The organism is Pseudomonas sp. NUPR-002, assembly GCF_056322725.1.
The window spans coordinates 3,757,037-3,872,379 of the sequence record NZ_CM150476.1; the positions used below are offsets into that span (position 1 = coordinate 3,757,037).

Annotated in this window: 101 protein-coding genes and 1 tRNA gene (2 of these 102 running past the window's edge); 43 read left to right on the plus strand and 59 right to left on the minus strand. The window is 60.2% G+C overall.

The features are described from left to right. Positions 1-2,682, plus strand: partial view of a conjugative transfer ATPase gene (locus tag ACVWSC_RS16900; protein ID WP_023098599.1) — the 3' portion only. Its footprint begins 207 nt before the window's first position; 2,682 of the gene's 2,889 nt are visible here — the last part of the coding sequence; its start codon lies beyond the left edge, outside the window; its stop codon occupies positions 2,680-2,682. After that, positions 2,679-3,413 carry a DsbA family protein gene (locus ACVWSC_RS16905; RefSeq protein WP_023098598.1) on the plus strand — a complete coding sequence of 245 codons (735 nt, stop codon included), beginning with the start codon at positions 2,679-2,681 and terminating at the stop codon, positions 3,411-3,413. Before ACVWSC_RS16900 ends, ACVWSC_RS16905 begins: the two co-directional genes overlap by 4 nt. Positions 3,414-3,511: 98 nt before the next feature. On the opposite strand, the gene ACVWSC_RS16910 is transcribed toward ACVWSC_RS16905, so the two are convergent. Continuing rightward, a complete protein-coding gene (locus ACVWSC_RS16910) occupies positions 3,512-4,513 on the minus strand; it encodes a DUF4917 family protein (RefSeq protein WP_023098597.1) in 1,002 nt (333 codons plus the stop codon). A gap of 218 nt (positions 4,514-4,731) precedes the next feature. Here ACVWSC_RS16910 and ACVWSC_RS16915 point away from each other — a divergent pair, with 218 nt between their 5' ends. From ACVWSC_RS16915 to ACVWSC_RS16935, 5 genes are read left to right on the plus strand one after another with little or no spacing between them, the layout of a single operon-like run. Next, complete coding sequence (locus tag ACVWSC_RS16915; protein WP_199798167.1) at positions 4,732-5,112, plus strand: TIGR03757 family integrating conjugative element protein; 381 nt, start codon at positions 4,732-4,734, stop codon at positions 5,110-5,112. Then, positions 5,109-6,050: a TIGR03756 family integrating conjugative element protein gene (locus ACVWSC_RS16920; protein WP_023098595.1), complete on the plus strand. Its 942-nt coding sequence runs from the start codon at positions 5,109-5,111 to the stop codon at positions 6,048-6,050. Before ACVWSC_RS16915 ends, ACVWSC_RS16920 begins: the two co-directional genes overlap by 4 nt. A gap of 10 nt (positions 6,051-6,060) precedes the next feature. Beyond that, positions 6,061-7,455 carry an integrating conjugative element protein gene (locus tag ACVWSC_RS16925; RefSeq protein ID WP_023098594.1) on the plus strand — a complete coding sequence of 465 codons (1,395 nt, stop codon included), beginning with the start codon at positions 6,061-6,063 and terminating at the stop codon, positions 7,453-7,455. Continuing rightward, positions 7,452-7,799, plus strand: coding sequence for a hypothetical protein (locus tag ACVWSC_RS16930; protein WP_023098593.1), 348 nt, complete (start codon positions 7,452-7,454; stop codon positions 7,797-7,799). Before ACVWSC_RS16925 ends, ACVWSC_RS16930 begins: the two co-directional genes overlap by 4 nt. Positions 7,800-7,814: 15 nt before the next feature. Continuing rightward, on the plus strand, positions 7,815-9,338 hold the full coding sequence (locus tag ACVWSC_RS16935) for a conjugal transfer protein TraG N-terminal domain-containing protein (RefSeq protein ID WP_023098592.1): 1,524 nt from the start codon (positions 7,815-7,817) through the stop codon (positions 9,336-9,338). Positions 9,339-9,352: 14 nt separating this feature from the next. Here the strand turns inward: ACVWSC_RS16935 and ACVWSC_RS16940 are convergent, their stop codons facing one another. Continuing rightward, entirely contained in the window at positions 9,353-9,712 is a 360-nt protein-coding gene (locus ACVWSC_RS16940) for a DUF3742 family protein (protein WP_031629833.1), read from the minus strand. 232 nt (positions 9,713-9,944) lie between these two features. On the opposite strand from ACVWSC_RS16940, the gene ACVWSC_RS16945 reads away from it, so the two are divergent. The 3 genes from ACVWSC_RS16945 (at position 9,945) to mobH (ending at position 13,680) form a co-directional block, all read left to right on the plus strand. Further along, entirely contained in the window at positions 9,945-10,703 is a 759-nt protein-coding gene (locus ACVWSC_RS16945; protein WP_023098591.1) for a type IV toxin-antitoxin system AbiEi family antitoxin domain-containing protein, read from the plus strand. Continuing rightward, a complete protein-coding gene (locus tag ACVWSC_RS16950; protein WP_023098590.1) occupies positions 10,696-11,622 on the plus strand; it encodes a nucleotidyl transferase AbiEii/AbiGii toxin family protein in 927 nt (308 codons plus the stop codon). Before ACVWSC_RS16945 ends, ACVWSC_RS16950 begins: the two co-directional genes overlap by 8 nt. A 234-nt stretch (positions 11,623-11,856) precedes the next feature. Continuing rightward, positions 11,857-13,680 (plus strand): MobH family relaxase, encoded by a 1,824-nt coding sequence (gene mobH / locus ACVWSC_RS16955; protein ID WP_476461705.1) that lies wholly within the window; start codon positions 11,857-11,859, stop codon positions 13,678-13,680. Positions 13,681-13,749: 69 nt separating this feature from the next. On the opposite strand, the gene ACVWSC_RS16960 is transcribed toward mobH, so the two are convergent. The 15 genes from ACVWSC_RS16960 to ACVWSC_RS17030 form a co-directional block, all read right to left on the minus strand. Further along, a complete protein-coding gene (locus ACVWSC_RS16960; protein ID WP_023098588.1) occupies positions 13,750-14,514 on the minus strand; it encodes an SAM-dependent methyltransferase in 765 nt (254 codons plus the stop codon). A 15-nt stretch (positions 14,515-14,529) separates the two neighbouring features. Continuing rightward, positions 14,530-15,294, minus strand: a complete 765-nt coding sequence (gene fabI, locus ACVWSC_RS16965) for an enoyl-ACP reductase FabI (protein WP_023098587.1) — start codon at positions 15,292-15,294, stop codon at positions 14,530-14,532. Positions 15,295-15,467: 173 nt separating this feature from the next. After that, positions 15,468-17,282, minus strand: a complete 1,815-nt coding sequence (locus ACVWSC_RS16970) for a PHA/PHB synthase family protein (RefSeq protein WP_023098586.1) — start codon at positions 17,280-17,282, stop codon at positions 15,468-15,470. 183 nt (positions 17,283-17,465) lie between these two features. Continuing rightward, on the minus strand, positions 17,466-19,187 hold the full coding sequence (locus tag ACVWSC_RS16975) for an acetate/propionate family kinase (protein WP_023098585.1): 1,722 nt from the start codon (positions 19,185-19,187) through the stop codon (positions 17,466-17,468). Positions 19,188-19,287: 100 nt separating this feature from the next. Further along, on the minus strand, positions 19,288-20,694 hold the full coding sequence (locus tag ACVWSC_RS16980; protein ID WP_023098584.1) for a bifunctional enoyl-CoA hydratase/phosphate acetyltransferase: 1,407 nt from the start codon (positions 20,692-20,694) through the stop codon (positions 19,288-19,290). Further along, positions 20,694-23,093, minus strand: coding sequence for a DUF3141 domain-containing protein (locus ACVWSC_RS16985; RefSeq protein ID WP_442107964.1), 2,400 nt, complete (start codon positions 23,091-23,093; stop codon positions 20,694-20,696). Before ACVWSC_RS16985 ends, ACVWSC_RS16980 begins: the two co-directional genes overlap by 1 nt. Positions 23,094-23,131: 38 nt before the next feature. Beyond that, a complete protein-coding gene (locus ACVWSC_RS16990) occupies positions 23,132-24,313 on the minus strand; it encodes an acetyl-CoA C-acetyltransferase (RefSeq protein ID WP_031629828.1) in 1,182 nt (393 codons plus the stop codon). 72 nt (positions 24,314-24,385) lie between these two features. Continuing rightward, positions 24,386-25,132, minus strand: coding sequence for an acetoacetyl-CoA reductase (gene phbB, locus ACVWSC_RS16995; RefSeq protein WP_023098581.1), 747 nt, complete (start codon positions 25,130-25,132; stop codon positions 24,386-24,388). Positions 25,133-25,135: 3 nt separating this feature from the next. Beyond that, positions 25,136-25,588, minus strand: coding sequence for a phasin family protein (locus tag ACVWSC_RS17000; RefSeq protein ID WP_023098580.1), 453 nt, complete (start codon positions 25,586-25,588; stop codon positions 25,136-25,138). Positions 25,589-25,636: 48 nt separating this feature from the next. Then, entirely contained in the window at positions 25,637-26,761 is a 1,125-nt protein-coding gene (locus ACVWSC_RS17005; protein ID WP_023098579.1) for an ABC transporter permease, read from the minus strand. Position 26,762: 1 nt separating this feature from the next. After that, positions 26,763-29,516, minus strand: coding sequence for a ribosome-associated ATPase/putative transporter RbbA (rbbA, locus tag ACVWSC_RS17010; protein ID WP_023098578.1), 2,754 nt, complete (start codon positions 29,514-29,516; stop codon positions 26,763-26,765). A 3-nt stretch (positions 29,517-29,519) separates the two neighbouring features. Then, positions 29,520-30,593 carry an HlyD family secretion protein gene (locus tag ACVWSC_RS17015; protein WP_225321759.1) on the minus strand — a complete coding sequence of 358 codons (1,074 nt, stop codon included), beginning with the start codon at positions 30,591-30,593 and terminating at the stop codon, positions 29,520-29,522. Positions 30,594-30,608: 15 nt separating this feature from the next. After that, a complete protein-coding gene (locus ACVWSC_RS17020; RefSeq protein WP_023098576.1) occupies positions 30,609-32,141 on the minus strand; it encodes an efflux transporter outer membrane subunit in 1,533 nt (510 codons plus the stop codon). Next, positions 32,138-32,710, minus strand: coding sequence for a TetR/AcrR family transcriptional regulator (locus tag ACVWSC_RS17025; protein WP_023098575.1), 573 nt, complete (start codon positions 32,708-32,710; stop codon positions 32,138-32,140). Before ACVWSC_RS17025 ends, ACVWSC_RS17020 begins: the two co-directional genes overlap by 4 nt. 14 nt (positions 32,711-32,724) lie before the next feature. Then, a complete protein-coding gene (locus ACVWSC_RS17030; protein WP_023098574.1) occupies positions 32,725-34,236 on the minus strand; it encodes an MFS transporter in 1,512 nt (503 codons plus the stop codon). Positions 34,237-34,538: 302 nt separating this feature from the next. Here ACVWSC_RS17030 and ACVWSC_RS17035 point away from each other — a divergent pair, with 302 nt between their 5' ends. Next, positions 34,539-35,444 carry a LysR family transcriptional regulator gene (locus ACVWSC_RS17035; RefSeq protein WP_074198448.1) on the plus strand — a complete coding sequence of 302 codons (906 nt, stop codon included), beginning with the start codon at positions 34,539-34,541 and terminating at the stop codon, positions 35,442-35,444. 25 nt (positions 35,445-35,469) lie between these two features. On the opposite strand, the gene ACVWSC_RS17040 is transcribed toward ACVWSC_RS17035, so the two are convergent. Further along, positions 35,470-36,639 (minus strand): RES family NAD+ phosphorylase, encoded by a 1,170-nt coding sequence (locus ACVWSC_RS17040; RefSeq protein WP_074198449.1) that lies wholly within the window; start codon positions 36,637-36,639, stop codon positions 35,470-35,472. A 356-nt stretch (positions 36,640-36,995) separates the two neighbouring features. On the opposite strand from ACVWSC_RS17040, the gene ACVWSC_RS17045 reads away from it, so the two are divergent. Further along, complete coding sequence (locus tag ACVWSC_RS17045) at positions 36,996-39,380, plus strand: type I restriction endonuclease (RefSeq protein ID WP_023098571.1); 2,385 nt, start codon at positions 36,996-36,998, stop codon at positions 39,378-39,380. 119 nt (positions 39,381-39,499) lie between these two features. Here ACVWSC_RS17045 and ACVWSC_RS17050 read toward each other — a convergent pair whose 3' ends face one another. The 6 genes from ACVWSC_RS17050 to ACVWSC_RS17075 form a co-directional block, all read right to left on the minus strand. Continuing rightward, complete coding sequence (locus ACVWSC_RS17050; RefSeq protein WP_023098570.1) at positions 39,500-41,431, minus strand: tyrosine-type recombinase/integrase; 1,932 nt, start codon at positions 41,429-41,431, stop codon at positions 39,500-39,502. Positions 41,432-41,657: 226 nt separating this feature from the next. Next, positions 41,658-41,733: transfer RNA gene (locus tag ACVWSC_RS17055), tRNA-Gly, on the minus strand. Positions 41,734-41,795: 62 nt separating this feature from the next. After that, positions 41,796-42,356, minus strand: a complete 561-nt coding sequence (gene pgsA / locus ACVWSC_RS17060) for a CDP-diacylglycerol--glycerol-3-phosphate 3-phosphatidyltransferase (RefSeq protein ID WP_442107970.1) — start codon at positions 42,354-42,356, stop codon at positions 41,796-41,798. 32 nt (positions 42,357-42,388) lie between these two features. Continuing rightward, positions 42,389-44,212: an excinuclease ABC subunit UvrC gene (gene uvrC, locus ACVWSC_RS17065; RefSeq protein WP_442107972.1), complete on the minus strand. Its 1,824-nt coding sequence runs from the start codon at positions 44,210-44,212 to the stop codon at positions 42,389-42,391. A gap of 4 nt (positions 44,213-44,216) precedes the next feature. Continuing rightward, positions 44,217-44,855: a response regulator transcription factor GacA gene (gene gacA / locus ACVWSC_RS17070; RefSeq protein WP_133215797.1), complete on the minus strand. Its 639-nt coding sequence runs from the start codon at positions 44,853-44,855 to the stop codon at positions 44,217-44,219. A gap of 78 nt (positions 44,856-44,933) precedes the next feature. Beyond that, positions 44,934-45,341, minus strand: coding sequence for a helix-turn-helix domain-containing protein (locus ACVWSC_RS17075; RefSeq protein ID WP_442107975.1), 408 nt, complete (start codon positions 45,339-45,341; stop codon positions 44,934-44,936). 783 nt (positions 45,342-46,124) lie between these two features. Here ACVWSC_RS17075 and ACVWSC_RS17080 point away from each other — a divergent pair. From ACVWSC_RS17080 to ACVWSC_RS17135, 12 genes are all read left to right on the plus strand, one after another. Further along, on the plus strand, positions 46,125-47,087 hold the full coding sequence (locus ACVWSC_RS17080; RefSeq protein ID WP_442107591.1) for an IS30-like element ISPsme1 family transposase: 963 nt from the start codon (positions 46,125-46,127) through the stop codon (positions 47,085-47,087). Continuing rightward, the gene (locus tag ACVWSC_RS17085; RefSeq protein WP_442107977.1) at positions 47,056-48,381 is read left to right on the plus strand and encodes a nucleotide sugar dehydrogenase; all 1,326 of its coding nucleotides are present in this window, start codon (positions 47,056-47,058) and stop codon (positions 48,379-48,381) included. The genes ACVWSC_RS17080 and ACVWSC_RS17085 overlap by 32 nt, the downstream gene beginning before the upstream one ends. Before the next feature lie 154 nt (positions 48,382-48,535). Beyond that, positions 48,536-50,059: a glycosyltransferase gene (locus tag ACVWSC_RS17090; RefSeq protein ID WP_442107979.1), complete on the plus strand. Its 1,524-nt coding sequence runs from the start codon at positions 48,536-48,538 to the stop codon at positions 50,057-50,059. Positions 50,060-50,074: 15 nt separating this feature from the next. Beyond that, complete coding sequence (locus ACVWSC_RS17095; protein WP_442107981.1) at positions 50,075-51,238, plus strand: PilZ domain-containing protein; 1,164 nt, start codon at positions 50,075-50,077, stop codon at positions 51,236-51,238. A 20-nt stretch (positions 51,239-51,258) separates the two neighbouring features. Next, positions 51,259-52,710 (plus strand): SEL1-like repeat protein, encoded by a 1,452-nt coding sequence (locus ACVWSC_RS17100; RefSeq protein WP_442107983.1) that lies wholly within the window; start codon positions 51,259-51,261, stop codon positions 52,708-52,710. Next, a complete protein-coding gene (locus tag ACVWSC_RS17105) occupies positions 52,707-54,164 on the plus strand; it encodes an alginate export family protein (protein WP_442107985.1) in 1,458 nt (485 codons plus the stop codon). The genes ACVWSC_RS17100 and ACVWSC_RS17105 overlap by 4 nt, the downstream gene beginning before the upstream one ends. A gap of 14 nt (positions 54,165-54,178) precedes the next feature. Beyond that, positions 54,179-55,606 carry an MBOAT family O-acyltransferase gene (locus ACVWSC_RS17110; RefSeq protein WP_442107987.1) on the plus strand — a complete coding sequence of 476 codons (1,428 nt, stop codon included), beginning with the start codon at positions 54,179-54,181 and terminating at the stop codon, positions 55,604-55,606. Positions 55,607-55,615: 9 nt separating this feature from the next. Beyond that, the gene (locus ACVWSC_RS17115; RefSeq protein WP_442107989.1) at positions 55,616-56,710 is read left to right on the plus strand and encodes an alginate O-acetyltransferase; all 1,095 of its coding nucleotides are present in this window, start codon (positions 55,616-55,618) and stop codon (positions 56,708-56,710) included. An 18-nt stretch (positions 56,711-56,728) separates the two neighbouring features. Then, positions 56,729-57,373 carry an alginate O-acetyltransferase AlgF gene (locus ACVWSC_RS17120; RefSeq protein ID WP_442107991.1) on the plus strand — a complete coding sequence of 215 codons (645 nt, stop codon included), beginning with the start codon at positions 56,729-56,731 and terminating at the stop codon, positions 57,371-57,373. An 8-nt stretch (positions 57,374-57,381) separates the two neighbouring features. Then, complete coding sequence (locus tag ACVWSC_RS17125; protein WP_442107993.1) at positions 57,382-58,773, plus strand: alginate O-acetyltransferase AlgX-related protein; 1,392 nt, start codon at positions 57,382-57,384, stop codon at positions 58,771-58,773. Beyond that, positions 58,764-59,879, plus strand: a complete 1,116-nt coding sequence (locus ACVWSC_RS17130) for a polysaccharide lyase (RefSeq protein WP_442107995.1) — start codon at positions 58,764-58,766, stop codon at positions 59,877-59,879. The genes ACVWSC_RS17125 and ACVWSC_RS17130 overlap by 10 nt, the downstream gene beginning before the upstream one ends. A 17-nt stretch (positions 59,880-59,896) precedes the next feature. Next, positions 59,897-61,342 carry a right-handed parallel beta-helix repeat-containing protein gene (locus ACVWSC_RS17135; RefSeq protein WP_442107997.1) on the plus strand — a complete coding sequence of 482 codons (1,446 nt, stop codon included), beginning with the start codon at positions 59,897-59,899 and terminating at the stop codon, positions 61,340-61,342. An 87-nt stretch (positions 61,343-61,429) separates the two neighbouring features. Here the strand turns inward: ACVWSC_RS17135 and ACVWSC_RS17140 are convergent, their stop codons facing one another. Together ACVWSC_RS17140 and ACVWSC_RS17145 are read right to left on the minus strand one after the other, a co-directional pair. Then, a complete protein-coding gene (locus ACVWSC_RS17140; protein WP_442114318.1) occupies positions 61,430-61,858 on the minus strand; it encodes a GNAT family N-acetyltransferase in 429 nt (142 codons plus the stop codon). Between the two features lie 79 nt (positions 61,859-61,937). Next, entirely contained in the window at positions 61,938-62,330 is a 393-nt protein-coding gene (locus ACVWSC_RS17145; protein ID WP_442107999.1) for a DUF488 domain-containing protein, read from the minus strand. Between the two features lie 112 nt (positions 62,331-62,442). On the opposite strand from ACVWSC_RS17145, the gene ACVWSC_RS17150 reads away from it, so the two are divergent. Then, a complete protein-coding gene (locus tag ACVWSC_RS17150; RefSeq protein ID WP_442108001.1) occupies positions 62,443-64,059 on the plus strand; it encodes an inorganic phosphate transporter in 1,617 nt (538 codons plus the stop codon). Positions 64,060-64,098: 39 nt separating this feature from the next. On the opposite strand, the gene ACVWSC_RS17155 is transcribed toward ACVWSC_RS17150, so the two are convergent. The 12 genes from ACVWSC_RS17155 to ACVWSC_RS17210 form a co-directional block, all read right to left on the minus strand. Next, the gene (locus tag ACVWSC_RS17155) at positions 64,099-64,872 is read right to left on the minus strand and encodes an OmpA family protein (protein ID WP_442108003.1); all 774 of its coding nucleotides are present in this window, start codon (positions 64,870-64,872) and stop codon (positions 64,099-64,101) included. Positions 64,873-64,883: 11 nt separating this feature from the next. Further along, positions 64,884-65,288, minus strand: coding sequence for a DUF4398 domain-containing protein (locus ACVWSC_RS17160; protein ID WP_442108005.1), 405 nt, complete (start codon positions 65,286-65,288; stop codon positions 64,884-64,886). Between the two features lie 282 nt (positions 65,289-65,570). Then, entirely contained in the window at positions 65,571-66,074 is a 504-nt protein-coding gene (locus ACVWSC_RS17165) for a GNAT family N-acetyltransferase (RefSeq protein ID WP_442108007.1), read from the minus strand. A 93-nt stretch (positions 66,075-66,167) separates the two neighbouring features. Then, a complete protein-coding gene (locus tag ACVWSC_RS17170) occupies positions 66,168-66,662 on the minus strand; it encodes a DUF934 domain-containing protein (RefSeq protein ID WP_442108009.1) in 495 nt (164 codons plus the stop codon). After that, positions 66,650-68,332, minus strand: a complete 1,683-nt coding sequence (locus tag ACVWSC_RS17175; protein WP_442108011.1) for a nitrite/sulfite reductase — start codon at positions 68,330-68,332, stop codon at positions 66,650-66,652. The genes ACVWSC_RS17170 and ACVWSC_RS17175 overlap by 13 nt, the downstream gene beginning before the upstream one ends. Positions 68,333-68,517: 185 nt before the next feature. Further along, positions 68,518-69,483, minus strand: coding sequence for a Csu type fimbrial protein (locus ACVWSC_RS17180; RefSeq protein ID WP_442114319.1), 966 nt, complete (start codon positions 69,481-69,483; stop codon positions 68,518-68,520). Further along, positions 69,480-71,774, minus strand: coding sequence for a fimbria/pilus outer membrane usher protein (locus tag ACVWSC_RS17185; RefSeq protein WP_442114320.1), 2,295 nt, complete (start codon positions 71,772-71,774; stop codon positions 69,480-69,482). Before ACVWSC_RS17185 ends, ACVWSC_RS17180 begins: the two co-directional genes overlap by 4 nt. Before the next feature lie 116 nt (positions 71,775-71,890). Continuing rightward, a complete protein-coding gene (locus ACVWSC_RS17190) occupies positions 71,891-72,679 on the minus strand; it encodes a fimbrial biogenesis chaperone (RefSeq protein ID WP_442114321.1) in 789 nt (262 codons plus the stop codon). 43 nt (positions 72,680-72,722) lie between these two features. Beyond that, positions 72,723-73,214: a Csu type fimbrial protein gene (locus ACVWSC_RS17195; protein WP_442108013.1), complete on the minus strand. Its 492-nt coding sequence runs from the start codon at positions 73,212-73,214 to the stop codon at positions 72,723-72,725. 12 nt (positions 73,215-73,226) lie between these two features. Then, complete coding sequence (locus ACVWSC_RS17200; protein ID WP_442108015.1) at positions 73,227-73,760, minus strand: Csu type fimbrial protein; 534 nt, start codon at positions 73,758-73,760, stop codon at positions 73,227-73,229. Positions 73,761-73,777: 17 nt separating this feature from the next. Continuing rightward, positions 73,778-74,308, minus strand: coding sequence for a Csu type fimbrial protein (locus tag ACVWSC_RS17205; protein WP_442108017.1), 531 nt, complete (start codon positions 74,306-74,308; stop codon positions 73,778-73,780). Between the two features lie 49 nt (positions 74,309-74,357). Beyond that, complete coding sequence (locus ACVWSC_RS17210; RefSeq protein WP_442108019.1) at positions 74,358-74,885, minus strand: Csu type fimbrial protein; 528 nt, start codon at positions 74,883-74,885, stop codon at positions 74,358-74,360. A 210-nt stretch (positions 74,886-75,095) separates the two neighbouring features. Here ACVWSC_RS17210 and zapE point away from each other — a divergent pair, with 210 nt between their 5' ends. After that, on the plus strand, positions 75,096-76,181 hold the full coding sequence (gene zapE, locus ACVWSC_RS17215; RefSeq protein WP_442108021.1) for a cell division protein ZapE: 1,086 nt from the start codon (positions 75,096-75,098) through the stop codon (positions 76,179-76,181). A 119-nt stretch (positions 76,182-76,300) separates the two neighbouring features. On the opposite strand, the gene ACVWSC_RS17220 is transcribed toward zapE, so the two are convergent. The 4 genes from ACVWSC_RS17220 to ACVWSC_RS17235 all read right to left on the minus strand — a co-directional run bounded on the left by ACVWSC_RS17220 (position 76,301) and on the right by ACVWSC_RS17235 (position 81,959). Continuing rightward, a complete protein-coding gene (locus ACVWSC_RS17220) occupies positions 76,301-78,190 on the minus strand; it encodes a propionyl-CoA synthetase (RefSeq protein WP_442108023.1) in 1,890 nt (629 codons plus the stop codon). Positions 78,191-78,426: 236 nt separating this feature from the next. Beyond that, positions 78,427-79,134 carry a YebC/PmpR family DNA-binding transcriptional regulator gene (locus tag ACVWSC_RS17225; RefSeq protein ID WP_442108025.1) on the minus strand — a complete coding sequence of 236 codons (708 nt, stop codon included), beginning with the start codon at positions 79,132-79,134 and terminating at the stop codon, positions 78,427-78,429. A gap of 96 nt (positions 79,135-79,230) precedes the next feature. Next, the gene (locus tag ACVWSC_RS17230) at positions 79,231-80,622 is read right to left on the minus strand and encodes an FAD-dependent oxidoreductase (RefSeq protein WP_442108027.1); all 1,392 of its coding nucleotides are present in this window, start codon (positions 80,620-80,622) and stop codon (positions 79,231-79,233) included. Positions 80,623-80,642: 20 nt separating this feature from the next. Beyond that, complete coding sequence (locus tag ACVWSC_RS17235) at positions 80,643-81,959, minus strand: MFS transporter (protein WP_442108029.1); 1,317 nt, start codon at positions 81,957-81,959, stop codon at positions 80,643-80,645. Between the two features lie 280 nt (positions 81,960-82,239). Between ACVWSC_RS17235 and ACVWSC_RS17240 the strand changes: the two genes are divergently transcribed. Continuing rightward, positions 82,240-83,109: a LysR family transcriptional regulator gene (locus tag ACVWSC_RS17240; protein WP_442108031.1), complete on the plus strand. Its 870-nt coding sequence runs from the start codon at positions 82,240-82,242 to the stop codon at positions 83,107-83,109. Between the two features lie 70 nt (positions 83,110-83,179). On the opposite strand, the gene ACVWSC_RS17245 is transcribed toward ACVWSC_RS17240, so the two are convergent. After that, the gene (locus ACVWSC_RS17245) at positions 83,180-84,463 is read right to left on the minus strand and encodes a Zn-dependent hydrolase (protein WP_442108033.1); all 1,284 of its coding nucleotides are present in this window, start codon (positions 84,461-84,463) and stop codon (positions 83,180-83,182) included. 32 nt (positions 84,464-84,495) lie between these two features. After that, complete coding sequence (locus tag ACVWSC_RS17250; protein WP_442108035.1) at positions 84,496-85,983, minus strand: NCS1 family nucleobase:cation symporter-1; 1,488 nt, start codon at positions 85,981-85,983, stop codon at positions 84,496-84,498. A 325-nt stretch (positions 85,984-86,308) separates the two neighbouring features. On the opposite strand from ACVWSC_RS17250, the gene hydA reads away from it, so the two are divergent. From hydA to ACVWSC_RS17270, 4 genes are all read left to right on the plus strand, one after another. Next, complete coding sequence (gene hydA, locus ACVWSC_RS17255) at positions 86,309-87,754, plus strand: dihydropyrimidinase (protein ID WP_442108037.1); 1,446 nt, start codon at positions 86,309-86,311, stop codon at positions 87,752-87,754. A gap of 95 nt (positions 87,755-87,849) precedes the next feature. After that, positions 87,850-89,217, plus strand: coding sequence for an NAD(P)-dependent oxidoreductase (locus ACVWSC_RS17260; protein ID WP_442108039.1), 1,368 nt, complete (start codon positions 87,850-87,852; stop codon positions 89,215-89,217). After that, a complete protein-coding gene (gene preA, locus ACVWSC_RS17265) occupies positions 89,214-90,491 on the plus strand; it encodes an NAD-dependent dihydropyrimidine dehydrogenase subunit PreA (protein WP_442114322.1) in 1,278 nt (425 codons plus the stop codon). The genes ACVWSC_RS17260 and preA overlap by 4 nt, the downstream gene beginning before the upstream one ends. A 182-nt stretch (positions 90,492-90,673) precedes the next feature. After that, positions 90,674-91,051, plus strand: coding sequence for a DUF2784 domain-containing protein (locus ACVWSC_RS17270; RefSeq protein WP_442108041.1), 378 nt, complete (start codon positions 90,674-90,676; stop codon positions 91,049-91,051). A 9-nt stretch (positions 91,052-91,060) separates the two neighbouring features. On the opposite strand, the gene tam is transcribed toward ACVWSC_RS17270, so the two are convergent. The 3 genes from tam to ACVWSC_RS17285 all read right to left on the minus strand — a co-directional run bounded on the left by tam (position 91,061) and on the right by ACVWSC_RS17285 (position 92,943). Beyond that, positions 91,061-91,825 carry a trans-aconitate 2-methyltransferase gene (tam, locus tag ACVWSC_RS17275; RefSeq protein WP_442108043.1) on the minus strand — a complete coding sequence of 255 codons (765 nt, stop codon included), beginning with the start codon at positions 91,823-91,825 and terminating at the stop codon, positions 91,061-91,063. Positions 91,826-91,908: 83 nt separating this feature from the next. Further along, the gene (locus ACVWSC_RS17280) at positions 91,909-92,529 is read right to left on the minus strand and encodes a TetR/AcrR family transcriptional regulator (protein WP_442108045.1); all 621 of its coding nucleotides are present in this window, start codon (positions 92,527-92,529) and stop codon (positions 91,909-91,911) included. A 168-nt stretch (positions 92,530-92,697) separates the two neighbouring features. Next, positions 92,698-92,943, minus strand: a complete 246-nt coding sequence (locus ACVWSC_RS17285; protein WP_442108047.1) for a DUF2790 domain-containing protein — start codon at positions 92,941-92,943, stop codon at positions 92,698-92,700. Positions 92,944-93,108: 165 nt separating this feature from the next. On the opposite strand from ACVWSC_RS17285, the gene pdxR reads away from it, so the two are divergent. Both pdxR and ACVWSC_RS17295 read left to right on the plus strand, forming a co-directional pair. After that, positions 93,109-94,551: a MocR-like pyridoxine biosynthesis transcription factor PdxR gene (gene pdxR / locus ACVWSC_RS17290; RefSeq protein ID WP_442108049.1), complete on the plus strand. Its 1,443-nt coding sequence runs from the start codon at positions 93,109-93,111 to the stop codon at positions 94,549-94,551. 90 nt (positions 94,552-94,641) lie between these two features. Continuing rightward, positions 94,642-95,079, plus strand: a complete 438-nt coding sequence (locus ACVWSC_RS17295; RefSeq protein WP_442108051.1) for a carboxymuconolactone decarboxylase family protein — start codon at positions 94,642-94,644, stop codon at positions 95,077-95,079. A gap of 90 nt (positions 95,080-95,169) precedes the next feature. Here ACVWSC_RS17295 and ACVWSC_RS17300 read toward each other — a convergent pair whose 3' ends face one another. The 3 genes from ACVWSC_RS17300 to ACVWSC_RS17310 form a co-directional block, all read right to left on the minus strand. Then, positions 95,170-96,591, minus strand: coding sequence for a short-chain fatty acid transporter (locus ACVWSC_RS17300; RefSeq protein ID WP_442108053.1), 1,422 nt, complete (start codon positions 96,589-96,591; stop codon positions 95,170-95,172). 131 nt (positions 96,592-96,722) lie between these two features. Beyond that, entirely contained in the window at positions 96,723-97,379 is a 657-nt protein-coding gene (locus ACVWSC_RS17305; RefSeq protein WP_274293214.1) for a CoA transferase subunit B, read from the minus strand. A 36-nt stretch (positions 97,380-97,415) separates the two neighbouring features. After that, entirely contained in the window at positions 97,416-98,114 is a 699-nt protein-coding gene (locus ACVWSC_RS17310) for a CoA transferase subunit A (protein WP_028946065.1), read from the minus strand. A gap of 137 nt (positions 98,115-98,251) precedes the next feature. Between ACVWSC_RS17310 and ACVWSC_RS17315 the strand changes: the two genes are divergently transcribed. Together ACVWSC_RS17315 and ACVWSC_RS17320 are read left to right on the plus strand one after the other, a co-directional pair. Beyond that, a complete protein-coding gene (locus ACVWSC_RS17315) occupies positions 98,252-99,172 on the plus strand; it encodes a LysR substrate-binding domain-containing protein (protein WP_442108056.1) in 921 nt (306 codons plus the stop codon). Further along, positions 99,145-99,966 carry an aldo/keto reductase gene (locus ACVWSC_RS17320; RefSeq protein ID WP_442108058.1) on the plus strand — a complete coding sequence of 274 codons (822 nt, stop codon included), beginning with the start codon at positions 99,145-99,147 and terminating at the stop codon, positions 99,964-99,966. The genes ACVWSC_RS17315 and ACVWSC_RS17320 overlap by 28 nt, the downstream gene beginning before the upstream one ends. Positions 99,967-100,028: 62 nt before the next feature. On the opposite strand, the gene ACVWSC_RS17325 is transcribed toward ACVWSC_RS17320, so the two are convergent. The 4 genes from ACVWSC_RS17325 to lexA are packed head-to-tail and all read right to left on the minus strand — an operon-like array spanning position 100,029 to position 105,771. Further along, positions 100,029-103,136, minus strand: coding sequence for an error-prone DNA polymerase (locus tag ACVWSC_RS17325; RefSeq protein WP_442108060.1), 3,108 nt, complete (start codon positions 103,134-103,136; stop codon positions 100,029-100,031). Continuing rightward, complete coding sequence (locus ACVWSC_RS17330) at positions 103,112-104,527, minus strand: Y-family DNA polymerase (RefSeq protein WP_442108062.1); 1,416 nt, start codon at positions 104,525-104,527, stop codon at positions 103,112-103,114. The genes ACVWSC_RS17325 and ACVWSC_RS17330 overlap by 25 nt, the downstream gene beginning before the upstream one ends. Positions 104,528-104,533: 6 nt before the next feature. Further along, a complete protein-coding gene (gene imuA / locus ACVWSC_RS17335; protein ID WP_442108064.1) occupies positions 104,534-105,151 on the minus strand; it encodes a translesion DNA synthesis-associated protein ImuA in 618 nt (205 codons plus the stop codon). Continuing rightward, positions 105,151-105,771 (minus strand): transcriptional repressor LexA, encoded by a 621-nt coding sequence (lexA, locus tag ACVWSC_RS17340; RefSeq protein ID WP_442108066.1) that lies wholly within the window; start codon positions 105,769-105,771, stop codon positions 105,151-105,153. The genes imuA and lexA overlap by 1 nt, the downstream gene beginning before the upstream one ends. 77 nt (positions 105,772-105,848) lie before the next feature. Here lexA and ACVWSC_RS17345 point away from each other — a divergent pair, with 77 nt between their 5' ends. Continuing rightward, on the plus strand, positions 105,849-106,535 hold the full coding sequence (locus tag ACVWSC_RS17345; protein ID WP_442108068.1) for an HAD family hydrolase: 687 nt from the start codon (positions 105,849-105,851) through the stop codon (positions 106,533-106,535). A 1-nt stretch (position 106,536) separates the two neighbouring features. Here the strand turns inward: ACVWSC_RS17345 and ACVWSC_RS17350 are convergent, their stop codons facing one another. Then, a complete protein-coding gene (locus ACVWSC_RS17350) occupies positions 106,537-106,887 on the minus strand; it encodes a hypothetical protein (protein WP_442114323.1) in 351 nt (116 codons plus the stop codon). Positions 106,888-107,047: 160 nt separating this feature from the next. On the opposite strand from ACVWSC_RS17350, the gene ACVWSC_RS17355 reads away from it, so the two are divergent. The 6 genes from ACVWSC_RS17355 (at position 107,048) to modC (ending at position 111,237) form a co-directional block, all read left to right on the plus strand. Next, a complete protein-coding gene (locus ACVWSC_RS17355) occupies positions 107,048-107,350 on the plus strand; it encodes a DUF1883 domain-containing protein (RefSeq protein WP_133215748.1) in 303 nt (100 codons plus the stop codon). Between the two features lie 3 nt (positions 107,351-107,353). Next, positions 107,354-107,524, plus strand: a complete 171-nt coding sequence (locus ACVWSC_RS17360) for a hypothetical protein (protein ID WP_442108070.1) — start codon at positions 107,354-107,356, stop codon at positions 107,522-107,524. A gap of 28 nt (positions 107,525-107,552) precedes the next feature. Further along, complete coding sequence (locus ACVWSC_RS17365) at positions 107,553-108,626, plus strand: NAD(P)H-dependent flavin oxidoreductase (RefSeq protein WP_442108072.1); 1,074 nt, start codon at positions 107,553-107,555, stop codon at positions 108,624-108,626. A gap of 81 nt (positions 108,627-108,707) precedes the next feature. Then, positions 108,708-109,466 carry a molybdate ABC transporter substrate-binding protein gene (modA, locus tag ACVWSC_RS17370; protein WP_442108074.1) on the plus strand — a complete coding sequence of 253 codons (759 nt, stop codon included), beginning with the start codon at positions 108,708-108,710 and terminating at the stop codon, positions 109,464-109,466. Next, on the plus strand, positions 109,466-110,146 hold the full coding sequence (gene modB, locus ACVWSC_RS17375; protein ID WP_133215745.1) for a molybdate ABC transporter permease subunit: 681 nt from the start codon (positions 109,466-109,468) through the stop codon (positions 110,144-110,146). The genes modA and modB overlap by 1 nt, the downstream gene beginning before the upstream one ends. A 2-nt stretch (positions 110,147-110,148) precedes the next feature. After that, a complete protein-coding gene (gene modC / locus ACVWSC_RS17380; protein WP_442108077.1) occupies positions 110,149-111,237 on the plus strand; it encodes a molybdenum ABC transporter ATP-binding protein in 1,089 nt (362 codons plus the stop codon). Positions 111,238-111,463: 226 nt separating this feature from the next. On the opposite strand, the gene ACVWSC_RS17385 is transcribed toward modC, so the two are convergent. Then, positions 111,464-112,426, minus strand: a complete 963-nt coding sequence (locus ACVWSC_RS17385) for an IS30-like element ISPsme1 family transposase (RefSeq protein ID WP_442107591.1) — start codon at positions 112,424-112,426, stop codon at positions 111,464-111,466. A 182-nt stretch (positions 112,427-112,608) separates the two neighbouring features. Here ACVWSC_RS17385 and csrA point away from each other — a divergent pair, with 182 nt between their 5' ends. Next, positions 112,609-112,809, plus strand: a complete 201-nt coding sequence (gene csrA / locus ACVWSC_RS17390; protein ID WP_442108079.1) for a carbon storage regulator CsrA — start codon at positions 112,609-112,611, stop codon at positions 112,807-112,809. Positions 112,810-112,881: 72 nt separating this feature from the next. On the opposite strand, the gene ACVWSC_RS17395 is transcribed toward csrA, so the two are convergent. The 3 genes in view from ACVWSC_RS17395 to ACVWSC_RS17405 are tightly spaced (at most 19 nt apart) and all read right to left on the minus strand, a layout consistent with a single transcriptional unit that may run on beyond the window. Beyond that, a complete protein-coding gene (locus ACVWSC_RS17395; RefSeq protein WP_442108081.1) occupies positions 112,882-113,253 on the minus strand; it encodes a response regulator in 372 nt (123 codons plus the stop codon). Positions 113,254-113,272: 19 nt separating this feature from the next. After that, a complete protein-coding gene (locus ACVWSC_RS17400; RefSeq protein ID WP_442114324.1) occupies positions 113,273-114,718 on the minus strand; it encodes an ATPase domain-containing protein in 1,446 nt (481 codons plus the stop codon). A 12-nt stretch (positions 114,719-114,730) separates the two neighbouring features. Continuing rightward, on the minus strand, positions 114,731-115,343 hold the 3' portion of the coding sequence (locus ACVWSC_RS17405) for a two-component system sensor histidine kinase NtrB (RefSeq protein ID WP_442108083.1). 542 nt of this gene lie beyond the right edge of the window; the window shows 613 of its 1,155 coding nt (coding positions 543-1,155); its start codon lies beyond the right edge, outside the window; it ends in the stop codon at positions 114,731-114,733.

Sequence of the window (115,343 nt, forward strand, 5' to 3'; positions counted from 1 at the left end):
CTGCCGTGGGTGGAATACCTGCCCGAGTCTGGCTGCATGCTGCTCGAAGACGGCCAATCGGTCGCTGCCTTCTTCGAGCTCACGCCCCTGGGTACTGAGGGCCGTGAGGCCGCCTGGCTAGCGCAGGCACGTGACGCACTGGAGAACGCGCTGCAAGACAGCTTTGACGAACTGGATGAGAATCCCTGGGTTGTCCAGCTCTACGCCCAGGACGAAGCAAGCTTCGCCCAATACCTGGATGCTCTGCGCCGCTACATCCAGCCACGGGCGCAGGACTCACGCTTCAGCGAGTTCTACCTTAAGTTCTTCGCTCACCACCTGAGCGCCGTCGCCAAACCTGGCGGCCTTTTCGAAGACACCGTGGTGACCCGCCTACGCTGGCGTGGCCAAAGTCGTCGCGTGCGCCTGGTGGTGTATCGGCGTGCGGTAGGTCCAAGCAGTCGGCGCGGCCAGACGCCCGAGCAAGCCATCAACACCGTATGCGATCGTTTGGCAGGAGGATTGAGCAACGCCGGCATCCAGGCTCGCCGGTTGAATGCGCCAGCGATCCATGCCTGGCTGCTGCGCTGGTTCAATCCCTATCCCACAATACTGGGTCCCGACTCGCAGGACCGTGAGCGCTTCTACCAGCTGGCGGCTTACCCGGAGACCCCCGAGGCTGACGAAATCGAGTTGGCCAGTGGCACGGACTTCAGTCAACGCCTGTTCTTCGGGCAGCCGCGCTCGGACGTGGACCAGGGGCTGTGGTACTTCGATGGTATGCCACATCGCGTCTTGGTCACTGACCGGCTGCGCACGCCGCCGGTCACCGGACACTTGACTGGGGAGACACGCAAGGGCGATGCGATCAACACACTGTTCGACCAGATGCCGGAAGACACCACGCTGTGCCTAACGCTGGTCGCTACACCACAGGACGTGCTTGAAGCCCACCTCAACCACCTCGCCAAGAAGGCCGTGGGCGAAACCTTGGCATCGGAACAGACACTCAAAGATGTCCACGAGGCCCGCTCGCTGATCGGGAGTTCCCACAAGCTCTACCGCGGCACGCTGGCGTTCTACCTGCGCGGCCGTGACGAAGCCGAGTTGGATCAGCGCGGGCTGCAGCTCGCCAATGTCATGCTCAACGCCGGCCTGCAACCGGTGCGCGAGGAAGACGAGGTGGCACCGCTCAACAGCTACCTGCGTTGGTTGCCGTGTCTGTACAACCCTAGCGCGGACCGCAGACAGTGGTACACCCAACTGATGTTCGCCCAGCATGCTGCAAACCTGTCGCCTGTCTGGGGACGCAGCCAAGGCACGGGCCACCCCGGCATCACGTTCTTCAACCGTGGCGGCGGTGTGATTACCTTCGACCCCTTCAACCGCCTGGACCGGCAGATGAACGCCCATCTGTTCCTGTTCGGCCCGACCGGTTCGGGCAAGTCAGCAACTCTGAACAACATCCTGAACCAGGTCGCAGCGATCTACCGCCCACGCATGTTCATCGTCGAAGCAGGTAACTCCTTTGGCCTATTCGGCGACTTCGCCAAGCGGCTGGGTCTTACTGTCAACCGGGTCAAGCTCTCTCCGGGCTCCGGAGTCAGTCTGGCACCGTTTGCGGATGCACGTCGCTTGATCGAGACGCCCAGCGCCGTGCAAACCCTCGACGCCGACGCCCTTGATGAAGAGCAGCCTGGGCCGACCACGAATGAGGCCGACGAGCAACGTGACGTGCTTGGCGAACTGGAAATCACCGCGCGTTTGATGATCACTGGCGGGGAAGACAAGGAAGAGGCACGCATGACTCGCGCCGACCGGTCGCTGATCCGCCAGTGCATCCTCGAGGCCGCGCAGCGCTGTGTCGCGGACAACCGGACCGTATTAACTCGCGATGTGCGCGACGCGCTGCGCGAACGCGGCCGCGACACAACACTGCCCGAGACCCGGCGTTCTCGACTGCTCGAAATGGCCGATGCCATGGACATGTTCTGCCAGGGCACAGACGGCGAGATGTTCGACAGGCCGGGAACTCCATGGCCAGAGGCCGACGTCACTGTGGTGGACCTGGCCACCTACGCCCGCGAGGGCTACAACGCCCAGTTGTCCATCGCCTACATCTCGCTGATCAGCACGGTCAACAACATCGCCGAGCGTGACCAGTTCCTCGGGCGGCCCATCGTCAATGTGACCGACGAGGGCCACATCATCACGAAGAACCCATTGCTTTCGCCCTACGTAGTCAAGATCACCAAGATGTGGCGCAAGCTGGGGGCTTGGTTCTGGCTCGCCACACAGAATGTGGATGATTTACCCAAGTCCGCCGAGCCCATGCTCAACATGATCGAGTGGTGGATCTGCCTGTCGATGCCACCGGATGAGGTCGAGAAGATCGCGCGTTTTCGCGAACTGAAACCCGCACAGAAGGCACTGATGCTCTCGGCCCGCAAGGAAGCGGGCAAGTTCAGCGAGGGCGTCATTCTTTCCAAGTCGATGGAGGTGCTGTTTCGTGCAGTGCCGCCCAGCCTGTATTTGGCATTGGCCCAAACGGAGCCTGAAGAGAAGGCCGAGCGCTTCCAACTCATGCAGCAGCACGGCATCGGTGAACTCGAAGCCGCCTTCAAGATCGCCGAGAAGATCGATCGCGCGCGCGGTATCAACCCGCTGCCATACGACGACGTGTTCGCCGGAGAAGCGGGATGACTCTCACATCGCATCCCGTTGCCAAGAAATTCCGGCGCGCTTGGTGGCTTGCTGCAGCCTGCGTAGTCTTTGCTGCGTCGGCATGGGGATTCCTCGCATCGTTCCAGCCTGAAAATCCTGTCGCCGTTGAGCAGGCCGCTGTCGAGAAAGCGCCAGGTCCGCCGTGGCGCTACGGCCCCGTCTCGGCGCGCTTCACGATCATTGTCTACGCCGATTTGGAGTGCCCGTTCTGCCAGTCCTACACTCCGGTACTACGAGCCTGGATCGACGGACATCCCGACGTCAACCTGCAGTGGCATCACCTTCCGCTCACGACGCATGAGCCGGCTGCCAGCGAGCAAGCACGTTGGGTTGAGTGCGTGGGAGAGACGTTCGGACATGCACGTTTCTGGGAGGCTATCGCCTGGGTGTATCAACACACGCGTGGCGGCGGCCAGGGATTGCCGCCTGGCACGGCCTATCCCAATGATGCAGCGGTGCAAGCCTGCCTGAACAGCGAGCGACCTGGGCAGTCGGTGCGCCAACAGGCAGATCAGGCGCGCAAAGATGGACTCAATGCCACCCCGACCATTCGACTAGTCGACCGCAGTATTGATCGGTCGATGACGCTCAGCGGGCCGATCGTGGGTGATGCCCTGCTGTCTGCCCTGGACTATCTGGCCTCTGACCAACCTGATAAAGCGCAGGAAACCCAGATGCCTTCAGAGGCCGTCGACACAGACGCGAAGTAGCCTTGCTGCCCACAGTCCGAGGCCACCTTCTTCCCGAGCAGGCCCGGAAATGCCGGCATGCATGGTGCTGCCAGATATGACGGCTGTCGCACTTGACACTACGCACCCTGGTGATTCCAGCAGCCGGCGCTTTGACTGTCGAAAAACTCTACTGGCACCGCACCCAAGGCTCCTTGGATGATCGCCATCACCCGATTGCAGTAGATCTGGTCTGCGCCGTACACAGAAACCGCAACGCGGCGGATGCCGGTGCCTCGCATCCGCTGTAGCAGGTGTATGTCCTGCTCGCCCAACCCCCATCCATAGATGACGAGCGTCTCGCGCTCAGAACCCAGCACCTCCCGATAGACCGTGGAGAGGTAGTAGCTGTTCTGGATCGAACTCACCTTTTGCTGCCAGGTCCCCTCGCTCACGAACAGCGGCACAACCTCTTCGCTGCGCCACCGCGTCAAGATGGCCTCCAGCAGTCCCGCATCGGCGTTGTAGATCTTGCGCTCCTGCTCGACGCGATTGCGGCACAGCACCAGGCTGCCATGCGGATAAAACACCAGCGTGGTCGATCGCTGGCGCCGAATCGGCGTTCTCAGCCTGCGCCAATCATCCTGGAACACCCCGCCCGCACCGAAGCAATCTTTGATGGCGTGCTCGTCGTCATGGTCATAGCCATACATCAAGGCCCAATAGACGATGAGGTCGTAATTCAACGACGCAACCGTATCGAAGTGCTTTATGAATCGGTAAATCGCCGGCAAATGCCCGCTGACCTGGTCGAACTCGGGATGGATGTCCTGGACACTCTGGATGAGGCAGTCCCGAACCCTAAGGTATGCCTCATGCGTTCGTTGGTCCGGGATCAGCAGTGATCGATTGACATTCGATGCCTGCCACACGATGCGCAGGATCAGCTCGAAGTCCGTCGTCCCGAAGAATGCGAACAACCGCTCGACGTCCGGGGCGATCAGCTCGTTCGTTCGGGCATGTTCCAACAACGAGCCATAGGAAAAACTCGGGCTCACCGCAATGCTGGCGCCATTTCCCAATATGGCGGTGCCTCGGTAGTTCGGGGCAATGGCCTCCCACGGCTGAATCACATAGGGCATCGGTTCCTCTCTCCAATCTTTGTCTCCCGTCACCTTACCGCAGTCCTGACCGAGGAATGGACGATCCGGCCGCACCAGCGCGGGAAATGAGGGTTCGGGGCAGTACGCATTGTTCGTGGCACTAGTCGGCGCTTTGCGTTGGACTACAGGGGTTTCTAACTGCCAGGCCGCATACCATGCGAAATCTCTACCTTCTGCTGCGACAAGCTCTACTCGGTATGACAATGTCAGTCGCCGGCGCGGCCAGCGCCCAGGAGGTCTGGATCGTCACCGATTCGAGCCATCGCGTGACCGGAAAAGCCACTGTCCACCGCCTCATTGAGCTGGACACCCCGCAGCGCTTCGAGGCTGAGTTGGCTGCGCAGTTGCCGAGCGATCCGCAGCGTGCCGCCGCGATGGTCCAACAGCGTCTGCAGCAAGGCGGCCAGCTCCTGCAAAAGCGCATGCTGGATGCCTACCAAGGCGTGGCCGACGCCTGGAGCCTCGGAATCACCACACTCCCGGCCGTCGTTGTGGACCAGCGTTACGTGGTCTACGGCGAATCTGATCTCGACAAAGCCTTGGCGCGCGTCGCACAGCATCGCAAGGACACACCATGAGGCCCCGTGTCCCCCGCCGACTGCGAATCTCTGCCGCTGTTGCGCTGCTTTGTGGCGCCACATCGAGCTTCGCGCTCAACACCGCGAGCATCGTGTCCTCTACGCTCTCGCCCGACTGCCTGGAGTACCGGGTGGTCGGCATCTGCTACTGGCTCCATTGCACTTGGACAGGATGCACAGTGCGCACCTCGATCAAGGTGCGGCACTACATTCCCGACGCCGTGGTTTCCAGCTATTCCAACACGGGCGAGAACCCCTGGACTGAAGTTCGTGCAATGAGCACGCCCAACCCGACTGCACAGGCGGGCGGGGATGGCACGACCAACCACGACAACGAGAACAACCTTGCGAAGTTCAAGAACGCCGATGTCATCGGCCATCCAGGAGGTCAAGTGTTCGGCCAGTTCGCGAGCTCGTCGGGCTACGCGTGCGAGGGGGCAGGCACGGCATTCATGCCCTACCTGCTCAGCACGCTGGACACCATCGCTTGGCGGTACAACGTGCCGGAGGCTGTGTACCCCGAAGCGCTGATTCCGGGCATGCGCGAGATTGGTGCCCGCACCAGCCTGAATCTGTGGGGAGCGGTCTATCCCCGGGGCGGCTTCCTGCACCAGGCCGACGACCACAAGTCCGGCGCTGTGGTCGCACAGCGCGCCGGCGATGTCGTCACCCGCCGCGGCCAACTGCACGTCTATCAACCCCTCCTCGCCAACAGCCGCGATGGCTACTGGCCGGCCGGGGCACTGATGGAAAGCGACGCCTCGACCGGCAAGTGGCAGGAACTGACACCGCGCCTGTCCTCGTCCTGCGCGGTGTTCCCGAACCACGGTCCGCTCACCCAAGCCCAGCAAGGTGACTACGCCTGGGCGCTGTGGCGCCCCTACAGCTGCTGCCAGCGGCGGGGCCAGGTCTTTCTTGGCAGCGTCGACTTCAACTGAGGCCATTACCATGAACTGCCAAGACAACTTCCACCCGTTCCGCCGTCTGTCCGTGCGCAGGCAGTCCTCGCTGCTCGCCAGTGCGCTGGTACTGGCGACCGGACTGGTCTGGGCTCAATCCGGCTTTCAGAACAGCGGCAGCGTGATAGGTGACGAGGTCATGTATTCGATTGGGGGTGGCAACGCTGTCTCGATGAGCGGTGCCGCTGGCATGCGCTCAATCGGCGTGGGTATGGGTTGGAACAGCAACCTGATTTGCGGTGACATGAGCATTAGCACGACGATCCAGAACCAGCTCAACGGGCTCACGAACGGCTTCCAGAACATCATGAGCAACGTGATCCAGAGCGCGACTAGCGCGGTCGCCTCGCTGCCGGCCCTGATCATCCAGCGTGCTGATCCGGGCTTGTACAACCTCTTGACCAACGGCGTCCTGCAAGCGCGTCTGGACTTCGACCGTTCCAAACTGACCTGTCGTGCGATGGCGGAACGGATGGCGGACGCGGCTGGCGGACAGCTCGGTTGGAACCAGATCGCCGAAGGCATGGCCCTGCGCCAAGCGGTGGCTAGCACAGACGCGGTTTCAGCCATCGAGCAGGCGGAGAGCAGCCGCGGCAACGATGGTGTGCCTTGGGTGGGCGGCAACAATGCTGGTGGCTCCGGCCAACCGTCCATCAAGGTAGTCGGCGACGTGACTCGTGCAGGCTACAACCTCGTCAATGGCCGTGGCGTGGCCGATACCTCGTCGATCTCCGCTGCCAACTGCAACAGCCTGGCCTGCGCGACCTGGCCTACGCCTCAGGCTGCGGCAGATTGGGCAACACGGGTCCTGGGCGAAAAAGAGCAACGCACCTGCGAGAGTTGCACCAAGACCCAGACCATACCGGGCGTCGGGTTGACGCCATTGATCCAGGAAGAGTACGAGACGAAGCTGGAAGTGCTACAGGAACTCATCAGCCGCACTCGCAACACCACTGTGGAAAACCTGCGCGCCGCCGGCAGCATGTCGCTGCCGATCACCCGTGGGGTGGTCGAGGCCCTGCGCGACGAACCGGACCAGGACATCCTCGCACGCCGCCTTGCATCCGAGGTGGCGCTTGCGTCAGTGCTGGAAAAAGCATTGTTGCTGCAGCGCACCTTGCTCACGGGTAAGAAGGAGCCCAACGTCGCAGCCAATCAGCTGGCGACCGAGGCGGTGAACCACGAGAGCGACACGCTAGATCGAGAGATCCTCAACCTCAAAACCGAACTCGATCTGCGCCGCGAATTGGCCAACAACTCACCGATGACCATCATCCAACGCCATGGCACTCGGGCATCCGGTTCGCGCGGTGTCTTCGAGGGTGACCCAACGCCCGACCGGCTCAACCGTCTGCAGCGGCGGGCACCCGGTGCTACCCCATGAGCACCCGGTGGCTGCGCATGAGGTGGCTGTTCAACCGGCGCAACGCGAAGGCACTGGCATGGGCCATCGTCCTGCTGGGCCTGGCGGTGGCTGCCAATGTGACCGGCATTTACCTGGTTGGCAGTGTGGCGGGCTGGGAACGCTGGATGTCTGCATCAGCTGGCTACTTCCTGGCCTGGCGGATCTGCCTTTACGCCGCCACCGTCTATGGCTGGTTATGGATGCGTCGGCGGCTGCTCACGCGCGAGGCATCTTCCGACGCGCGTCACCGTCTGGTTCGCGTGGAGGTGGCAGGCGTGATTGCCATCGTTGCCCTGGAAGCCAGCCTGCTACTGCAGACGTAACGAGGGATTCGGAACATGACACTCTTCACCACCGACTACCTCGAGTATTACCTGACCTTGGTAGGCTGGATCGTGCACAACGGGATCTGGTCCGTCCTGGTCTCCAGCGGCGTGTTCGCCATTCCCTTTGTGGCCATCATCATCCAAGAATGGCTGAAGGCCCGGGCCGAGGGCGCAGACGAGGGCAATAAGGGTGTGCTGTCGTCCATGCGTATTGAGAACCGCGTCTGGGTGGCAATCGTCGTGGTGATGTTTGCCGGCATCCCCTTCATCGACGTCGATCTCAATATGGTCCGACTGGACGACTCGCGCTCCCAGCAATGCCAGGTCAGTGTGCCCCAGCCTTCAGAAACGGGCTGGAGCCAGTCCTTTACCGCCCTCAATAACCAGAGCGCGAAGGTGCCCGTCTGGTGGGCCTTCATCCATACGCTTTCGCGCGCGGTCACTGGCGCTTCGGTGGCCGCCATCCCGTGCGGCACGGATCTTCGGCAGATGAGGATGGAGATCGACGCCACGCGCATTGACGATCCGGTGCTGGCCCAAGAGGTGGCGGACTTTACCCACGACTGCTACGGGCCAGCACGGGCCAAGCTCTTCATGAGTCGCCCGAGCCTAGACGAGTCCCAGATGCACGATGTCACCTGGATCGGCTCCAACTACTTCGTCAACACCGGCGGCTATTACGACACTTACCGTGCCAGCACACCTCAGGATAGTTGGGCCTATGACAGCAACCGCGATGCGGGTCTGACACAGGTGCCCAGCGGTGCTGGCTACCCGACGTGCCGCCAGTGGTGGAGCGATGGCGGCAATGGCCTGCGTGCCCGGTTGCTTGCCGAAGTTGATCCAACCCTCATGAATCGGTTGGCCGGCTGGGCGGGTTTCCTGAGCCGCGCCCAAGTAGATGACTCGGTGATCCGTGCGATCGCCTCGCCGCGCCAGCAGAAGCTTAATCAGGGAGCGGTCTACTCCGACTACGGCGGTCAGATCGACAAGACGCTGCCGAACATCGTCACCCGCGCGGCCGGCGACGTGGGTCTGGCGGTGGGCTCGCTGGGTTTCTTCCCCGCTATGGACGTGGTACGGCAGGCGCTGCCGATGGTGCTCTCACTGCTGAAGATGGCCCTGGTCATCTGCATCCCGCTGGTGCTCGTGGTCGGCACCTACGATCTGAAGACGGTGGTGACGATCAGCGTGGTGCAGTTCTCTCTGTTCTTCGTGGACTTCTGGCTCCAGCTCGCCCGATGGATCGACAGCACCATCCTAGACGCGCTGTACGGATGGGGGTGGGGCTGGAACCGACCGCACTCGAACTTCGATCCGGTGATGGGCTTGAACAACGCCTTCGGCGACATGCTGTTGAATTTCGTCATGGCGTCGATGTTCATCGTGCTACCCACTTTTTGGGTAATGGCCTTGGGCTGGGCTGGCATTCGCACCGGAAACGTTCTTCAGGGGCTTGCCGGCGGAACAGGAGATGCCAAAGCTGCGGGCGGCAAAGGTGCCGGAGCGGCCATGGGCGCAGTCACCAAGAAGTAACCCTTGCCTGACGTTTAGTCGTCATCCGAAACGTGAGGATCGATTCGAAACCCGTCATATGTGTAGAGACCGAAACCGGCAGGGCCGTTTCTCCACTCCGCCTCGGGCCTCGACGCAGCCTCCGAATTACGCGCTACCCATGCTGCGGCGATGGCGAAGAGCAGGATGACCGCAAGCCCAGTCGCGACATACAGCATGACACCCGCGGCAACCAACTTCACCGCCCACAGCAACGCCAAAGCGAGACCTTTGGGCACGCCTTTGCCCAACAGCCAAGACGATAGTTGCCGTTCGATGCGCGCGCCCGCACGCCAGGCGCAGCCGAGCCAATGGCCTAAGCGTTCGGGGAAGCTGCGATGTGTCTTTGCGTTCATGGCGGTCACCTGTCGTGCGCTATATGTTTGCTCCAGTTTGCCCTGCACGCCGTTGCGCGCAGAGCATCAATGCGATTTTGGCACCGCGCGGTTCAGGTGCCCAAGGCAATAGGGATCATCAAGATGACATCCATGATTAGATTTATACGTCAAATTCAACCAAGAGGCTACTTTTTCTGCATTTCTGCGTTTCGACCTGGAGTCTGATTGGATTTTTACGTATATTTAACTCATGAGTGGATTTTCTAGACATCAAGTAATCAAGCATCTGCAAGCGGACCTTCCCAGGGGGGCACCGTTCGATCTGCAGCTGCTCGAAACCTTCGGCGTTTCGCCCCAGCTTGCCGCCCGCTACGTAGAAAGCGGATGGCTGGTGCGCCTTGGCCACGGGACATACGCGTTTCCCAACGACAACTTTGACGTCACCGGCGCGCTGCGCTTCCTCCAACAGCGCGTCGCAGGCCTGCACGTAGGCGGCAAAAGTGCTTTGGCTATGCAAGGGGTGCGGCACAACCTGAGCACACGCGAAGTCTTAGTGCTGTGGGGAGAGGCGCGCTTCAGCCTGCCGGCTTGGTTCAGTGCACGCTTTCCTGCCAGGTATGTCAACGCGCGGCTGTTTGACTGGCCTGACACAGGCGTGGCCAACAAGACTCTGCACACGCCTCCGGGCCAGCCGAAGGAACTGCAAGTGGCGGTGCCCGAACGCGCCGTACTCGAGATGCTGTACGAAGCGGGAACCCGACAGAGTCTGGAAGAGGTTCGCAACCTTTTCGACGGTTTGCGCTCGCCCCGTAAGGAAATACTGGGCCAGCTCCTGTCTTGTTGCACCAGTGTCAAAACCGTACGCCTGTTCCTGACTTGGGCTCGCGAGACCGGCGTGGTTGATGTCGATGCACTGGTACAGCAATACCCGCTACGCACCGGCAGCAGCAAGCGTTGGATGAGCCGCATGGACGACGGCACCCTACTGAGCCTCAAGCCTCATGGATAAGCAATACGCGGACACCGTCCGCCTACTACTTAACATCACCCCCGACGTGTTCGCCAACGACATCTTCGCGATGAAGGGCGGAACGGCCATCAACCTGTTCGTTCAGGACATGCCACGCCTGTCGGTCGACATCGATGTCGTCTATCTTCCCTGGCAAGTTCCTCGGGATGAGGCGCTAATGGCCATCAATGAAGAGCTAGCCGCGATCGCCCAACGCGTCGAGCCACTGGGCATCCAAGCCCGTTTGATTCGCAGCAAGGAGCTGGGTGACACCAAGCTGATTGCCGAGGACGAGACCAGCCAGGTGAAAGTGGAGGTCAACGTTGTGTTCCGAGGCACCGTCCTACCTGTTGCCCAACGCCCCTTGGGCACCAAAACCAGTGACCGGTTCGGTGTGGAGTTCAGCGTGCCCACGTTGGACGTGGCCGAACTCTACGCCGGCAAACTGGTTGCAGCTCTCGATCGTCAGCACCCGCGAGATCTATTTGACGTCTGGCGCCTATTCGAGACGGGAGGTATCACCGACGAGATGGTTGAATGCTTCGTTGTCTACCTTGCGGGCCACAACCGTCCGATCCATGAAGTGCTGTTCGGCAACGACAAAGACATCGCCAATGAGTTTGAGCGCGCGTTCGTCGGTATGACAGAACTTGATTGTCCGCTCGAGCAACTAATACGCACTCGAGCTAGGTTGAGACATGAGTTGCCTAAACGCTTGAGTAGCAAGCACGAGAGTTTTCTGCGTGGGCTGGCGCGTGCGCAACCTGACTGGGCTCTGCTGCAGTGCCAGCATGCGGAGCAACTCCCCGCGCTGCGCTGGAAATTATCAAATTTGTTGAAATTCATGGATAGCAGGCCAGGCGATCTACTGCTTCAAGCCGACATGCTTGATGCTGCATTTAAGAGTGTTCGGAAGTAGCGGCCCCAGGCCTCACATCATTGCTTTATGGCAATTATGCGACCCGCAAAGCAAGCGCCTTAGATGCCGACAAAAGGGGAAACGGCATTGCGTATAGAGCCTTGCCTTGTCTTGACACCTTGACGGATCCTGTCAGCAAACGGGTTCGAAGGGTGAATGGAAGGGATGCCAAGGGGAATGGGCCTACCCGAAAAAGGAAAAGGCCCGTTGCAGCCCACTCCCTTGAGGTCCGCGATGTTTAACCTGTTCCAGAGAAAGCCACCAGCAGTACCCCGCACCGAAGTGGTAGAGACGGCCGATACGGTCAACGGATTCACGAATCCAAAGGGAGCCGCGGTACTGCTCGCCACGCCACGCCGCCAGAAGCTACTTGAGCACATCTGGCAACGTACTTCACTGCCGCGGGAAAAATTCGCCTCGCTCTATCAGGCCCCTTTGAACCGCTACGCCGAACTAGTCCAGCAGTTTCCTGCATCTGAAAGTCATCATCATGCCTACCACGGAGGCATGCTCGATCATGGTCTTGAGATCGTTGCATATGCCCTGAAGCTTCGGCAGTCGTATCTACTGCCCACCGGTTCAACACCAGAAGACCAAGCTGAGCAGGCTGAGGCCTGGACTGCGGCGACAGCCTATGCATCCCTATTGCACGACATAGGTAAGCTTGCAGTGGATATAAGCGTCGAGCAGTCAGATGGCGCCACGTGGCATCCCTGGCATGGACCCTTGCAGTTACCGTATCGATTTCGGTACCGCGAGAATCGTGAGTACCACTTGCATAGCGCTGCGACAGGACTGTTATACAACCAGCTTCTCAATCGAGAAATTCTCGATTGGCTCAGTGGGTATCCGACGCTGTGGTCGGCGTTGCTGTATGTTCTGGCCGGGCAGTATGAGCATGCTGGTGTTCTAGGTGAGCTAGTCGTACAAGCAGACCGCGCATCAGTGGCACAAGAACTTGGCGGCGACCCTGCACGAGCAATAACAGCACCGAAACATGCTCTTCAGCGCAAGCTGTTGGATGGATTGCGTTACCTAGTCAAGCACGAACTAAAGCTGAACCAGTCGGAGGCTTCTGACGGCTGGATAACTCAAAATGCCTTGTGGCTCGTGAGCAAGACCGTTTCTGACAAGCTCCGCGCACATTTGCTATCTCAAGGTATGGACGGCATTCCGTCAAATAACACTGCCATCTTCAACGTACTTCAAGAGCATGGCTTATTGGTTCCCACAAAAGATGATCGGGCAATCTGGCGTGCGGCAGTCAATAACAATGCTGGATGGTCGCATAGCTTTACTTTGCTGCAGCTTTCGCCAGCATTGTTTTGGCAAGCTAACGAACGCCCCCTATCATTCTCAGGAACGGTGACTGCTCTCGATGATCAGGAGGGCATCGAAGCAGAGATTCCTTTGCCGTCCACAATGACAGCATTACCGATCCATTCCGACGCTACCGCACACGGGACGACAACCGATGATGGAGAGGCTGTATCAATTGATGGACAGAACTCTCCCGACACACAAGTGGTGGATGATCTGTTGTCACTTTTCTCCTCCCAAGAAGAAGGAACTGCGAAATATTCGTCACCACCTCCAAAACAGTCTCTCTCACACGATAAACGGCCAGTATCATCTAAAGAGATACCATTCCAACAGTCTCCTACCCCCGCCACTCTGCCTTCAGGAAAGCACTTTATTTCCTGGCTAAAGGAAGGCCTTCAGTCGCACAAAATTCTTATAAATGATGCGAAGGCCCTTGTGCACACCGTCGCTGAGACCGCATACCTCGTTAGTCCGGGTGTGTTTCAACGATATGCACAGGAACATCCTGTGATTTCATCAATGACAAAAGCAGAAAAACAGCAGGATTGGCAATGGATTCAAAAACAATTTGAGAAGCTTCAAATCCACCGCAAACAACAAAGCGGATTGAACATTTGGACATGTGAGGTGGTTGGCCCACGGAGGTCACGGAAACTGCATGGCTATCTACTGGAGGACCCCGCGCAAGTATTTGACGAATGCCCCCCGAATAATCCGTATCTTCAGGTGGTGTGACCGATGTACTTTCGTCGCTGCGAACCGCCCATTTTGAAATCTGTCGCTGAAGAACCCCAAACAGGTAACTTAATTATTTTCGAACGCACGCTGTGACATCAAGGCAAATACCCCCCAGCCCAAATACTCGCGGGTGTATGTGGTATGACGCTCCGGCTCTGAGGTCAACTTGGAGCGGACCACCTCAGTCAGTTCATCCTCAGGATTCGCTTCAAGCCAACGGCGCATAGTGATCCATTTGGCAGCTTCGTAACGATCCCAACCATCTTGATTGGCCAGAACCATTTCAACTACGTCATAGCCAATCTGGCCGAACGAGGCGATAAGTCTTGGAAGCACAAGAAAGTCGGAGATCGAGTTAGCAAGACATCCCTTGGCCACGTCCTCTGTCGGTGGCAACTGCCGCCAATACGGCTCGCCGATCAGAATGACTCCTCCAGTCCTCAGGCTTTGCGCGAGAAGCTCGATAGTGCCGGCGACTCCTCCACCTATCCAAGTAGCCCCTACGCAAGCAGCGACGTCAAACTTATCCTCAGAGGCGTAGCCAGCTGCATCGTCATGGATGAATTCAACCTGTTGAGCCACGCCTAGGTCGTGCGCCCGCAGCTTTGCTTGCTCAGTGAACAACGGACTCATGTCAATGCCAGTACCGACGATGCCGTGATCACGGGCCCAAGTGCACAGCATCTCACCGGACCCACTACCTAAATCGAGCACTCGCGTCCCAGGTTCAAGACGCAACGCCAAACCCAACGTTTCGAACTTGTCGGAGGTGAACGGATTATGAATCCGGTGCGCGCTCTCCATAATGCTGAATATTCGAGGGATGTCCATTATTCTTCCCAATGTTCAAGTAACGATGGAATAACCGCCGTCAATATAGTGCACTCCGCCTGTTAGATTCCCTGCCTCAGGTGAGGCCAGAAACGCGGCCATCTCCCCGACATCCTCAATTGTGGCCAAGCGATGCGTTGGTGCTTGCCTGATGACATTCTTCATCAGCTCATGAAAATCATCTATGCCGGATGCGGCCCTTGTTGCTATGGGTCCTGGCGAAAGGGCGTGCACACGAATACCTTTTTCACCAAGCTCCGCAGCTGCGTAACGCATGGCGCATTCAAGTGCAGCCTTTACTGGCCCCATCATGTTGTAGGTTTGTACTACCCGATTCGCACCAAGAAAAGAAACAGTGAGACAAGTTCCACCGTTGGTCATCCGTGACTCTGCCATGTGGAGCATGCGTAAAAAAGAATGAACGGACACGTCCATTGCTTTCGAGAAACCGATTGCAGAGCTGTCTATTAATCGACCATTCAAATCATCTTTTGGTGCAAAGGCAATAGAATGCACCAAAGTGTCAAGCCTCCCCCATCGCTTATCAATTTCAGAAAACACCGCTTCCAATTGATCGGGGTTGGTGACATCCAGCGGCAGCATTATCTCCGCGCCCAATTGCTCAGCAAGAGGCCGAACATATACCTCCGCCTTTGCATTTAGCCAGGTAACTGCCACCTTGGCTCCGCAACGGTGCAGAGCCTTTGCACAGCCCCACGCAATAGAATCCTGATTGGCAATGCCTACCACGAGAGCGTACTGCCCCTTTAATGAATTCATGCTCTGTAGTCCCTTCGAAAATATCAACGGAATAGTCGAATAAGATCGTTTTCATGACAGCTTTCTAACGTGCAGAAAGCACCCAAAAAACACCCCGGTATCAGAAAATCGGCCAGCCTCAGTTTTATCTTGAGAAAGCTCAGACGCTTGAAGTGCGGCGAGCAACTGAGGACCTACTTTTGTGGAGACTCCGAGCGAGCACTGACGTCATTGACTCCATCGCCCTTTGGGTGCCCCACGTCTGAAGCCCGCTCCATGACATAACTTCCAGGTGCGTCCCCGCAGGGACGATAGCCTTTACCTACAGCCCCAATTCTTGGGGGCTTGACGGGAGTTCCACCCTGGCTGTTAAGCCAATCCACCCAAGCGGGCCACCACGAGCCCGTGCGGCTTTGCGCAATCTGACGCCACTCGTCTGGACCTTGGTACGGAGTACGTGCGGGGCGCCTATGTATCAAATACTCGCGACGTGGACGCCCAGGCTCACTGACAATACCGGCATTGTGCCCGCCGTTAGTGAGCACAAAAGTGATCTCTGCCTGGGAAAACAGGTGCAACCTATAAACGGACTGCCACGGAGCAACGTGGTCAGATGTCGTGCCCACACAGAATGTAGGTAGGTTGATGTCTCCTAGCGAAACAGGGCGCCCATCCACAAGGTACCGTCCTCCGCTCAGATCATTGTTGAGATACAAGCGCCGAAGATACTCAGAATGCATACGAGCAGGCATGTTGGTGGTGTCGGCATTCCAAGCCATCAAATCGCTCATTGGCCGCCGATCTCCCAGCATGTATTCATTGACTACGCGCGACCACACAAGATCGTAGGAGCGCAGCATTTGAAATGCGCCACTCATTTGACGGGAATCAAGATAGCCTGCGACAGCCATGTGAGCTTCTAGAAGCGCCAACTGCCCCTCGCTTATGAAGAGCCCCAATTCACCAGGTTCACTGAAGTCGGTCTGAGCCGCTAAAAGCGTGAGTGAAGCCAGACGTGTGTCCCCATCCCGCGACATGGCCGCAGCTGCAATAGATAGAAGCGTTCCCCCCAGACAGTACCCTGCGGCATGAACCTGGCGCTTCGGGACTATGGCATTGATCGCCGAAAGAGCAGCTTGGATACCGAGCACTTGGTAATCCTCCATGCTCAGTTCTCTATCTTCTGATGACGGATTTCGCCAAGAGATGCAGAAAACCGTGAATCCCTGCTCAACTAGGTACTTGATAAGTGAGTTATGCGGCGACAGATCCAAAATGTAGTACTTCATGATCCATGCTGGAACGATCAAAAGCGGTTCTGAGTTGACCTTTTCAGTAGTGGGCTCGTACTGTATTAATTCAATCAGGCGATTCCTAAGAACCACTTTGCCAGGCGAAACAGCCACATCTCGGCCGACTTGAAAGTTCTCCGCTCCAGGCGGGAGATTTCCAGAAACGCTGCGATTAAAATCGTCCATTAGATTGGAGAATCCACGCAACAGGTTCGCACCATTTTCAGCGCGTGTTCTTTCCTGGACAACTGGATTTAACAAACCAACATTGAATGGTGAAATGGCATCCAACCATTGTTTCGTTGCAAACTCGACAATGCGTTGTGACTTTGGATCAACACCCCATATTCCCTGGGTTGCCTCTGCCCACCAGCTCGACTGAAGCTGAAACGCTTCGCGGAATAGACTGTAGGGAAATTCATCCCAAGCGGGATCAGTTAAACGTTGGTTTGGAGTGATGGGCAGCTGAGGCAATGGATCGCCTTGAGCTACGTTAATGCAAGACTGCATGATTAAATTGGACAGATGCCGGGCATGGTCATCCCCCAACTTAATCAAATCGTTCAGCTTGGCCGGACTTGATGCGAGATGTAGAGACCAGTCCAGCCAGGCAAGAACTCCTGATTCAGGTGAAAAATGTGACCAAGCTTTCGCCCACGCCGCATGGAACTCGCCGTCGTCTTTTTTCGAATGCGCATCTTTGTCGTGTTGAGTCATGGGATATCTCCGCGCGCTTATACAAGGCTGCTGGCAAATACATACCTAGAGCGCGCCAGTGTTAAATTGGCGACGCACCTAATATCAGTCTTTTTATCTAAAATATCCGGGCTGGCCCACTGAGTTTCGAGCGATTTGAATTGGGTAGGCCCAGAAATTCCTCAGAGACTTCAGTGGAGTTCTTTATTGCTCTCGCAGTGCCGGTGGATTTGCTGTCGCCGGATGGGACTGTCGAACCAGCAGTACTGGAACAGGTGCAAGGCGCGCTACTTGCTCTGCATCACTGCCTATGAGGACACGATCAAGCCCTCTACGACCATGCGTACCAATGACCACGACATCACAACGAGTGGTCTCGACCTGCTCCACTATCAAATCAGAAACGCGCTCTCCCTTGCTGACGATCAGCGCTGTCTCGACAGCGATCCCATCCTGCCGCAAGCGGGTTGCAGCTTGATCAAGCATTGCCTGACCTCTGGACAAGAACCCTGGAAATACTTCGTCGATGTAGACTTTTGGCGGTTCATATCCGCTGCTGAGTCTCAGTTCCTCGATCACATGCAAAAGAACAACCATGGCACCATTCGTTTTTGCTAGGTCGGCGGCATGCTCCATCGCGTGATGGGAAGTTTCACTGCTATCTAGGGGAACCAGGATTCGAGAGTACATAGCTTTTTTCCATGAGTCAGGACGATGAAAAGGCAAACGCAACAGGCGGCGAACATGGCGTGCGGCCACCCATTCTTCATTGGTTGGTTCGACGCCTACGACGACTCGGCTATCTGCGCATGAGATCACTCGCGAATTTATGGCGTTCGCTTGTACATCAATCTTCACCCCAAGATATTCAAGATCACGGCAGACGCGATCACGAATAAAGTCGTTGTGCTCACCAACTCCAGCAGTAAAGATCAAGAGATCAAGTCCACCTAGAACGGCAACTAGAGCGCCTATCTCTCGAACAATCCGCCGTACATAGAGATCTAGCGCCAGGCGAGCGCGTTCACCGGCCTCGCCGGGGTCAGACTCATGCTTACGAATTATTCGTGGCTCTGCCGAAACGCCGGAAATACCTAGCAAGCCGGATCTGCGAAACAGGACATCATTGACTTGGTCAAGTGAGAGTTTGTCTGCACTCATCAAGTAAAGAACAGCACCTGGATCGACAGCGCCCGTACGCGTCCCCATCATCAGCCCATCAAGGGCAGAGAATCCCATTGTGGTCGCAACGCTCTCCAGATTCAGCATTGCACATAGGCTGGCACCATTTCCAAGGTGCGCGACAATCGTGCGCCCCCGTGCTGTCTGAGGATACTGTTCGGCCAAAGTGGTCGACATGAACTCGTACGACAAACCATGAAAGCCATAGCGGCGAACACCCCGTTGCCAAGCCTCATACGGGAGCGGCAGCACCTGTTCGAGCTTTGGTATGGAATGATGGAACCCCGTGTCGAAGCACGCTATTTGCGGAATCTCAGGGTGCTGACGTAATAGATGTTCTATGGCTTGAACTGTGACTGGCTGATGCAGGGGCGCTAATGGAATGAAACTTTTCAAATCAGCCAACACATCAGCGTCAATGCGCACCGGCGAAAAGTACTTGCTTCCACCATGGACCACTCTATGCGCAATGCCGCATAATTCTCGTCCGTTCAGTCGATGGAAGACCTGCTCAAGGATATGTTCCAACGCATCTCGAAACGGGTGCTCAGCGTTGAGATTGATGCGATACGGTGCCGTCCCTGTCTCACCAAAGTCCGGACGTTCCTCTCCTATACCTTGCACCTTTCCATTCCACAGCGGTTTACGAGGGATAACGGGAAGCGATGCATCGAACACGGCAAATTTAATGCTCGATGATCCGCAGTTGAGGACAAGAATTAAAGCGTCTGCAATTTGATTCATAGAAAATTAAGCCTTTCAAATATGAATGAACAAGAAGAGCTTATTGCTGATGCATGGAGTCATCAGCGTCATGACTTTGCTGTTCTGGATAGTGGCGTGCTCATGGCGGCGAGTTTTCGTAATATCTGGCCAGCATCACGGCGATGGCACATGAGGAGATTCTTGCCTCGCGAGAGTCCGCGCGGCTGGTCAGCACGATCGGCACCTTCGCACCCATAACGATGCCGGCGCTGGCCGCATCACCCATGTACTCGATTTGTTTCGCGAGCATGTTGCCACTCTCCAAATCGGGGACAACCAACACGTCTGCCTGTCCAGCGACTTCGGATCGAATCCCTTTAATTTGCGCTGCAGCTAGCGACACCGCGTTGTCGAGAGCCAATGGTCCGTCCAGCACTGCGCCACTGATTTGACCTCTGTCTGCCATCTTGCATAGCGCGGCGGCTTCGAGCGTGGCTGGCATGGATGGATTAATGGTTTCCACTGCAGCGAGTATTGCGACGCGAGGCCGCTCAACACCGATGACATGCGCCAGGTCGATCGCATTTCGGATGATGTCGGCTTTGTCCTGCAGGCTAGGAGCAATGTTGATTGCTGCATCAGTGATGATGAACGGCCGCGGGTAAAATGGCGTCTGCATCAAGAAGCAATGGCTCACGCGGCGCTTGGTGCGAAGCCCCGCTGATGACGTCAGCACCGCAGCCATGAGCTCGTCGGTATGCAGGCTTCCCTTCATCAGAGCTTGTACTTCGCCCTGTGCTGCCATCTTGGCTGCCTGTGCTGCTGCGGCATGGCTATGAGGGACGTCGACAATGGACAGGCTCGTTAGATCAAGCGCAGCTTCAGCGGCGATGGCTTGCAATCGCGCAGCAGGTGCCACCAAGATCGGCTCGACCAAACCAGCCTTCTGCGCGTCCAGCGCTGCTGAGAGGCTCAGGGCATCGCAGGGATGCACGACGGCTATCCGGATCGGGCCGAGTGGCTTCGCATAGTCGATAAGCGCCTTCGAGCCTGCCTTTGCGCTCGTCAATAGTCGCACTTCAGGCAGCGCTGTGCGGTCAACCACAATGTGTTCTCGCGTGGCGGTAATCTCGGCCTCGCCCTCGATCACAACGACTCCATCCTGGTTAACGCATTGGCAGTCTAGAACGACACCTAGGTCCGTCGGATCAAGGCGAAGAATCTCCACCGTGACTCGCAGCGAGTCTCCAATCCTGATGGGCTGCAGAAATTGAAAGTTCTGACGTCGATAGGTCGAGCCAAAGCCAGGCAGGCGAGTGCCCAGGAGTCCGGAGATCAGTGATGCTGCCCACATGCTATGGGCAAGAACACCTTGCCACTTGGGAAATACATCAGACTTCGGATCAGCGTTGGGCGGCTCGAAGCCACCGGACTGTATCGCGAAGAGCTGAGCGTCCTGAGCGGTTAGAGTGCGTTCAATGCTGGCGACATCACCAATAGCCAAGTCATCGAAAATCCGATTGCGCAATACGGAGACATCTTGCATCACGACCGTCCTCTGCGATTTACCGGCACTCGCTTGGCCGGAGGTTGCTTGACTTGAGCCTTAGGTTTTTGCTGAGCAGGTGATCTTGGAGCTTTAGGTTGCGCAGCTATTCGTTTAGAACCGACCTGTTGTTTTGATTTCTGCACTCCGCCAAACGCCCCGGTCTCAGTTGTCTCAGATAGCGTACTTTCAGAAGGTAGAGCACTTAAGTTGCGCTGTTCCGCAGCAACGCTAAATACGGTAAGCATGCGTGCGAGCGACGTTCGTTCGTCGTCGGAGAGTTCGGTTTCAGCGAGATGAATCATCTGCTCAACAGATGAAGCCAATAAGCGGATTTCATCCGCGCTCGCGCTTGCGAGTAATGTTGGGATTGCTGAGATAGCCGCATCCATGTCATATGCCAGCAGCAGCGCCTGGCCGCGTACAAGGTGGCGCCACTCGGCCATGTCGTAGCGTTCATGCTCATGTCGCGGGTCGCGCAGCTGCGCAGCATGGCGATAGCGTGTCGCGTTGCCTTCAGTGCGATTGCGAAGTACATAGAACAAGGCTCGCACGCCAGCTTCCAGCAAACCTCCTTGCAACATACGAGCTTGAGCTTGGCCTAGCTCATACTCCATGAATTCACGGTGTTCGAGGGAGTCGCCAGGATGCGGCCGAATACTCTCGTTATTTGAGTGACCCTGTGCCGCAAGCGCCTGAACCCATGGCGATCCATAGATGCTTTCAAAGATCCACGCCTGAAGTTGGTCTCGATGATCTCTATAAAGGTCCAGTAGAAATACAACGGATCTCGACAGCTCCTTTTCGGCGACCAAGAACGGGTTGGTGTCATCCACGGGGCAGCGTAGCTCTTCAATTTGCCGCGTAGCTTGCTGGATTGTTTCTGCCAAAGGATGGGCACTAGACCACCATCCGTAGGACAGTCGCAGTGGGTGGAGTGCTTGCATCCACTGCGCCGAATAACTCGACGAGCACGCCTTCACCCAAGGTTGAAGGAACGTACGGTAGAGACCAAGATTGATATTGGATATCTGCTCCGCGGCAGCGAATCGGCGGTCACTTTGCGGATCTGGTTTAACGATAGACCGCACCTCATCCACGCTACTGGGCCGGATGAGCATCGTGTATTTGCCATCGGCAGCAACTTCTGGCGTCTCAGCGTCCACCACGTCTGCACGGTAGACTCCAGCAGGAAGAAGGTCGATGATGTCGATACCGGCAGTAAATTCCCGGTGTTCCTTTCTTCCTACGCTGCCTGACACGAAGATGCCGAGATGGCCGATGCTCTCATGCGTTGCAAACACAATAGTTTGATCGTGGCTTAGTACGTCCGAATCATCTCGATAAAGATCCGTGATCCAACCCAGCGCCTGTGGTGGTGGGGTTATGTTGTCCCCATACGAGCAGAAAACCACAATGGGCGAGCGAATGTTGCGCAGATCAATGCGCATGCCATCAGAGGTAATCATCTCTGCCGAGGACAGCTTGTTGCCAATGAACAAGTTGTCCACGATGTATTGCATCTCTACATCATTGAGAAAAACGTACCCGCCCCAGTACTTCTCAAAGCTCAGATAGCGTGAAGCCTCGGTGTCTACGTTTGCGTACAGGTTGTACTGCTTACCCCACCATGTATTCGCGGGGTTAAGGCTTTCGAAATTGCGCACCAGCCAAGCACCATCGAACCGGCCAGCACCAAGGTCACTTGTCATTGCCGTGAGCCAACTCCCACCCAACAAGCCGCCGGCATATCGCATCGGATTGTTGCCCGCCCAATACGAAAGTGGCGCACCAGCCACGATGATGGGACCGAAAAGGTCAGGCCATAGTGCGGCAGCCATCAGAACCTGCCAGCCGGCCTGGCAATTGCCAATCACAGCGGGCTTCCCTACGCTCTCGGGATGCAGTTCGCTCGCTCTACGCACGAACTCAGCATCTGCGCGAGTGACGTCCTCAATGGTTTGACCAGGTACAGGATCTGGAAGGAAACCGACGAAGTAGCACGGATGGCCAGCCTTCAGTGCCGCGCCAATTTCGCTGTCGGGTTTAAAACCTCCGATACCTGGGCCATGCCCTGCGCGCGGGTCGAATACGATGAAAGGACGTTTGCCCTCGTCAGTCGGTTGGTCGATGGTTGGCAGGATTCGCACCATCGCGTAATTGACCGGCCGCGGTAGATCTAGACCAGACATTACGAATTCGCTAGCGAAGTCCAGAACGTTGGGGGTTTCTTCGAGCAAATGCGCGCGGTACTGATCACCCCGTTGTCGCCGAACATCGCTGTACAGGATCGCCCTTTGCCAAGCATCGACCGTATACGATGCTGCGGCCTGCGTTAGGGCCCAGGGACTGCTCATGAGCGAGGTCCACTGCTGGGTATTGAATGTTTCATTGCTCATGACAATCTCCTAGGTCCAGTACCGTGGTTAGTACGCGCTTAGCGCCGTTCGATTGCCAAAGCGATACCTTGGCCCCCGCCAATGCACAGCGTTGCCAATCCTTTGTGGGCATCGCGACGGATCAACTCATGCACCAGGCTTACGAGGATGCGAGCGCCTGATGCTCCGATCGGGTGTCCCAATGCGATCGCGCCGCCATTGACGTTGACTTTCGATGCATCAAGTTCCAGGTCATGGGACACGGCAAGCGCCTGGGCGGCAAATGCCTCGTTGGCCTCGATCAAGTCCAGCTCCTGAAGCGCCCAGCCTGCCTTTTCCAACGCACGCCGAGTTGCCGGGACAGGTCCGATCCCCATGATGGCGGGATCGACACCAGCGGTTCCCCATGCCTTGATCCAAGCCAGCACTGGCAGCCCCAACGCTTGTGCTTTGTCGGCGCTGGCCAGCAGCAGCATTGCTGCACCGTCGTTGATCGTGGAGGCATTTCCGGCGGTAACCGTACCGTCCTTCATGAAAGCGGGTTTCAGCTTGGCAAGAGCCTCCGCCGTCGTACCTGCGCGCGGTTGCTCATCGGTGTTGAACTCAATCGGATCGCCCTTGCGCTGGGGGAGACTCACAGGTGTGATTTCATCCTTGAAGCGACCGGCCGCGATGGCTGCGGCAGCTTTTTCTTGCGAGGCGGCGGCGAAGCTATCCTGTTGAGCACGCGTTAGGCTGAACTGCTCCGCGAGATTCTCTGCAGTAATGCCCATGTGGTAGTTGTTGAATGCATCCCACAGGCCGTCTTGAATCAGGCTGTCTTGCAATGGCGCATGTCCAAGCCGCAGGCCTGTTCGCGCTTTGGGCAACACATAGGGTGCGAGACTCATGTTTTCCTGGCCGCCCGCCAGTACCAACTGGGCATCGCCCGCCTGGATGGCTTGCGCCGCCAGCTGAACCGCCTTCAGGCCCGAACCGCATACCTTGTTGATAGTCAGTGCTGATACCTGATGCGGCAGCCCTGCAGCAAGCGCAGCTTGGCGAGCCGGGTTCTGGCCGCTGCCGGCTGTGATCACCTGCCCGAGAATGACTTCGTCGATCTCTTGGGCAGCCACACCGGTGCGTTGCAGGATGGCCTGAATCAAAAGGGCTCCAAGTCGTGGAGCAGGAATCTCAGAGAGACTGCCTTGAAAACTGCCAATGGCAGTACGCGTAGCTGCCAGGATTGCGATATCCATCATGTTCCGAGCCTTGTTCAAATTGGTAAGGGCCCTGCCAGGGGGCCCAGCGCCCCCTGGCAGTGAAGCCATCAGTCAATACATGTGCTGTCCACCGTTCATCGATACGTTGCTGCCGGTCATGAAAGCAGCGGCATCGCTCACGATGAATGCGACCAACGCCGCAATTTCCTTGGGCTTGCCCAGGCGTCCAATGGGGATTGCCGCGACGATCTGCTTCAGAACATCCTCAGCCACCGCCGTGACCATCTTGGTTTCCAAGTAGCCGGGTGAGACCGTGTTGACGGTTACTCCCTTGCGCGCCACCTCTTGGGCCAAGGCCTTAGTGAATCCATGTATGCCTGCCTTAGCAGCCGAGTAGTTCGTTTGACCGAACTGCCCCTTGTTGCCATTGATGGAGGACACGTTGACGATACGGCCCCAGCCACGGTCCAACATCTTGTCAACCAGTGGACGAGTGACATTGAAGACCGAGTCGAGGTTGGTTCGCAGAACCGCGTCCCAACTTTCCTTGGTCATCTTGCGAAGCGTCCCGTCGCGAGTGATGCCGGCGTTGTTGATGAGGATGTCGACCTTATGGCCATCAGCGTGGATCTTGTCGGCCATGGCTTGGCACGCCACATCGTTGCTGATGTCCGCCTCGTAGGCAGTGAATGCATAACCTTGGGCCGACTGCTGTGCGAGCCAAGCCTGGGCATGGCTGTTCTGCGGCGAGTAAGTCACTAACACGGTGTGCCCGGCGTCATGCAGTGAACGCGCAATCTCCTCGCCAAGACCTCCCATGCCCCCCGTTACAAGGGCGGTACGTTTTTCCGCGCTCATGGCTCAACCCGCCTTCTCAGCCTTGGTTCTGGTGTTTGCAGCGGCGGGCTGCCAAATGGCGCCCCATTGCTTGAAAATGTCCTGGAGAGGCTGTGCAGCAGTGGTGGCTCCCACCACCTCCGTCACAGACTTTTGCCAGCTTTCCAGCGCTTGCTGCACACCAACGGTGAAGGCTGCTTGATTCTTGACTGCGATCTGATTGATCGTCTGTGCATCTGTGATGCGCGACTGGAAGAGCCTCCAGAAGCTTTCGGCTGGCAGAGTAGTCAACGATTGCCAATTGGCCGACCGCAACAGGCCTTCGATCTCAGCAGTCGTTTCAGAGATGTTCTCGCTACTGGCCTGCTGAGTGGCTTCAAGCCAGCGATGACCACTTTCCTGCACCAACCGGGTCAGCCGCAGTTGAAGTTCGGTGTTGGCCTTGTACAGATTCAAGGGAAGGGCTTCGATACTCATGGTCATTTCCTCTGTGGTTTTCCTAGGTTATGCCCGTGCGGGCGGCTCTCAGCCCATTTGGCTGATCGTCTTCCGAAAGCGTCGCAGTGACATTACGAACAGAGCTGTCCCTATCACGAGCAACGCCAGAAAATTCGTCCAGACAACCTCCAATCCGGCACCGCGGAAGAGGATGGATTGGCCTAATTCAAAGAAATGAGTTGTCGGCGCGAGCAGCATGAGGTTCTGCAAGAGCTCAGGCATTGACTCACGAGGCGTCATGCCGCCAGACAGCATCTGTAGCGGGAAAAGCGTGAGCATCAGAAGCAGCCCGAACTGAGGCATGCTTCGCGCAAGGGTTGCCATGTAGATGCCCAAGGCAGTCATGGCAAATATGCACAAGGCTGCGCCGGTAAAAAACAGAAGCAATGACCCTTGGACAGGGACTTGCAGTGCTCCATGTATCACGAGGATGAGCGACAGCCCTGTGCAGACCAAGACCACTGATCCCATGGACCAGATCTTCGAAATCATGATCTCGCCGGCCGTGACAGGCATCACCAGCAGGTGCTCGATCGTTCCATGTTCGCGCTCACGGATCAGTGCGGCGCCGGTCAGAATGATGGCGAGCATCGCAACCATGTTGATCAGTTCCGCAACGCTGCCAAACCAAGATGCCTCCAGCATTGTGTTGAAGCGTGCTCGCACAACCAACTCGACCGGCTGCTCGGGCGCATTGCGAAAGCGCTTTACGAACTCTTCAATTTCCGCGTAGACAATCTGCTCAACGTACTGATGCCCAATGAAGGCCTGACTCATCTGGGTAGCGTCGATATTGAGCTGGATCTCCGGAACTCTTCCAGCAAGGACATCGCGCTGAAAACTGGGAGGAATATTCAGAACAAAGGTGAACTTCCCGCGGTCCATGCCGGCATCCATTTCCGCCACGGAAATCCGCTGTGGCTGTGTGAACTGCGGTGCATAAAACGCCGAGGAGATCCGCTCGGAGAGCAACGATTGATCTTCATCGACAATGGCGATGGATGCGTTATGGAGTGGCTCCGGTACAAGCGTTGCTGCGCTATAGATATCGAGCGTGAATATGTACGCTGTCAGCAGGAGCATGATGGGGTCTCGTATCAGACTCCAAAACTCCTTACGCCCAAGCCGGAGGATATTCATGAGGCTGCGCATCTCATCTCTCCTGCTTCTTCAAAAAGAAAATTGCGGTGCCAAGGATTAGTGGGATGGAAATGCCCATCGCGATCACCGTCAGGTACAAATCATTCATGCCCAGCGCTTTGCTAAAAACCCCGCGACTGATCAGCACCATGTGCGTTGCTGGATACATCTCCCCAAAAGTTTGAGAGCTTCCTTCTAGAGAACTCACCGGGTTGATGAGGCCGGTGTACTGCATCGCCGGAATGAGCGTGCCGATCACAGCAATGAAGAGCGCGGCGATCTGACTGCGCGTGATGGCGGATGCCAACAAACCCATGCCCGTTGAAACGATGCAGAACAGCAGGGCCGATAACGTGAGAGTGATGAAGCTGCCCTTGATCGGAACTTGAAAGAGGGTGACCGACAACAAGCACATGCACAGAAAATTCACCATGCCCAGGCCTACATACGGAAGCTGCTTACCGATGAGAAACTCTGTGCGGGTGACCGGTGTGACGTAGAGATTGATGATGGAACCCAACTCTTTCTCACGCACCACCGCCAGGGCAGTCAGCATGGCCGGCAGCATCAGCAACAGCAGAGCGACGATGGCAGGCACCATGGCCTTGATGCTTTCAACATCTGGGTTGTAGCGGTAGCGTGCCTGTATCGAGGCCTGGCCAGGAGCCACGGAGTTCGAACGCAGACCCGTTTGCTCGACCAGCCAATGCGCATACACGCCGTTCACATAGCCCTTTACTGTCTCAGCGCGTGATGGCATTGCACCGTCAATCCAGGCAGCGATTTCCACCTTGCGCCCACGGGTCAGGTCTCGACCAAAACCGGGAGGAATCTCAATGGCGACTGTCAGTTCGCCGCGCCGCATCCGTCGATCCAGTTCGCCTTGAGAACTGATTGGCGGCTGCTCCAGGAAGTAGCGAGAGCCCGACAAGCTCTGTATGAAACTCCGGCTGGCGGCACTTTGGTCGCCATCCAGAACAGCAAAGCGCATTTGGTTGACGTCCATGTTGACGCCAAAGCCCATCATGACCATGAGCAGCAAAGAGCCCACCAACGCCGTCGTCGCCCGTATGGGATCTCTTCGCAACTCCAGCACCTCACGCCAGGCGTAGCTCAGGAGGCGCTGCAAGCTGAAGGATTTAGGGCTCACTGCGTCCGAGTGTGGCTTGCTCTCAGTGCTCTTTTCAGCCTTGTCATCCCCCTCGGATTCGTTGCCAGGGGCACTACCGCCTGCATCGACCAGATATCCAATAAACGCCTCTTCCAGAGTCTTGGCGCCGCGCTTCTCCACCAACCGGGCTGGTGCGTCACTGTCGAGCACCTTTCCTGCGTGCATCATCGACATGCGATCGCAGCGCGCTGCCTCGTTCATGAAGTGGGTAGAGATAAAAATCGTCACGTGATCACGACGCGACAGTTCGACCAACAGATGCCAGAAGCCGTCGCGTGCGACCGGATCCACCCCAGAGGTCGGCTCATCCAGAATCAGCAATTCCGGCTTGTGCACCATTGCCACAGCCAGCGACAGACGTTGGCGCATGCCAAGGGGCACACTGTCTGGAAGGCTGTCGAGGATAGGAGCGAGGCCAAACCGCTCAACCATTTCCTCGACGCGCCCAGCGACTTCGCCAGCAGGGACGTGGAATAGCTGAGCGTGAAGCACCAGGTTCTGGTGAACAGTCAACTCGCTGTACAGAGAGAACGCTTGCGACATGTACCCAACGCGCCGTCGCGTATCGATGTCCCGGGGATCTACTTCATGCCCGAACAGCCATGCATTACCTTCGGTGGCGACCAGCAACCCGGTCAGCATCTTCATCGTCGTGGACTTTCCGCAGCCGTTGGAGCCAAGGAAGCCAAATATCTCGCCACGGCGAATACGGAAGGACACGTGGTCTACGGCGGTGAAGTCACCAAACCGCATCGTCAGATCCTTGGCCTCGATCGCGATGTCATCCGCATCCGTTTGAAGCGGTGGGATTTCTACCGGTTTGTGACCACGCTTCTTCTCTTCTGGAAGCAGCCTGATGAATGCCTCTTCGAGGCTTGGACTACCTGTACGCTCCAAGATATCTTTGGGCGTGCCAGTGGCCAGCACTCCACCGTCGTCCATTGCAACCAGCCAGTCGAAGCGCTGGGCCTCATCCATGTAAGCGGTGGCCACAATGACGCTCATGGAAGGGCGCTCACTGCGAATGCGATCAATCAAATCCCAGAACTGTGCGCGGGCTAGCGGGTCGACGCCTGTTGTTGGCTCATCGAGTAGCAAGAAGTCAGGGTCGTGAATCAGTGCGCAACACAGTCCCAGCTTTTGTTTCATTCCGCCGGAAAGCTTGCCCGCAGGGCGGTTCAGGAACGATTTCAGGCCGGTGCTCTGCGTCAAATCGTCAATCCGTCTACGCCTTTCAGACTCCGAATGGCCGAAGAGCCTGGCAAAAAATTGCAGGTTCTCTTCCACCGACAAGGTCGGATAGAGGTTTTTTCCCAACCCCTGAGGCATGTACGCAATGCGAGGACATACGAGATCGCGGTGCGCCTTGCTGCGCATGTCACCGCCCAATACCTCTACCTGTCCATCCTGGATTGCGCGCGCACCGGCCAGTAGAGACAGCAAGCTGGATTTACCGACGCCGTCGGGGCCGATCAAGCCGACCATGCATCCGGACGGTACTTCAAGATCCAGAGCGGATAGCGCGACCGTGGAGCCATAGCGCAGGCTGAGTCCACCCACCCGCGCAACGGCCTTGTTAGACACCCCAACGTTCATGGATCACTCCTGCGCGCGAATGGCAAGTGGAGTGGGCCAAGGAGACTCGGCATCGAGTTTTACCCAAGCGACGCCTGGCACACCTGCCTTGACCTCCTTGGCATGGCGACGCAAGAAGTCTTCGGAGACTTGGGCACGCACCCGAAACATCAGCTTCTGGCGTTCGCTGGCGGTTTCTACGGATTTAGGTGTGAATTGAGCATTGCTGGCAACAAAGGAGACCGTTGCCTTGATCGGATTGTCGGGGGCTGAATCCAGAACAATGCGAACTTCGCTGCCAAGTGCGATACGTCCTGCTGCCTTCTCCGGAAGAAAGAAGGTCATATAAACATCGGACAGGTCGATGATGTTTAACACCGTCCCGCCAGGGCTTAGTACCTCACCCGGCTCGGCAACGCGAAACTGCACGCGGCCATCTCTGGGCGCACGCAACTCGCTGTCGTTGATGTCGGCATCGATGCGGCTGACCGTGGCGAGGGCTGCAACGACGGCGGATCGAGCGCCCACCACATCCGCTTCACTCGCTTTGACCGCGGCCTGCGCGGCCGACACCTGCGCGACGCTAGCCGCGACAGCCGCTTGAGCACCACGCACAGTCGCTCTGTTGTCATCCAACTCTTGAACCGACGAGGCACCTTCTTTCGACAGGACCTCCGACCGCGCGACGCGGCGACGTGCCGCGTCCAGTTCAGCTTCTCGCTGCGCAACCACGGCTTGCGCGGCAACCAGGTTGCTCTTGTTCAGTGCCACTTGGGCTTCTGCTGAGCTGACCGCATGCTCAGCTCTCTGGCGCCCCGCATCCGCTTCCGCGCGCTGTGCTTGCAGGATGTCCACTTGCATCCTCGCCAACGGGTCGCCAGCTTTGACCACGTGCCCCTCGCGCACCAACACCTGCTCGATGCGCCCTCCGAGCTTGGTTGAAATGTCCGTTTGAATCGCTTCGATTCTCCCGTTGCCACTGACGAATCCTTCGCCGTAGGCATCGCCAGATTGTGACGACCAGTACCACCAGCCGGCCAGGAGCGCGCCTGTTATCAGCACTGCCGGTACAACTTTATTTTTCAAGGAAATAGACATAGTCATGTGCGTCATTCACCGAATGGAGGAAGGAGTCTCTGCCTGTGCGGGGTGCACAGGCATGGAGCGAGATTGAAGATCTGCTCCACCACCAAGCGCGGCGTACAACGCCACCTGACTGGAGAGGAACGAGCGACGCACCTGGATGAGTGACTGCTGGGTATCAAGCAGGTCGCGCTGTGCGTCCAACACTTCCAGGTAGGCTGCAGAGCCGTTGTCGTAGAGCAGTTGTGCAAGGCGCGCACGTTCTTGCTGAACATCCAAAGAAGTGCGCGCGATACTCAGCTCATCGGCAAGCCATCGTTGGTCGGATAGCGCATCAGCAACCTCCCGAAAGGCGGTCTGGACAGTCTGCTCATAGCTTGTGATCGCCATGTCCCGCCGGACTTCGGACAAATCGAGACTGGCCCGCCTTTGCCCACCGTCGAAGATGGGCAGGGAAACTGTGGGGACGAACGCCCACGCTCGACTACCTGACTCGAACAAGTCGTTGAGCTGTGAGCTTGCAGTGCCCCACGTGCCGGTCAAGGCAATACGTGGAAAGAAGGCGGCACGTGCTGCACCGATGTTGGCATTCGCCGCACGCAAGCGATGTTCGGCTGAAAGAACATCGGGGCGGTTCACCAGTAACTCCGACGGTAGCCCAGGCGTCAATTCGATGAAGTCCGCAGGCTCAGGCATTTGCTTTACCGGCCACTCGAGGTCAGTACCGCTGCCAAGCAGCTGCGCCAGGGCGTGGTATTGATTCGCCCGCTGCTTGGCGAGCTGTACCTGCAGAGATTTGGCCTGGTTCAGGAGCGTCTGAACTTGGGTGAGAGCAAGTTTGGAGGTCGATCCAACCTGATATCGGCGCTCGAAAATGCGATAGGACTCTTCGCGACTGGCGACCGTTTGCTGGGCGATCGCGACCCGATCGTCCAGTTCTCGCAGCCCTAGATAGCCGTCTGCGACTTGCGTGATCAAGGCGATCCGTACAGCTTGATGCGCTGCATCCGTGGCCAACCAGCTTTCCAGCGCTGACCGATTAAGGCTACGGATTCGCCCCCAGAGATCAAGTTCCCAACTGCTGAGGCCTACCTCAGCTCGGTACTCCCCGCCCACCTGGGGTACACCTGGTGGGTTGAGGTCTGCAGGGACTCTTGACCGTGCTGCTTTCCCTCCAACACCGATCCCCGGAAAACTCTCGGAGCGCTGGATGCGGAAGGCTGCACGAGCCTCTTCGACACGAAGTACCGCAGAGCGCAGATCCTTATTGTTTTCCAGCGCTGTCGCAATCAGTTGGCGCAGAAGTGGGTCGGCAAAGTACTGATCCCAAGCAAGCTCAGTTGCTTGTCGGCCTACGCTGCCCGGTCGCGTGCTGACATCCAGCCACGCATTGGGAACAGGCAGCGGCGGAGTTGCATCCGGCGGGGCCATAGAGGTGCAGCCGGCAAGCAAGCTAATCAAAACCCCAGCGGCAACAGTGCCGAGAGGCGTAGCGCCTGGAGACCTCCGAGAGGCGCACAGGCGTGGCGTACTAGCGCCTTGATCGCCAGGCTTGTAAGTCATACGGAGCCCTTCCCGTCTTTGTCGGAGACGGACGCTCCAGGGAGCATGCTTAACAGTTGCTTGCTGATACGTTCCCGCAATTCCGCAGGGATGGCCTGGTTCGTAATTGACTCATATGCCCAAAGACCATCGGCGGCCAGGCGGACAATCCAGTGCATCGCATCGTCATCCGTTGCTTCACCGGCCAATCCCGGTGCCCACCGAGTAATGACATCCGTCCAAGGGGCCGCCAGCTCAGGACTGGTAGAGCCCTCCAGCATGAACTGCAGCTCCACGCGAGTGGCGCTCATTTGGGTGGCCACCTTCACATATGCTGCGAAGCGCTCCTGTGCCGTAGCCTCCGCTGCAGTTTTTCCGGCCGCGGCTTCCAGGCCGCTTTCCCATTGCTGGGAAACATATTCGTGAAGCCCCAACAGCAAGGCTTCACGCGATGGGAAGTGATACAGCATGCCTCCTCGGGTCAACCCGGCTTCGGCGGAGATTGACTCATAGGCGAGAGCGGTTATTCCTTCTCGACTGACGACACGAATCGCCGCGTCGAGGATTTTTGTACGATTGCTTGAGCGCATATACCGAAACTCCATTAATGAATTGAGGACGCAGATGAGCCTGGCCCATACGCACGCAGCATGCGGCGTGCGACGACTGCGCCAATGCCCAGGATTCCCCCAACAACCCACAGCACTACGACGTAGGCATTTGCAAATGCCAATGACGCGGCTTCAATAATCTCTTGATCTGTCTGACCGCCCTGCGTGGCGAGCTCAAAAGCCTGCGCAACGCCCGAAGCAGCAATGTCAGGTGTTCCTGGCGGAAATTCCACGCCTGTGGAATACAGCATTCCCAATAGGCTGCCGAGCAGCGCGACAGCGATGAGGCCGCCAAACTCGTAGGAAACCTCTTCGACTGATGAGGCCATGCCAGCCCGCTCGGGAGGGGCATTACCAACAATAGCTGCGGACGCCACGGCCATCACGAGGCCGAGTCCAGCACCGTTCAAGACCATGCCGGCTATCAGCCAACCGATTCCGTAGTGAAGACCTGCCGATGTCGCGAAAGCACCGAGCGCCGCAATGGCTAGGCCACTGGAAATCAGCATGCGCAAACCGAGCTTGTGCAGAAATGCTCCGCCAAGCAGAGCCGTTGGAACCGTGCCAACCACGACTACGGACACAAGCAAGCCTGCCTGCAAGGGGGTAAAGCCTGCGACCAGCTGGAAGTACTGGGTGGTCGCCAACTGGGTACCCCCAACTGAGAACATGGTCAGGGCCGCAGCGATGACCCCTGCGGAGAACGCTGGATTGCGAAAGATTGAGAAGTCGAGCAGCGGATGAGGCAATTGAGTTTGCCGACGAACGAAGACATACCCCGCGCCAACTGCAACCAACCAAGCAACGCCAGCCCCAAGCCAATCAGGATGGGCCTGGGCAAGATGCTTGATCCCGAGGGTCAGCGCCGACAAGGCGACTAGCGCAAGTAACGAGGAAGCAAGATCCCAGGGCTTTTCTTTTTCGATTGAACCTGACGGGGCAAAAATCAACGTCCCGATGATGGCCACCACAACTACCGGGACATTGATGAGGAAGACCGACCCCCACCAAAACCGCGCCAGAAGGAGTCCACCAATGATCGGACCTAGTGCCGCACCGACGATGGCGATGCAGCCCCAGATCGATATCGCAATATTGCGCTCTCGCTCGTCGACAAAGGTGATACGTATCAGCGCAAGCGTTGCCGGCATCATTGCCGCAGCACCTACAGCCAAGGCAGCGCGGGCACCGATCAAGACGGTAGAGCTTGGGGCGAAGGCGGCAGCTATCGACGCGATGCCGAAAATGACCAACCCCCCGAGGAACATCCTCCGATGACCAAGTCGATCGCCGAGGGTTCCGGCCCCCAGTAGCAGCCCGGCCATGACCAACGGATAAGCGTTGATGATCCACAAGCCCTCCGTCGGAGACGCATGCAGCTCACGGCTCAGTATTGGCAGCGCTGTGTAGAGCACTGAATAGTCGACCGTGACCAGCAGGAGGCCCGCCGCAACGGTGACCAGCAGGAGCCATCGCCTTGATGTTGAGAGGGTTGCTATTTCCATTGTTCTGAATTCCGAAGTGAGACGACGCAGCAGCCTTCACGAGACTGCATGCGGTTCATGCAGGTTGAGACTGTACATTGCATCCTGTACAGTTACAAGCTTGAATCATGTGCCAAGTGCTGCTTGTTGCTCTGCCACTCGTGGAGCAGCGCTGACTGCGCGGCGTCTGACACATGCCTGGTCGCGGAGCGCGCAGCGCAAGCACTTTGGCCTGACACGGAGCGCCTCTGGAGACTGCGCGCGCCCGCTGCGCGGGAAGCACGGTCATGCTCATCAAGCCCCGAGGGGCTCAATGGAGTCGAATGGAACTACGACATTTGCGTTGCTTTATGGCATTGGCCGAAGAACTGCACTTTTGCAGGGCTGCAGCGAGGCTTCACATTGAGCAGTCCCCGTTGTCCAGGGCCATCAAGGAGCTTGAGGAGCACGTTGGTGCACGCTTGTTTGAACGCAACCGGCGCGGGACGTATCTGACGCCAGCTGGAGAAGCCTTCCAGCGAGAAGCGAGGCGGGTCTTCCTAGCACTGGAAAATGCGATTGAAGAAGCAAAAGCTGCCGCAGCAGGCCAGGCAAACTCTTATCACCTTGCGATTTGCGACGGGCTTACTCAGCCGAGACTTGCAGCATTTCTTGCAAATCTAAGAGAGGAGCAACCTGAGATTTCAGTACGAATATCAGAGGTGACCCTAGCTGAACAATTGCGAGGACTTCGCGATGGCACCTTTGATATTGGGTTTTCTCGCATGAGCAGCACCGGCGACGACATCGTTTCATTGCCTCTATGGCAAGAAAGGCTCGTGCTGGCCATACCTAGGCGACATCCATTACTTGCCTACGCAAGAGTGCCACTTGAGGAACTGCTTCGATACCCATTAGTAGGGTGCCACCCGGAGGTGTGTGAAGGCTATTTCCATAGCATCGAAAACTTACTGCGCGGATCTAGCGTTCAGCCCAATTTTATAGGGCAAGCAACCTCCTTGAGTATGCTCATGACGTTGGTAGCTGCCGGATATGGTGTTGGGTTTGTTACCACCCCTCAATCGGACGCTTGCAAATGCTCCGACGTCGTCACACGCCCAATATCCATGCAAAGCCCAATGCTGACAACATTCCTACTTCGAAAGATGCGTGAGGACACGCCAGAAAGCTTGACAGGATTTGTAGACCGCGCGCTCAGGGAGCTGGGCGACGATCTCAGCGACTGTTAATACAGTTCGATTTGCAAAAACCCAATCATCCATAATGTCGGTCATTGAGTGAAGTGACGCTTTCCACGGGATGCGGCTTGCTGTAGTAACGTACGGCTGATATTTCATGAATGACAATCGAGTCCCGTCTCAACGATAGCGCCGGATGCACCGCACGGTGCCCATGCCGCGACGCGTTCCGGTCCATGAAATTGATCGATGGACGGAACCAGCGGCCAGGCCCATCCTCCTCATACTCCCATAGCGCGATTTGGGCAGTCGCGTCCTCGGCATCGGAGAGAGTTACATCGCAGGCTTTTCGAAACAACACAACGTTATCTCCTGCCGGCGGCTCATCTGGGCGACGGCTTTGCGCCGATGGGTAGATGATGCCGTCGACAGCCAATTTATGATGGGCAGCAAGATAGTCGGCAACGGCCTGCGTCACGAGATAGTCTCGATCTTGCAGTTCAGGGACCACAGGTGCCGACAGGCGCTCGCCCAACGTCCTCAGAAAGTCGCGTCGCTGCGCTGCGGCACGTGTCGCCGGATCGAAGAGGCTTGTACCGGGTGGCAGCTCGACGTTAGCCAGTCGCCGAAGATCCAATAAGCGCAGCGGGCGAATCACCTCGAATGCCGCCATAGCAATCCGGCTGCCCACTGGTGGGCGTACCTCGGCAATGCAAATATCAGGATCCGTGGCGCCGTAGAACGCAGGCTGGCCCTGCCCGTTCATTCGGCCGGCAGCGCCAAGTCCCGCCGCAGGTGACCCCAGAAATCGTTCAGGCCAACGAAGCGCGGCAACAAGTGCTTCGTCAGTTTGGAATACTCGCCCCCTGTAGAGCGTCTTCAATGATGTATGTGGTCCCGCATCGATAACGACCGGCTGGCCCTCTTTGTCTCGATCATTGATGAGCTCGCCGAAGATCGTGCTGAGCAATGTTAGCGCCTTGGGATTGAAGTAGCGTATGTCAGAGCGCAGGCTGTCTTCCATCTCGCGCCATGCGTGCCCGAGCGGCTCCGCCATAGAAGACCTGAGGACAAACCAGGGGTCGTCATCGCCGTAGCGAGACTCTCCCGAGTCAGCGTCGTACCATAGCGTGCCGAGATGTTCGACGACCACCTCGACGGCCTCCTGAGGAATGCCGGTCAGCTCCGAAATCGTGGCCTGCAGGTCATTCCCGGCCGGCGTTCGGCCGAAGTGGATCACCGCCATGGTGTGGCTAGATTCCTCAAAAAACGTATCGATAACTTCCCCGCAAAGTTGGGCGACCTCCCAAAGGTCTGCTGCAGGTGCATCACCATCGCAGTACTCGCAAGAGTTCTCGGATGTCGCGGCGTCTCGCACCAGCCGCTGTAGATACGTCTCTCCAACACAATCAGCGCATATAAAACCCATACGGAAGCCCCAAAGCAGTTTGTCAACTCCATCAATTGACAGAACTATGACATGGGCTTGCCAACATCGGCGAACTTAGACCGCTGCCAGGGAGCGATGCGACGGGCGCCAACCTCTGGAGTTGGTTAAGCTGGCCAACATGGAAAATGAACCTGGGCACACAAGGAAGCACTATGCCAAGCAAACGAGCGACAACTGAAGAGACGGAAGCCGATCTGGAAGCACGCGTCCGGGCGGCGATCAAAGTGGCATTTCCTTGGATGCCAGACGGCGCCATCAAGCACCAGATCAAGTTCACTTTCAAATTCGGACGCCAGACCCTGGAGGTCGATGCCGGGAAATCCCGTGCCGAGGCCCGACTAGACATCCTTCTGGAGAAGGATGAAAAGCCTCTGGCCATCATGGAGCTTAAGAGACCCGGCATCACCCTGACCGATGACGACAGCGCACAAGGGTTGTCGTATGCACGATTGGTCCAGCCTCCGGCGCCGCTTGTGGTGATCACTAACGGCACCGCCGTCAGGATCCTTGAAACCTCCACGGGGAATCCCTGGCAACCAGCAACCCCGACAGAAGATGCGTTCCAGGACCTCATAACGCAAGCGAGCCGCGTCGCAGGTGCCGACGTCCGGCATGCCGTCGATACCTTGATGGGTACCACACCGACTGTATGGATGCAGGCCGTTCGCCTCGTGTCCTCGGAGACGATCGCAGAGCTCACAGCGTCCTGGGACGAACCAGCTCTTCCGTTCGCTGCTGAATTCCTAGCTCCACGTGCTGCAACACATCAGTTGTGGCGGAGCTTGGTTACGGGTGAGCGATTGCTGATTCTAGAAGGCTCGCCTCTCACTGGAAAAAGCAACGTGCTTCGCGAACTTTGCGCACGCACAGAGCAAAGCGATACGCTCGCTATCCTGTACGTTGAGACGGGTGTTGGAGGCGGCGCGCTCCAAACACTGGCCGATGCCCTCTCGCGATCGCTGAGTTGGCCCGTGTCCCCTCAAGAGGCCCGTAACTGGCTGATCCGTGTCTCAAAACACGACGGCGTGAGGTTGGTTTTGGCGTTTGACGGGTTGCACGTGGCCGACACCACGTCCCTGCGCGAGATCGAAGATCTCACCTCCAGCACTTTTGGCGCGTCGCTGTCAGTCGTGCTCGCGATGGATGACACTGTGGCGCAGAGCGTGCTCAAAGCACCAAACCAGCGCTCTCTTTCTCCATTGGGGCGCCGATCCAAGGTAGTGCGCGTCGGATATCTGAGTGACCGGGAGTTCAAGCTTGCTCATGCTCTTTTGGGAAAGCGCCGCCTGTACTTGATGCATGGCGCTGATATGACCCCCGAGTATCGAGAACCATGGGTGCTGCGGGCGATCAGCGGATATGGTCATGCAGCACTCACAGGCAAGCCAGATACGCAGGCCCTCTCACTGCCCTCGCTGCTCGGGCCACGGTTGATGCAGCTCGTACGAACACGTTTCGCAAACGACCACGAACTGCGGCGGAGGTTCAGGGGCTTAGCGCGCTCGATGATTGCGGATGCACAAGACAGAACACGGCCACCAGAAATTGCGCTCCAACAAATGGAGATGGGTGTAATCCGCCGTGCTGCGGTAAGGGCGGAGCTTGAACCCGATGATCTTCAGTGGCTGATTGATCATGGATTCGTTCGCCCTGACATGCACGACGTCGCAGGAGCTACGATTTTGATTCGACTGCCAGAGTTGCTGGCAAGCGAGATGGCACACGCGCTGGCAGACGAAATCGTGCAGCGGTCAAAGAACGACCTGCACGAAGCTGCTGCCTGGATCTCCGGCGCGGCAAGTAATCTTCCACTCGGTGAAGTGGTTGCGGCTCAAGCCCTTGTCGATGCGGCCAAACGGCCAAGCGGCCTGCCCGTCGGCCTCATCACTGCCCTGGTGGACATACCGCCCGAACGCGAGGTACTGGATGCAGGTGGCCACTATGCACTGGCGCTGCCTGATGGCACTTTGGTGGACATCAAGCACCAGCTCGATGGCAAAGCCTTTGTGGTCATTGAGGGGGTTCATCACGAGATTGATCTCGGTGATGATGAACAGGTCGCCTACAAAAACATCCACCCATGGCTAATTCTGTCTCACGTGGCATCCACGCCTTTCGAGGTGGAAGGAGAACATGGGGCGCGCAGAGAAGACCCGAACCTGCTCCTGCAGATTGCGACGTGCCCAATGCCTCTTCGAGGAAATCGTGGCCCGCAATCGCTTCGAATGCTACCCACGGTAGACTTACCCAATGGTATATCAATCGTGGATTCAGAAGCGGGGATCATTGAGCCGATCACGCTCGGCATCCTAGACTATCTTTCCGGCGATGAGGATCAGGCGGACAACTGGGTCGCGACTGCGGCCCATTCAGGCTCAATCGCCTTGCTCTCGCGGGTTCATACGGCACTCGGGGTCCTTGCGGCCTTCGAGACCCACGCAAGAAGCGAATGGGCGAAGTCCCAACTCAGTGCGGTGATTCTTCCCAAATTAGGTGAAGCACTGAACGATGCGGAAGAACCTTCGCCGGAAAACTGAGCCAGCTTGGTCAACTTTCGGAAGGGCGCGCAGTCCAGCAGACGGAGAATATGGCCTAACTATTGAAGATTGCTGGGCGAGGGACAACGATGCGTTCTAGCCCCTCGCTCAGCACAATCCTACCCAACCTCGAGCACGGCTGCTCTGTCCACGAGACGCCTCACGCTTTCGCGAACCGGATCCGGGAACTCAGGCGAATCAATAGGAACCTCCAATGCGGGTTGTGCTGCGGTCAGCAATGCCTGCACTACCTTATCCAGGTTGGTCGGCGTCACTAAGTCGATGGCTACGCGATCGCCCAGCCCAGGCTGAGGTTTTGTCAACAGGTGATACAGCGCCCATGATTCGGCGTGTGAGGCGCGCTTCAGCATCACCTGCGCAAGCTTGAGCTTGAGCGGCACCAACTGCCAGTCGGGCACTCGCTGTCCGCGGTTGCCAATGCTGATGGACAGCAGCTTGCCCGCCTTCAGTTCGCGGTTTATCTGGTCCTTGGACTTGCCCGCCAGCTTGGCGAATAGGGGCACGGGCAAGCTGCTCGACGCCTCGTAGATCTCCAGCATCTCCTCTCGCTCGCGCTGGATGTCCGACACCGCAGGCTCCCGCGCCACCGGGGCCTGCACGATGGGCACAGGAGATAGGCGCTGGAACGCGACGCCTTGACTCCCAGCACTGACAACAATGGGTACGCCATCCGCGGACGGCACACCACCCATTGCCGCTACGATCGCAGCCTCGGCCAGTTTCTCGTCGTCAGCCATCGTCGGCACACCTTCGATGTGGATCGTCAGATGCGTGCTCGCAGCCTCCACCTGCCCCTGCTCCAGAAGGTCCAGGCGGTCGGCCCAGTCCTGCATCATCCGGCGCCGTGGTTCCACATACTTGGCATGGTTGTACGCAGAGCTGACCTTGTTCGGATCGGAATGGGACAACTGGGCGTCCACCCAGATTTTGGGATATCCAACCTCATTGAGCGCCGTCGACAGAGTGCCACGGATGCCATGGCCGGTCAGTTGGTCTTCATAGCCCATCCGGCGCAAAGCGCTGTTGAGCGTGTTTTCGCTGATGCGTTTCTTGAGCTCACTGCGATGTGCAAGGAGATAGCGCTGAGCCGGCTTCATTTCACCGAGGAGATAGCGCACCACCTCAATGGCCTGCAGGGACAGCGGAACGACATAGGGCGGAACATCCTGGGGCCGCTTGCCAGCCTTGCGCATCTCGTCCTGCAGTTGTTTGACGAACTCAGGCGGGATGATCCACAGGCCACGATCTAGGTCAAACTGATCGGGGGTCGCTAGGCGCAGCTCTCCGGTGCGCACACCCGTCAGGAACAGGAGGCGGATGCCCAACTGCGTCTGCAGACCACGCCGACGATAGTCGCGTAGCCTCAGGAGCATCTCGGGCAGCTCATGCAGGCGCAGATAGGGGTTGTGGGCCGTCGGCGGTTTGGGGGCCGCAACCACGTCAAGATCTGAGGCCGGATTGACCTCCATTCCTTCGGCGATCACCAGGGCATAGCGGAACATCTGCCGGAACCAGGTTCGAACCTTTTCCGCAGTGGTGAAAGCCTTGCGTTCCTCAATCTTTGCCAGGACCCCCAGAAGCTGAGGTCGCCGGATGTCGAAGATCGACATCTTGCCCAGGCTCGGCAGCACGTCGCGATCAAAGATCCGCAGAATCTGCGAGAGCGTGCTTTGACGACCCTCCTTGAGTTCCTTGCGGCGATGCTCCACCCAGGCGTCGAAGACCGCCTTGAAGGTATGCTCGGCGGCAAGCTGAATGGCGTGCCGCTTCTGCTTGCGATCGGTGTGCGGATTGATGCCCTTGGCCAGCAGGGCTCTAGCTTCGTCACGCAGGATGCGAGCATCACGCAAACCGATCTCAGGATAGTTGCCCAGTGAGATGCGTTTTTGCTTGCCTAGCCAGTAGTAACGGAAGTGCCACGACTTTCCACCGACTGGTGAGACTACCAGGCCGAGGCCATCAAGATCGGGGAGGTTGTAGAGTTTGCCAGTGGTCTTGGCCTGGCGGACGATCAGATCAGAGAGTGCCATCATCGAGCTCCTAAGTTGAGACTTAGGCTCAATGCTCGTCACGGTTCCACTCCTGGCCCAGCAACAATCCGGTCCTGGATCCACCCGTATTCTTTGGCCTCAATTTTGGCCTTAAAAACACTGGCTGCCGGTGGATTTCGGTGGACGGCCCTGGAATGAAAAAAGGGGCCGAAGCCCCTTTTTTCAACGACTTACAGACATCAGTGGAAGTCTGTAGATCCTAAATTGGAGCGGGAAACGAGACTCGAACTCGCGACCCCGACCTTGGCAAGGTCGTGCTCTACCAACTGAGCTATTCCCGCATTTGGTGACGGCCATTCTATAGATTCATCAAACGCCGTCAAGCCCTTGATTCAAAAAAGTTTTATTTTTGTTCCGAACCTTCGCGCAGGTGCGGCCAGGCAGCACGCAGGTAGTGCACCATCGACAACAACGTCAGGCCAGCAGAGACCATCAGCAAGGCATAGCCGAGGATGACCCAGAACGTCAGCACCGGCGGGTTGGCCAGCAAGATCACCAGCGCCAGCATTTGCGCCGCAGTCTTCCATTTGCCCAGGTTCGACACCGCCACATGCGCCCGCGCGCCCAGCTCGGCCATCCATTCGCGCAGCGCCGAGACCACGATCTCACGACCGATGATCACCGCGGCTGGCAAGGTCAGCCAGAAGTTCGCATGCACTTGCACCAACAGCACCAGCGCCACGGCGACCATCAGCTTGTCGGCGACCGGGTCGAGGAAGGCGCCAAATGGCGTGCTTTGCTGCAGACGACGGGCCAGGTAGCCGTCGAGCCAGTCAGTGGCCGCCGCAATGGCAAAGACGCTGCTCGCTGCGATATAGCTCCAGTGATACGGAACATAAAACAGCAAAATGAAGATCGGTATGAGCAGGACGCGAAGAACTGTAAGTAGATTTGGGATATTCATCGGCACAACTGGCTGCAAAGTGAGCGTGCATTCTACTCGCTATGCAGGTTGGCATAAATCGACTCGGCAAGCTTTTTACTGATTCCCGGCGCTTTGGCAATTTCGTCGATGCTGGCGCGGCTCAGTTCCTGCAGGCCACCAAAGTGTTTGAGCAGGTCGCGGCGGCGTTTCGGCCCTACCCCGGCGACATCTTCCAGGCTTGAGGTACGCCGCGCCTTGCCACGCCGCGCACGGTGGCCGGTAATCGCAAAGCGGTGCGCTTCGTCACGGATCTGCTGAATCAGGTGCAGCGCCGGTGAGTCGCCTTTAAGGGTGAACTCATGGGCCACATCGTTGAGGTACAGGGTTTCGAAACCGGCCTTGCGCGTGACACCTTTGGCCACGCCCAGCAGGATCAGGTCGGGAACCGCCAACTCCTGCAGCACGTCGCGGGCCATGTTCAACTGACCTTTACCACCGTCCACCAGCAGCACATCCGGCAACTTGCCCTCGCCGTCCTTGATCCGCCCGAAACGGCGCGTCAGGGCCTGGTGCATGGCGGCATAGTCGTCGCCCGGGGTAACCCCTTCGATATTGAAACGCCGGTAGTCGGACTTCAGCGGCCCCTCCGGGCCGAACACCACACAAGAAGCAACGGTGGCCTCACCGCTGGAGTGACTGATGTCATAACACTCCAGGCGCTGCGGCACTTCATCAAGGGCCAGGACCTGGGCCAGCGCTTCAAACCGTGCGGCCATGTGTTGACGGTTAGCCAGGCGCGCACTCAGCGCCTGTTCAGCGTTGGTCACCGCCAACTGCTGCCAGCGCGCACGGGTGCCGCGCACGCGGTGGCTGATGCTCAGCTCGCGCCCGCGCAGCGATTCAATGGCCGCCGTGATGGCAGCGAAATCGTCATGCACCACGTTGACGATCAGCTCGCCTGGCAGGTCGCGCTCGGCATTGCCGATGTAGTACTGGGAAAGGAACGCGGCCATGACGTCAGCCACCTCCTCCTCGATGCCAACCTGCGGAAAAAAATTCTTGCTGCCCAACACCCGCCCGCCGCGCACACTGATCAGGTGCACGCAAGCACCGCCCGGGTTGGTGAACGCGGCCACGACGTCGACGTCACCACTGCCGCCTTCCATGCTTTGCTGGTCTTGCACCCGGCGCAGCAAGGCGATTTGGTCGCGGAGTTCGGCCGCCTTCTCGAAGGCCAGGGCCATGGCCGCCTGTTCCATTTCGGCATTCAGCTCGTTGGTCAGCTGATGGCTGCGGCCTTCGAGGAACATCACCGAGTGGCGCACATCAACGGCATATTCCTCCGGCTCAACCAGGCCGACGCAAGGCGCCTTGCAGCGCTTGATCTGGTACTGCAGGCACGGCCGGGTGCGGTTGCTGTAGTAGCTGTCTTCGCATTGCCGAACGAAAAAGGTTTTCTGCAACAGGCTCAGGCTTTCGCGAATCGCACCGGCGCTGGGATACGGGCCGAAGTACTTGCCCTTCTGCTTCTTGGCCCCACGATGAATCCCCAGGCGCGGAAACGGGCCGTCAGAAAGGAACACATACGGGTAGGACTTATCGTCACGCAGCAGGATGTTGTAAGGCGGCCGCCACTCCTTGATCAGCGTTTGCTCGAGTAGCAGCGCTTCGGTTTCGTTGGCGGTGATGGTGGTTTCGACCTGGGCGATGCGCGCCACCAGGGCAGCCGTCTTCGGCGCCAGGCCAGTTTTGCGAAAGTAACTGGCCAGGCGCTTCTTCAGGTTCTTGGCCTTGCCGACGTACAGCAGCCGGGCCTCACCGTCGAACATCCGGTAGACGCCCGGGCGACCGCTGCAGGTCGCCAAGAATGCACTTGAATCGAACACAGGGGTCATGAGCCTAGAGATTGGCGTCAACCATGCCATGGCGGACAGCAAGCAGCGTCAGTTCGACGTCGCTGGTGACCGAGAGCTTTTCAAAGATCCGATAACGGTAAGTATTGACCGTTTTCGGCGACAGGCACAGCTTGTCGGAAATGATCTGCACCTTCTGGCATCCGACGATCATCAGGGCGATCTGGATTTCCCGCTCCGACAATGCATCAAATGGCGAGCCTTGCGGCTGGAACGACTTGAGTGCCAACTGTTGGGCAATCTGCGGGCTGATGTAGCGTTGCCCGGCAAACACCAGGCGAATGGCCTGGACCATTTCGTCCAGCCCCGCGCCCTTGGTCAGGTAACCGGCGGCGCCGGCCTGCAACAGGCGGGTGGGGAACGGGTCTTCTTCACACACCGTCACTGCGACCACTTTCACATCCGGGTGGCTGCGCAGCAATTTGCGTGTGGCCTCAAGGCCACCGATCCCGGGCATTTTTACATCCATCAGGACCACATCAGGCTTGAGCTCGCGCGCAACCTTCAACGACGCCTCGCCAGAATCAGCCTCGCCCACCACCTGCAAGCCATCGATATCGGCCAGCATACGGGTAATGCCCGTACGTACCAGATCGTGGTCATCGACCACCAGGACCCTAATCAAGCAGACACCTCACACTGCGGCGGCAATTGGATCCCGCCACCTTAGCAAAAAACCTAGCGCCAGAGCTAACGGAACACGTCATCGCAGCGACGTCATTTTGCCTTTGCCCGCCATCCGGGCAAAGGCGTTGCTCTCGCGCCCCGGAGCGGTCGAGCGCACCCTCGGCAGCGCCTCGGCAAGACGGCCAAGCAATTGCTGTATCACGGCCTGATCCATGGCAGGCAAATCGCGAAAGGTCCCGAGCAAGCGGTGCTCGTCGGGGCTCAGGCTGCCTTGGGGGACGGGCGTGCGGGTACCACTCAACACATACAGGGCATCGACACCGCGCGCGGCCAGCGCTGCCAGGTAATCCGCCTTGGGTGTACGTTCGCCGCTCTCGTACTTGCCTTGCGCGTTGGGCTCTACCCCACCGATGTCACCGAATACGCGCTGAGTCAGGCCCAGACGCTCCCTTTCTTCCCGCAGTCGGGATCCGATTCCGTTCATCGCCATTCAAATTCCTTGTACATCTCCATGCTGGCCACCCGCGCAAACGCGCTAGCCCGGCCGCTCAGGCTGCACTATGCACAGGAATGCCAGCACTGCACAAGTGAACGGACGCACTTCCTGTCTGTGCTTGTCTGTACAGGGCCATCATCGCCCAAGCCACTACTTGATGGCCATAAGCCATAAGAGCAACTTTGCTGCCTGAAACAGTGAACTTCAGCTGAATAAAACACTATCTATCTGCCTTCACTGTCAACAACTTCAAACGCACAACTAACGCCCGTGCGAGATGAAAAAAGCACCTGAAAATCCGCCAGAAGATCGTCAAAAACCCACGAAAACACGATTTTCTGACGCCTGTAATTTGGCATAAAGACTGAGACTGTTTTTTGACATGCAACTTATTGACAACTTTAACTAATTGATTTTTAAGTGTTTTTTAAACTTAACAGAGAAATTGTGAATTAATTCTAATTACATAGAACAGATTGCTTGCGTAACTAAAAAACTCCCCCTTAGGATAGAAATAAGACAACGAACAACACGGCCATCGCCTGTTCAGCGCGCGATGTACTCATGTGTGCTTGCAACGTCGACTTCACCGATAAACTGAGTAACCGCGTCAGTACTGCAACCACAGTACTGATCACGGCAGAGGGAACTATGAATATCAGTATTTTTGGACTGCCTGAATTCATAGAATAAGTGCAACGTTTGAAACGATAGGCAGAGAGTCAGCCACCGGTAGAATCCAGGCTCTCACACCGAAGGATTCAAGCGCAGATGACTACGCATTACCGGCAGCTGACTCAGGGCCAACGTTACCAGATTGAGGCCGGTCTGAGCGCCGGAAAAAGCCAGGCAAGCATCGCGAAACAGGTTGGCGTACATCCCTCGACGATCAGTCGTGAGGTTCGCCGCAACAGCTCCCAGAAGACCTACAAAGCGGTTGCTGCGACCCATGAAAGTGATGCCCGTCGAGCGCAGGCGCGCAAGCACTGCAAGCCATTAACGTGGTTCAGCCATTATCTGCCGCTCTGGCTAAAACACGGTATGAGCCCGGAGCAGATTGCTCAGCGCCTGAAGCAAGAGCAGCCGGAGCGCGCGGTCAGTCACGAGTGGATTTATCGGTTTATCGCCACCGACAAACACGCAGGTGGCGAGTTATACAAGTATTTGCGGCACCGCAGGAAGCTGTACCGAAAACGCTACGGAAGCCACGACCGGCGCGGACAGTTGCGTAATCGCGTATCGATAACCGAGCGCCCTGCTGAGGTCGAAGCCCGCGAGCGTCTAGGTGATTGGGAGGGTGACACGGTGCATGGCGTAGGCGGCAATCTGGTCACGCTGGTTGATCGTAAAAGCGGCTACCTGAGCGCCTATCCGGTCAAGCGCAGGACGCGCCGGCAGGTAACGCGGGCGATCAATCTGTTGCTCAAGGGGCATGCTGTTCACACGCTGACGCTGGATAACGGGAAGGAGTTTGCCGGGCATGAACGCATTGCGCATCGGAGCCAGTGCCAAGTCTTTTTTGCAGAACCCTATTCATCCTGGCAGCGAGGCACTAATGAAAATACCAACGGCCTGCTCCGGCAGTATTTTCCCAAGGGCGGCGACTTCAGCAAGCTGACCGTCGAGGCGGTCAGTCGCGTGGTAACGAAGATCAATTTACGCCCGCGAAAACGCCTGGGCTGGAAGACGCCGTACGAAGTTTATGCAGGGGCGAGCGTTGCACTTATGTGTTGAATTCAGGCTGGGTTATGTGGGTGCGGTCTGTGCGGGCTGTTTGTCCGCACGCGGCCACCAGGTGCTGGGGGTCGACATTTCCCAGGACAAGGTCGACATGATCAACCAGGGTAAATCGCCGATTGTCGAGCCAGGGCTTGAGCAACTGCTGCTCAACGGCGTGAACCAGGGGCGTCTGCGTGGCACCACCGACGTCCAGGCCGCCGTGCTGGCAACCGAGCTGTCGCTGCTGTGCGTTGGCACGCCGAGCAAGAAAAACGGCGACCTGGACCTGGTCTACATGGAAGCGGTGTGCAACGAAATCGGCATGGCGCTGCGCGACAAAGCCAGCCGCCACACCATCGTGGTGCGCAGTACCGTCCTGCCAGGCACGGCGAAAAACGTGGTGATTCCGCTGCTTGAAAAAGCCTCGGGCAAACGTGCCGGTGTCGATTTCGGAGTGGCAGTCAACCCCGAGTTCCTGCGCGAAAGCACCGCGATCCAGGATTATGATTTCCCCGCCATGACGGTGATCGGCGAGCTCGACCAACATTCCGGTGACCTGCTCGAATCGTTGTACAAAGGCCTTGATGCACCGGTGATTCGCAAGTCGATCGAAGTCGCCGAAATGATCAAGTACACCTGCAACGTCTGGCACGCGACCAAGGTCAGCTTTGCCAACGAAATCGGCAATATCGCCAAAGCTTCGGGCGTCGATGGCCGGGAAGTGATGGACGTGGTCTGCCAGGACTACAAGCTCAACCTGTCGCGCTATTACCTGCGCCCGGGCTTCGCCTTCGGTGGCTCTTGCCTGCCCAAAGACGTGCGCGCCCTCACCTACCGCGCTGGCCAGCTGGACGTCGAGCATCCGCTGCTGGCCTCAATCATGGACAGCAACCGCAATCAGGTGCGCAATGCTTACGACCTGATCGCCCGTCAGGACAAACGCCGTATCGGCCTGCTCGGCCTGAGCTTCAAGTCCGGCACCGATGACCTGCGCGAGAGCCCACTGGTGGAGCTGGCCGAAATGCTGATCGGCAAAGGTTATGAGCTGAGCATTTACGACGCCAACGTCGAGTACGCCCGGGTGTTTGGTGCCAACCGCGACTACATCGAATCGAAGATCCCGCACGTGTCTTCCCTGCTCTGCAGCGATCTTGACCAGGTGATCAACGGCGCCGATGTCATCGTCCTGGGCAACAACGACGACCGCTTCGCCCAGGCCCTGGATGTCAGCGAAGGCAAGCAGGTCATCGACCTGGTCGGCTTCATGCCGCACGCCAGCAACCGCAATCAACAGGGTATCTGCTGGTAACGCCCCACGCTCCGTAGAGAGCACCCGGTAAGCAGTATCCACACCTGCGCCTGAGCGAACTGAACACCTACCTTTGCCTGCCGCCCTGCGGCCGGGCCCGGTAAGTGCGCGTTTCGCTCAGGCTGCAGCGCCTGTACAACGGAGCAACGGTTAGATGGAACGACAGCAACAACCGCCTTGCGGCGCACGCCGGGCCGCCGCGAGCTTCTGCGCCTGGGCCTGCCTGTTCGGCCTGATTGCACTGGCCTCGGAGATGATCGCCCCGGCGTATCTGGACCCCAGCCACCACAGCTTCATCTTCATCATCGGTACCCTGGGGATGTGGCGCTATGGCAATGCCATCGTGCACTTTCTGCGCGGCATGTACTTCCTGCACTGGAAGTTTCCACGCATCCGCAAAGCGGTCGAGCGCATGGGTGACGCAGCGCTACCAGCCCATATGTTCATGGTGGTCACCAGCTTTCGCATCCCCACCCACACCACCTTCAAGGTCTACCAATCGGTATTCCAGGAGGTGCAACGGCTGAAGGTACCGTGCACGGTGATTGCCTCGATCGTCGAAAAGGGCGACGAGCAGTTCATCAAGCAGATCATGCGTAACGAAGTCACCGACCGCGACGACATCAAACTGGTGATCGTCCGCGCCCGCGGCACCGGCAAGCGTGACGGCCTGGCCCACGCCTTCCGTGCCTTGTCGCGCCAGATGCCGCTGGAAGACTCGGTGGTCGGCGTGGTCGATGGCGACACCATGATGTTGCCTGGTTGCGTCGAGCGCGCGGTCAAGCTATTCGCCTACCTGCCTAAAGTCGGCGGCTTGACCACCAACGAGTTTTGCGAGGTCGAAGGCAGCAACCTGATGCGCCAGTGGCACTCGATGCGTTTCGTGCAGCGGCACATCAACATGTGTTCGATGGCGCTCTCGCATCGCGTGCTGACCTTGACCGGTCGCCTGTCGTTCTTTCGCGCCAGCGTCATGACCGACCCCGACTTCATCCGCGATGTCGAAGCCGATTTTCTCGAGCACTGGCGCCTGGGCCGCTTCCAGTTCCTCACCGGGGACGACAAGTCCTCATGGCTGAGCCTGATGCGCGCGGGCTGGGACACCTTCTACGTACCCGACAGCAATACCCTGACCGTCGAGCATCCACCCGATAACAGCTTCTGGCGTGCCACCCGGCAACTGATGTTCCGTTGGTACGGCAACTCGCTGCGCCAGAACTTCCGTGCCACCGCCCTGCTCGGCCGCGCGCGCCTGGGCCTGTTCACCCTGTACGTGCTGCTCGATCAGCGGGTGTCGATGTGGACCTGCCTGATGGGCCTGACCGCCTCGGTGGTGGCCGGCCTGGTGTTCGGCATCCAGTACCTGCTGGTGTACCTGTTCTGGGTGCTGCTGTCGCGCAGCATTGTCACCGTGCTGTTCCTGTTCGCAGGCCATCCAGTGAGCCCGGTGTACCCCTTCGTTCTTTATTACAACCAGATTGTCGGCTCGGTGATGAAGATCTACGCGCTGTTCCACATGGACCAGCAGCGCTGGACCCGACAAAAAACCACATTAAGCAACGGTAGCGTCAACTTCGATGCCGCCCTGAACCGCTGGTCCTCGAAGGCGATGCTGTTTTCATCGATCGCCATCTTCTTCGGGGTCATCTCGGTTCTTCTCGAACTCACGCAACGTTAAGGAAAGGCGCCTGCCATGAGTAGCTCAAGTACACCTACCGTTTCTGCCAAGACTGCAGCCAATGTGGTTCATGAAGCGATCGACGAACGCCAGTACGTGCGCACCCGCATCAATGCCCGGGTCACCCTGAGCGCCGCCGGGCAACCGAACATCGAAACCAGCCTGCAGGACATCTCCCTGGGCGGTATCGGCCTGCGTCACGACAAACCGCTGACCACTGGCAGCCTGTACAACGCCTCGATCCGCCTGCGCCTGAATCAGGTTGACCTGAGCCTGGACAGCAAAGTGCGCATCGTGTCCCAGCGCGGTGAAGAAGTCGGCGCGCAGTTCGTTGACCTCGATGCACAGAAGCGCGACATCCTGCGCTACATCATCAGCGCCTACCTGTCGGGCGAGATTGCCGACATCAACGGCCTGTTCAATGTGATGCAGCGGGAAAACTACATCAAGGAGCGCAAGCAACAGCACGCCAGTGCCCGCAGCAGCGCTGATCGCCTCAAAGCAGTGACCGGTACTCTGCTCTACGCCGCAGCCGGACTCGCCGCCCTGGGCTTCGTGGCGTACAAGAGCTACCAGTTGTTCTTCCGCATTCCGGCCGTGCAGGCCCAGGTCTCGGCCAACGCCCAGGTGATCAGCATGCCCGACAACGGCTATGTGAAGTTTCTCCTGCAACCCGGGCAGACCGAGGTGAAAGCCGGCCAGCCGCTAGCCAATATCTCCACGCAACTGGCCACCAGCTTCACCAGCCCTGCCGACATGAAGGCCTTGGCCGACCTGGCACCGGGCGATCTGCAGACCTTGCTCGGCCGCGCGACGATTGAAACGGTGATCAACAGTCCGTGCGATTGCGAAGTGTACTTCCCTGGCAAGCCGCTGGATGGCTATGGCTACAAGCAAGCGCCGCTGATGCACCTGCTGCCACGCGATGAAAACCTGTTCGTTACCGCCAATGTGCCCTTCGACAAGCTGGCCGATATCAGCCGGGTGACTTCGGTGGAGCTGAAAGTGTTCGGCCTCGATGAGCGCTTCAGCGGCAAGGTCGTTGATTCGCGTGTCGATGAAGCCAACAAGAACCTGGCCCTGACCATCGCCCCGGACACGCCGTTGCCGCGCCAGGCCTACCAGAAGCCGGTGGCGGTTGACCTGTTCCTCGGTTTGCCATTCATGGCCTCGCGCTGAGCGCAAAGGAAGGATTGGCGATGAACGCGATGATGCCCTCCCGTCTGCTGTTGGCAAGCCTGAGCCTTGCCTGCGCCAGCGCGGTTTCGGCCGGGCAAAGCCTGGAGCAGATCCGCTATGCGCTGTACAAGGACCCCAGTGCCAATGTCAGTGGCGACCTGCGCCTGCTCTCTGAACGTGGCGACCTGGCCTCCAAGCTGCTGCTCGGTGATGTGCTGGCCAACACCGACGGTGCCAACCGTCAGGAAATAATCGCCCTCTATAAAGAGGCGTTTGCCGACGGCCGCGGGCAGGTTCCGGCACTGGCTTCCCTGGCACGCTTGCTCGACCGTACCCCCAGCCTCCAGCAAGGTCAGCGCGACTGGGTCGCTCAGGCTTTGACGCGCTACCCGGCCACCCTCGACCCGCGCAACGCCAGCACCACGCTGGAGGTGTTTTTGGTCTACCCGCAATTGGTGTCCAACGACCAGGCTCAACAATTACTCGCGCTGTACCAACAGTCGTGCTTGCTCAATTGCCGCCCCGAGTTGTACCGCGCGGTGTTGGCCGAACGCCAGGGCGAGCGACACAACGCGGAGCATTGGTACCAGCAAGCGGTGCGCGTGGATGTGCGGGCCATTGATCGTTACTACCGCTTTCTCGGCGACGATCAAGACCGCGCCTTCCCGGCGTTTGCCCGTACCCTGGAAGCCCAGCGCCCGACTTTGGCCGTAGACATCGTACACCGCATCGGCGCGACGCTCGACAGCATCAACAGTGTGCAGCGCGCCGAACTCGAAGCCGACCGATACCAGCGCCAGAGCAGCGCCATGGGCACGGCCCAGGTAGCGCCGGACGCCGCGCAACTGGCAGCGCAAAAGGCCCGTACCGACGCCCTGGATAGCGCGCGCGCCGAGGCGCATCGTTGGCGTGAAAATGCCGTGGAGCGCGGTTTTGTGCCAGCGATGGTGTCGAAAGCCAACTTCATGATCTCCAACCCCACCGAGCATAACGCCGAGGAAACCCAGGCCCTGATCGATCAGGTGCGCGCGCGCGAAGCGACCCGGGCCAAGGCGCTGCAAGCCTCGTTCTACATGGTCAACAACTGGCTGACCCTGGACCCGCAAAAAGCCCGGGCGCTGATCGACGAACTGATCGCCAGCGACTACCCCGACGCCCAACTGCTGCTCGCCGAGTACTACAGCAAAGGGGTTGAAGATGAGCCGGATCAGGACAAGGCCCTGCAGATTTTCCAGGCACAGGCCCGTGCCGGCTCAACCACCGCCTGGTACCGCATGGCCACCCTGCACGCCTACGGCCGCGCCATCTGCCATGACCCGGTGAAAGCCTACACCTATGCCCAGGTGGCCCTGGCGCTGGGTGAAAACGGTGCACGCAACTTGATCAAGCGTCTGGAAAAGTCGCTCAAAAAGGATGACATCGAGCGCGCCCTGGCAGCACGCGCCGATCTGTTGAAGGAGGCAACCCTGTGAAAGCGCATCACTCCCTGTTCGGTGCCCTGCTGGCCCTGACCCCGCTGTATTCGGCCATGGCCGCCGAAGAAATCACCGGCCCCGAGGCCGACAGCATCGAACCGGTGCGCGTACTGCCCAGCGATGGCAGTGCGCCGGTGATCACCTCGGAGTTTTTCAACAAGCTCACCGTGCAAACCGGCTATGGCCCGGAAAACTCCGAAGTCGGTCGCAGCCGCGAGATGTTCTACAGCCTGCGCTATGAACCGTCCTTCGCCTGGTACTCGCCGGAAAAGCGCTGGGCCAAGTGGATGGTCTATGGTCGCCTGTGGCTGAACTACGATTCCAGCCAGTCGCTCACCAGCCAGAACGAAAACAGCAACAGCTTTGACCGCGAACAACCCGAAGGCTGGTATGCCGAACTGCGTGAGCTATACGTCAAACGCAACCTGCTGGGTGACGACCCGCGCTTCTCGCTGTCGGTGGGCCGCCAGCGCTATTTCGATGACTACGGCATCTGGTGGGACGACAGCCTGGAGTCGCTGCGTTTCAACTACAACGACACCTTTTCCCGTGGCTTTTTTGCCGTGGCGCAGAAGTTTTACAACTACAACACGGACGTCAACAGCCTGGCCAACAGTGAGGAGCGCACCACTTACCTGATGGGTGAGTACGCCTACCGCTGGAGCGAGCGCAACTGGGCCGGCGTACGCCTGATGCACGAGAACGATCATAGCGACCACGACCCGCAAGACCGCTACGACTTCAACGGCATGCGCTACGGCTTGTTCTTCAAGGCCGACGACTTGCAGGTCAGTCCGCTGTTCAGCGACTACCACCTGGAACTGGCGGGCCTGGATGGCAAGGTCGACAACACCGATGGCAATGGCGTCACCAGCACCGGCAATCACGCCAGCGGCTGGGCCGCGCTGGGAGAGATCGGCAAGCGCTTTCACGACCTGCCCTGGACCCCACGCCTGGCTTTGCGCGGCGGCCTGACCGACAAGCCGAGCAATGACAACGACGGCTTTCGCCTGAACACCATCCAGTCCGACCGCATCACCCGCCAGGGCAGCTACAGCACGCGCCTGACCAGCTCGTTCGTCAGCCTCGACCTGCGCAACCTCAGTTACTACGGCATCAGCCTGGAAACCAACCCGACGCCGCGCAGCGCCCTGGATTTTCGCGTCACCGACCTGAAACTGCGCGACGCCGACGGCACCTTGCCGGTACGCATCGATGGCGACCAGCGCAGCCGGCGCAACCAGGCCATCGCCCAGGGCAACGCCAGCGGTAGCAAGCAGGTCGGGCAAATGTACGACCTCAACTACTACTGGAAGATGTTTCCGATGGCCATCGACGGCAAGCATCTGGACGTCAACGCCCTGGTCAGCGCCAGCTACCTCAACGCCGGTAACGCTCTGGATAGCGGTGATGACTACCAGCTGAGCGTCGGCGTGGTGATCAGTTACTAAGGACGGACCCTTCGATGATCTTCGCCTCCAACGTCTTTTTATTCCTCTATCTGCCGCTGTTCCTGGCGGTGTACTTCCTGTCCAAGGCGCAGTGGCGCTCGACCGTGATCGTCGCCGCCAGCTACATCTTCTATGCCTGGTGGCGTCCGGACTTTTTGCTGCTGTTCGTGGCGATCACCTACTGGAACTACTGGTTCGGCCTGCGCATCAAGGCGCGCCTGGACGCCGGTGACAAACGCTGGGCATTGCGCCTGTTGTGGATCGGTATTGCCGGCAACCTGTCGACCCTGGGCTACTTCAAATACGCCAACTTCGGCGCTGAGGTACTCGCTGCCCTGCTGGCACCACTGGGCATCAACACCTGGACCCTGGAAACCATCTTCCTGCCGCTGGGCATTTCCTTCTACGTGTTCCATGCCCTGAGCTACATCGTCGACATCTACCGCAAGGATGCAACGCCGACGAACAACTTCATCGACTTTGCCGCCTTCGTTGCCCTGTTCCCGCACCTGGTGGCCGGGCCGATCCTGCGCTACAGCCAGCTGGCGCCGCAACTGCGCCAGCGCACCCACTCCCTGGAGCTGTTTTCCCTCGGCGTTTGCCGCTTCATGCTCGGCTTTATCATGAAGGTGCTGATCGCCGACCAACTGGCGCCGATCAACGTGTTGTTCATCAGCGAAGGCACCCTGCAGCTCAGCGATGCCTGGTTCGGCCTGATGGTCTCCACCCTGCAGTTGTATTTCGACTTCGCCGGCTACAGCCATATGGCCCTGGGCCTGGCGCTGATGATGGGCTTCCGCTTTCCGGAGAACTTCAACCAGCCTTACGTCTCGCAGAGCATCACCGAGTTCTGGGCACGCTGGCACATGACCCTGGCGCATTTTCTGCGTGACTACGTGTACATGCCGCTGGTGCGTAAACGGGTGGCCGGGGCGCTGCCGGCGCTGGTCTACACCATGCTGTTGTCGGGGCTGTGGCACGGCGCAAGCTTTGCCTTTATCTGCTGGGGCCTGTTCTTTGGCTTAGGCATGGTCATCGAACGCAAGTACAACCTGGCCACCAAGATCACCACGCCGTACCACCTGGGGCGCAACCTGCGCACCTTCGTGTTGATCATTCTGAGCATGCCGCTGTTCTTCACCAACGACCTGCGCCACAGCCTGGATATCTACCAGGCGCTGTTCGGTTTCAACGGCTTCGGCTCGCTGGACCTGTACGTGCTCGGTGCCTCGAAGATGGCCATGTCGTTTGCCGCCGTTGCCCTGTGCTGGCTGGTGCTGGCGGGCAGCAACAACGTGCGCTACTACGCCGGCAACAAAGAGCACTACTTCATGCGCCACGTCGGCGGCCTCAAGGCCGTGCTGTTGTGGGCCGGCTTCGCCCTGGCCCTGAGCAGCCTGGCGGCGAACTCCTTCTCACCCTTTTTGTACTTCCAGTTCTAGGAGACGGCCATGTACCCGGTCATGAGTTCGGCGAGCAAGGTCAATGGCATTCTTTTCGGCGTGGTGCTGGCCGGGATGTTCGTCTATTCCCTGCCCCCGGTGTTCAGCTTCGCGAAAAACCAGAGCGATGCCTGGAACCTGTTCGTCGATGGCAAGTTGCTGCGCAAGTTCGAGCAGGTCTATGACAAGCGGTTTTTCTTGCGCGAGCCGGCGGTTGAGGGCTGGGCCAACGTCCAGTACCGGCTGTTCGGCGAGGGCACCAAAGGCGTGGTGCTGGGCAAGGACGGCTGGCTATACACCAATCAGGAATACCGCGTACCGAACGACCTGCAAGGCAATCTGGACAGCCAACTGGCGCAGATTGCAAAGGTCGAGCAACAGCTCAAATTCCACAACAAGCGCCTGATCGTGCTGCCGCTGCCGATGAAAGTGGATGTCTACAGCGCCCACACAGAACGTGCTGTCGACCCACGGGCGATCAGCCTGTACGACCGCTTCGTCAGCGCCCTGCAAGCGCAAAAAACCGAAGTTACGCCCGTGCGCTCGGCATTTCTCGGCAACCTCACCGGGCCGGAACTGTTCCTCAAATCCGATACGCACTGGAGCCCGCAAGGTGCGCGCCTGACCGCCTATGAACTGGCCCGTCAGCGCCCGGAACTGCTCGGTGACGAACGCTACGTGTCGCACAAGGTCGCGGACAAAACCGTCAAAGGCGATTTGATGAACTACATCCAGTTCAACCACGCCCAGCTGGCGCCGCAGTTTGGCCCGAGCCAGATCGCCCTGTACGAAACCCTCAAGGCCGAGCAAAGCAGTGACGCGCTGTTTGCCGATGAGCAACAGAGCCTGCTGCTGGTCGGCACCAGCTACAGCAAGCTCGACGACTGGAACTTCACCGGTTTTCTCAAAGAAGCGCTCAACCGTGACCTGCTCAGTGTGGCAGTTGAAGCCCGTGGTCCGTTTGAAGCAATGAACCAGTTCCTCGCCAGCGACGACCTGAACAACCCGCAGATCGACACGGTGATCTGGGAGTTCCCGCTGCGCACTCTACTCGCCCACCGCATGGGATCGCTGAGCCGTCCTGGCCAGACCCAACATTTCTGACCTTTCAAGGAGATCATCATGAACCGTTCGCTTACCGCTCTGCTCAGCGCCGCTGCCCTGCTACTGGTCAGCACCCAGGGTAACGCCGCCGAAGGCAATGCCGACCTGTACGATGCCGTAGCCCCGGCCGACTCGGCGTTCGTGCGGGTGCTCAACCTGTCTGACAGCAACATCGATGTGACCTTGAGCGGCAAGCTCAACCCGCAGCGGGTCGCCGCAGGTCAACTCAGTGGCTACCGCTTCACCCCGGCCGGCAGCCACAAGATTGCCGTCGGCGCCAAGGCCATCGAGCCGCAGCTCAAGGCCAACGCCGCGAGCACCGTGGTGTATGACGGCAACACCTTGACCTTGATCGCCGACAAGTACGTCAACGAGCCGAAAAAAGCCCAGATCGCCTTCTACAACCTGACCCCGGCCAACGTGGCGTTGAAAACGGTCGATGGCAAGAGTGTGGTGGTCGACACCCTGAGCAACGGCCAGACCGGCAGCCGCATGGTCAACGAAATCAAGATCGGCTTCGCCGCCTATGACGCGCAACAGAAAGTCGCCCAGTTCGACGAACTGTTCCTCAAGAAAGGCCGTTCCTACAGCTACGTGCTGCTGCCCGAGGGCGGCGGTTATCGCAGCATGAGCCTGGCCAACAGCATCGACCCGAGTGAGTGACTGGCACCATGAAAAGCCTATTCGCCCTGGCCCTGGCCGTCGGCGCGCTGTTCAGCGTGCAAGGCGCCGCAGCCGACAGCAATCCGCCTCCCTGCAAGGGCCTCGAATGCCTGACCTGCCAAGGCTTGAGCAACCCTCAGCACTACACCGAGGGGCGCATGAAGCTGATGCGCGAAATCGTCCCGGGCAAGGATCGCTGGCTGTTTCGCTCAGCAGTCGACCTGACCAACGACTTCGGCATTCCGGCGCCGATGCGCCCGGAGTTCGCCCGCCTGATGGACACCTTCCATCGCCAGGGCATCCAGGTGGCCATGGCCATCCAGCCAACCCGTGGCCTGATGCACCGTGACAAGCTGTACGCCGACAAACTGCACGGCTTCGACTACAGCCGTGCCAGCAGCAACCTGAGCAGCTACCTGCAACAGTTGCGCAACGGCGGCGCGGTGGTCGCGCCGATGATGCAACTGGTACAAAAACCGCCTGCAGGCGAGTTCTTCTTCCGTCGCGACCACCACTGGACACCCGCCGGTGCTGAAGCCACCGCACGTCTGCTGGCTGAAGAAGTACGCCGCCAGCCGTTCTACGCCGCACTGGAGAAAAAGCACTACCGCACCGAGCCCGGGGTGATGGTGCCCAAGGACGGTACCCTGAACCTGGCCCTGAGCTATATCTGTGGCAACAACTACGGTTTCCAGTACGTCCGTGGCTACCAGACCATCCCTCAAGACCAGGGTGCCGATGCCCTGTTCGACGATGCGCCCGACCCGCAAGTGATCCTGGTCGGCGACAGTAACGCTGCAGCCCGGGAAGACGAGAGCAAGCAGTTCAACTTTGACGGCTACCTCAAGCAATACCTGGACGTCGATATCCTCAACTACGCCCTGCCCGGCGTCGGCCAGGATGGCTCGCTGCTCGAATACCTGCTGTCGCAGGACTACAAGCCCAAGGAGCCGCCCAAGCTGATCATCTGGGAACTGCCGGCCAACTATCAGCTGGAGTCCGAGCTGATGTATCGCCAACTGATTCCGGCGATCAAAGGTGGCTGCCCGGTGTCCACTGAGGTCATGGCAAACCGCCTGCAGCGCCCGGCGCTGAAGGTCAATGAACGGATTGAGCTGCTCAGTAACGCTGGCGAAGCGCGCAAGACAGTAAACGGTGGCTTTCTCGACATCCGCATCAGCGACAAGAACGTCAAGGACTTCTACGTGATCGTCTACTACGACAACGGTGCCCGCGACAAAGTCTGGTTCCGCCGCGAGGCGGTGGTGAGCGGTGGCCAGTACTACCTGGAGCTGAGCCGGGCCAAGGAATTTGCCGGGGCCAACCTGCTCTCGGTATTCATGGAGCCGACCAAACCCGGTAGCGCTGCCACCCAGGTGGAAACCCGACTATGCCTGTAAAAACCTGGAGCGCACTGGCCCTGGGCCTGTGCGCCAGCCTGCAGCTGAGCCAAAGCCTGGCGGCCAGTTCGATCTGGCCGCCACGGGCCACCGCTCAATCGGCGATGATTGCCGACTACCGCACCCTGCAGTGCAGCAAAACGCCGCCCGTGCCCTACACCGGCAGCCTGCAGATGCAGAGCAAATACGATCAGCGTGATGCCAGCAAGTCGACCCTGCGCAGCAGCCCCGATGCCAACAGTGAAGCGATCGGCAAGCAGGTCAAACAGTTCATCGGCGGTTTGATCTATGCCAGCAAACGCTTCCAACGCGCGAAAACGCCGCAGGAAGCCAACATGGCCCTGGCTTGCCAGGACCAGTGGCTGGAACACTGGGCCAACGCCGGGGCCCTGCTCAACCCCGACGCCAGCAGCACCGGCATGGCCGCGCGTAAATGGGCGGTCGCGGCCATGGCTTCGACCTTGTTGATGACCCAGGCGGCCAGCGACGGCAAGCTGCAACTGTCAGCAGCGCAACGCCAATGGTTCAACCAGTTGGGCGAACGCATCATCGCCGAGTACCAGCCACGTCGGGCACAAGGCTTCGCCTGGTTCAACAACCACGACTACTGGGCGGCCTGGGCGGTGGCGGCCACGGGCATGTTAATCCAGCGTGACGACTTTATTCAGTGGGCCGACGGCAACCTGCGCCTTGGCCTGCAACAGGCAGTCAAGGCCCGGGATGGCAGCTACGCCTACCTGCCGCTGGAAGTCGCCCGCGGCAAACTGGCTGCCACCTACAGTCAGTACGCGCTGGTGCCGCTGGTATTGCTGGCCGAGTCGGCGCGCGCCAATGGCCTGCCGTGGAGTGCCGAGGATCAGCAGACGCTGGAGCTGCTGGGCAATTTCGCCGCGCGCAGCATCCTTGATCCGGAGCACCTGCCGGAGCTCAAGGGGCAATCGCAGATCAGCGTGGCGCCCTACAAATTAGCCTGGCTGATCCCGTTCCTGCAGCGTGTGCCGCAGCACCCGCTGGCGCGTGAGCTGTATGACAGCGAAGACGGCGACGTCGACAACTACAGCCAGATTGGCGGCCCACTCAAGCCGTTGTATCCCAAACTGCCGTAACCCAAGGACGAACCGCTATGGCCATGCGCCCTCTTTCCCTTTGCTGCCTCGCGCTGCTGCTGTGTGCAGGCAGCGCCCAGGCCACCCGCCAACACCTGCCAGAGCAACAGTCATTCAGCGTGATCAACCCGTCCGAGCACCAAACGCAGCTGCAGCAGTTGCAACAGGTTGCGCAGGCGCTTCAGGTGCAGGTAAAGGAACGCCCCCGCCCCGCCGGTCGGGCCAGCGTCAGCCTGCAACCGATGTTCTCCTCGCAGAGCGGTAGCTGGCCGTTTGAACCGTTCGTCAACAATGGCTTGTTCCGCGCGATCGCCGGTTATCAGGCCCACCACCCGCAAGCGGTCGTGATCCGCGGCGGTAGCATCACCCTGGCGCAACTGCAGCAGGCCCTGAACGATCCGCGCATCCTCAAGCCGTACAAGGATGGCTACCTGCTCAGCTACCCGCTGATGATCGGCAGCGACGCTGGGCTGGTTGTTGAAGGCACCAGCCTGTACCTGTATAGCTATTCCGGCACGGCGCTGATCAACCAGGGTTGGCTGGGCCTGAACCAGTCGCGCCTGGAGAGCGTTGCCGGTGACAAGCCTGGCAGCACTGATCGCGCCTGGCGACCGTTCGTAGTGGCCTGGGCCGGCAGCCATACCCAGGTCATCGGCTCAACCCTTGAACGGCTGGGCTACAACGCACACCTGTCCCGGGGACTGAGCACCGCACTGAGCGCCCAGCAAGCGGCGAACAGCGCCCCGGCCACCCTGATTGTGCGCGACAGCCAGTTCAACGCGCTGTCCAGCGCGGTGGAGCTGCAGCACACCCAGGCGCAGATCAGCGGTAGCCGTTTTGAGCATTCCCAGCAGTACGGAATTGATGTGCGCGACAGTCAGGTCAACCTGCTCGACAACCAGGTGCGTGGTATCGACAACAACAGCGGCATCCGCCTGCGCGGGCAGACTGTGGCGCGGGTCGAGCGCAACCTCATCCTCGGCGCGCACAAGGCCGCTATCGAAGTCAGCGATCAACGCGGGCCCCTGCTGCTGCGAGCCAACCTGATCGGCGACAGCCGTGGCAATGGCATACAACTGCGCAACCTGTCAGCCACTGCCCAGGCGCCGCTGCTGATCGAAGACAACCTGATCGGCAACAGCCAGGGCAGCGCCGTGGATGGCAGCGAAGTGAGCGGCATCGCGCTGATCAACAACCGCATCGGCAACACCCCGGAATATGCCATCAGCCTGCGCAATGCCGCGCCACTGACAGGGCCGCTGATCCTCAGTGGCAACACTCTGGGTAAAGCAGGCAAGGCGGTGGTGCGCGTTGAAGGCATGCAGCAGGTGGTGCTGGGCGGCAACCACTTTGAAGGCAAACCCTTGCTGCAGAACCTGCTGATCGGCGACTTGCTGAGCATTCAAGGGCCATTGCTGGAAGCGACTCAACGCCAAGGGCATGTGGTGCGCGTCAGCCAGTAACACGCCTCCGGTGGGAGCGGGCTTGCCCCGCGATGGCGGTCTGCCAGATACACCGCCATCGCGGGGCAAGCCCGCTCCCACCGTGCGTTAAATAACACGTTGCATGCGCACGAAACACTCATCCTCACCCACCGCGGCAAAGCCCCGGCGCCGGTACAAGGCCTGCGCCGGGTTGCTTTTAAACACCGTCAAGCGCAACAACGGTAAGCGCCGTTCGCCAGCCCACACGGCCAGCTGTTCCAGTACCTGGCTGCCAATCCCCCGCCCCCGTGCCGCCTCGATCAAGTGCAGCTCGCGGATGTACAAGGCCTGGCGGTCCTGGCTGAGGCTACAGAAGCCCAACGGCGTGTCACCCTCCGCAATCAACCACTGCTCGCGCCAACCCCAGGCCTGGTCGAAGGCCTCTTCGATCCACAGCAGGTCGAACTCATGGTAATAACGCAGCATGGCCCGGCGGGTCAGATCACGGGCGAAGGTGCGATGCTGGGCGGTGGCGGGAATCAGTTGCAAGGTAATCGGATCCATGAAGGTGGGAGCGGGCTTGCCCCGCGATGCGATGTGCCTGACTGTCTGCAATCGCGGGGCAAGCCCGCTCCTACCGCTCGTCGGCGTAACACACGGGTGAACTCGGCGGGCCTTGCCGGTCCAGTTCGTCTTCCAGCCATTGGGCCAGTACTACGGCATTATTGTGCAGGGTGTCTTTGCCGGCATACAACAAGGTCAAGTCCCCCTTCGCGGCCATGCCCAACAGCGGCCACCAATGTTCAGGACAGGCCGTCAGCTGTTGGCGGTAGCGCTCGGTAAAACCGACAAAATCCACTTCGCCTTTGTGGAACGCCTGGCGCAACGCCGTAGACGGCGCCACTTCTGGCAACCACAAGGCCTGCAACTGCTCTTTACGCACGTTGCGCGGCCACAAACGATCAACCAACACACGCTGGCCATCCGCCACTTCCTCAGGGTCATAAACGCGCTTGCAGCAGATCATCGGAACCTCGGCTACTTTTGTTCAGCCTAGTCTTTTTCATTGATCGGGATCAGCTCGGTAGCTGCGATTTTTTTTATGCTTGCCGCCTGAGGTAACCAACCCGGAGTCATCCATGACTACCCCAACGCTGGCCGGCAATTCGCCGCCGGCCACTTCCGATCCACGACCGCAGTTGCATCACAAACCCGGTCGCAGCACGCTCATTCTGTTCTTCGGCCTGTTGTTGGCCGGCCTGCTGTTCACCGCCTGGAGCCTGGCTCACGACATCGACGCCAGTGGCACAGTGGTCACCACCTGGACGCCCTTCTTGTTACTGGGCGTGGCGCTGGTGATTGCCCTGGGGTTCGAGTTCGTCAATGGCTTCCACGACACCGCCAACGCCGTGGCCACGGTGATTTACACCCACTCCTTGCCGGCCTCGGTCGCCGTGGTGTGGTCGGGCTTTTTCAACTTCCTCGGTGTGCTGCTGTCCAGCGGTGCCGTAGCCTTTGGCATCATCGCGCTATTACCGGTGGAGTTGATTCTCAAGGTCGGCTCGTCGGCCGGTTTTGCCATGGTCTTCGCCCTGCTGCTATCGGCGATCATCTGGAACCTGGGTACCTGGTGGCTCGGCCTGCCAGCCTCTTCTTCGCATACCCTGATCGGTTCGATCATCGGCGTCGGCGTGGCCAATGCATTGATGCACGGCCGCGATGGCACCAGCGGTGTCGACTGGGCCCAGGCCAGTAAAGTGGGCTATTCATTGCTGTTGTCGCCGCTGGTCGGTTTTGCCTGTGCGGCGTTACTGTTGATTGCCCTGCGCCACCTGGTCAAACGCCGCGATCTGTACCAGGCTCCGGTCGGCAACACCCCACCACCGTGGTGGATTCGCGGGGTGCTGATCATGACCTGCACCGGCGTGTCGTTTGCCCACGGCTCCAACGATGGCCAGAAAGGCATGGGCCTGATCATGCTGATTCTGGTCGGCACCCTGCCCATGGCATACGCCCTGAACCGCACCATGCCCGCTGAGCAGACACTGCATTTCGCCGCCGTGGCCGAAGCCACCCAGCACGCTCTGCAGCGCGGCGAAGTTCCCGTTCTGCACGCCGACCCGAGAAAGACCCTGACCGAGTTCATTCGCCAACCGGCGGTCAGCCCCGAGCTGGTGCCCGCCCTCGCTGCCCTGACCGGCGCTATCGGTAGCGAAGTCAAAGCCTATGGCTCGTTGAACCGGGTACCGGCCGAGGCGATGGCGAACGTGCGCAACGACATGTACCTGACCAGCGAGACCATTCGCCTGATCGACAAGCACCAGTTGATCGCGTTCGATGCCGACACACAGGCCAACCTGAAGATGTTCAAGCATCAGCTCGATGATGCCACCCGCTACATCCCGCTGTGGGTGAAGATCTCCGTGGCAATTGCCCTTGGCCTCGGCACCATGGTGGGCTGGCGGCGCATTGTCGTGACCGTTGGCGAGAAGATTGGCAAGACCCACCTGACCTACGCCCAGGGCGCCTCGGCGGAGCTGGTGGCGATGTGCACCATTGGTGCAGCCGACATGTATGGCCTGCCCGTATCGACTACCCATGTACTGTCGTCCGGCGTGGCCGGGACCATGGTTGCCAACGGCTCGGGCCTGCAGATGCGTACCATCTTCAACCTGCTGATGGCCTGGGTGCTGACCTTGCCAGCGGCGATTGTGCTAGCGGGTGGGTTGTACTGGCTGTTGAGCCACGTGTTCTGACGCACAAGGGCCCAGCGCCAGGCTGGGCCCGTTTTACCCTCAGCGACGATCGCTGACTGCGTTACTACCGTGGGAAATGATCACTTCCACCCGACGATTGAGCTGACGCGACTGGGCGTCGGCATTCGAGGCGACCGGGTATTCCTTGCCATACCCCGCCACCTTGACCCGCTCAGGGGCAATGCCGTTGCGGCGCAAGGCGTTGGCCACAGATGCCGCACGTCGCTCCGACAACTGCTGGTTGAACAGGTCACCACCGGTTGCATCGGTAAAACCCTCGACACGCACCTTACGCTCAGGGTTGGCGAGCAAATACTCCGTCAACTGGTCCAGATTGCGCAGGCTGTTGGCCTTGAGCTCGGCACGGCCGGTATCGAACAGCACATCACCAAAGGTGACCACCGCACCGCGCTCTGTCTGTGTGGCTTTGAGCTGCTGCAACGCCTTGAGCTGTGCAGTGCGCACATCCAGGCGCGCCAAGGTACGCTGAGCCTCGATGCCTTGCAGGCCCGCTTCAGCCACGCGCAAATCGATGGTCTGTTCGGCGATGGCAATTTTCTGTTTGGCCAGGTAAGCCAATTGCTCGACCTGAGGCGCCTTGCGATCCTTGAGCGAAGCCAGATCAGCCTGGCTCAAGGCGGCAAATGCCGCTTTGGTTTCCAGCCCGGCCAGGCGGCTGGATTCTGGCTTGCTTTGCAAGGCGCTGAATTGTTCGCGCGCTTCGAGTAGACCAGCATGTTCAGGGGTGGTGCCACAGCCGCTGAGCAGCAGGCCGGTCATTGAGGTGGCAACGAGCAGGTATTTGATGTGCATACAGGCACTCCTTATTGGCTGAGCGGAACAATGGCGTCGGGGGCTTGCAGCATTTCCTCGCGCAAAACCTCGATGCCTTGGCGGGCTTCGCTGAGCTGTTGCTGGGCGCGCAGTGCCCGAGCCTTGCGCTCGGCCAGGTTGGCATCGGCCTCGGCCTGTTCGGCCAGCAGCCGGGCGCGGGTAAAGTCTTGCTCGCCGAGGGCACGCTCCAGCGCGTAGAGCTTGTCCTGGGCGTCTTTCATTTCTACCGGGGCAAACTGCGTGGCGTCGGCGGTTACCGCGCGACTGACCGCATTGCGGGTCAGTTCGACCTGCTCGGTGGGTGCGACAACACTGGCGCAGCCGCCCAGTGCAGCCAATAGCGCCACCATCAGGCCGGAAACGGCCAGGTGTTTTGAAGTGCGTTTTACAGCCATAGAAAGACTCCATCTGCGTTTAAGCAGTCTTCCCACCGTTCAGGCACGCAGACGCAACCGTTGCCCTGCAGCACAGGGCAATAGGTGTGTCAGAAAGTCTGCAAGCCGGGGATGGTGATCGGCGCGGTGAGCGCGCAATACACAACAAAAGGTGGGATTAACTGAACATCGGCGACAGCCGTTTAGTTGAGACGGCGCAAGAGTATTCCGACAGACAGGGCTTACCAATCGGAAGCATTCGCCCTATCTAGTAGGATTTTTCTACAGACAACACACTGATTGTCAGCCCCTGAGCATCACCCAATCGCGGTGCAACTCTGGCCCACACTGGAAAAACGCTTCGCCCACCTTGTGAAAGCCATTGCGCTGATAAAAGCCGATCGCCCGGGCATTCTGTTCGTTGACGATCAGGCGCACCGCGCCCGCCACCTGCGCCAGGGTGTCGTCGAGCAAGCGCTGCCCGGCGCCGGTACCGTGCTGTTGGGGCAACACGTAGCAGCGGCTGAGTTCCGGCAAGCCCTCAAGCGCCACAATCCCAAGGTCATCGGGCAGCGTGTCGATCATGCTGTAGCCGACCACCTGGCCGTGCTGTTCAAGCACCCGCAATTGCCTGGCTGGGTTGTCCAGGTGCAGATGAAAGTGCGCCGCTTGCAACTGCGTGTGGATATAGCATTGCAGGGCACTGGCAGAGGCATCTGCCGGACTTGCCAAGGCAAATGTCTGGGCAGCCACACGGCTTAACGCCTCGGCATCGCTATGCCGGGCTTCACGGGTACTGAAGGGCATGGAACAACATCCTGTTGTATCGGGCTGACCCGCATAGTAGCCCGACGCTGCGTGCACCGACAGTCTGTACCGCTCAAGCGCGTGTGGCGTGCTTTAACGCCGACGAAACAGCGGCCGTGGCTCGATTACCGAACGCCCATAGAGCACGCTCATCCCGGCCAGCCCCTTGAGCGCGTCCTCGGCGCTCTTGTCTTCGCGGATGGCAAAGCTGTCGAAACCGCACTGGCGCATATGGCTCAGTTGATCGCGCAGCACGTCACCAATGGCGCGCAGCTCACCCTGCCAACCCAAGCGCGTGCGTAACAGGTAGGCCTGGCTGTAGCCGCGGCCGTCACGAAAGCTGGGGAAATCCACCGCAATCAAAGGCACCTGCACCAGCAAAGGCCGCAGCGGCTCGACGTCGTCATCCGGCCCCAGCCACAAGCCATCGCGGCCTTCAGGCTGCATCGCCTGGCGCGCCAGCCAGGTCTGCAGGGGCAAAATCAGTGCCCCTGCAGGCAATGCCGAGCTGTCGTCGCGCACCAGCTGCCAGGCGTCCTCGACCTGCAACTGTGGCTCACCGTTGCGCAACGCAATCACATTACGCATATCAACTCCTCGGAACGCTTGGCATAGACTCGCTCCTTGAACGGCTCCAGACCGACCCGGCGCACCGTGTCGATAAAGGGTTCATCCAGTTCACGGTAAGCGCAATACGTAGCGATGATCTGCTCGATCACCCGCGGGATTTCTTCGGCGCTGAAGGATGGGCCAATCACCTTGCCCAGGGTGCTGTCCTTGCCCTGCGCGCCACCGAGGGTGATCTGGTACCACTCGCTGCCGTTCTTGTCGACGCCAAGGATGCCGATGTTGCCGATATGGTGATGGCCGCAGGCATTGATACAGCCCGAAATGTTCAGGCTCAGGTCACCCAGATCGTGCAGGTAGTCGAGGTCTTCGAAACAACGCTGGATCGACTGTGCAATGGGGATCGACTTGGCATTGGCCAAGGCGCAGAAGTCACCGCCGGGACAGGCGATGATGTCGGTCAGCAGGCCGATGTTGGCGGTACCCAGGTCACGCTCACAGGCCAGGCGCCACAGGGCGTGCAAGTCTTGCTTGCGCACGTCCGGGAGGATCAGGTTCTGTTCGTGGGCGATACGGATTTCACCGAAACCGAACTGTTCGGACCAGTCGGCCACTGCCTCCATCTGCGCCGCGGTCAGGTCGCCAGGGGGTGAGCTGATGCCGGGTTTGGTCGACAGCACCACGCTGGCATAGCCAGGGACTTTATGCGCCTTCACGCAGCAGGCCACCCAGCGGGCAAAGCCATGGTCCTGGGCCAGGTGGGTTTCGTACTCAAGGTCGTTGTCAGTCACGCTGGCATAGGCTGGCGGCTCGAAGGCTGCCGCCACGCGCTGGAACTCATCTTCGGTGAGCTGCGCCGGGCCGTCCTTGATGTGTTGCCACTCCTGCTCCACTTCCTCAGAGAAGGCCTCGATGCCCAGCGCCTTGACCAGAATCTTGATCCGCGCCTTGTACTTGTTGTCACGTCGGCCATGGCGGTTGTACACCCGCAGGATCGCCTCGACATAAGACAACAGGTGCTGCCACGGCAAGCCCTCACGGATCTGCAAACCCAGGATCGGCGTCCGCCCCAGACCACCACCGACCATGACCCGCAGGCACATGCGCCCCTGCCCGTCGCGGTACAGGTACAGGCCGATGTCATGCATCATGATCGCCGCGCGGTCTTCTTCGGCCGAACAGATGGCAATCTTGAACTTGCGTGGCAGAAACAGGAATTCCGGGTTGATTGTCGACCACTGGCGGAGGATTTCGGCCAGTGGCCGCGGGTCGAGCAGTTCGTCGGCCGCCACCCCGGCAAAGGCTTCGGTGGTGATATTGCGCACGCAATTGCCGGAGGTCTGGATGGCATGCATTTCGACTTCCGCCAGGCGCTGGAGGATGTCGGGCACCTGCGCCAGTTCGATCCAGTTGAACTGGATGTTCTGACGGGTGGTGAAATGCCCGTAGCCACGATCGTAGTCGCGGGCGATGTGCGCCAGAGTGCGCATCTGGCGGGCGCCGAGGGTGCCATAGGGAATCGCCACCCGCAGCATGTAGGCATGCTTTTGCATATACAGGCCATTTTGCAGGCGCAGCGGCAGGAACTCTTCTTCACTCAGCTCGCCAGCCATGAAACGCTGCACCTGGTCGCGGAACTGCGCCACACGCTCAAACACCAGCGCACGGTCATACTCGTCATACTGATACATGGTTCGGACCTCATCACGGAGGCCCTTACTATGGCGTTTGGGTGTACTGAGTTACAGATTCAGGTCTTGGGGATTTGTACGGATCAGATGAGTCCGCTTCGCGGGGCAAGCCCGCTCCCACCGGTGTGAGCAACTGTCTTGCACCACCGGTGGGAGCGGGCTTGCCCCGCGATGAACACCCTCAATCAAAACTGCACATCGAGAATCACGTTATCCAGATAGGTGCCGGCAGGCGGTGTGCTCTGGTCGCTGTAGATCCGCGCGTTGTAATTGAACACCTGACTGCCGGTCCCGGTGCCTGCGCCCGGGTTGATGTCCGCGTCGCTGCTGGCCCGTCGCGCACTGCTCAGCGCTCCCCAGCGCTGGCTGCCGGCGCTTTTGAAAATGTCGTAGGCAAGAAAGTCAGCGTTAGCAGATTTCATCCGCCGCCTTCCTGCCGCCGCGTTCTGCCCATCATCCAGGCCCACGGTGTAGCTGCTGCCCTTGGTGCACGACAGGCTGACACTCTGGTTGACGGCAGCAAAGCCACTGATCACCGGCGCGCTGCCAAAGCTGATCGCCGGGGTGGTGATCTGACAATCGTTGGTCACAGTCAGGCTGACGGTCAGGTTGGTGGTCTGTTTTAATACCTGACGGCCCAGGCATACATTGATCACACTGAGGCCGTAGCAATAGTTGATATCCCACTCCACCACGAAGGTCTCCTGATACAGCCCCGCGGCAACGTTGCTGCCGATCAGGGTTTTCAGGTAAATCGGCACGCTCTTGGGGACGGTACCGTTGAGCAATCCCAGCGCATCGATGATGCCATTACGGGCGAAGTCATAGCGCTGGTTGCGGGTGATGACGAAGTTGGTGGTGTTGTTGGCATACAGGGTGTAGTTGATGATGTCGCCAGTCGGCCCGACCAGCCCGGTGGTACCACCAACGGGGGTGAAGGTGGCATAGAAATGGTCGTCGCTGGCCAGCAGGCTCAACAGCGAGCCAGTGCACTGCAAGCCGGCGTTGGTGGTGGATGCCGATTGAACCACCAGGCGCACCTGGGTCGAATTCAGGTTGCCAAAGCTGGCCGGGTTGGTCGCCACGACCGAACACAGCGCCTGGGCCTGGGCGCTGATCAGCAGTAACAAGCTCGCCATCAGCCACTTCATTGGCATACCAGCGGCCCGATCAGCGGCACCTGCGCCTGATCAGCCGGTACCTTGAACTGCACCCGGCAACTGCTGCCATCGCTGAGCGCCACTTTCACACTGTTGTGTTCCGACAATCCTTCCAGGTACACCAAGCCATCCCAACCCACCACCGTGCGCGCCCCGCTCTGCTCGTCCAGCACCTGGCTGCCCAGCGGCAGGTCGTGCTGCGCCGCATCGACCAGGTGCAGGCTCGCCGCGACCACCCGCTGCATCGGAAACTCGAGTAAATAGCCGCTACCACGGCGTACCGCTATACGCTGCTCCACCTGCGACACTTGCACGGTGCTGGGCAATTCCATTGGATCAACTTCGTATTTGCCGCGGTAGTAACCACTGCTCCATGGCACCAGCAAATGGCCGTTGTTGTCGGTACGGCCGACCAGCTGATTTTCGTAGCGCACCGGCACGTCGGCAAAGCCATCGGTGCTGACCACCACGAACGCATCGTCGATGCGATTGGCGGCAAACACCCCGGCATCCATCCACACCAGCGAGCCACTGGCATCCGCCCAACGCGTGGTGTCAGACTCGGTGCCATAGGCGCCGACCTGTAACTGCACCGCCTGCAAGCGCCAGGTCAGGTCGGCCTGGCGATAGGCCTCGCGGTCGCTATTGGCATAGCCAAGGTTGTAGCCCACACCACTGTCCACCGGCACGGCGCGACTGTAGTTGACCCGCTGCAGCTGTTCACCGCTGTTGCTGCGCTCAAGGCTCAAGCTCAAGGTGCCACTGAGGTCGAACGGTATGACCCATTGCGCCTGCACGGCCCATTGGCTGTTACCGATTTCGCGGTTCGCTGACAGGTACAGGCTGCTGTTGCCCCACAAGGGTTTGCTCCAGCTCAGGTTCAGCAAGCGGGTACGACTGTTGTCACCGGCACGTACATCGAAGTAGCCCGCACCCAGGCTGCCGTAGCGCGCCAGGTTGAGGCTCAGGCTGACCTGCTCGCTGCGCTGGCTCAGGCGCGTGTAAGGGCTGTCGAGCAGCGACAGATCGGCGTAGTCGCCACGGCGCTGCAAGCGTTGGTAATTGAAGCCCAGGCGCGGGCTGTTGTACTGATAGCCCAGGCTCCATTGCTGCCCGCTCAGGCTGTCGAAACGGCTCTGGCTCAACGCCGCATTGACCACGCCCCAGTTACCCACCTGCCAGTTGCCGCCCAGCCCCCCCAGAGCCAGGGACTCTGCCACTTCAGCATGACTTTCCAGGGTAAAACGGTCACTTAGGCCATAGCGCAGGCTGGCAGCGGCCACCCCCGGACCATAGGCAAAGTCACGCAAGGCGTAGTCGCGGCGCAGGCTGCCGGCGGCCACCGAGAAGTCGCTCAAGCCTTTTTGCAACAGGCTGCTGGTGACATAGAACGGCAGCGTGGTGGATACCTGCCGCCCGAGAGCATCGGTGGTCACCACCACCGCTTCGCCGGCGCCGTTGATGAAGGGAATGTTGGTCAGGGTGTAGGGCCCGGGCTGCAACTGGGCGCTGGAGCTTTTGTAGCCGTTGATGAACAGGTCCAGGGATGAAGGCACCGCCGCTTCACCGGCAAAGGCCGGCAATGGATAGGTGACCAGGTCCGGACGTACGGCAAAGTCGCGCGACACCTGGATACCACCCAGGCGCACCGAACTGGTCCAGGGCAAGGCGCCGCTGAGTACATCACCCATCTCCAGGGTGAGCAGTCGGGTTTCATCGGTGTAGCGCCAGGTGGTGTCGTAGCGGCGAAAGCCTTTCTGGCTGTCGTCGACGTCATCGCCAGCCAAGGCCTGACGCCACTGCCCGGTGCTCGACAAGGTGCCCCAGGTGTCAAACAGGCGCACTTCGTTCCACGCCGCCAGGTAAGTGCCCGCATCGTCGCTATCGCTCAGGTACAGGTCATAGTTGAGCAGCGCCCCCAGGCTGCTGTGGGCTTCGCTGGCCGGGTACAGCTGGCGGTTACCGATGGCCTGGGTCGGCAACCAGGCCGCAGGCACTTGCAGCAGCAAGCGTTGCCCCTGGCTGTCGTAATCGCTGTGCAAGCCGTTGATGCTGTCCAGCGCCACGTCCCCGTCAGCCAACCCTGGCACTTGCACACCGGCGGCCTGCAGGTCGGCGCTGGCCATGTACAGGCGCCCGGCGCGTTGCTGCACCACCACCAGTTCAGGGCTGCTCATCTGATTGACCACCAGTTCCAGGTACAACTGCGCATCGCCAACGGCCTCCAGGCTCGCCGGTGGCGGCGGCAGTTCGCCGCCGAACAGCGGGCCACAGCAAAGCAGCAGCACACATGCCTTCAGTACCTGCGGGCCGAACGCGCCCGAACGAATACTCACGCACCGTATCCAACCATTACCGGGTCCTCCCTGGCCCCTGATCCTGCACTGTCACCTGCTACTTACTGGCCCTGGCTGAGGGTCTGTGCCGGCTCCTGTCCATTGACCCGCCCCTTTAGCACCGACGCCGCAGTCATTGGCTGCGGCAGCGGCCAGCGCATGCTGGCGCCGGGCAGTACGTAACCGAGCAAGCCTTCAACCAGCGGCCGAGGGTTGCCACCCTGTTGCAGCACGACATCGGTCAAGCGCGCATGCACCGGTCCCGTGTTGCGGATCTCGACGTACGGGCGGCCTTGTACCGACACCGGGCGCCAGCTCAGCGACGGCTTGCCGACACCGCTCTGATCACGCTGGCCATTGGGGTCGGGCTTGCCCCACAGGCCCTGGCCATACACGAACAACGGCACCGAATAGCGCATCTGAAAGCGAATGGCGGCCTGGGGTTTGCCGCTGCTGGCGATGTCGGGCAACGCTGGTGGGATTTCGTCGATGATGATCCGGTAAGCCTGCTCCTGGCCCACCGGTGAGGCGCTGGTGCGGGTCAGGCGGATCAACTGCTTTTGCCCCGGCGCGATCGTGGCCACCGGCGGGCTGCCGATGATCTCGCGCTGGGCCTGGTACTGGTCGTCATAGTCGCCCTGGCGCCAGGCGAACACCCGCACTTGCAGGTTGGTCACCGACGTACCACGGTTTTCCAGCCATAACGCCCCGGCTTTCTGATCGGCCTCAAGCACCGGATCGATCGGCCAGATCAGCACCGAGGTGGCGGCCTGCAGTGGTGCTGCGCAGAGCAGCGCCAGGGTAACGCCGAGCCCGCTGATGAGCCGCCGCGCTTTGCCCGTACCTGACATCATCCATCTTCTCCTTGATTGTCGATGGCCCCCGGCAAGTCCCTCACCAGGTCAATTGCACCTGCAGCACATCGGTGTAGCTGCCCGCTGGCACGCTGCCGCTCAGTTGTGCCCGGGCGTACAGCGGTAGCGTGATTGCATTGGCGTTGCTGTAGCTCACGGCAACCGGCTGGTCGATACCAATGCTCTGGCTGAAACCGGCGTCACTGAACAATTGATAAGCGACCAGCTGCGAGCCGCTGCTGCGTTTGAGGTTGCGGCCGTTGCTGTTGTTCTGGCCGGCGTTGATGCTCATGCTCAGCTTTACCCCCGGCGTGCATTGCAAGGTCACGGTGGTGCCACTGAGCGTGGTGCTGACCGGGCCGCTGAGCAGTGCCGAGTAGTTGCCGAAATCGAGGTTGCCGTAGGTGCTGACGCCACCGACCACCAGGCACCCCGCCACCACCTGGGCGCTGACCTGGAAGGTACTGGTGAGCGCCGCTGACAACGGCCCCGGTGGCAGCCACAGCAACCCTGCCAGCAGCCCATACTGCAACCGCACCACGCCTCAGAAACTCAACTCGACATTCACGGTGTCGGTGTAGGTTCCGGCCGGCAGATTCGCCTTACCCTTGGCCAGGCCATAGAGGTTGACCGTTTGTGCCACCCCGGTGCTGGTCGGCAGGGTGATGGTGCCGTTGATCGCCAGCACCTGTGAATGCCCGGCATCGGTGTAGAAATCGTAGGGCACAAAGTTGCCGCTGCCATCGGCCAGTGCCCGCGTGCCACCGGCGGATTGCGAATCGTGGGCACCGGCGCCGACCTTGATCACCGGCACAGTACCGCTGGAGCAGAGAATACTCATGGCGTTACCACCACCGCCCAACACCTGGCCCGGCGCCTGGGTAAACAGCGCCTCCTGGGTACCGAAGTTCAACGCACCAAAGTTAAGACCGGTGCTGCCGCCGGAACCGTTGACCTGACAGCTGGCGATCAGTGTCAGGCTGGCATTGATCGTTCCGGTGACGCTGGCGGCCTGAGCCTGCGTGCACAGCGCCAGGCCCAGGCCTGCGTAGATGAAGCGTGAGAGATAAGGCTGCATGAGTCACTCCTTGCGTGTTACCAGTCCAGGGTCACCATCAGGGTGTCGCGATAAATACCGGCCGGCAGCGCCTGGGGATGGGCGACCACCACGCCATAGATCGGTATGGGGATCTGCGCTGCGCTGCTGATGGCAAAATTGCGTTGCTGGCCAATGCCGTAGCGGGCGCTGCCGGAGGGGTCGGATGCCAATTGATAGGCAATCAGTTCACGGCCATTGCTCAGGCGGCGATTGGCGCCATCGCCGTGGGCGCCGCCATTGATGCTCACGGTAAACGCCCGTACTGAAGGGTTGCAGCGCACGTGCAGGCTGCCGCTGCTGCCCTCTTCGTCAACGTGCGAACGCAGCGGGCTGGTCCAGCTCGGGCCCTGGCTGCCGAAATCGAGTACGCCATTGCCGTCGTTGTCGAGGCTGCCGCCTGGGTCGCCACTGACCTGGCACGCCGCACTGATCACCAGTCGCGCCTGGATATGCCCGGAGACTGCGGCAAAGGCGTCGGGGCTCAGCAGTAACAGCGGCCCCACACTCAACAACAGGATCTTGTTCATACTGCCAGTTCCTTTAGCAGGCACGCCTTGCCAGGCCGTGCAGTGATCGTCACCAGATGACCGTCACCTTGAGTAAATCCGAATAACGTCCCACCACCGGTATCTGCGTCATGCGGTCGATGCGGGCATACAGCGGCAACTCAACCGAGCCACTGCCGGGCACCCGTGCGTGCTGGATTTCATTGACCGGCAGGGGTTCGCGCCAGGCCGGGTCCTGGTACAAGCGATAGGGAATCGGTTGTGCCGACGGCTGGCCGCTGGCCAGATAGCGCACCTCCCCTACACCACCGTGTTGGCCGGCATCGACCTGAATCTGGTAGCTGGTGTCCGGGTTGCACTCAAGACGCGGCGGACGCTGGCTGAGCAGCTGCGCGGTCCTCGGCCCGGACGGATCGTCCAGGCGGGCGGCGGTGCCAAAGTCAATCACGCCCAAGGCCTGGGCGCCGGCCTCGCGGGGCTGGTGAACGAGCACGCAGCCACGCTGTACCTCCATTTTGACTTCGACCATCAATTCGGCGGCCACTGGGCTTTGAGCAATGAATAGCCCGAGCAGCGCGGCCAGAGAGCGTCCTTTCACTATCCCGTCCTTTACAGCAGGATTGACCTGCCCTTGAGGGTAGCAGTGCAAGCAAAAGCTGCCAGAACGCATGGAAATGTACAGGCCTGGTAGAGGATTTTGCCCGTCCGTTGCCGCACCTGCAGGCTGTCAGCTGCGGGGCATTTGGGTTAAATTAACCGCGCTTGCTCAAGCCGCCCCTTGAGTCCTGAAAGCCTCGAGGAGCCCAGTTTGTCTGCCCGCCCGTCCTGGATACGTTCACCGCTACGCGCGTTGCGCCAACGCCTCAAGCCTGCGCCGCACGACCCGGCCAACCTTGCCGGTACCGTTCGTCAGCATTTTCGCCACAAGGCCGCTGCGCAGGGTTTCACCTTGAGCGCAGGTCAGTTGCAGGTCATTGAACACATGATCGCTGAGGCTGGGCGCCTGGACAGTGGCCGGGCCCGCAGTCTGTACCTGCATGGCGCGGTCGGACGAGGTAAGAGCTGGCTGCTAGACGGCTTCTTTCAGGCCCTGCCCCACGTGCACAAGCGCCGTTTACACTTTCATGACTTCTTTGCCCGCTTGCACCAGGGCATGTTCGAACACCGCCACCAGCAAGACGCCCTGGCCTGCACCTTGGATCAATTGCTGCAAGGCTGTCAGGTGCTGTGCTTCGATGAGTTCCATGTGCACGATATCGGCGATGCGATGCTGATCACCCGCCTGTTCCAGGCCTTGTTCGAGCGGCGCATCTTCGTTCTGCTGACCTCCAACTATGCCCCCGAAGGCCTGTTGCCCAACCCGCTCTATCACCAGCGTTTCGAGCCGGTGATCCGCCTGATCAACAGTCAGATGCAGGTGCTGGAAGTGGGTGGCGACCAGGACTACCGCAGCCTGCCGGGCAATACCAGCCAGCAGCGTTTTACTCAGGGCCACTACCTCTGGCCGGGCAGCGCTGAACAACGCCAGGCGTTGCGCTTGCCGGCGTTTGAAAGCGCACCGCAGATACTGAACGTGGGCCAGCGTCAGTTGCAGGCCCGGTTGATCGCGGAGGGTACGGTGGGGTTTGATTTTGCCCAGATCTGCGAACAGCCTACGGCCGTGATTGATTATCTGGAACTGGCCCAGCGCTTCGACCACTGGATTATCGACGGCTTGCCGTGTCTGGAGGCGTGTTCGATTGCCGAACAGCAGCGCTTCATCAACCTGGTGGACGTGCTGTATGACCAGGACAAGCATCTGGTGCTGATTGGCAGCAGGCCACTGGCTGATAGCCTCGCCGGCAGCGCCAGCGACCTGGCGCGGACCCGTAGCCGCCTGGGGCAATTACAGTAGGAGCGGGCTTGCTGTGGGAGCGGGCTTGCCCCGCGATCGCGGTGTGACAGATACACTTCAATCGCGGGGCAAGCCCGCTCCCACAGGTGGTGCAAGACAGTTACCTACAGCATTAGCATTCAGCCTGCGCGGGCGAAGCTCGCCAGCACCGCTTCGATTTCGCCAAGTACCGCCGGATCATCCAGTGTCGAGGGCGGTGTGTAGGCCTGCTGGTCGGCAATTTTACGTAGCACGGCGCGCAAGATCTTGCCCGAACGGGTCTTGGGCAGGCGTTTGACCACCCTGACCTGGTTGAAACACGCCAACGCTCCGATCTGCTCGCGCACGCTGGCCACCAGCTCGCTCTGCAACGCCGCTTCACTGATCGCCTGACCGTCCTTGAGCACCACCAGGGCCAAGGGCACCTGCCCCTTGATCTCGTCATGCACACCAATCACCGCACACTCGGCCACCGCCGCATGACGGGCCACCAGATCCTCCATTTCGCCGGTAGACAGGCGATGGCCGGAGACGTTGATGACGTCGTCGGTGCGCCCCATGATGTAGACAAAGCCGTCTTCGTCGAGATAACCACCATCACCGGTGTGGTAGTAGCCCGGATAGGTGCTGAGGTAGGCGTCCAGGTAACGCTGGTGGTCGCCCCACAAGGTCTGGCTGCAACCCGGTGGCAACGGCAAGGCGATGACGATGGCGCCTTGCTGGTTGGCCCCCAGCAGTTGGCCGTCGTCATCCAGCACACGCACATGGTAGCCCGGCACCGCGCGGTTGCTCGAACCAGGGCGCGCCGCGCTGCCGTCCAGCCCCACACAAGGTGCGGTCACCGGCCAGCCGGTTTCGGTTTGCCACCAGTGATCGTGAACAGCCTTGCCGCTGGTCGACTCCAGCCACTGATGGGTGCTGGAGTCCAACTTTTCACCGGCCAGGAACAACTGACGCAGGGAACTCAGGTCGTAACGACGCAACAGTTGGCCTTCAGGGTCTTCCTTGCGGATCGCACGCATGGCGGTCGGCGCGCAGAACAAGCCGTTGACGCGGTACTGCTCAACCACCCGCCAGTAAGCGCCAGCGTCCGGCGTACGGATCGGTTTGCCCTCATAGAACACCGTGGTGCAGCCGTTCATCAACGGGCCGTAGACGATCAGCGAATGGCCAACCACCCAGCCGACATCAGAAATCCCCCACCACACGTCACCCGCTTGCATGCCGTAGATATGGCGCATGGCAAAGCCAAGGGCGACGGCGTTGCCGCCGTTTTCGCGGACGATACCCTTGGGTTTTCCGGTGGTGCCCGAGGTGTACATGATGTACAGCGGGTCGGCTGCTGCCAGCTCCACTGGCTCCACCGCGCTGGCTGTGGCCACGGCGTCTTGCCAGTCCAGGTCACGACCTTCTACCAGCGTTGCCCGCGCCTGTGGCCGCTGCAACACCAGCACCTGCCGCGGCTGATGGCGGGCCAGCTGCAAGGCGCGATCCACCAGCGGCTTGTATTCGATGACCCGGTCGAACTCCAGGCCGCATGAAGCGGTGAGCAGCAAGGTCGGACGCGCATCGTCGATCCGCAGCGCCAGCTCGTTGGCGGCAAAACCGCCGAACACCACCGAATGCACCGCCCCGATACGCGCGCAGGCGAGCATCGCCATCGCCGCCTGCGGCACCATCGGCATGTAGATGATGACCCCGTCACCCTTTTGCACCCCGAGCGAGCGTAGCAGCCCGGCCAGGCGCGCCACTTCGTCGCGCAACTGGTTGTAGGTAAAGGTTTGTTGAGCGCCGGTGACCGGCGAATCGTAGATCAGCGCGGTTTGCTCGCCACGGCCTTGCTCGATCTGATGATCCAGGGCCAGGTAGCAACTGTTCAGACGCCCGTCGGCGAACCACTGGTGGGTGCCATCGGAATTCTCGCTGAGGGTTTGCAGGGGCTTGCGATACCAGGCCAGGCCATCGGCCTGCTCGGCCCAGAAAGCAGCGGGATCGGCGATGGAACGGGCATAGCTGTGCTGATAAGTCATCGATACTGAACCCTGAGTTTGTTGTTATTTAGAGGGCGAATATCGAGTATGGCTGGCTATCGTCTGACTGCCATCGGACTTAAGTCTTATCAGATATGCACAAATGCAGGGTCAGCAGGAACGGGCCAAATGTGGGAGCGGGCTTGACCCGCGATGCGACGTAACAGACCTATCGCTATCGCGGGGCAAGCCCGCTCCCACACCGGATGATCAAGACAGTTCCAGCGAACCGGGGATCAGCCGGCCAGGCCGACGTAGACGTTTTGCACGTCGTCGTGGTCATCGATGGCGCTGAGGAACTCTTCAACCTCGGCCATCGCCTCGTCACTCAAGCCGCTGACCGGGTTCTTCGGGGTGTAACCGATTTTTGCCGAAGCCACGGTGAAACCTTGGGCAGGCAAGGCTTTCTGCACAGCATCCAAGTCGGTGGTATCGGTGATGAATAGGGTCGAGCCTTCTTCTTCACCTTCGGCAAAATCCTGGGCGCCCGCTTCGATAGCAGCCATTTCCGGATCTGCGTCAGGGCTGTTCGGTGTCGCTTCGATCAGGCCAACATGGTTGAAGTCCCAGGCGACCGAACCCGAAGCACCCAGCTGGCCCTTGCGGAACAGCACGCGGATCTGCGCCACGGTGCGGTTGACGTTGTCGGTCAGGCATTCGACGATCAGCGGCACCTGGTGCGGGGCAAAGCCTTCGTAGGTTACCGCCGTGTAGTTCACCGCTTCACCATCAAGGCCTGCGCCTTTGCGAATGGCGCGCTCGAGGGTCTCGCGTGTCATCGAGGCTTTTTTAGCCTGTTCAATGGCCAGGCGCAGACGTGGGTTCATGTCCGGGTCGGCGCCGGCCTTCGCAGCGATCTGGATCTCCTTGGACAGCTTGCCCATGATCTTGCCTTTGGCGTTGGCTGCTGTTTCTCTATGCTTGGCTTTCCACTGTGCGCCCATTTCGACTCTCTTTGTTTCAACTGCCAGTTCAGGTAGCGACCAGCAAAGTGGGTGCAGTTTATACATCCTCGTTCAGGCAATCGACAAAAAAACCACTCAGGCCTTGTCGGCCTTGCCCGCCGCCGCGGCAAAGCGCGCCAGGCGGACGTCCATATGCCGCGGACGGCGGCCGTGGTCTTCGGCCTGTTCCTTGCGACGAATGGCATTGCGCACCATCAACGAGCCCAGATAGCGGATCGGTTCAGGCGGGAAGTATCCCAGCGGTCCGTTGACCAGCGGTGAACGGGTCCATTCATTGTCCAGCCCCAGGGCCAGCGAAGAGAGGATCTGCCCCCCCATATGACACGGCCCGACGCCACTGCCCGAGTAACCAAAGCCATAGAAGACGTTAGCGTGCGCCCCCAACCGGCCAAAGAACGGCAGGCCGGTCACCGAACGGTCCGAAGGGCCATTCCAGGTCGCGGCCACCGGTACCTGGGCCAGGCTCGGGAAGAACTCACCCAGACTGCGCCGTAGCAGCGCCTCGTAGGGAGACGGTTGGTCGAACACCGGCAGCATTCGCCCACCATAGGCGAAGGTGTTGCCGCCCTTGCCGAGCATCAGTCGGCCATCGCTGGTGTTGTGGTAGTAGTGCACGAAGATCCGTGAATCCAGCACGCTGACGCCGCTGGTCAAGCCGATCTGACCCAGCAGCTCCGGGCGAGGCTCGGTGATGATCATGTCACTGGAAACAATCGCCACACTGCGCTCGAACTGCGGGAACGCCCGCGCCATCCAGGCATTGAGGGCCAGCACCACGCGTCCGGCGCGCACCGTGCCATTGCGGGTTTCGATACCGGCCTGCGGGCCTTCCTGCAGGCCGGTCATGGCGGTGCCTTCATAAATGCGCACACCTTTTTGCAAGGCCACCCGGCGCAGGCCACGCACCAGTTTGCCCGGCTGCACGGTGGCTGCGGCGGGCGAAAACCAGCCCTCCAGGTGTTTGGCCGAACCGGCCATGCGCTGCACCTGCTCCACCGGCAGGCGCTGGAACGAATTGATGCCCTGACGCTCCAGGGCGGCGATCACGCCATCGGTGGCGCCCATCTGGGCGCGGTTGGTGGCGGTGTACAAGGTGCCATCGAGGCGGTAATCGGCGTCGACGCCATGCGCCCGGCAAAAATCGCCGATCGCATAAATGCTCTGCTCCGACGCCTTGACCAGACGCACCGCCTCCTGCATCCCGAACAGCCGTTCGAGGGTGAAATACTTGGCCGACCACGACAACGCACAACCGCCATTACGCCCACTGGCCCCGGCACCACAGATGTCGGCTTCGAGCAGCACGACATCCAGCGCCGGGTTCAGCTCCTTGAGCATCAGCGCCGTCCACAGCCCGGTGTAACCACCGCCGACGATGCACACATCGCATTGTGTGTCGGTTGCCAGCGGCGGGCATGCAGGTTGATCTTCCTGATCCAGCGCCTGTTGCAGCCAGAAGGGTCTCATGGTCGGTGTCCTCGTCGTATTCAGGTACGCAGCGGTTTGATGGCCATGGCGGTGTTCGGTGCCACTGCCGGGGTGTGCTCAGGCGTTGCCGGGCGGCTGTTCCAGTGCGGTACCAGGACCAACGCCGAGAACAGTGCGCAACCGGCAAACACGATAAACACCGTGACCCCGTCGAAATAACCCGGCAGCAAGCCGCCGAGGATGGCGCCGACCGAACCACAGCCGTTGACGAAACCGGCGGCCGTGGCACCGGCTTTGGCGGTACCGAAGTCAATGGCAGCAGCGCCACTGATCATCGAGTCAGGTCCGTACAGGGTCAGGCCCATGACGAACAGCAAGGCCACCACCAGCGCCACACTGCCGCTTTGCATCGCACCCATGAACAAGCCCAGGACCACGGTGAGCACCAGCAGGCTGATGACACAGGCCGGCATACGCCGGGCACCGAAGAGTTTGTCTGAAGCCAGACCGATCATGATCGGCCCCAGCAGGCCGGCCAGTTCGAAAGCGGTAGGAATGATCGCCGCACCGACTTTGCCCACCGAAGGCATCTGTTCAAAGACGATCACCGGCCCCCACAACAGAATCGCGTAGCGGGCCGGCTTGAGCAGGAAATAGGCCAGGCCCAGGGTCAGCACCGTGCGGTTACGCAGAATCTCGCGCAACGGCGCCCAGACACTGCAAATGGTCGTGCCGGGCACCATGCTTTCAGGTTCTGGCTCGACCGCTGGCAGGCCAACGTCTTCAGGCTTGTTGCGCTGCAAAAAGAAGAACAACACGGCCACCAGCGCCACCACTGCGGCGCTGGAAAAGAACGCCGCATGCCAGCTGCCGACCAGGGTGTAGGCCCACCAGCCGGCGAATGGCGAGGCAACCAGGCCGCCAAAGGCGTAGCACGAGCTCCATAGCCCCAGCACCCGTCCGCGTTGCGATGATGGGAAGAAACTGCCGATGTTCTTGCACAACCCCGCCCAGCCAGTGGACTGCGCCAAGCCCTGAACCAGCATGCAGGTAGCGAAAATCGGGAAGGTCGCGTAGCTGCCCATGACCAGGGCCGCCGCCGCAGAAATGATCAAGCCGCCCAGCACCACCACCCGTGGCCCGAAACGGTCGGCGAGCATACCCCAGGTGAACTGCCCTACTGCGTAAGCCGCCAGGTAGATGGCGTCGAGGTTGGCCATGGCCATTTTATCGAGGGTGAAGCTTGGGTCTTCGCCGATGCCCAACTTGGCGACCGAGAAGGCTTTGCGGGTGAAGTAGAACGCAGCGTAGGCAATCCAGGTAACGGCAAAAATCTGCACGCGCCAACGCTTTATATCTGCAATGTGTTTATTCATGGTGACCCTGACCTCGGAGCTTGAGTGTGCCGGCAGAATTTGAAAAAACGCCTGTTTTGTTGTTGTGTTGCGCACTGCGTGGCGGCCGGTCGGGGCCGTCACCTGGTCAGATGGAACCTGGAGCATGCGGGTATTGTTATGCCTTGTCAGCCAGGTCCATGACCCACCAGTCACTGCAGGTGACAGGGCGGGCTGGATGAGATAGAAACAATTACTGACTGATAAATAAAATCGATTTATCGTATTTCACAAATAAGCTCAGCTTGTAATAGGTACTTCGATGTCGGTTTCCCATGCCCAGTTGAAAGCCTTTCATGCCGTTGCCCTGCACGGCAGCTTCACCCGTGCTGCCGAACGCCTGTTTCTGACCCAGCCGGCAATCTCCGACCAGGTACGCAAACTCGAAGAGCGCTTCGGCGTATTGCTGTTTCATCGCAACAAACGTTCCGTGCAATTGACCGACCTTGGTGAGCGCCTGCTGGGCATTACCCAACGCCTGTTCGCCTGCGAGGCCGAGGCCCATGAGCTGCTGCAGGACTCACGGGCGTTGCAGACCGGCACCCTGGTGCTGGCGGTAGACGCGCCGGTGCACGTGCTGCCGCAAATCGCCCAGTTCTGCCAGCAGTACCCCGGCATCAGCGTCAAGGTGGAAACCGGTAACACTGATGAGTCGCTGCTACGGCTATTCAATTATCAGGCCGACTTGGCCCTGCTTGGCCGCGACGTGGATGATGAGCGCCTGCTGTGCGTGCCGATGCGCAGCGATCCGATGGTGGCGTTCGTGTCCCGTCACCACCCCTGGGCCGACCGCGAATCGATCAGCCTGGCCGACCTTGACGACACCCCCATCGTGTTACGTGAACCGGGCTCGGTAACCCGACAAACCCTGGAAGAAGAAATGCAACGCGCGGGCCTGCGCATTCGTCCGGCGATCCAGGTTGAAGGTCGTGAAGCGGCGCGCGAGGCGGTGGTGGTGGGGATTGGCGTGGGGGTGGTGTCGGCAGCCGAGTTCGGCGCCGATGCGCGGGTGTGTGCGCTGCCGATTGTCGATTGTCAGCGGCGCCTGACCGAGACCCTGGTGTGCTTGCGCGAGCAGAGTTCGCGGCGGCTGGTGGCGACGTTTTTGCAGATGGTGCGGGACAGTCTTTGATCGCGGGGCAAGCCCGCTCCCACAGGTTATCTGAACTGCCTGTGGAACGGGCTTGCCCCGCGATCGAAGGCTACGCCGCCTCCCTCCCCCGCGCCACCGCCTGCGCCGCCGCCAGCATGGCGCGCAGCAGCACCGCGCAACCGTCGGCCAGGTCCCGGGGCGAGGCATTCTCGATTTCGTTATGGCTGATCCCACCTTCACAAGGCACGAAAATCATCCCCGCTGGCCCCAGCTCGGCGAGAAAAATCGCGTCATGCCCGGCACCACTGACAATGTCCATGTGCGACAACCCCAGCCCCTGCGCCGCACTGCGTACCGCCTCGACGCAGCCCTTGTCGAAGTACAGCGGCGGGAAATCGGCAGTCGGTGTCAGGGTATGGCTGAGCCCATGCTGCTCGCAGGTGCTGCTGATCACATCACGTACCTGAGCAATCATCGAGTCGAGCCGGGCCGGCTCCAGATGACGGAAATCCAAGGTCATGCGCACTTCACCGGGAATCACGTTGCGCGAGCCCGGATAAGCCTGCAGACACCCCACTGTGCCACAGGCATGCGGCTGATGTTCCAAGGCCACGCGGTTGACTGCGGCAACCACCGCGCTGGCACCGACCAGGGCGTCTTTGCGCAGATGCATCGGCGTCGGACCCGCGTGTGCTTCGACACCGCGCAAGGTCAGGTCGAACCATTTCTGCCCGAGGGCGCCCAGCACCACGCCGATGGTTTTCTGTTGGTCTTCAAGGATCGGGCCCTGCTCGATGTGCGCTTCGAAATAGGCCCCCACCGGGTGGCCGCTGACCGCTCTGGGCCCGGCATAGCCGATGGCATTGAGCGCCTCGCCGACGCTGATGCCTTCGGCGTCGGTCTTGGCCAGGGTCTGCTCCAGGGTGAACTTCTCGGCAAACACTCCAGAGCCCATCATGCACGGGGCAAAACGCGAGCCTTCTTCGTTGGTCCACACCACCACTTCCAGCGGCGCCTCAGTCTCGATGTTCAGATCATTGAGGGTGCGCATCACTTCCAGCCCGGCCAGCACACCAAAGCAGCCGTCGAACTTGCCGCCGGTGGGCTGGGTGTCGATATGGCTGCCAGTCATCACCGGCGGCAACTGCGGGTTGCGCCCGGGACGGCGGGCAAAAATATTGCCGACGCCGTCGATGCTCACCGTGCAGCCCGCCGCTTCGGTCCATTTGACGAACAGATCACGGGCCTGGCGATCAAGGTCGGTCAAGGCCAACCGACACACCCCGCCTTTGGCCGTCGCGCCCAGGCGGGCCAGGTCCATCAACGATTGCCAAAGGCGCTCGGCGTTGATGTGCGGTTGGCTCGATTGCAGAACGTCCTGTGCTGTTTGCATGCTTATCTCCCGGCCTCTACGGGCCCTAGGCGCTACACGGTGGGTTTGAGGTTGGCCGTGCGGGCCGGCTTGAGTTGGCCAAGCCCGTAGTAGATCAGCCCGCCCAAGGCGGAGCCGGTGAACCAACCGAAATCGTAGAACCAGCTGAACGCCGTGCTTTGCAGCGACAGCAAGGTCAGCGCTACCGGCACCCCGAAGGCGATGAAGCCTGCGGCATTCCAGGCCGGGTAAGTGTCATCGCGGTACAGGCCGGCCAGGTCGAGGGTCTGTTTGCGGATCAGGAAGTAGTCCACCACCATGATCCCGGCGATCGGCCCCAACAGGCTGGAGTAGCCCAGCAGCCAGTTGGAATAGACGCTCTCAAGGCTGACGTCACTGACAATCAAACCGAGCTTTTTCAGCAGTTCATGGGCCATCAGCAACAGCCCCACCAGCCCGGTCAGCAGCACCGCCTTGGTGCGGCCGATCCACTTGGGGGCCAGGTTCTGGAAGTCGTTGGTGGGCGAAACGATGTTGGCTGCGGTGTTGGTCGACAAGGTCGCGATGATGATCAAGGCCATGGCCAGGGCTACCCACATCGGGCTCTGAATATGCCCGATCAGGCTCACCGGGTCAGACACCGTTTCCCCCACCAGTGACGCCGAGGCAGCGGTCAGCACCACCCCCAGCGCTGCGAACAGAAACATGGTCAGTGGCAGGCCGAAAATCTGCCCGAGGATCTGGTCTTTCTGGCTTTTGGCGTAGCGACTGAAGTCGGGAATGTTCAGCGACAAGGTGGCCCAGAAGCCCACCATCGCCGTCAGCCCGGCAAAGAAGTAACCATAGACACTGGCCCCTTCCGGCCGTTTGGGCGGTTGCGCCATCAGTTCGCTGATCGAGACGTTGGGCAAGGCCCAGACCAGCAACCCGGCCCCCACCAAAACCAGTAGCGGTGCCGACAGGGTTTCCAGCCACTTGATCGACTCGGCGCCGCGTAGCACCACCCACAGGTTCAGGCACCAGAACAGCATGAAACCGATCACCTCACCGGTGCCGCCCAACGCCTTCCAGTCGGCCGACAGCGAGCCCAGGAACAAGTGAATGGCCAGGCCACCGAACATCGTCTGGATACCGAACCAGCCGCACGCTACCAGCGCGCGGATCAGGCACGGCACGTTGGAACCGATGATACCGAACGAAGAGCGCAGCAACACCGGAAACGGGATGCCGTATTTGGTGCCGGCAAAGGCATTGAGCGTCAGCGGTATCAGCACCACCACGTTGGCCAGCAGGATCGCCAGCAACGCTTCTCCTACGGTCAGGCCGAAATAAGCCGTCAGAACGCCGCCCAAGGTATAGGTCGGCACACAGATCGACATACCAACCCACAACGCGGTGATGTGCCATTTGTTCCAGGTGCGCTCATGCACCTTGGTCGGCGCGATGTCGTGGTTGTATCGGGGGCTGTCGAGGACGTCGCTACCGGCGTCCAGTTCATACAAGCCATCGCGTTCACGCACTTGCGATCGGGTCTGCTGCATGGCCACTCCACTATTTTTTGTGTTTTGGAGGTACTTGCACGGCTATGGGGGCAATCACGGGTGCCCATGAGAAATCTTGACCATTTCCACAACCTGTCAAGAACGACAGGACCACTGGTCGTTTTCCTCACACATCAAATAACAGAGTTATTCGTTTAATTTCAGCTAGTTAGCGTTGTTATAAGCTTATAAATTAATTATTTGCCCTAATCCTGAACCGCTACTAGATTCAATTCCTGACAGCAGTGACAGCTTTTGACCTACGCTGCAATCAGTACAAAACCTAGAACCGGTACCAACCGGTCAAGCCTGCGAGGAGCATCTGATGACGCTTATGATTCGTGGCGCCACCCTGATTACCCATGAGGAAAGCTATCGCGCCGACGTGCTGTGTGCCGACGGCGTGATCAAGGCCATCGGCACCGACCTCGACCTTCCCAACGGCTGCGAAGTGCTTGATGGCAGCGGCCAGTACCTGATGCCGGGCGGCATCGACCCGCACACCCATATGCAGTTGCCGTTCATGGGTACCGTCGCCAGCGAAGACTTCTACAGCGGCACCGCTGCAGGGCTTGCCGGTGGCACCACGTCGATCATCGACTTCGTTATTCCCAACCCGCAGCAATCCTTGCTCGAAGCCTTTCATCAGTGGCGCGGCTGGGCAGAGAAGTCCGCCGCCGACTACGGCTTTCACGTCGCCATTACCTGGTGGAGCGAGCAGGTACGCCAGGAGATGGGCGAGCTGGTCAGCCAGCACGGCGTCAACAGCTTCAAGCATTTCATGGCCTACAAGAATGCCATCATGGCGGCCGACGACACCCTGGTCGCCAGCTTTGAGCGCTGCCTGGAGCTGGGCGCGGTGCCCACCGTGCATGCGGAAAATGGCGAGCTGGTCTATCACCTGCAACGCAAACTGCTTGCCCAGGGCATCACCGGCCCTGAAGCGCATCCGTTGTCGCGCCCGTCCCAGGTCGAAGGTGAAGCCGCCAGCCGCGCCATTCGCATTGCCGAAACCCTGGGGACCCCGGTGTACCTGGTGCATGTCTCGACCCGCGAAGCGCTGGATGAAATCACCTATGCCCGCGCCAATGGCCAGCCGGTGTACGGCGAAGTATTGGCCGGGCACTTGTTGCTGGACGACAGCGTCTACCGTCACCCCGATTGGCAAACCGCCGCTGGCTACGTCATGAGTCCCCCCTTCCGGCCGCGCGAGGACGGGCACCAGGCTGCCCTGTGGCATGGCCTGCAGTCGGGCAACCTGCATACCACCGCCACCGACCACTGCTGCTTCTGCGCCGAACAGAAAGCCGCCGGCCGCGACGACTTCAGCCGCATTCCCAACGGCACCGCCGGTATTGAAGACCGCATGGCGGTGCTCTGGGATGAAGGGGTGAACACCGGCAAGTTGTCGATGCAGGACTTCGTCGCGCTGACCTCCACCAACACGGCGAAAATCTTCAACCTGTTCCCGCGTAAAGGTGCCTTGCGGGTCGGCGCCGATGCCGACCTGGTGCTCTGGGATCCGCAGGGCACCCGCACTATTTCTGCGGCGACCCACCATCAACAGGTTGATTTCAACATTTTCGAAGGCAAGACCGTGCGCGGTATCCCCAGCCACACCATCAGCCAGGGCAAGCTGGTCTGGGCCAATGGCGACCTGCGCGCCGAGCGTGGCGCCGGGCGCTACATCGAGCGCCCGGCGTACCCGGCGGTGTTCGATTTGTTGAGTAAGCGTGCTGAGCATCAGCGGCCAACTGCAGTCAAGCGCTGAATAGCTTCGCGGGGTAAGCCCGCTCCTACCTCGGTGGGAGCGGGCTTGCCCCGCGATCCAGGCATTAAAACTATAAGAACCATGAGGAAACTACCGTGATCGAGTCCCTCAACCATCTCCCGCGACCGTCCACCGACAACGCCAGCCTGGCCGAACACTTCAGCGACCTGGCGCCACCACTCAACGCCCGGCAGGCCGCCGTCGAAGCGTCACGCTGCCTGTATTGCTATGACGCGCCCTGCGTCAACGCCTGCCCCAGCGACATCGACATTCCCTCGTTCATCCGCAACATCCATCAGGAAAACGTGCAAGGCGCGGCAGAGAAAATCCTCTCGGCCAACATCCTTGGCGGCAGTTGCGCACGTGTTTGCCCGACTGAAATCCTCTGCCAACAGGCCTGTGTGCGTAACCACCATCAGGAATGCGCCCCGGTGCTGATCGGCCTGTTGCAACGTTACGCCCTCGATCACGCCGAGTTCGAAGAACACCCGTTCCAGCGCGCCGCCAGTACCGGCAAGCGCATCGCGGTGGTGGGTGCTGGCCCTGCCGGGTTGTCGTGTGCGCACCGTCTGGCCTGGCACGGTCACGATGTGGTGATCTTCGAAGCACGGCCCAAGGCCGGTGGTCTCAACGAATACGGCATCGCCAAATACAAAGTGGTCGATGACTTCGCCCAGCGCGAAGTGGACTTCGTTCTGCAGATCGGTGGTATCGAGATCCGTCACGGCCAGGTGCTGGGTGAAAACCTCACCCTGACCGAACTGCAACAGCAGTTCGACGCGGTGTTTCTCGGCCTGGGCCTGAACGCCAGCCGCCAGTTGGGCCTGGCCAACGAGACCGCGCCCGGCATGCTCGCTGCCACCGAGTACATTCGCGAACTGCGTCAGGCCGAAGACCTCACTGCCCTGCCCGTGGCCGATCGCTGCATCGTCCTCGGCGCGGGCAATACCGCCATCGACATGGCCGTACAGATGGCCCGCCTCGGCGCCCGCGACGTCAATCTGGTGTACCGCCGTGGCATCGAAGACATGGGCGCCACCGAGCATGAGCAGCACATCGCTAAAGAGAATCAGGTACGCCTGCTGACCTGGGCACAGCCGGAGCAGGTGCTGCTGGATGATCAGGGCAAAGTGCGCGGTATGCGCTTTGCTCGCACACAGCTGATCGACGGCCGCCTGCACAGCACTGGAGAAACCTTCGAACTGGCCGCCGATGCCATCTTCAAAGCCATCGGTCAGGCCTTCGACGATCAGGCCCTGAGTGACCACAGCGCGCAGATGCTGGCACGCGATGGCGAACGCATTCGCGTCGATGAACAGATGCGCACCAGCCTGCCCGGCGTCTATGCCGGCGGCGACTGCACCCATCTGGGCCAGGACCTCACGGTGCAAGCGGTACAACACGGCAAGCTGGCCGCCGAGGCCATTCATGCGCAACTGACGCTCAATGTGGAGGCTGCATAATGGCTGACCTGTCGATCGAATTTGCTGGCATCAAGGCGCCCAACCCGTTCTGGCTGGCCTCTGCGCCGCCCACCGACAAAGCCTACAACGTAGTCCGCGCCTATGAGGCAGGCTGGGGCGGCGTGGTGTGGAAAACCCTCGGCGAAGACCCGGCCGCCGTCAACGTGTCCTCGCGCTACTCGGCCCATTACGGGGTCAACCGCGAGGTGATGGGCATCAACAACATCGAGCTGATTACCGACCGTTCGCTGGAGATCAACCTGCGGGAAATCACCCAGGTGAAAAAGGCCTGGCCCGACCGTGCCCTGGTCGTGTCGCTGATGGTGCCGTGTAACGAGCAGGCGTGGAAAACCATCCTGCCACTGGTGGAAGCCACCGGTGCCGATGGCATCGAACTGAACTTCGGCTGCCCGCACGGCATGCCCGAGCGCGGCATGGGCGCGGCGGTAGGCCAGGTGCCGGAGTATGTCGAACAGGTCACACGCTGGTGCAAGACCCACTGCTCGCTGCCGGTGATCGTCAAACTCACGCCCAACATCACCGACATCCGCCAGTCTGCCCGCGCGGCCCACCGTGGCGGCGCCGACGCGGTGTCGCTAATCAACACCATCAACTCGATCACCAGCGTCGATCTCGAACGCATGGTGGCCCTGCCGATTGTCGGCGACATGAGCACCCACGGCGGCTACTGCGGCTCGGCGGTCAAACCCATTGCCCTGAACATGGTCGCCGAAATCGCCCGCGACCCGGCCACCCGTGGCTTGCCCATCAGCGGTATCGGCGGTATCGGCAGCTGGCGTGATGCTGCCGAGTTCATTGCCCTGGGTTGCGGCGCGGTGCAGGTGTGCACGGCAGCCATGCTCCATGGTTTTCGCATTGTCGAAGACATGAAGGATGGCCTGTCGCGCTGGATGGACAGTCAGGGCTATCGCAGCCTGCAAGATTTCAGCGGGCGTGCGGTGAGCCATACCACCGACTGGAAGTACCTGGACATCAACTACCAGGTCATCGCCAAGATCGATCAGGACGCCTGCATCGGTTGCGGCCGTTGCCACATCGCCTGTGAAGACACCTCGCACCAGGCCATCGCCAGCCTCAAGCAGGCCGATGGCAGCCGTCGTTACGAGGTGATCGACGCCGAGTGCGTGGGCTGCAACCTGTGCCAGATCACCTGCCCGGTGCAGGACTGTATCGACATGGTGCCGCAGGACACCGGCAAACCGTTCCTCGACTGGCAGCACGACCCGCGCAACCCCTACCGCGAAGCTTCCTGAGACCCCTTGTCCCGGTGGGAGCGGGCTTGCCCCGCGATAGCGATATGTCAGACACATCGCATCGCGGGGCAAGCCCGCTCCCACCGGCCCGACATCCAAGTTGCGAGATTTTTTCTAAGTAAACACCACTACTCCCGCATAATGGTGCATACCCGCATCCGCCACCGCAAAGGTGCATCGTCATGCTCTACCGCCTCGGCGCCGAAGGCCTGGTGCTGTTTCACCTGCTGTTCATAGTCTTCGTGCTGTTTGGCGGCTTGTTGGTGCTCAAATGGCGCGGCGTACTGTGGTGGCACTTGCCAGCCCTGAGCTGGGGCATCGCCGTGGAGTTCCTGCACTTGTACTGCCCGCTCACCGACTGGGAAAATTACTTACGCCAGGCCGCGGGCCAAGCGGGCTACCAAGGCGGCTTCATTGAGCACTACATCCTGCCGATCATCTACCCGGCGGGCCTGACGCCGGGTATTCAGGTGCTATTGGGCTCGGTGGTGGTCGTGGTCAATGCCCTGGTGTACCTACAGGTGATCCGCCATTGGCCGCGCCGGCAAGTCAGCCGCTGAAGCCCGTGCTCAGCGCGTGGCCACAATGAACAAGCGCGGGAACGGCAACAACACCTTGCCGTCTGCGGCGGCCGGGTAGCTTTGCTGCATCGCCTGCAGGTAGAACTGAAGGAAATCCGCTTGTTCATTGGCCTTCAGGGCCGCCAGATAGGGCCGCAACGCTGAACCCTTGAACCACTCCACCACCGCTTGCGCGCCGCCCGTCAACGGGTGGTAATAGGTGGTGCGCCAGACCTGCACCTCCCGGCAATGCGGACTGAGGATGTCGTAGTAGTAATCTGCGGTGTGCCGTGGCGGGTGCTTGATTGCCGCAATTTTCTGCGCCCAGGGCCCCCGGCTGGCGATTTCACGAGCCTGGCGATGGGCGGGTTCGTCGAGGTTGTCCGGCGTCTGGATCGCCAGCTGGCCGCCCTCGGTCAATTGCCTGGCCAGGTGCGGATACAGCAATGCGTGATCTGGCAGCCATTGCAGCGACGCGTTGGCGAGGATCACGTCCACCCCTTCAGGCGCGGTCCAGGTACCGATATCCCCCAACGTGAATTCGATGTCAGGCAGACGCTGGCGCGCAGCCTGGAGCATGTCCTCGGAGCTGTCGAGAGCAGTGACCTTCGCCCCCGGGAAACGCTCGGCTAGCACCTCGGTCGAATTGCCAGGGCCACAGCCGAGGTCGATGGCGGTGTTGATCGGACGCTGGGGCAAAGCCGCCAGCAGGTCGCGCACCGGCCGGGTGCGTTCGTTTTCGAAGGTGCTGTACTGGGTTGCTGACCAGGTCATTGCGGACTCCTTGTTTGTCAGAAAATCATCCTGTTGGAGCGGCGGTGCGGAAGGCATAGCGCAATCACGGGGCAAGCCCGCGCCTACGGTTCCAGGCCGATGCCGCGCAGGATCACACTGGTGACCGTCTGCACCGCCCGTTCGAACTGCAATTCATTGAGTGGCTGATGGTCGTTGAGCACGCCCACCTGATGGCTGAAATCGGCATAGTGCTGGGTCGACGCCCAGATCATGTACAACAAGCCCGAAGGCTCCACCGCCAGGATGCGGCCATCGTCGATCCACTGGCGGATCTTCGCTTCCTTCATCTTGGCCCAGTCGTACAGCGGGTCGTCCAGCGCCTCGCCAAGGTTGGGCGCACCATGGATGATCTCGTTGGCCCAGACTTTGGAGCCAAAGGGCCGTGTACGCGAATGGTTCATCTTGGCGCGGATGTAGCTGCTGAGGACGATGCGCGGATCGTCGTAAAGCTCAAAGCACAGGGCATCCTGCTTCCACACATCGAGCAAGCCGAATAACACCGCCTGATAAAGCTCAGCCTTGGTGCTGAAGTAATAGTGCACATTGCTACGCGGCAACTGCGCCGCTTCGGCAATGTCGGCCATGGCCGTCCCGGCATAGCCTTTTTCCGCAAAGACCTGCTCGGCCGCCAGAAGGATGTTGTCGACATTGCGTTGGCGAATGCTGAGCTTGTGCTGGGCCATGACCAGATCCATTGCGACTGACACTGCAAGGCTACCACCGGATCTGGCCGATTCGGTGGTTGCTGGCAAAAATCTTCACAAGCAGATTCCTGCCCTGCTCAGCGGGCACCGTCCAGCCACCCCGGCGCGGTGCGGCCGGCCAGGGTGATCATTGCCTACAGACTGCGCTTAACCGCCATCGCTGCACGCCAGCGCCAGCTTGAGGTACTGCAAGGTATGTTGCTGACCGGCAGAGTCGAGATAGACCATGCTGGCCTGCACCACATCGCAGAGTTGGCTATCAGGTTCGCTCATCTGCACTACCTTGGCGATATCCAGCGGCATGCCGTAGTGATACACAGCGGTTGATTCGGAAGCCTGGACGGTGGCGGTCACTAACAACCCCAGGCCGAGTAGCAGAGTTCGCAGGTACATGGCGACGCTCCTGTTTGCGCAAGAGGTTCGCCGACACGCCGGAGAACCCCGACGATTAAAGTGTGGCGCGCATGGGGGCAAACGTCGTTCGAGGGGATCAACGGCAGTGCCCGGGCAGATCGGTTAATCTGCTGCTCTGTCAATTGCACGCGAACCGGCCCCGGCATGGAACTTCATATCAACCTGCAAGGCCATAAAGGCCTGGCCGAGCAGCTCTATCAGCAACTGCGCGAAGGCATCGACAGCGGGCGCCTGGCTGCGGGCACGCAACTGCCGCCAACGCGGCTGCTGGCCGAGCAACTGGGCGTGTCGCGCAAGACCGTGGCTGAAGCCTATTCCCGCCTGACCTACGACAACCTGCTCAGCGCCACGGTGGGTAAAGGCACCTTCATCACCCCGGCCTCGACCCGCTTGCCGCCAGTCACCGCTGCCCTGCCCCTGGCCAGCGCTTCGACCCTGGAAAAGTGGCGCGCACGACGCAACTTGCTGGCTGACTTGGCGCCCAGCACCTTGCGCTATGACTTCATCGGCGGCGCGTCGAGCAAGGCGCAGTTTCCCTTTGATGAATGGCGCCGCTGTAACCAGTACGCGCTGCGCCAGATACGTCGTGGCAGTGCCCGTTATGCGGCCCATCAGGGCTTGCCGGAACTGCGTGAAGCGATTGCCCGGCATATCGCCTTTGCCCGCGGGGTACGTTGCACCAGCGCCGATGTACTGGTGTGCAACGGCGCCCAGCAAGCGCTGGACCTGATCGCCCGGGTGCTGATCGAGCCGGGCTGTCAGGTGGCCATGGAAGACCCCGGCTACACCCCCGCGCGTCAGCTGTTCCTGTCTCAAGGTGCGCAATTGCAGTACGTTCCGGTCGACGACCAGGGGCTGTGCGTGGAGCAGATTGCCGACGGCACCCGCTTGATTTACGTCACCCCCTCACATCAGTTTCCGCTGGGCATGCCGATGAGCCAGGCGCGGCGCCAGGCCTTGCTGGCGCGTGCGGCGGCATTGGGCGCAATCATCATCGAAGACGACTATGACAGCGAGTTCCGCTACCAGGGGCGGCCCAGCGACTCACTGCAGAGCATGGACCGCCATGGCCTGGTCGCCTACGTCGGGACCTTTTCGAAAACCCTGTTACCGGAACTGCGCCTGGGCTACACCATCATGCCGCCGGCCCTGCACGAAGCCTTGTGTATCGCCAGGCAATTGACCGATTGGCACACGTCGACGCTGAACCAGTGGGCCTTGGCCCGTTTCATCAGTGAAGGCGCACTGCTTAAACACATTCGCCGCGTGCACGAAGTTTACGCCGCACGCCGCCAGCGCATCCTGCAGCGTTTGCAGGGGGACCTGGCGCCCTGGTTCGAGGTGGTCCCAGCCACTGCGGGGTATCATTTGAGTGCCCTGACCAAGGGCGATCTGGACGTGGACTTTTTGATCAGCATGGCGCGCAAGGTCGAGGTCGGGCTGTATTCGTTGGCGCCCTTTTACGCACAGGCCCCGGTCCGCCCAGGCTTGCTGCTGGGCTTTGGCGCCATCGAACTGCTGGACATCGACCCGGCACTGGACCGCGTGCGTGACACCCTGCAGACCCTGGAGGGATTGGCCTCCTGAGAATCGCCGCAATTGGCTATTCGAGGTGCCACGCAGCAGCGCTAAGGTAGTGCCATCCCTGCCTGAGGCAGCACTGACTGGAGCACACAGATGAGCAATCGTATCGAATGGGCCAAGCATTCACCCGAGGCGTACAAAGCCATGGTCGGCCTGGAAATGGCCCTGGGCAAATCGGGCCTGGAATCTTCGCTGCTGGAGCTGATTCGCTTGCGTGCCTCGCAAATCAACGGCTGCGCCTATTGCGTCAACATGCACGCCAATGACGCACGCAAGGCCGGTGAAACCGAGGCGCGCCTGCAAACCTTGAGCGTTTGGGAAGAGACCACGTTCTTCACGCCTCGCGAGCGTGCCGCGCTGGCCTGGACCGAAAGCCTGACCCGCCTGCCCGAGCGACATGCGCCAGAGCATCAATACCGGGCTCTGCTTGAACACTTCAGCGAAGCCGAGGTGGTCAATCTGACCCTGGCCATCGCCACCATCAACGCCTGGAACCGGTTTGGCGTCGGCTTCGCCATGATCCCAAGCTGATCCTCCAGTGTGGGAGCGGGCTTGCCCCGCGAGGCGCTGTGACTGACACGCCGCTATCGCGGGGCAAGCCCGCTCCTACAGCAGGTGGTATTAGCCTGGCATTACTGGCGGGGTGTATTGCAGCGTGGTACCGAGGAACCACAGCAGAAACAACACCAGCGGGATATGCACCAGCAACTGCACAAAGGAAAAGCCGATCAGGTCACGTGCCTTCAGCCCCAGTACCCCTAACAGTGGCAGCATGTAGAACGGGTTGATCAGGTTCGGCAGCGCTTCGGCCGCGTTGTAGATCTGCACCGCCCAGCCCAGGTGGTACTGCAGGTCATTGGCCACCAGCATCACGTACGGGGCTTCGATGATCCACTTGCCACCGCCCGACGGAATGAAGAAGCCCAGCACCGCCGAGTACACGCCCATCAGCAGCGCATAGGTGTCATGCGAGGCGATCTGCACAAAGAAGGTCGAGATGTGGTGCGCCAGGGTTTGCGCGTCCGCCCCCTGAACCTGGGTGAGGATCGCTGCGATCGAGCCATACAGCGGGAACTGGATCAGTACCCCGGTGGTGGTCGGCACCGCACGGGACACCGCATCGAGGAAGCTGCGCGGACGCCAGTGCAGCAAGGCGCCAAGCATGATGAACAGCAGGTTGTAGGTGTTCAGCCCGGAAATCGCAGTAATGGCCGGTTTGGTGCTGAACTCGTTGTACAGCCAGCCCGCAGCCAGGGCCACCAGCAGCAAGATCAGGATCGGGCTGTATTCCAGCCACTCGCCCGGGCGCGTGCGCTGCGGTGGTGGCGGTGCCGAGAAGCTTGGGTCAACGCCACAGTCGGCAGCGCTACGGGCACTGCTCGGGCCAGGCGCGGTGGCATAGGCCACGATCAGGGAAATCACCACCAGCGCCGCCAGCATCACGCCCGACTGCCAGAGGAAAATGGTTTCGGTAAACGGGATCACCCCGGTGATCGCCAGGATCGACGGCGGCAGGCTGGCCGGGTTGGCCTGCAACTGCGCGGCCGACGACGACAGGCCCAACGCCCAGACCGCCCCCAGGCCCAGATAGGCTGCGGCACCGGCGGCGCGATAGTCCATGTGCAAGTCGGTACGCCGCGCCAGTGCGCGGACCAGCAGGCCGCCGAACACCAACGACAATCCCCAGTTCAGCAACGAGGCGAGCATCGAGATCAACGCCACCCAGCAGACTGCCGAGCGGCCGTTTTTCGGGATGCGTGCCAAGCGGTCGATCAGCTTGACCGCCGGTGGCGAGCTCGCCACCACATAGCCACCGATGACCACAAAAGCCATCTGCATGGTGAACGGAATCAAGCTCCAGAAACCGTCACCAAAAGCCTTGGCGGTGTCGGTCGGCTTGGCGCCCATCGCCAGGGCGGCAACGCTGACCAGCGTCACGGCCAGGGCGGCGAACACCCAGGAGTCGGGGAACCAGCGTTCGGCCCAGTTTGAGCAGCGCAGGGCAAAGCGTGCGGAGCGGCTGTCTTGGATATCAGCGGCCACGGGGGAATTCCTTTTATTGGTTTTATTTGAAACGACAAGGGCCTCATCGCGGGACAAGCCCGCTCCTGCAAGGAATGCGTGGTTCCCTGTAGGAGCGGGCTTGCCCCGCGATGAGGCCCAAAAAGCGAACGTTAGAACGTCATTTCTTTCACATCATCCGGCACGATCAGCTTGCCAGCGGTCTTCTCGATGATCTCTTCGACCGTCACCCCTGGCGCGGTTTCACGCAGAATGAAAGCGCCGTTCTCGATCTCCAGGTAAGCCAGGTCGGTCAGCACCTTACGAATGCAACCGGCACCGGTCAGCGGCAGGCTGCAACGGGGCAGCAACTTGGATTCGCCGTCTTTGGAGGCGTGGGTCATGGTGACGATGATGTTGTCGGCGCCGGCCACCAGGTCCATCGCCCCGCCCATGCCCTTGACCAGTTTGCCGGGGATCATCCACGAGGCGATGTTGCCTTCCACGTCCACTTCGAAGGCGCCCAGTACGGTCAGGTCGACATGGCCGCCACGGATCATGGCAAACGATTCGGCCGAGCTGAAAATCGACGCGCCACGGCGGGCAGTCACGGTCTGTTTGCCGGCGTTGATCATGTCGGCGTCCAGCTGCGCTTCGGTAGGGAATTCACCCATGCCCAGCAGGCCGTTTTCCGATTGCAGCATGACGTCCATATCGGCCGGGACATAGTTGGCCACCAGCGTTGGAATGCCAATACCGAGGTTGACGTAGTAGCCGTCCTTGAGTTCGCGGGCGACGCGCTGAGCCATTTGTTCGCGGGTAAGTGCCATAGTCAGGATCTCTTTGTTGTTCTGTTCGGGGACGGTTCAGGCTTTGAGGGTGCGTTTTTCGATACGCTTCTCGAAGGTGCCGACAATCACCCGGTCGACATAGATACCCGGGGTATGGATCTCGGTAGGCAGCAAGACGCCCGGCTCGACGATTTCTTCGACTTCAACCACAGTGATCTTGCCGGCCGTGGCGGCCAGCGGGTTGAAGTTCTGCGCGGTGTTGCGGTACACCACGTTGCCGTAGTGGTCGGCCTTCCAGCCCTTGACGATGGCGAAGTCGCCGGTGATGGCTTCTTCAAGGATGTATTTGCGACCGTTGAACTCACGCACTTCCTTGCCGTCGGCCACTGGAGTGCCGTAGCCGGTCGCGGTGAAGAAGGCCGGAATGCCGGCGCCGCCAGCACGCATTTTTTCCGCCAGGGTGCCCTGTGGCGTCAGTTCCACTTCCAGCTCGCCGCTGAGCAATTGACGTTCGAATTCGGCGTTCTCGCCCACGTAGGAGGCGACCATTTTGCGAATCTGGTGATCTTCCAGCAGCACGCCGAGGCCAAAGCCATCAACGCCGCAGTTGTTCGACACCACGGTCAGGCCCTTGACGCCACGACGCTTGATTTCGTTGATGAGGTTTTCCGGAATGCCGCACAGGCCAAAACCACCGGCCAGTACCGTCATGTTGTCGGTCAGGCCTTCAAGAGCCTGTTCATAGGTTGCTACGCGCTTGTCCAGTCCGGCCATGCTGATCCGCCTTTTGTAGTTGTTGATCCGACAAGGGTGTCGGCGAGCGTTTGCGCCATCTTCACCCCAACCGACTTATTTGTTAATTTTGTTTTTATGATCATTTGATTAATTTTCCAAAAGAATAGCCGGTACCGATGAACGTCAAGCAGCTACGCGCCTTTGTCACTGTTGCCAAATACCGAAGCTTTGCCCAGGCCGGGGAGCGCCTGCACCTGTCGCAACCGGCACTGAGCCTGACCATCAAGGCCCTGGAAGATAACCTTGGCGGCGCCCTGCTCAGCCGCACCACGCGCAGCGTCAACCTGACCCCTGAAGGCGAGGTGCTGCTGCCCCTGGCCCGGCAACTGCTGGCCGACTGGGACAACACCGAAGAACTGCTGCGCCAGCGCTTCACCCTGCAACTGGGACGGGTGTCGATTGCGGCCATGCCAGCCTACGCCGGTAACCTGTTGCCGGCAGTGTTGAAAGAGTTTCGTCAGCGCTATCCACGGGTCAACGTCACCGTACACGACGTCATCAACGAGCAAGTGCTGGAGCTGGTCCGCCACCGCCGCGTCGAGCTGGGTATTGGCATTGAACCGGAAGTCAGTGCGCCGCTGCTGTTCACACCGTTGTACCTGGACCGTTTCGTTGCGGTGGTGCCCGCTGACTCACCGTTAGCGCTACAGGCTCAGGTCAGCTGGCATGAACTGCTGGCCGAAGATTTCATTGCCTTGCAGCGGCCTTCCGCTGTGCGGTTATTACTGGAGCAGCACCTGGCGGCCGAGCATGGCAAGCTGGCGGTGGCCTTTGAGAGTCACCAGCTGTCGACCATCGGCCGTATGGTTGCCAATGGTCTGGGCGTCAGTGCCGTGCCGGCCTTGTGCATTGGCCAGATGGAAGAATTGGGCGCCCGGTGCGTGGCGCTGGTCGAGCCGATTATTGAACGGCGCATTGGCGTGTCGATGCTGGCTGATCATAAACTCTCGGCAGCAGCCCAGGCGCTGCTCGACGTATTACAAGAACAAACTCGCCCACAGGAGGTGACATGCGCACAGTCAAACTTGCCGGTGTAGAGGTTCCGGCCATTGGTCAGGGGACGTGGTACATGGGGGAAGATCCGGGCCAACGCAACGCTGAAGTGGCCGCGTTGCAGCAAGGGATCGAACTGGGCCTGACGCTGATCGACACCGCCGAAATGTACGCTGAGGGCGGGGCTGAAGAAGTGGTCGGCGAGGCCATCGCCGGGCGCCGTGATCAGGTGTTCGTGGTCAGCAAGGTGTACCCGCACAACGCCAGCCGCAAGGGTGTGCCGGCCGCCTGCGAGCGCAGCCTGAAACGCCTGGGGACCGACTGCATCGACCTGTACCTGCTGCACTGGCGCGGCCAGCACCCACTGGAAGAAACCGTTGAAGCCTTCGAGCGCTTGCGTGAAGCGGGCAAGATTCGCCGTTGGGGCGTATCGAACTTCGACACTGACGACCTGCGCGAGCTGCACAACCCGGACTGCGCCACCAATCAGGTGCTGTACAACCCTGCCCAGCGCGGTATCGAGTTCGATCTGTTGCCATGGAGCCAGCAACGCCAATTGCCGACCATGGCCTACTGCCCGTTGGCCCAGGCCGGCCGTTTGCTCAAGCACCCGACCCTGAGCGAGATTGCCGAGCGCCATGGTGCTACCCCGGCGCAGGTCAGCCTGGCCTGGGTAACGCGCCAGAACGGCATCATTGCGATCCCCAAGGCGGTCGATCCCGAGCATGTACGCCTGAATGCCGCGGCCGCCAGCCTGACCCTGAGCAGCGAAGACGTGCGCGCCATTGACCGCGCCTTTCCCGCACCCACTCGCAAACAGCACCTGGCGATGGTGTAGGAGCGGCTTGCCCCGCGATAGCGGTGTGTCAGGTATACCGCTATCGCGGGGCAAGCCCGCTCCTACCGGAAGTCGCGGCTGCGGATATCCAGCCCTTGCAGCAAAGGGCTGAGATCTTCCAGGCGCTGGGCTATCAGGTGGCGCACACCGCTTTCAGATTCCAGCCGCCCACTCACCCGCAGCAAGCGTGAGCCAACCAAGGCCCGGCGCTGACGCTCGGCCAGCTCACGCCAGACCACGACGTTGACATTGCCAAACTCATCTTCAAGGGTGACAAAGGTGACGCCACTGGCGGTCTGCGGGCGTTGCCGGCCGGTCACCAGGCCGGCGACGCTGACTTTGTCGCCATGCTCGGCGCCCTCCAGGGCCTGCGAGCTGCGACAGCCCAGGGCATCGAGACGGCGGCGCAACAAGGTCAGTGGATGCGGGCCCAAGGTGGTGCCAACACTGGCGTAATCGGCAAACAGGTCTTCGCTGACCGAGGGTTGCGGCAGGCTCACTGGCGCTTCTGGCGGCGCCTCGATACCGGCGAACAAGGGCAACTGCGCCTGCACCGCCGCCACACTCCAACGCGCCCGGTAGCGGTCGCTGGCCAACCCGCGCAAGGCCCCGGCGTCGGCCAGCAGTTCACGGGCCCGGGCATCGAGTTGGGCGCGCAGGCAGAGGTCGCTGACGTCACGCCAGGGCGCCGCGCTGCGCGCCTGCTCGATACGCTGGGCATCTTCCTGGCGAAAGCCGCGAATCTGCCGCAAACCCAGACGAATCGCCAACGCCTGCCCTGCCCCCGGTTCCAGGCTGCAGTCCCAGTCGCTATGGCAGGCATCCACCGGGCGGATCTCGATGGCATGCCGGCGTGCATCCTGCAGGATCTGGTCAGGGCTGTAGAAGCCCATCGGCCAACTATTGATCAGCGCGCAGGCGTAAATTGCCGGCTCATGACACTTGAGCCAGCAACTGGCGTAGGTCAACAAGGCAAAGCTGGCAGCGTGGGACTCAGGAAAGCCATAGCTGCCAAAGCCTTTGATCTGCTCGAAGATGCGCTCGGCGAACTCACGGCTGTAGCCATTGCCGAGCATGCCGCTGATCAGGCGTTCGCGGTGCGGTTCCAGGCCGCCATGGCGTTTCCAGGCCGCCATGGCACGCCGTAACTGATCGGCCTCGCCTGCTGAATAGCCACCGGCGACCATGGCCAGCTCCATCACCTGCTCCTGAAACAGCGGCACGCCCAAGGTGCGCTCGAACACCTGCTGCAACGCTGGCGACGGGTAAGTCACCTCCTCCAGGCCCTGGCGCCGACGCAAGTAAGGGTGAACCATGTCGCCCTGGATCGGCCCGGGACGCACGATCGCCACCTCGATGACCAGATCGTAGAACTTCCGCGGTTTGAGGCGCGGCAACATGGCCATCTGCGCCCGCGACTCGATCTGGAACACGCCGATGGTGTCGGCGCGGCCGATCATGTCGTAAGTGGCGGCGCAATCGGCGGGGATCTTGGCCAGGCTCAGTTGGCGACCGCGATGGCGGTACAACAGGTCAAAACAGCGGCGCAAGGCGCTGAGCATGCCCAGGGCGAGGATATCGACCTTGAGCAGGCCGACCAGATCCAGATCGTCCTTGTCCCACTGGATCACCGTGCGCCCCGGCATTGCCGCATTCTCCACCGGCACCAGACTGGCCAGCGGCTGCTCGGAAATCACGAAGCCGCCCGGATGCTGAGACAGGTGGCGCGGGAAGCCGATCAATTCGCCGGTCAACACCAATACCCGGCGCAACAACGGGCTGTCGGGGTCGAAGCCGGCTTCACGCAACTGTTCCGGCGGCGGCAAGCGATCGCTCCAGCGCCCGCAACAATCGGCCAGTGCGTTGATTTGTGCCACCGGCAAGCCCAACACCCGGGCGATATCACGCACCGCACCGGCGGCATGGTAGGTGCTGGCCACGGCGGTCAAGGCGGCACGGTGACGACCGTAGCGGTTGAACACGTACTGCAGGACCTCTTCACGGCGGTCGTGTTCGAAATCGACGTCGATGTCGGGCGGTTCATCGCGTTCGCGCGACAGAAAACGCTCGAACAACAAGTGACTGTGCATCGGGTCGAGCTCGGTGATGCCCAGCACGAAACACACCACCGAGTTGGCCGCCGAACCGCGCCCCTGGCAGAGGATGCCCTGGCCACGGGCAAAGTTGACGATGTCGTAAACGGTGAGAAAGTAGTGCTCGTAGTTCAGCTCGGTAATCAGCTCGAGCTCGTGTTCCAGCGCTTGCCGCGCCTTCTCGGCAATACCCTGCGGCCAACGCCAGTGCTGTTTCTGCTCGCACAAGTGGCGCAACCAGCTGCTGGCTGTCTGGCCGGCGGGCACCAGTTCGCTGGGGTACTGATAGCGCAGCTGGCTCAGGTCGAAGCGACAGCGCCCGGCAATACGCAGGGTTTCATCGAGCAACGCCTGCGGGTACAGCTCGGCCAGTTGCGCCAAGGGCCGCAGGTGGCGTTCGCCGTTGGCGAACAGACGCTGCCCGGCCTCGGCCACGGTGCAATGGTGACGGATCGCCGTCATGCTGTCTTGCAAGGCCCGGCGACCACGGGCATGCATGTGTACATCACCCGCCGCCACCGCAGGCAGTTGCAGCGCCGCAGCCAGGGCCAGAAGCTGTTGCAGGCGCCGCCCGTCATCAGCGCCACGGTGCAGTTCCACCGCCAGCCACAGGCGCTCGGCGAAGCGTTCCTGCAGCCACTGGCCACGCGCCAGGTCGTGCTCGTTTTCATCAGGCACCCAGAGGGCCAGCAAACCCTCCAGTGGCGCGTCGAAATCTTCACGCAGCACCTGGTAAGCGCCTTTCTGCGCCCGTCGCCGCCCTTCGGTGATCAGCCTGCACAGGTGCTGATAGCCGAGCAGATTTTCTGCCAGCAGCACCAGCTTGGGCCCCTCGTGCACACGTATTTCACTGCCGACGATCAACGGCACCTCGGCCGCCTTGGCCGCCTGCCAGGCCCGGACGATACCGGCCAAGGTGCACTCGTCGGTGATCGCCAAGGCCTGATAACCCTGCTGGCGCGCTCGGCTGAACAACTCCTGGGCGCTGGAGGCACCGCGCTGGAAGCTGAAGTTCGACAGGCAGTGCAGTTCGGCATAGGCCACTGGCGTGCTCATGCAAACCAACCCTGCAGCCACAGCGGCCCCGCCTCGCCAAGGGTGCGGTAGGCCCAGGCGTACTGCCCGGTGGGGGTCTGCACCCGGTAGTAGTCGCGACGCACATCGCCGCCGTCCCACCAGCCAGACTCGATCCGCTCAGCCTCGGTCAGCAGTTGCATGCCCTGCTCCGGCAACGCCTGGGGCTCGGCCAGCAGCCAGCCCGGACGCAGCGCTGTTGCGGTAGAGGGAAGCAGCAGCGCCGGATTGTCCAGGCGCCAGGCGCATTCCGGGCGGTGGTCGGCCTGGGTTGACAGGCTGTGTACCGCCGCGTCGCCCAAGCGTGCACGCAGACGCTCGCGCAGTTGCTCCCAGGGCTGGTTCTGCTGCGCACGCGGGTCAAACAGTTCGCGGTGCTGCGGGACAAAGGCCGGCAGGTCTTCGGCCTGCAAACGCAGGTTGCGCACCGGCGCCTGCAACTGCAGTTGCTCAAGGCGGCCACGGGCCAGCTCAAACAGCATCAGCGGGTCACGCTCGGCGGCCAGCAGGCCAACGGGCACACAGGTGTCTGCGCCCTCGGCATGCTCCAGGTGCACGGTAAAACGCTGCACGCCACTGTCGCGGCCGGCCAGGAATGCCGCCAGGTCGTTAATCAGACGACGCAGCGGAAAGAGCAAGGCCTGGTGCGACTCAACATCGAAATTCAGCTCCAGGCGCGCATCGAAACGATCGGGCGGCAGGTAGAACGTCAGGGCCATGGGCCGCAGCCCAAGCAAACGGTCCAGATGCAGTTGCACCGCCGCGGCAAAACGCCGGGCCACGGCTTCGCGGGGCAGCGCCATGACCTGAGCGAGCCTGCGCAGCCCCATGCGGGCGAAAGCGCTGGCGGCCTCGGCGGGCAAACCGACACGTTCGATGGGCAGTTGCTCAAGGGCGGCGCGCGTTTGTTCAGGGCAATCGAGCGCCAGGCCATCATGACAGTTGGCAAGCATACGCGCGGCCACCGGGTTACTGGCCAGCACAATACGGTGACGAAAACCCAACGCACTCAACTCGGCGCGCAAGCGTGCTTCGAACGCAGGCCACGGGCCAAACAGGCCGAGGCTGGATTCGACTTCCAGCAACAGCACCCGTGGGTAGTGCAGGCTGACCTGGGAGCTGTACTGGTAAGCCCAGGCCGCGAGCAGTTGCTGCAGGGCGTCGATGGCGGCAGGGTCATGGTCGACGCAGGCGAAATTGCCCGCCAGCGCCTGAGCGCTGGTCAGTGGCTGCCCGGCGCGCAGGCCGAGCGCCGCCGCTGCCGGATTGACCGCCTGCAGCACCCGGCGCTGCGGTGGCCCGTTGAGCAGCACCAGCGGCGCGTCAGGGTCAGCGCGCCCACGCAATACCGCGTCGAGTGCCAGCTGTGGCAGCACAATACAGGCCCAGAGCATGATCCATCAGCCTCGCCCTGGGCAGGCAATCGGCATCGCCGGGGCCAGACCGCCACGGCACTTGAGGACGCGCCATTGCGCCGGGTGGCTATCGACGGCAATACGCAAGGCCGCCGGTGACGGGTTCAATGCGGCCTGCAGAGGGCGCAAGGCAAAGGCCAGGGTCTGTCCGCTTTCAGCGGCCACCTGCAAGCGCCGCAGAGCGCGGTCGTCGGCTTTGTCCGGCCAGCACAACACCGCCCCGCAACTGCCCGAGCGCAAACATTGCTCGGCCGCCCAGAACACTTCGTCCGCCGCCGTCTCGACCAGCGTCAGCCACTGCAGATCAACGCCAGCCGCCTGCCAGGCCGGTGCATACGGAATGAACGGAGGGCTAATCAGCACCACCCGCTCGGCAGCGGCGGTCAGGCGCGCCAGGCTCGGCCAGAGCAACTGCAGCTCACTGCTGCCGCGGGCAGCCAGCAACACTTCGGTCAATGCAGCGGGCGGCCAGCCACCGCCGGGTAGCAGCGCATCCAGCGGCGCATGGCCGGTGGGCTGCTCACCCCGGGGCTGAACCTGAGGGCGCCCCTTCCAGACCCGCCGCTGGTCGAGCAACCCGTCGAGGCTGACTACCGCGCCCATCAGCCGCGCCTCACCAGACCGCAGAACACGCCCTCAATGACGAAGTCCTGGCCCGGGCCAACCTCGATCGGGGCATAGGCCGGGTTACGCGGCAGCAAACGGTACTGCTGGGCACTGACCCGTTCGAAGCGCTTGATGGTTACCTCGCCGTCCAGGCGGGCGACGATGATCTGCCCGTCACGGGCTTCTGCCTGTTGCTTGATACCGACCAGGTCGCCGTCAAGGATGCCGTCATCGAGCATCGAGTCGCCGCGCACCTTGAGCAAGTAGTCGGGCGAACGGCTGAACAGCTGGGCATCGAGCATCAGCTGCTCGTGGATATCGACGTCCGGGCCGATCGGCCGCCCCGCCGCCACCTGGCCCAGCACCGGAATTTCCAGCACCTCGGGGCGGCGCAACGCCCCGGCCAGGCGAATGCCGCGGGCCTGGTTGCGGGTGACCTCAATGAAACCGGCCTCGGCCAGCGCCTGGATATGTTTGCGGGCCACGCTACGGGAGGCAAAACCGAATGCCGTGGCAATGTCGGCCAGGCTCGGCGGCTGGCCATGCTCGGCAATGCGTTCGCGGATGAAAGCGAGGATGGCGCTGCGTTTGGGCGATAAAGTATTCATGGAGTACATTTGTACTCTTTTCCGCGCACACTGACCAGCCCCCATGATCGGGTTATGATGAGCGGCCACTGCAGCGGATACTCAGCATGCTTGATGCGTTATTGTTTGATCTCGACGGCACCCTGACCGATACCGACAAACTCCACCTGCTGGCCATGCAACAGCTGTTGCTCGAAGACGGCCGGGTATTGACTGAGGCGCAGTTCGACGCCCACATCAGCGGTCGGGCCAACGCCGACCTGTGCCGCTACCTGTTTCCCGACCGCCCGCTGGCCGAGCACCAGGCCTTCGCTGACCGCAAGGAAGCGCGTTTTCGCGCCCTGTCACCGACCCTGCAGCCCACTGCCGGGTTGCTGCGCCTGCTGGCGCATGCCGAAGAGACCGGCATCGGTATGGCGGTAGTCACCAATGCGCCACGGGCCAATGCCGTGCATATGCTCAAGGCCATGGGCTTGGGTGAGCGCTTCAAACATGTGCTGGTCGCCGAAGAGCTGCCCCGGGCAAAACCGGACCCGCTGCCCTACCTCACGGGCCTCGAATGCCTGCAAGCGCAGGCCAGCCATGCCCTGGCTTTCGAAGATTCAATGCCTGGCGTAACGGCCGCCAGCCGTGCCGGGATTTTCACCGTTGGCCTGGCCACCAGTCAGACACCCGAGGCCCTGATCGCCGCTGGTGCACAACTGGTCATAAAAGATTTCGAAGATCCACAACTATGGGCACTGATCACCCACATGCAGGCAGGCGCGGGCTTGCCCCGCGATAAACCCTGCTGACTCACCCAGAAATACAGCGCGTGGCAGCCGTTTTCACGTCACCCAGACGCAGCGGAAAGTTATTGAGCCGCTCATACAACTTGATGCTGCTGCCGCTGCCGCGCTCATTGATATCCACCAGCGCCGCAGGCCCGGCACCGACTTTCTGCGGAACCACCAGGCGCAAGCCATCGTGGTGCTGCTCAACTTCAAGCGGACCCCGGGTTTCAGCCAAGTGCTGCTGTACGCAGGTGGCGTACTCCTGGGGCTTCTTGCCAGAAATCACGTTCAAGGTTTCCGGCGAATTTTCAAGCTCCGATACACTGGCGCAACCGCCAAGCGTAACTGCCAACGCTGCTACAACCCACTTCATCAAGCTACACCTCCACCACGGAAAAACACTCTGACCACGCAAAGACCATTTTGCTCCCTGGATTGGCAGATTTATCCCGGCACCGACACGAAGCACGACCGTATCAGCAATGATCATGGTATCGTTTTGAATTGCCCAAAGATCCATTGCGGAGAGCAACATGAAATTCGTACACCAGCGCGAGCACCTCAACGAAGACGATATCGTCGTCATCGAGTGCTCCCAGCGCTGCAATATCCGCCTGATGAACGACGCCAACTTCCGCAGCTTCAAGAATGGCGGGCGCCACACCTATCACGGCGGTGCATTCGTCGACTTCCCGGCAAAAATCACCGTACCCAGCACCGGCTTCTGGAATATCACCATCGATACCGTTGGCCCGCGCGCGTTGTCGGCAGTGAGCAAGCCGACCTTCACCCACAAGATCAAGTTCATCCGCCGTTCGTCGTCGAAACTGAGATAAGCCATGAGCCAGACCACCAAATACGTCATCAAATACAAGCTTGACGGTGAACAACGCTTCGACTTCGCCCAGATGAGCAGCGATGCCCCTGAGGAAGTACAGGCTGCACTGCAGAAGCTCCACGGCGAAGACGCGAAAAAAATCACCGATGTAAAGGTCAGCAAAGCCCTGTAACGGTCACAACGCACAAGGAATCCCAGGCATGAGCCAATGGCCGGACACCCGCCTTCTCGATCTGCTAGGCATTGAACTACCGATCATTCAGGCGCCGATGGCCGGAGCCACGGGCTCGGCCATGGCCATTGCCGTGAGCAACGCAGGCGGCCTGGGCTCGCTGCCGTGCGCAACCCTGAGCCTGGAGCAGATCCGCGCCGAACTTGAAGCCTTTACCCAGGCCTGCAAGGGGCCGCTGAACGTCAATTTCTTCTGCCATCAGCCGCCGCAACCCGACCCCGCTCGCGATGCGGCCTGGAAGCAGGCACTCAAGCCCTACTACGACGAGCTGGGCGCCGATTACCAGGCACCCACTCCGGTGTCCAACCGCGCACCGTTCGACGACGCCACCTGCCAATTGGTCGAGGAATATCGCCCCGCCGTGGTGAGCTTCCACTTTGGCCTGCCGCAGGCCGATTTGCTGGCACGGGTCAAGGCCACCGGGGCCAAGGTGCTGTCCAGCGCCACCACCGTCGATGAAGCGATCTGGCTGGAACAGCACGGCTGCGATGCGATCATCGCCATGGGCTACGAAGCCGGTGGGCACCGCGGGATGTTCCTCAGCAGCGATCTGAACACCCAGGTCGGCACGCTGGCGCTGGTGCCACAAATCGTAGATGCGGTGAAGGTGCCAGTGATTGCCGCCGGTGGCATCGGCGACCATCGCGGCATTGTCGCCGCCCTGGCGTTGGGCGCTTCGGCAGTCCAACTGGGCACTGCTTACCTGTTCTGCCCGCAAGCCAAGATTTCGGCCGCCCACCGCCAGGCGCTGCACAGCGCCAAGGAAAGCGACACCGCACTGACCAACCTGTTTACCGGGCGCCCAGCGCGCGGCATCAACACCCGGATCATGCGCGAGCTGGGGCCGATCAGCCCACTGGCACCGCAGTTCCCCTTGGCTGGCGGTGCGTTGATGCCGCTGCGGGCGATCAGCGAACCTCAGGGCAACAGTGATTTCAGTAACCTCTGGTCGGGCCAGGCGCTGCGTCTGGGACAAGCCCTCCCCGCCGAAGAACTGACCCGCACCCTGGCAGAAAACGCCCTCGCGCAACTCAAGCGCTGAAGCAGTGCTTCCCGTTTGTCGGGTAATCGCTATATAGTCACCTACATAACGATTATCCCTCAGCCTATGGAGCTGTGTTTCATGAGTAAGTGCGCCCCTCGATTTGCCTTGGCCGCCCTGGCCACGTTCATGACCTTCACCAGTGCCTGGGCCGATGAGGTTCAGGTCGCTGTCGCGGCCAACTTCACCGCGCCGATCCAGGCCATCGCCAAAGATTTCGAGAAAGACACCGGTCACAAGCTGGTCGCTGCCTACGGCGCTACCGGGCAGTTCTACGCGCAGATCAAGAACGGCGCACCGTTCGAAGTGTTCCTCGCCGCCGATGACAGCACCCCGGCGAAGCTGGAAAGCGAAGGCGACAGCGTCAAGGGCTCACGCTTTACCTATGCCATTGGCACGCTGGCCCTGTGGTCAGCCAAACCAGGCTACGTCGATGCCCAGGGTGAAGTGCTGAAAAAGAACGCGTTCAAGCACCTCTCGATCGCCAACCCGAAAGCCGCCCCTTATGGCTTGGCCGCTACCCAGGTGCTGGACAAGCTCAAGCTCACCGAAGCCACCAAGGGCAAGATCGTCGAAGGCCAGAACATTACCCAGGCCTTCCAGTTCGTCTCCACCGGCAATGCCGAGTTGGGCTTCGTAGCGCTGTCGCAAATCTACAAAGACGGCAAAGTCAGCGAAGGTTCGGCCTGGATCGTCCCAGCCAGCCTGCATGAGCCGATCAAGCAAGACGCCTTGATCCTCAACAAAGGCAAAGACAACCCGGCCGCCAAGGCGCTGGTTGAGTACCTTAAAGGTCCGAAAGCAACGGCCCTGATCAAGTCCTACGGTTACGAAATCTGATGCCACTGGACGCCAGCGACCTGGGTGCCATCTGGCTGACCTTCAAACTGGCCAGCCTGACCACCTTGATTCTGTTGTTGGTCGGCACCCCGATCGCCTGGTGGCTGGCGCGTACGCGCTCCTGGTTGCGCGGGCCGGTGGGCGCGGTGGTGGCCCTGCCGCTGGTGCTACCGCCGACGGTCATCGGTTTCTACCTGCTGCTGGCCCTGGGGCCGAACGGCTGGATCGGACAAACCACCGAAGCGTTGGGGCTGGGCACCGTGGTGTTCAGCTTCAGCGGCCTGGTGATCGGTTCGGTGATCTACTCGATGCCCTTTGTCGTGCAACCCTTGCAGAACGCCTTCAGCGCCATTGGCGAGCGCCCGCTGGAAGTGGCCGCTACGCTGCGTGCCAGCCCATGGGACAGCTTTGTCCATGTGGTGCTGCCACTGGCCCGGCCCGGCTTTATCACCGCAAGCATCCTTGGCTTTGCCCACACCGTGGGCGAGTTCGGCGTGGTGCTGATGATTGGCGGCAACATCCCTGACAAGACCCGCGTGGTGTCGGTACAGATCTTCGACCACGTCGAAGCCATGGAATACCTGCAGGCCCACTGGCTGGCGGGTGCCATGCTGGTGTTTTCTTTCCTCGTGCTACTGGCGCTGTACTCCAGCCGCCAGGGCAAATCGACCTGGAGCTGAGTGTGGAGAAAATGATTCACGCTCGGCTCAAAGTAGCCCGCGACAGCTTCGAACTGGATGTCGACCTGCAATTGCCCGGGCGCGGCATCAGCGCACTGTTTGGCCATTCCGGCTCGGGCAAGACCACCTGCCTGCGCTGCCTGGCGGGCCTGGAGCGGGCAGCCGATGCCTACATCGAAGTCAACGGCCAGATCTGGCAAGACTCGCGCCGCAACCACTTCATCGCCCCACACCTGCGCCCGATTGGCTATGTGTTTCAGGAAGCCAGCCTGTTCCCCCACCTGACGGTACTGGGTAACCTGACTTTCGGCTGGCGGCGCATTCCGGCCCAGGCGCGCAAGGTCAGCCTGGAGCAGGCCTGTGCTTTGCTGGGGATCGAGCACTTGCTCGAACGCAAACCGGCCACATTGTCGGGCGGTGAGGCCCAGCGTGTGGGTATCGCCCGAGCCTTGCTCAGCAGCCCGCAATTGCTGTTGATGGACGAGCCACTGGCTGCCCTCGATGGCCCCCGTAAACGCGAAATCCTGCCTTACCTTGAGCGCTTGCACTCAGAACTGGAGATCCCGCTGATCTACGTCAGCCATGCCCAGGACGAAGTGGCCCGGCTGGCAGATCACCTGGTGCTACTGGAACAGGGCAAGGTTCAGGCCAGCGGTCCGATTGCCGCAACCCTCGCGCGTCTCGACCTGCCCTTGGCTCAGGGCGACGATGCCGGTGTGATCATCGAGGGCCGGGTGAGCAGCTATGACGCTGACTACCAATTGCTCAGCCTGCAATTGCCTGACAGCACGCTGCAGCTACGTCTGGCTCACGAGCCTCTGGCCCTGGGCACACCCTTGCGACTCAAGGTCCAGGCCCGCGATATCAGCCTGAGCCTGAACGAAGACGCGCACTCAAGCATCCTCAATCGCCTTCCGGTACGGGTCGTCAGCCACCAGGCAGCCGATAATAGTGCCCACGTGCTGGTCAGTCTCAATGCTGACGGCAGCGTGCTGCTGGCCCGCATCACCCGTTATTCTGCCGATCAATTGGGGCTACACAGCGGCCAGCAGCTCATGGCCCAGATCAAGTCGGTGGCACTACTGGGATAATCACGCCCCTGCCCCCTTGAAAAACGATTCAGCAGACCTCAGCTCTACTATCATGCAGAGAAATTTCCCATATTCGCTCAAGCCCCCTATGCTTGCGGGCGTAAGCAGCATTCGCTGCTACAGAACGCTCAATGGCCCCCAAGGGAGCCTGCGACCAAAGACTCTCTACAGAATCTGTGTTCGAGGGAATTAATATTCCCCGAAAGCGTCTTTAATGAACCTGAATTCAACACATAAGTGCAACGCTCGCCCCTGCATAAACTTCGTACGGCGTCTTCCAGCCCAGGCGTTTTCGCGGGCGTAAATTGATCTTCGTTACCACGCGACTGACCGCCTCGACGGTCAGCTTGCTGAAGTCGCCGCCCTTGGGAAAATACTGCCGGAGCAGGCCGTTGGTATTTTCATTAGTGCCTCGCTGCCAGGATGAATAGGGTTCTGCAAAAAAGACTTGGCACTGGCTCCGATGCGCAATGCGTTCATGCCCGGCAAACTCCTTCCCGTTATCCAGCGTCAGCGTGTGAACAGCATGCCCCTTGAGCAACAGATTGATCGCCCGCGTTACCTGCCGGCGCGTCCTGCGCTTGACCGGATAGGCGCTCAGGTAGCCGCTTTTACGATCAACCAGCGTGACCAGATTGCCGCCTACGCCATGCACCGTGTCACCCTCCCAATCACCTAGACGCTCGCGGGCTTCGACCTCAGCAGGGCGCTCGGTTATCGATACGCGATTACGCAACTGTCCGCGCCGGTCGTGGCTTCCGTAGCGTTTTCGGTACAGCTTCCTGCGGTGCCGCAAATACTTGTATAACTCGCCACCTGCGTGTTTGTCGGTGGCGATAAACCGATAAATCCACTCGTGACTGACCGCGCGCTCCGGCTGCTCTTGCTTCAGGCGCTGAGCAATCTGCTCCGGGCTCATACCGTGTTTTAGCCAGAGCGGCAGATAATGGCTGAACCACGTTAATGGCTTGCAGTGCTTGCGCGCCTGCGCTCGACGGGCATCACTTTCATGGGTCGCAGCAACCGCTTTGTAGGTCTTCTGGGAGCTGTTGCGGCGAACCTCACGACTGATCGTCGAGGGATGTACGCCAACCTGTTTCGCGATGCTTGCCTGGCTTTTTCCGGCGCTCAGACCGGCCTCAATCTGGTAACGTTGGCCCTGAGTCAGCTGCCGGTAATGCGTAGTCATCTGCGCTTGAATCCTTCGGTGTGAGAGCCTGGATTCTACCGGTGGCTGACTCTCTGCCTATCGTTTCAAACGTTGCACTTATTCTATGAATTCAGGGAAGGAAAAGAGGAACGCGTTGCACGCGCTCCGGGCTTGTGTGGGTGCGACCTGCCAGGCAACTTATCGTTACCAAGGAGATATACATGCTGATACTCACCCGCAAGGTTGGCGAAACCATCGTCATTAACGATGACATCAAAGTCACCATTCTGGGCGTCAAGGGCATGCAAGTGAGGATTGGCATCGATGCACCTAAAGATGTCCAGGTGCACCGTGAAGAAATCTACAAGCGCATTCAAGCTGGCAGCCCGCCACCAGAAAAAGGAGACAGTCACCACGACTAATATCTGCTGATTCAAGCCGCACGGATGCGCTTGAGCCCAAGCACAACCGCTCCAGAGGTGGCAGCAATGCCCTCATGACGGCTTGGGCGGTCGAAGCAGTTCGTTTACCTTGGCGACCAACGTGGGGATATCGAAGGGCTTATCGAATACGGCCACGAACAATTCCGGGCTATCCCACCCTTCGTGCGCCTGGGCACCGCTGATCAAAATCACTGGTAATGCCCGCAACTGTGGGTCTTCACGCATTTTCAGCGCCAGCTCCTTACCGTTGAGCCTGGGCATCATGTAATCGGTGATCACCAGCTCCACCGGTGTGCGCGCCAGCGTTTCCAGTGCCTGTTCGCCATTGCCGACCTTCAATACTTCAAAGCCTTCGTCTTCCAGCAGAAATCCCAGAATATCGGCAATCAGGTACTCGTCGTCGACCACCAGGATCGTGCTCATGATCGCCCCGACCGCCGACTCACGCGCCCGCCGCTGGCGCTGGCGTGCCGGACAGCACTGCCGTGGCCTGGGTGAAGGCTTTGTGTAGTTCGATACCCTGGGCGCTGATGATCAGCTCCAGCAGCGCCGGATCGTAGTCGCTATCGCGCACCTTGAGAATCGACAGCAAGCGCTTGAGCTCCGACTCCAGTTCAACAAAACGCATCAGCAGCAGGTTATCGACAATACTCGACAGGTCGGGCGCAGGCGCATTGATTTCCGAACCGAAAATATCGCGCATCTCCCAGGTTGCCAGCACACTGACGTCACGCGCACGCAACTCGCCGATCAAGGCTCGAAAGAACTCGTTGAGCCGCGCCGGATGGGTGGCCAGGCGGGAGAAAGCCCCCAGACTGTCAATCAGGACACGACGAATGCCCAATGTCTGAACCTGACGCAGCAAACGTGCCCCCACCTCATCGAGCACACCTTCGGTGGTCGGCTGCCAGGCAATATGCAATGCACCACTGCGTTCCATGGCCACGAAGTCATGCCCCAGGGCGCTGGCTTTCAAGCGCAGGCGCTGAGGCGTTTCATAGAAACCAAAGTGCAGCCCAGGTTCCTTTACCGTGGCGGCCGCCAGAAAACTGACCCCAAGCGATGTCTTGCCAATCCCCGACGGCCCCATCGCCAGGGTCATCGAACCTGAAGGCAAGCCACCGCCGAGCAACTGATCGAGACCCTTGATCCCACTCGAGACCCGCTTCAATTCACTACTGCCCATGCCGCTGGGGTGACTGAACAGCGATTCCAGGCGCGGATAGACTTGCAGGCCATCCGCGGTGATTTCACATTCATGCAGCCCCGACAACGCACCACTACCGCGCGTTTTGCGCAGCTGGATATTGCGCACGGAGCGACTGCCCGACAGCGCTTCGGTCAGTTCGATAACCCCATCGACCATGGTGTGCTCGGGGCTGCCATCATCCAGCTGCGAGCTGGTCAACAGCAACACCGTGCATCCCGCAAACGCGGCATGACCTTGCAGCTCGGCAATGAATTTTTTCGTGTCCAGCACGGTGTCTGCGCGCGACCGTGCGGTCAGCAGACCATCGACGACCAGCAGCGTCGCCTGATGATGGCTGATTTCGCCACGCAGCAATTTGACCACGTGCTCCAGCCCTTCCCGCTCCAGGGTATCGAACGCGCTGACAAACTGGATCTGATTACCCAGCACAGCTGAGTCAAAGAAGCTCAGGGTCGACAGGTACTGGAACAATCGCTCATGGGACTCGCTCAGCAGGGTGGCGACCAGCACGCGCCCGCCTTGACCGGCGTGCTTGAACGCCAACTGATTGGCCAGAATGGTCTTCCCCGACCCTGGCCGCCCCTGAACGATATAAGAGGCGCCAACGATCAGCCCCCCTTTGAGCAATGCATCCAGGCCTTCGATACCCGTGGTCAGGCGTTTGAGTGGCTCCACGATAGGTGCACCTGTTCAGTTTGCCGTGGTAATGCCCGGTTGGAATGCTGGCAGATACAAACTCACCGAGGTGCCTTCGCCGGGAACGCTGTCGACACTCACGGCACCATTGCTCTGCTTGGTAAAACCATAGACCTGACTCAACCCCAGTCCAGTTCCTTTACCGAATGCCTTGGTGGTGAAAAAGGGCTCGAAGATCCGTGGCAACACGTTGGGTGCGATGCCTCGGCCATCATCGCTGACCTCCAGGCGCACGAAGGCGCCATGCAAGTCTTCAACCTCACCGTCAAGCCGGCAATTACTGCCCGCCATGCGGATCACCCCCTCGCTATCCATCGCATCACGGGCGTTGAGAATCAGGTTGAGCAAGACCATTTGCAACTGACCACGATCAACTGCGACGTCTTGTAGCCCTTCCTCCAGCTGCACCTGCAGCTCGACGCCTTTAGGCAGGGCATGGGCCAGCAGCAAGCGAATCGATTCGATCAACTCCGACACCTGCACCCGCCCCTGCTTCAACGCCCTGTGCCGGGCAAAGCTGAGCAATTGCTGGGTCATTTGCGTGCCCCGCTCGCCGGCATCGAGGATGTGCTCAAGTAAACGTTGGCTACGCTGCTGATCAGTGCTT

Excerpts from the sequence above, each read along its gene's own strand:
- hydA (WP_442108037.1), top strand. The coding sequence starts at position 86,309 with ATGACGCTTATGATTCGTGGCGCCACCCTGATTACCCATGAGGAAAGC.
- ACVWSC_RS17025 (WP_023098575.1), bottom strand. The coding sequence starts at position 32,710 with ATGCGCTCAAGCAATCGTACAAAAATCCTCGACGCGGCGATTCGTGTC.
- ACVWSC_RS17130 (WP_442107995.1), top strand. The coding sequence starts at position 58,764 with ATGCCTGTAAAAACCTGGAGCGCACTGGCCCTGGGCCTGTGCGCCAGC.
- ACVWSC_RS17180 (WP_442114319.1), bottom strand. The coding sequence starts at position 69,483 with ATGAAGTGGCTGATGGCGAGCTTGTTACTGCTGATCAGCGCCCAGGCC.
- phbB (WP_023098581.1), bottom strand. The coding sequence starts at position 25,132 with ATGAGCGCGGAAAAACGTACCGCCCTTGTAACGGGGGGCATGGGAGGT.
- ACVWSC_RS17240 (WP_442108031.1), top strand. The coding sequence starts at position 82,240 with ATGTCGGTTTCCCATGCCCAGTTGAAAGCCTTTCATGCCGTTGCCCTG.
- ACVWSC_RS17270 (WP_442108041.1), top strand. The coding sequence starts at position 90,674 with ATGCTCTACCGCCTCGGCGCCGAAGGCCTGGTGCTGTTTCACCTGCTG.
- ACVWSC_RS17085 (WP_442107977.1), top strand. The coding sequence starts at position 47,056 with ATGCAGGGGCGAGCGTTGCACTTATGTGTTGAATTCAGGCTGGGTTAT.
- ACVWSC_RS17075 (WP_442107975.1), bottom strand. The coding sequence starts at position 45,341 with ATGAACGGAATCGGATCCCGACTGCGGGAAGAAAGGGAGCGTCTGGGC.
- uvrC (WP_442107972.1), bottom strand. The coding sequence starts at position 44,212 with ATGACCCCTGTGTTCGATTCAAGTGCATTCTTGGCGACCTGCAGCGGT.
- imuA (WP_442108064.1), bottom strand. The coding sequence starts at position 105,151 with ATGGGCGCGGTAGTCAGCCTCGACGGGTTGCTCGACCAGCGGCGGGTC.
- ACVWSC_RS17355 (WP_133215748.1), top strand. The coding sequence starts at position 107,048 with ATGAAATTCGTACACCAGCGCGAGCACCTCAACGAAGACGATATCGTC.
- ACVWSC_RS17165 (WP_442108007.1), bottom strand. The coding sequence starts at position 66,074 with ATGCCCTTCAGTACCCGTGAAGCCCGGCATAGCGATGCCGAGGCGTTA.
- ACVWSC_RS16935 (WP_023098592.1), top strand. The coding sequence starts at position 7,815 with ATGACACTCTTCACCACCGACTACCTCGAGTATTACCTGACCTTGGTA.
- ACVWSC_RS17170 (WP_442108009.1), bottom strand. The coding sequence starts at position 66,662 with ATGCGTAATGTGATTGCGTTGCGCAACGGTGAGCCACAGTTGCAGGTC.
- ACVWSC_RS17050 (WP_023098570.1), bottom strand. The coding sequence starts at position 41,431 with ATGGCACTCTCTGATCTGATCGTCCGCCAGGCCAAGACCACTGGCAAA.
- ACVWSC_RS17220 (WP_442108023.1), bottom strand. The coding sequence starts at position 78,190 with ATGACTTATCAGCACAGCTATGCCCGTTCCATCGCCGATCCCGCTGCT.
- ACVWSC_RS16945 (WP_023098591.1), top strand. The coding sequence starts at position 9,945 with ATGAGTGGATTTTCTAGACATCAAGTAATCAAGCATCTGCAAGCGGAC.
- ACVWSC_RS17345 (WP_442108068.1), top strand. The coding sequence starts at position 105,849 with ATGCTTGATGCGTTATTGTTTGATCTCGACGGCACCCTGACCGATACC.
- ACVWSC_RS17365 (WP_442108072.1), top strand. The coding sequence starts at position 107,553 with ATGAGCCAATGGCCGGACACCCGCCTTCTCGATCTGCTAGGCATTGAA.
- ACVWSC_RS17280 (WP_442108045.1), bottom strand. The coding sequence starts at position 92,529 with ATGGCCCAGCACAAGCTCAGCATTCGCCAACGCAATGTCGACAACATC.
- ACVWSC_RS16975 (WP_023098585.1), bottom strand. The coding sequence starts at position 19,187 with ATGAATCAAATTGCAGACGCTTTAATTCTTGTCCTCAACTGCGGATCA.
- ACVWSC_RS17190 (WP_442114321.1), bottom strand. The coding sequence starts at position 72,679 with ATGTCAGGTACGGGCAAAGCGCGGCGGCTCATCAGCGGGCTCGGCGTT.
- ACVWSC_RS16950 (WP_023098590.1), top strand. The coding sequence starts at position 10,696 with ATGGATAAGCAATACGCGGACACCGTCCGCCTACTACTTAACATCACC.
- ACVWSC_RS17000 (WP_023098580.1), bottom strand. The coding sequence starts at position 25,588 with ATGAGTATCGAAGCCCTTCCCTTGAATCTGTACAAGGCCAACACCGAA.
- ACVWSC_RS17040 (WP_074198449.1), bottom strand. The coding sequence starts at position 36,639 with ATGGCGGTGATCCACTTCGGCCGAACGCCGGCCGGGAATGACCTGCAG.
- ACVWSC_RS17205 (WP_442108017.1), bottom strand. The coding sequence starts at position 74,308 with ATGAACAAGATCCTGTTGTTGAGTGTGGGGCCGCTGTTACTGCTGAGC.
- mobH (WP_476461705.1), top strand. The coding sequence starts at position 11,857 with ATGTTTAACCTGTTCCAGAGAAAGCCACCAGCAGTACCCCGCACCGAA.
- pgsA (WP_442107970.1), bottom strand. The coding sequence starts at position 42,356 with ATGAATATCCCAAATCTACTTACAGTTCTTCGCGTCCTGCTCATACCG.
- ACVWSC_RS17155 (WP_442108003.1), bottom strand. The coding sequence starts at position 64,872 with ATGCACATCAAATACCTGCTCGTTGCCACCTCAATGACCGGCCTGCTG.
- ACVWSC_RS16915 (WP_199798167.1), top strand. The coding sequence starts at position 4,732 with ATGACAATGTCAGTCGCCGGCGCGGCCAGCGCCCAGGAGGTCTGGATC.
- ACVWSC_RS17100 (WP_442107983.1), top strand. The coding sequence starts at position 51,259 with ATGAACGCGATGATGCCCTCCCGTCTGCTGTTGGCAAGCCTGAGCCTT.
- modB (WP_133215745.1), top strand. The coding sequence starts at position 109,466 with ATGCCACTGGACGCCAGCGACCTGGGTGCCATCTGGCTGACCTTCAAA.
- ACVWSC_RS16930 (WP_023098593.1), top strand. The coding sequence starts at position 7,452 with ATGAGCACCCGGTGGCTGCGCATGAGGTGGCTGTTCAACCGGCGCAAC.
- csrA (WP_442108079.1), top strand. The coding sequence starts at position 112,609 with ATGCTGATACTCACCCGCAAGGTTGGCGAAACCATCGTCATTAACGAT.
- ACVWSC_RS16925 (WP_023098594.1), top strand. The coding sequence starts at position 6,061 with ATGAACTGCCAAGACAACTTCCACCCGTTCCGCCGTCTGTCCGTGCGC.
- ACVWSC_RS16940 (WP_031629833.1), bottom strand. The coding sequence starts at position 9,712 with ATGAACGCAAAGACACATCGCAGCTTCCCCGAACGCTTAGGCCATTGG.
- lexA (WP_442108066.1), bottom strand. The coding sequence starts at position 105,771 with ATGTACTCCATGAATACTTTATCGCCCAAACGCAGCGCCATCCTCGCT.
- ACVWSC_RS16980 (WP_023098584.1), bottom strand. The coding sequence starts at position 20,694 with ATGCAAGATGTCTCCGTATTGCGCAATCGGATTTTCGATGACTTGGCT.
- ACVWSC_RS17230 (WP_442108027.1), bottom strand. The coding sequence starts at position 80,622 with ATGAGACCCTTCTGGCTGCAACAGGCGCTGGATCAGGAAGATCAACCT.
- ACVWSC_RS16910 (WP_023098597.1), bottom strand. The coding sequence starts at position 4,513 with ATGCCCTATGTGATTCAGCCGTGGGAGGCCATTGCCCCGAACTACCGA.
- ACVWSC_RS17115 (WP_442107989.1), top strand. The coding sequence starts at position 55,616 with ATGTACCCGGTCATGAGTTCGGCGAGCAAGGTCAATGGCATTCTTTTC.
- ACVWSC_RS17150 (WP_442108001.1), top strand. The coding sequence starts at position 62,443 with ATGACTACCCCAACGCTGGCCGGCAATTCGCCGCCGGCCACTTCCGAT.
- ACVWSC_RS17120 (WP_442107991.1), top strand. The coding sequence starts at position 56,729 with ATGAACCGTTCGCTTACCGCTCTGCTCAGCGCCGCTGCCCTGCTACTG.
- ACVWSC_RS17360 (WP_442108070.1), top strand. The coding sequence starts at position 107,354 with ATGAGCCAGACCACCAAATACGTCATCAAATACAAGCTTGACGGTGAA.
- ACVWSC_RS17175 (WP_442108011.1), bottom strand. The coding sequence starts at position 68,332 with ATGTATCAGTATGACGAGTATGACCGTGCGCTGGTGTTTGAGCGTGTG.
- ACVWSC_RS17110 (WP_442107987.1), top strand. The coding sequence starts at position 54,179 with ATGATCTTCGCCTCCAACGTCTTTTTATTCCTCTATCTGCCGCTGTTC.
- fabI (WP_023098587.1), bottom strand. The coding sequence starts at position 15,294 with ATGAATTCATTAAAGGGGCAGTACGCTCTCGTGGTAGGCATTGCCAAT.
- ACVWSC_RS17320 (WP_442108058.1), top strand. The coding sequence starts at position 99,145 with ATGCGCACAGTCAAACTTGCCGGTGTAGAGGTTCCGGCCATTGGTCAG.
- ACVWSC_RS17395 (WP_442108081.1), bottom strand. The coding sequence starts at position 113,253 with ATGAGCACGATCCTGGTGGTCGACGACGAGTACCTGATTGCCGATATT.
- tam (WP_442108043.1), bottom strand. The coding sequence starts at position 91,825 with ATGACCTGGTCAGCAACCCAGTACAGCACCTTCGAAAACGAACGCACC.
- ACVWSC_RS17235 (WP_442108029.1), bottom strand. The coding sequence starts at position 81,959 with ATGAATAAACACATTGCAGATATAAAGCGTTGGCGCGTGCAGATTTTT.
- ACVWSC_RS17285 (WP_442108047.1), bottom strand. The coding sequence starts at position 92,943 with ATGTACCTGCGAACTCTGCTACTCGGCCTGGGGTTGTTAGTGACCGCC.
- ACVWSC_RS17035 (WP_074198448.1), top strand. The coding sequence starts at position 34,539 with ATGGAACTACGACATTTGCGTTGCTTTATGGCATTGGCCGAAGAACTG.
- ACVWSC_RS16970 (WP_023098586.1), bottom strand. The coding sequence starts at position 17,282 with ATGACTCAACACGACAAAGATGCGCATTCGAAAAAAGACGACGGCGAG.
- ACVWSC_RS17245 (WP_442108033.1), bottom strand. The coding sequence starts at position 84,463 with ATGCAAACAGCACAGGACGTTCTGCAATCGAGCCAACCGCACATCAAC.
- ACVWSC_RS17225 (WP_442108025.1), bottom strand. The coding sequence starts at position 79,134 with ATGGGCGCACAGTGGAAAGCCAAGCATAGAGAAACAGCAGCCAACGCC.
- ACVWSC_RS17160 (WP_442108005.1), bottom strand. The coding sequence starts at position 65,288 with ATGGCTGTAAAACGCACTTCAAAACACCTGGCCGTTTCCGGCCTGATG.
- ACVWSC_RS16905 (WP_023098598.1), top strand. The coding sequence starts at position 2,679 with ATGACTCTCACATCGCATCCCGTTGCCAAGAAATTCCGGCGCGCTTGG.
- ACVWSC_RS16920 (WP_023098595.1), top strand. The coding sequence starts at position 5,109 with ATGAGGCCCCGTGTCCCCCGCCGACTGCGAATCTCTGCCGCTGTTGCG.
- ACVWSC_RS16990 (WP_031629828.1), bottom strand. The coding sequence starts at position 24,313 with ATGATGGATATCGCAATCCTGGCAGCTACGCGTACTGCCATTGGCAGT.
- ACVWSC_RS17385 (WP_442107591.1), bottom strand. The coding sequence starts at position 112,426 with ATGACTACGCATTACCGGCAGCTGACTCAGGGCCAACGTTACCAGATT.
- ACVWSC_RS17015 (WP_225321759.1), bottom strand. The coding sequence starts at position 30,593 with ATGTCTATTTCCTTGAAAAATAAAGTTGTACCGGCAGTGCTGATAACA.
- ACVWSC_RS17200 (WP_442108015.1), bottom strand. The coding sequence starts at position 73,760 with ATGCAGCCTTATCTCTCACGCTTCATCTACGCAGGCCTGGGCCTGGCG.
- ACVWSC_RS17330 (WP_442108062.1), bottom strand. The coding sequence starts at position 104,527 with ATGCTCTGGGCCTGTATTGTGCTGCCACAGCTGGCACTCGACGCGGTA.
- rbbA (WP_023098578.1), bottom strand. The coding sequence starts at position 29,516 with ATGAACGTTGGGGTGTCTAACAAGGCCGTTGCGCGGGTGGGTGGACTC.
- ACVWSC_RS17045 (WP_023098571.1), top strand. The coding sequence starts at position 36,996 with ATGCCAAGCAAACGAGCGACAACTGAAGAGACGGAAGCCGATCTGGAA.
- ACVWSC_RS16985 (WP_442107964.1), bottom strand. The coding sequence starts at position 23,093 with ATGAGCAATGAAACATTCAATACCCAGCAGTGGACCTCGCTCATGAGC.
- ACVWSC_RS17030 (WP_023098574.1), bottom strand. The coding sequence starts at position 34,236 with ATGGAAATAGCAACCCTCTCAACATCAAGGCGATGGCTCCTGCTGGTC.
- ACVWSC_RS17145 (WP_442107999.1), bottom strand. The coding sequence starts at position 62,330 with ATGATCTGCTGCAAGCGCGTTTATGACCCTGAGGAAGTGGCGGATGGC.
- ACVWSC_RS17080 (WP_442107591.1), top strand. The coding sequence starts at position 46,125 with ATGACTACGCATTACCGGCAGCTGACTCAGGGCCAACGTTACCAGATT.
- ACVWSC_RS17020 (WP_023098576.1), bottom strand. The coding sequence starts at position 32,141 with ATGACTTACAAGCCTGGCGATCAAGGCGCTAGTACGCCACGCCTGTGC.
- ACVWSC_RS16960 (WP_023098588.1), bottom strand. The coding sequence starts at position 14,514 with ATGGACATCCCTCGAATATTCAGCATTATGGAGAGCGCGCACCGGATT.
- ACVWSC_RS17310 (WP_028946065.1), bottom strand. The coding sequence starts at position 98,114 with ATGGCCGGACTGGACAAGCGCGTAGCAACCTATGAACAGGCTCTTGAA.
- ACVWSC_RS17305 (WP_274293214.1), bottom strand. The coding sequence starts at position 97,379 with ATGGCACTTACCCGCGAACAAATGGCTCAGCGCGTCGCCCGCGAACTC.
- modA (WP_442108074.1), top strand. The coding sequence starts at position 108,708 with ATGAGTAAGTGCGCCCCTCGATTTGCCTTGGCCGCCCTGGCCACGTTC.
- ACVWSC_RS17295 (WP_442108051.1), top strand. The coding sequence starts at position 94,642 with ATGAGCAATCGTATCGAATGGGCCAAGCATTCACCCGAGGCGTACAAA.
- ACVWSC_RS17090 (WP_442107979.1), top strand. The coding sequence starts at position 48,536 with ATGGAACGACAGCAACAACCGCCTTGCGGCGCACGCCGGGCCGCCGCG.
- ACVWSC_RS17350 (WP_442114323.1), bottom strand. The coding sequence starts at position 106,887 with ATGAAGTGGGTTGTAGCAGCGTTGGCAGTTACGCTTGGCGGTTGCGCC.
- pdxR (WP_442108049.1), top strand. The coding sequence starts at position 93,109 with ATGGAACTTCATATCAACCTGCAAGGCCATAAAGGCCTGGCCGAGCAG.
- ACVWSC_RS17095 (WP_442107981.1), top strand. The coding sequence starts at position 50,075 with ATGAGTAGCTCAAGTACACCTACCGTTTCTGCCAAGACTGCAGCCAAT.
- ACVWSC_RS17315 (WP_442108056.1), top strand. The coding sequence starts at position 98,252 with ATGAACGTCAAGCAGCTACGCGCCTTTGTCACTGTTGCCAAATACCGA.
- ACVWSC_RS17125 (WP_442107993.1), top strand. The coding sequence starts at position 57,382 with ATGAAAAGCCTATTCGCCCTGGCCCTGGCCGTCGGCGCGCTGTTCAGC.
- ACVWSC_RS17135 (WP_442107997.1), top strand. The coding sequence starts at position 59,897 with ATGGCCATGCGCCCTCTTTCCCTTTGCTGCCTCGCGCTGCTGCTGTGT.
- ACVWSC_RS17250 (WP_442108035.1), bottom strand. The coding sequence starts at position 85,983 with ATGCAGCAGACCCGATCGCAAGTGCGTGAACGCGATGGCTTGTATGAA.
- ACVWSC_RS17005 (WP_023098579.1), bottom strand. The coding sequence starts at position 26,761 with ATGCGCAGCCTCATGAATATCCTCCGGCTTGGGCGTAAGGAGTTTTGG.